The sequence below is a fragment of the Citrobacter sp. CK198 genome (assembly GCF_030333295.1).
In the GTDB taxonomy this organism is placed as follows: Bacteria; Pseudomonadota; Gammaproteobacteria; order Enterobacterales; family Enterobacteriaceae; genus Citrobacter_B; species Citrobacter_B koseri.
Window position 1 is genome coordinate 1 of sequence record NZ_JAOWGE010000036.1, and the last position, 115343, is coordinate 115343.

Below are 115343 nucleotides of genomic sequence, written 5' to 3' on the forward strand. Positions count from 1 at the left end.
TGGATTGGCCCCTATATTTCCAGACACTTTTTATCGCTTTACCCATTACTGGTTCGCCGCCGCAGATATTCCCGTGGCGAACGATATCCCAGTGCACTGTGCGGATGCCATTCGTTGTAATGTTCGAAGGCCTCCGCAAGGTTCTTTGCCGCTGTTAACCCGTCAGGTTTTGGCATGATGCTGATGTAGTCGCGCTTCATCGTTTTCACGAAGCTCTCCGCCATTCCGTTGCTTTCTGGACTACGTACCGCCGTATGTTTTGGCTCCAGTCCTACCATTCTGGCGAACTGACGCGTCTGATGAGAACGGTAGGCTGAACCGTTGTCTGTCAGCCACTCAACGGGGGATGTCGGCAGCCTGTTACCGAAGCGACGCTCTACTGCACCCAGCATGACGTCCTGCACGGTTTCACTGTCATATCCACCGGTACTTGCCGCCCAGTGAAGTGCCTCGCGATCGCAACAGTCCAGTGCGAACGTGACCCGCAGTTTTTCACCGTTATCACAGCTGAACTCGAAGCCGTCGGAGCACCACCGCTGGTTACTTTCTCCAACGGCCACTTTCCCTCTATGCGCCCGCTTCGAGGGCGGTATTGCCGGTTTACGCTCAAGCAGCAGCGCATTCTGACGCATGATGCGGTATACGCGTTTGGCATTGATCACCGCCATGTCGTCAGTTTCTGATTGTCTGCGCAGCAGTGCCCATACACGACGATAACCATAGGTGGGCAGATCGTCGATAACGGTATGGATACGAGCCAGCGCTTCAGTATCATCAGGCTTGCGCTTGCACCGACGATCCTGCCAGCCCTTCGACCGACGGGCCATGGCATGCAGTTGCGCACGTGAGACCCGGAGGCAACGACTGACAAGGCTTATTCGCCATCCTCCGGCAACAAGGGCACGTGCGCTATCCACTTTTTTTGTCGGCCATATTCAACGGCTTCTTTCAGCAGCTCGTTTTCCATGGTTTTTTTGCCCAGCAGGCGCTGTAACTCTTTAATTTGCTTCATTGCAGATGCCAGCTCCGACGCGGGTACAACCTGTTCACCCGCGGCAACCGCAGTGAGACTGCCTTCCTGATATTGCTTACGCCACAGGAACAGCTGACTGGCAGCAACGCCATGCTGACGGGCGACCAGCGACACGGTCATTCCGGGCTCAAAGCTCTGCTGAACAATGGCGATTTTTTCCTGAACGCTGCGCCGTCTGCGCTTCTCTGGACCTAGAACATCAATCATTCGGACTCCAACGACTAGTCTAAAACTAGTATTAAGACTATCACTAATTTAAGTGATACCAACTGTCTGGAGATTCATGGGGCCAGTCTACCGGGGCAGCGAGTCCCGAAGCCGGTTCATAAGTTTTACGGATCCAGATGACGCGCGCGATATCGTTTTTTGAATTGGTGATCCGTGAGGCGGTACCTGCGGGGGCATAGGCATAGCTACCCGGATGCAGAGCGTGAATATTCCCGTCTATTTCGATCTCCGGGTATCCTGAAATCACGTAATAAAACTCTTGTTTCCCGTCATTAATTGCAGTTTCCATGCCGCCATCCTGGCGGATGGCAAGATGAAGTTGAGAAAATCCGGCCCCCATCTGCCGGGAGGTCTGAACGGACACCACGGTATTGATAATGCCGGGGATTTTACTTTCTAAAATGCCTTCCGGAGGCATGACTGCATAGTGTGTCGTCAGGGCCGCACGATGATGTCCAAAAACGCCAGCCGGTTGAATATGATTATTTCCCATCTCTTTTACTTCCTCTTCTGTACGATACTGTAATATTACGGCCGTTTGTTTATCCCGAACGGAAACGAATATGTCGTTATTCATGCCTTATTTAATTCCCTGGCTGGTATCACTCTTTAATGTTGTGATTTGCGGCGTGAATATTTCCTCACCGGCCAGAACCTTTCGCGCTTTATCACGATCCAGATGGCCTTCCCACGCGGCGACTGCGACAGCTCCCACGCAGTTACCCACGAGGTTTAGTGCGATACGGAAGAACCCCATAAGTTTATCGACGGAAAGGATCATCGCGATACCCAATACCGGGATTGACGGTATTGCGGTCAATGTGGCGGCGAGAACCACGATCGCGGAACCTGGAATACCGTGGGCGCCCTTGGAGGTAAACATGGATACCAGCAGGATCAGCGCCAGAGTACCGGCATCCAGAGCGGTGTTGGTGGCCTGCGCGATGAAGATCACTGCACAGCGCGCTGGGGTATCGTTCGCCGCGGGAATTTATACGCAGGAAATTATCGCAACCGTAAGAGAGAAAGCGTGTCTGGATATATAGGGTCAAATCCACCCATGGTTGCCCCTGGAAAAGTTAAAATTTTCTATCACCTCACATTTCTACGTGGGTAATTTATCCACAAGGTCTTTTTGCGACAATTTGCATAACCAAACTGCAACAGTATGGGAATGATATCGGTATATCACCTGAATACTCGTGAACAGCATAAAACTTTACTTTCGGGTAAAGAGTTTACCGTAGTGCGTATCGTGCCGATCTGCGCAGCATAGTGTCGGTCTGAATGTTATGGAGTGCTGCTGATGTCTTATTTTGATACACCTGAACAGGCTGCCGTTATTGGCTGGTCTGGTCACCGCCTGGTCGTCAGGGCATTTGCCGGCACGGGCAAGACGTCCACCCTGGTGCGCTATGCGCTGGCGCACCCGGACAGCAGGATGCTCTACCTTGCCTATAATCGCGCGGTCAGGGATGAAGCCGAACAGAAATTCCCGTTCAATGTTGAGTGTAAAACGTCGCATCAGCTGGCCTGGCCCAACTTCGGCCGTCATTACCAGAAGCGGTTAGCGGGGAACCTGCGGATTACCGACGTTGCCCGACTGCTCAATACCCGTCACTGGCCGCTGGCCAGGACGGCCATCATGACCTTCAATGCCTTTCTGTGCAGTGGTGACCACGAATTTGGGCCGCAACATCTGCAGGATGAAGATGACTGCAGCGGGGTGTCCGCTGAAAGGATCCTGGCAGCTGCGCAATTACTATGGCGCGAATCTGCACGTCAGGATAGCTGTTTCCCGGTCACTCACGATGTCTACCTCAAGCTGTACCAGCTCTCTCAGCCAGATCTCTCAAAACGCTGGCAAACGTTACTGTTCGACGAGGCGCAGGATGCCAACCCGGTGACACAGAGCCTGGTGCTGGCGCAGAACTGTAATGTAATGCTGGTCGGCGATCGTCATCAGCAGATTTACCGCTTTCGTGGTGCTGAGAACGCCCTCGATGCGCCGGCACTCAGCGATGCCGAACGGCTGAATTTGACTCACAGTTTCCGGTTCGGGCCGGCGGTGGCCAGCGTGGCCAACATGCTGCTGGCCCGCCAGGGAGAAACGCTGCCCGTTGTGGGCGATGGCGGGGAAGATGCGGTGGTCACACGTCTGCCAGACGAGCATCGGGGAGAGCACGTCACGGTATTAAGCCGAACCGTTGCCGGCGTGATTGGGGCGGCGCTGGATGCCAGCCTGGCAGGACAGAAGGTGTTTTGGGTCGGCGGTATCGGCGGCTACAAAACCGAGGAACTCGAGGACTTGTACTGGTTCTCTGCAGACATGCCTGAACGGATGCGTTCGCCGGCGTTGTCGCGGGAGTACCGCGATTTTGAGGAGTTTGAGTCGGTGGCAAAGGCCACGAAAGATCCGGAAATGAACCAGGGCCTGCGCCTGCTTGAACAGTATTTCCCGTTGCCACAGAAACTGCAGGTGATGCGTGAGCATGCGGTGAAGTACGAAACCCTGGCTCAGGTTACGGTGTCGACGGCGCACCGCAGTAAGGGACTGGAATGGCCGCTGGTCGCCCTGAACGAAGACTTTGCCGACATCACCGACCCGATGTTACCTGATGATGAACGTACCGATGAAACCAACCTGCTTTATGTAGCTGTCACTCGCGCGCGAAAAGTTCTGGTGATTAACGGGTTGCTGCAGGTACTCCTTGATGAAGACGCCGCGGATGACGGGGAAGGGGATATACCGGCATGTTGAAAGCCATCAAGGAGCTGCTGGTCGGCACCCGTGAAGTACCGGCCAGGGCAAAATCATCAGCATCTTCACCGCCTGCTGGGCCGGCAGGGTATTTTATGCCGCAGTCCGCCACGCAGCTGCTGGACATGTCCGCCCGTAAACAGTGCCTGCAGCAGCTGTGGGAAAATAGCTCATTGCCAAAGGATTTGTACGAGCAGTTTTATCTGCAGCCGCTGCATCATCTGGTGACGCTGATGCAGCGACTGCCGGCAACCAAGCAAGGTGAATATGCCAACGAAGGGGGCCTGATCGATATCACGCTGCAGACGACGACCTTTGCCGTTCGCCTGGCCAAGGGGCATATGTTGCCGCCAGGCGCCGCACCTGAAGATCAGTCAGCGCAAAATATTCTGTGGAACGCGGTAGTGTTTTACGCAGCGCTCTGGCGTTACCTGCCGCAACTCGCGCTGTTCGAAGGTGAGCTGCAGACTGGGCGCCCGTGGTTACCCGGGTTAACCGTTCCTGCCGAACCTTACCGTTTTCGGTTCAAACCGGTGGTTCCTGAGCCTGTTATCACGGCAAGCCAAAGCGGGTTAATAGCGTGTAGGTTGTTGCCGACGGAGGCGGTCAACTGGCTGTCTACCCTGCCGGCTGCCGCGCAGGCAGTGATGCTGATAGCTTCACGTCAGCCCAGTTCCCTGCCGGTGATCGATGTGATAGTCCAGGAGGCTGTCAAGCTGGCGCGCGGTGATGCCATTGGCATGGCGGCGCCAACGGTCGTTACTGCTCCTTCCTCTTCTATACCCGTGTCGGCAGAGACATCGCCAGATCCTGTTGGTGCACCTGCTGCGCAGGTTGTGTTGGAGAGCAGTGTACCTGGTGCAGTAGTCCAAAGTGCTGTGACGGGAGAACCTGCTGCCACTAACGACCAGGAAAATGGTGCTGACACTGCAGCTGCAGTCAGCTCGGAAGAAGCCATGGCTGTTCCATCGGGGGATGTACTGCTGAGCTCCGCGTTGGATGCTCCTGTAAATGATTTACCCCTGGCCGAGATGGTTGTTGCACCCGAACCTGCTGTTGAGGTTGAGGAGGATATGCAGGCGCTGCTTTCGCTGATGAATGTCAGTGTATCTGCGCCGGAGGCTCCCGAGATGCAGTCTCAGGAGGACGCCCCCCAGGAGGAAGATCCTGAGCTTGCACAACGTGAACGACTGGCAACAGATTTACTCACTGAAGCGGATAGTGAGCAGGCAGTACAAGAAAAGACACCAATCCTTACGTCGGTTACCGCTCCCTCTGAAGATGTTGTTGCCAACACCGCAGAAATGATGCGTCAAAAACCTGAACCCAGAACGGATAAGGAAGATGCAGAGGTCAATGGGGTAATTGTACCTGCCTCAGATGAGCATTCCGGAGAACTGTTCTGGCAGTGGCTGAGCACTGGTCTTAGTTCAGGAAAAATACCGACTAATACGGTAGAGGCGAGAGTGCACCTGGTTGCCGGGTTCGTATTTATTACGGTGCCGGGAATTTTCTACCTCTATCTGAAGCAAACCGGATTAGCCGGCGATCAACGTGAAGCATTACAGGATAGCTTCGAGCGCCTGGACAAGCATCGCCGGGTTAAGGGAAAGCGTTTTTATTATGCTGAGTTGTATGCCAGATCCGAACGCAAAGGATCTTTCAAGCGAACGAAAGGGTATCTCATTAAAGCCAGTTTACTCTACCGAGGTGTACCCGTACCTGACGACAGTTCGGTACTGATTATCCCTTGATAGAGATTGACTGTGTCTTCAGGCACGACACTTCATATCAACCGGGAGTATATCATGAACAAGCAAGGAATGATGGACTGGGAGACGCTGCTTGAGGAGTACTTTTTCTCAAAGCCGTTACGACCAGATACGGAGAAAAGCTATCGCGGTGTGGTTGCCGTATTCCAAAAGTTTATTGGCGAGGATAAGTTGCCGGACGAGGTGACACATCGGGACTTTATTCTATGGCGAAGGGATATGTTTGGACGAGGGCTGACTACGAGCACCTGGAATAATAAGGTGCGCCATCTTCAGGCGCTTTATAACCAGGGGATCAAGAAAAAATGGCTCTTGATATCTGAGAATCCGCTTAAGGAAACTCAGGTTCCTCCTGGTAGCAAAAGGAAAAGATTGCTCAACCGCGACCAACTGGTGAGGCTCAACCTGGTGTTGGAACAATTTGAAGAACAGGAAAGGTTAAGTGTGGGTAGGAATCGCCCTTGCGCACTTTACCCTGTATGGTTCTGGAGGACTGTCATTGACATTTTACGTTCTACTGGGATGCGGCAAAATCAGCTATTACATATACGTCTTATGGATGTTGATATGGAGGCAAACTCGATATTGTTGTGTAGGGAAGGGAGTAAAACGCATCGCGAATGGCTTGTCCCTATAGTTGGCTTCGTCCGTGAGCGGATGCGAATATTGATCAACAGGGCAGTCAATCAGGGGGCGGAGCCAGAAGATTATTTGTTTGATGTAGCTCGCTTTAAAAATCCCCTTGGGGAAGTCGGCCCGGAACCTGAAATACAACCGGTGCGTTCCTTTTTCACACGGCTGACGAAGGAGTGTGGTTTTAAAGTAACACCGCACCGTTTTCGGCATACTCTGGCAACTGAGATGATGAAGTCTCCGGACCGCAATCTGGCAATGGTTAAGAGTCTTTTGGGGCACCGGAGTGTGAGTACAACGATGGAATATATTGAACTGGATCTGAAGATAACTGGGCAGGCTTTAGAAAGTGAGCTGGCGTTGTATATGGATATACCCCGAATCCCTACGAATGGGCCAGGGGTATCTTGACAGAACTTTAACAAGCTGTAAAAATAGACAGTGATCGAGAAAAGGACGCCTGTGCAGCCACACAGGCATCCTTTTTAAGAGGAACCTAATCATCAATCTCGAGTGTGCAGTGGACAACACTACGATTTTGACTTGCAAGTTCCTTTGTTCCGCCCGTTAAAGGGTGTGCCTCTAACCAGCGTGCTTTCATGCAGAATAAGTGGTGCCCGGACTCGGAATCGAACCAAGGACACGGGGATTTTCAATCCCCTGCTCTACCGACTGAGCTATCCGGGCAACGGGGCGCATTAAAACCGATTCGCTTCGTTTCGTCAACGAAATTTCTTCAAATCCATGCAGACTGCACAATCTATCACCAGATTGTTGGTATTGCACGCATTTTCAGGCAAAAAACGCGGTCCACGCGGCGGAAAGCGGCATCGCCAGGAGCAGGGCGGGGAGCATATTGACCACCGCAAACATCTTGATTCCGCAAATACGTAGACCGGTCGCCAGCAGCAGTAATCCGCCTACGGCACTGAAATCTGCCATCATCGCCGGGGTGGTGAGCGGTAAAATTAAGGCTGCGCAGGTGGCGAGCAATAGCTGGATAACCAACATGGGGGCGGAAATAACGGCGACGGCGACTCCCAGCGAGCAGGCGAAGATCATGGCCGTGAAGAAATCGAGAAACGATTTTGCGATGAGAATGCTCGGGTCGCCGGTCATGCCTTCATGCATCGCGCCGAAAATGCCGGTTCCGCTGGCGCAAAAAAGAACAATAATGGCGACATAGTTCTGAATAAAGGTGTCGTGGACGGCTTTCTTCCCCGGTTTTTTAATCAGTTGCTGCGCTTTCGTCACCGCCGTGTTGATGCCTTTTTCCAGGTAACAAAACTCGCCGATAAGCGCGCCGATGATTGTCGCCAGAACCATTACCGGAAGATTAGCGCATTTTATGACCAGTAAAATACCGATCCCCAGCGATGCCAGCCCGAAAATAGAGGTCATTGAGACACGAATCCGTTCCGGTAAACGCTGGCTGAGAAGCGCGCCAAGCACGCCTCCAGCTAAAACGGCGCTGGCGTTAATAAAAGGCCCGATTACCACAGTCGCTCCTGCTATTTGTTTTATCTGATTGCATTATTATGCCCCGAATATCACGCATTATGCGCGTTTGTTGATGGCGCGTATGTCCGGGATTTGATCTTGCGCCCCCAGGGGAAAGGTGCCATGATTGCGCGAATTTTCTCCTGTTTGTACGGGGCAGCCTGGGATGACCATATTACCCTTACATCGCCTTCAACTTCGCCTTTCTGCGCGACGATTGCCCCTTTCTTTGATCTCCCTTCATTCTCTCACCATGCGGTGAGGGCAGCGCACGCTCACTGCGGGACAACAGTAAGATCAGAGGCTGTCTGCTTTTACTGATGTCTGGCGGTCGGAGCTGGTGACCAGTTTGACCCAACATTTCGTGGGGCAGGGTAATGTTACCTTGCCCGGGACTTCTATTCTCCCGAAACGGGTTTTTGCGCTTATGAAATCAATGAATATTGCCGCCAGTGGGGAACTGGTCTCTCGCTTGTCTACCCACCGCCATGTGGTGGCGCTGGACGGCACTGACTTTACTGATGTCGCGGCAGTCGTCATTACCGTTGCGGACAGTCGCAGCGGCATCCTGGCATTGCTTAAACGAACCGGTTTTCATTTGCCGGTGTTTATTCTCTCTGACGATCATGTTGATACGCCTGCCGGTGTTGAAGCGGTGATAAGCGGCAACGCGCAGGACTGGCTGGAACTGGAATCGGCCGCCTGCCGTTATGAAGAGAATCTGCTGCCGCCGTTTTATGACACGCTGACCCAGTATGTCGATATGGGTAACAGCACTTTTGCCTGCCCGGGCCATCAGCACGGTGAGTTTTTCAGAAAACACCCGGCCGGTCGGCATTTTTATGACTTCTTCGGCGAAAACCTCTTTCGGGCGGATATGTGCAACGCCGACGTAAAGCTGGGGGATCTGCTCATTCATGAGGGATCGGCCAAGCATGCGCAGAAGTTTGCGGCGAAAGTCTTTCATGCGGATAAAACGTATTTCGTGCTGAATGGCACCTCGGCGGCGAATAAGGTTGTGACCAACGCGCTGCTGACGCGCGGCGATCTGGTGTTGTTCGATCGTAACAACCATAAATCAAACCACCACGGGGCGTTGATTCAGGCGGGCGCCACGCCGGTCTATCTCGAAGCCGCGCGCAACCCGTTTGGTTTTATCGGCGGCATTGATGAGCACTGTTTTGACGAGGCATACCTGCGTGAGCAGATCCGCGAGGTCGCCCCGCAGAAAGCCGATCGGCCGCGCCCGTTTCGTCTGGCCGTCATTCAACTGGGGACGTATGACGGCACGATCTACAACGCCCGTCAGGTCATCGACAAAATCGGCAGTCTGTGTGATTACATCCTGTTTGACTCCGCCTGGGTTGGGTATGAGCAATTTATTCCGATGATGGCGGACGGTTCGCCGCTGCTGCTGGCGCTGAACGAAAACGATCCGGGGATTTTTGTTACGCAGTCGGTACACAAGCAGCAGGCTGGTTTCTCGCAAACCTCGCAGATTCACAAAAAGGACAACCACATTCGCGGTCAGGCGCGTTTTTGCCCGCACAAGCGCCTGAACAACGCCTTTATGCTGCATGCTTCCACCAGTCCGTTCTACCCGTTGTTTGCCGCGCTGGATGTCAATGCCAAAATCCATGAAGGGGAGAGCGGTCGCCGCCTGTGGGCAGAGTGTGTGGCGCTGGGCATCGAGGCGCGCAAGGCGATACTTGCCCGCTGCAAACTGCTTCAGCCATTCATTCCGCCGCTTGTGGACGGTAAGCCGTGGCAGGAGCATCCAACGGCACTGATTGCCAGCGATCGACGCTTCTTCAGCTTTGAACCCGGGGCGAAATGGCATGGCTTTGCAGGCTATGCGGAGGATCAGTATTTTGTCGACCCGTGCAAACTGCTGCTGACCACGCCGGGCATTGATGCTGAAACCGGGCGCTATACCGACTTTGGTATCCCGGCCACCATTCTGGCGCACTATCTGCGTGAGAACGGCATCGTGCCGGAAAAATGCGATCTCAACTCGATTTTGTTCCTGCTGACGCCTGCCGAAAGCGAAGCCAAAATGGCGCAACTGGTGGCGATGCTGGCCCAGTTCGAACAACATATCGAAGACGACACGCCGCTGGCGGATGTGCTGCCGACCATCTTTAACAAATATCCGGTACGTTACCGCGACTACACCCTGCGCCAGTTATGCCAGGAGATGCACGATCTGTACGTCAGTTTTGACGTGAAAGATCTGCAAAAAGCGATGTTTCGCAAAGAGAGCCTGCCTGCGGTGGCGATGAATCCGCAGGATGCCAATAGCGCTTTTATTCGCGGCGATGTTGAGTTAGTTCGTATTCGTGACGCTGAAGGGCGTATCGCGGCAGAAGGCGCGCTGCCATATCCTCCGGGCGTGCTGTGCGTCGTGCCGGGCGAAGTGTGGGGTGGGGCGGTACAGCGCTACTTCCTGGCGCTGGAAGAGGGCGTCAATTTGCTGCCCGGCTTCTCGCCTGAGTTGCAGGGAGTTTACAGCGAAACTGATGCCGATGGGATTAAACGGCTGTATGGCTATGTGCTGAAATAAGTTCGCGTTATCCGGCCTACGGGGCGACTCCCTTGTAGGCCGGATAAGCATTAGCGCCATCCGGCGTAAAGATTAGTGCGCGATAGTCTGCGCGCCTGCCGGAACGCGAACGTGTTTGTATTTAAACAGCGCTACGAACGCAAAGGCCAGAACCAGAGAGTAGCCTGCGAAAATCAGCCACACGGTCTGCCAGTCGGTAATGCCGTTCAGGGTGTAGTGTTCCACCACTTTACCGCTCACGACGCCGCCAAGGATACAACCGAAGCCGTTAGTCATCATCAGGAACATGCCCTGCGCACTGGCGCGGATTTCAGGGCGTACCTCTTTTTCCACAAACACCGAACCGGAGATGTTGAAGAAGTCGAAGGCGCAGCCGTAAACAATCATCGACAGAACCAGCAGCACGGTACCGAACGGCGTTGGGTCGCCATAAGCGAACAGGCCAAAGCGTAGCATCCAGGCCACGATACTGATCAGCATGACGTTCTTAATACCGTAACGGCTTAAGAAGAACGGAATGGTCAAAATGAACAGCGTCTCGGAAATCTGCGAAATCGACATCATGACCGAGGCATGCTGCACGATAAAGCTGCTGGCGAACAGCGGATCTTTATCAAAGCTGTGCAGGAAGGTGTTACCGAACATATTGGTAATTTGCAGCTCGGCGCCCAGCATCATGGAGAAGATAAAGAAAATCGCCATGCGTTTGTTTTTGAACAGCGCGAAAGCATCCAGCCCCAGCATTGAAGTCCAGCTCTGGTTCTTCTGCTGTCTGGCAACCGGAATGTGCGGCAGCGTAAGCGTAAACAGTACCAGAATAACGGAAAGCGCCGCGCCGATGTACAGCTGCATATGGCTCAGTTCAAAGCCAGAGAAGCTTACGCCCCACATCGCCATAATAAAGCCGATGGTGCCCCAGATACGAATAGGCGGGAAGTCGGTGACGATGTCCATCCCTGCGGATTGCAGGCGGTAGTAGGAGATGGTGTTGATCAACCCTAACGTTGGCATATAGGCCAGCGAGTTAAGCAAGATCACAAAGAACATGGCGCCTGGCGTGGTCACTTCGGCAGCCATGAACAATGTTGCAGCGCCAACGACGTGGCAAATGGCGTATACCCATTTCGCACTCAACCATTTGTCGGCCACAATCCCTAACAGCGTGGGCATAAAGACAGCGGCAATCCCCAGCGAGCTATACACAGCACCGATGGATGCACCGTCGAATTTAAGGGTGACAAACATATATGAGCCGAGGGTGGTAAGCCAGCTTCCCCACAGGCAGAACTGCAGAAAGGAGAGGACTTTCAGCTGCAGCTTAAGATTCATGTTAATTTCCTCACACCATATAGCGGATGAATGTTTTAAAAGGCACATTTGCCGTTGCAATATGATGTGATTCTATCAATGAGGAAAGGGTATTTTTTGTTACCTGTGACAAATATTTGCAAACAATTTCTAATTGCAAAGCAAAAGAGTGATGGAGTTAACACTTTTCGGCCTTCCCGCCCCAGTGCGATCGGGGGCGGGAACGGCGAGATTACTTCCGACGATAGGATTTCTGGGTGGCATTGACCTTATACAGATAGCGACGCGATTCCGCAGAAGGATGCCGCGTGGTTAATGTCTGGTACACATCGCCCGGGGACATACTGTTGATAATGTTTGCCGCCTGAACCTTATCGTTAGAGAAAACGCGCAACACGCTGCCTGCACCGCCGTTATAGGCGGTGATCACCGCGTAACGACGCGATGTTGGATTATCAATGCCGCCTAAATAGACATTGTTGAGCATCGCCAGATAAGCGGTGCCGGTATCAATGTTGCTGGCAGGATCGAACAGGAAACTGCGGCCTGGCGTGCCCGATTTCCCCTGTGAACGGAATACGTCCTTCCCGGCGGTGTGCTGTACTACCTGCATCAGCCCCAGCGCGTCGGAACGGCTGACCGCATACGGGTTGAAAGAGGACTCGGTTTGCATAATCGCCAGAATCAGCGACTCATCGACGCCGTATTTGCGTGCGGCCTGGCGAACCATGCCAACATATTTATGCGCACGTTTATCCAGGTGGTTCGGCACCAGATTGATCGTCACGCTGTAGATGATGCGCAGACCGTTACTGCGACTCTTAAGACGCGTTTTCAGCAGATAGTCAGCGAAGTTGGTTGCGCGTCCCTCCCAGCGAATGGGTTGCCCGGTATTATCGACCACCTGACCATACAGGAACGGCTCTCTGGAGATCTGAATATCATCGACGTCGGAGTAGAGGTCGACCGAACCGGGATCGTCGCCCATTAACAGCGTCTTGATGATCGCGCGGCGCAGGTGCGCGGCGGGCTCTGTTCCGGCAATGGTTTCGACGGTGATGGTACCGTCGTCAAAGTTGATGTGGCTGCGGGTCTGATACTGGTCAGTGTACTTCACGTAGTCCTTCGGACCCGCGATCAACACTTCCTTGAACCCCCACAGATTCTCAATGTTATGGGCAAACTGCCCCATCAGAATATCAAAACCGTTGGTATCCTTGACCCAGGCTTCGTTATAGGTATCGCCTTTTTTGGTCGAACTGGAGCAGGAGATGAGCAACGGCGCAACAAGAGCAAGCGCGAAAAATTTTTTCATCATTCCGGGAGTGCGTGTTGTGTTTGTTGTTGTATCGTTTTGCCGGATGGCGGTGCAAGCACCTTATCCGGCCTACGAGATTGCCAGCAAGAGATGCTTATTTTTTCTCTTCCGGCGTATAGCCTTCAATATGCACGTCTTTCCCTTCAAACAGGAAGTTGATCATCTCCTGCTCCAGCAGTTTGCGGTGCTCGACGTTCATCATGTTGAGTTTCTTTTCGTTGATCAGCATGGTTTGCTTATGCTGCCACTGCGCCCACGCTTCTTTAGAGATCTCGTTGTAGATGCGTTTCCCCAGTTCGCCCGGGTACAGCTGAAAATCCTGGCCTTCCGCTTCACGTTGCAGGAAAGTACAAAAAATGGTTCTGCTCATAAAAAATCCTCTTTATCGACCGGGGTGCTCAAACCGGCGCGCCGGTACGTAACTGCTGTAACAAACGCTCCACGGGGGCCGCCAGTCCGACCGACGGCGGTTGCGCTAAGTTATACCAGAGCGCGTTGCCTTCATCCATGCACTTGGTGAATGAAGACACGGGAAGCCACATAGGCACAATATCTAAGTGGAAATGGCTAAACGTGTGGCGAAAAGCATTAAGTTGACTGAGATTATCGGCCTGAATATGCCGTTGCGCCAGCCACTGACGCAAGCCATCTTCATCCTCAAACTGAGGAAAACAGTATAATCCGCCCCATAAGCCGCTCGGCGGACGCTGCGCCAGAAACACGTCGTCATTATGCTGCAACAGCAAAAAATAGCCTGTACGCTCCGGCAGCGTCTGTTTTGGCTTCTTGCCGGGGTACAGCGACCAGCTCTCGTTCGCGGCGGCAACGCAGCCATTCTGGAGCGGACACAGCGAACATTTCGGCCTGGAGCGCGTACACACCATAGCGCCTAAATCCATCATCGCCTGGTTAAAACGCGCCACGCCGTTGGCAGGCGTAACCTGTTCGCTCAGATCCCACAGCCGTTTCTCAACCTCTTTCTTCCCCGGCCAGCCGCTGACAGCATAGCAGCGTGCCAGCACGCGTTTAACATTGCCGTCGAGAATCGGAAAATGTTTATCCAAAGAGAGCGAGAGAACCGCGCCGGCGGTGGAGCGGCCTACGCCGGGCAGGGCGGCGACCTCGTCGAACGTTTCCGGGAACCGGCCGCCGTGCAGCGTCGCCACCTGTTGCGCCGCCTTATGCAGATTGCGCGCGCGGGCGTAGTAGCCGAGGCCCGTCCACAAATGCAGAACCTCATCCAGCGGCGCGTTGGCTAAATCCGTCACCGTTGGAAAGTGCGACATAAAACGTTCGAAATAGGGGATAACTGTCGCAACCTGCGTCTGTTGCAACATCACTTCCGAGAGCCATACTTTGTAGAGCGTCTTGTCAATTTGCCAGGGCAGGGTTTTCCGCCCGTATTTATCGTACCAGCCCAAAACCTGAGCCGAAAATTGAGACGCTTGCATGGTCACCGCTTTAAAATTGCTGGGGGCAAGATTGCAGCACAGAGGCAACGAGGTGTAAACCGGAACTTTCCTGTGATCACTCTCTTCCTTTACTTGCATCCGGCAACTAACTTTGGATAATGCCCGTTTTCGGAACTCAATCACAAGCAGACTTAACTTTTATGAAGAACGACGTCATTTCACCGGAATTTGATGAAAACGGCCGCCCGTTGCGCCGAATTCGTAGCTTTGTTCGTCGCCAGGGGCGACTGACGAAAGGGCAGGAACACGCGCTGGAAAACTACTGGCCGGTGATGGGCGTTGAATTCAGCGAAGAACCGGTGGATTTCGCCACGCTGTTTGGCCGCGACGCGCCGGTTACGCTTGAGATTGGTTTTGGTATGGGCGCCTCGCTGGTGGCGATGGCGAAAGCCCGCCCGGAACAAAATTTCCTCGGTATTGAAGTGCATTCGCCTGGTGTTGGCGCATGTCTGGCGTCTGCGCACGAAGAAGGCGTGGGGAACCTGCGTGTGATGTGTCATGACGCGGTTGAAGTGCTGCATAAAATGATTCCTGACAATTCTTTATCGATGGTTCAGCTCTTTTTCCCTGACCCGTGGCATAAAGCGCGTCATAATAAACGCCGTATCGTTCAGGTTCCGTTTGCCGAACTGGTGAAAAGCAAACTGAAGCTGGGCGGTGTGTTCCATATGGCGACCGACTGGGAAGCCTATGCGGAGCATATGCTGGAAGTGATGTCCTCCATCGACGGGTACAAAAACCTGTCAGAGAGTAACGATTATGTACCGCGCCCGGAATCGCGCCCGGTAACCAAATTTGAACAACGTGGTCATCGTCTTGGCCACGGCGTATGGGACTTAATGTTCGAGAGGGTGAAATAATGGCAAAGAACCGTAGTCGTCGTCTGCGTAAAAAAATGCATATCGACGAATTCCAGGAATTAGGGTTTTCGGTTGCATGGCGTTTCCCGGAAGGCACTTCTGAAGAGCAGGTTGATAAAATTGTCGATGACTTTATCAATGACGTTATTGAGCCAAATAAACTGGCGTTTGACGGCAGCGGTTATCTGTCCTGGGAAGGGCTGATCTGCATGCAGGAAATCGGCAAATGCACCGAAGAACATCAGGCGATTGTGCGTAAGTGGCTGGAAGAACACAAACTTGAAGACGTGCGCACCAGCGAACTTTTCGACGTTTGGTGGGACTAATAAAGCATACGGGGCCAGCATTTGCTGGCCCGATTTGTCTTGAGGGAAAGTTATGATGCGCAAAACGCTGCTGGCGGCAGTTCTTTCGTTGACGGCGATGGCCGCACACGCAGATTATCAATGCAGCGTCACTCCGCGTGACGATGTGATTCTTAGCCCGCAAACGGTTCAGGTAAAAGGCGAAAACGGCAACCTGGTGATCGCGCCGGACGGCAATGTGATGTTTAACGGCAAACAGTACACCCTTAGCGCCGCGCAGCGCGAACAGGCGAAAGATTACCAGGCGGAATTGCGCAGCGCGCTGCCGTGGATCGATGAGGGCGCCAGAAGCCGCGTCGAGAAAGGCCGCGTGGCGCTGGATAAAATCATCGCGCAGGAAGTGGGCGAAAGCAGCAATATGCGTGGTCGATTGACCAAACTCGATGCGCAACTGAAAGAGCAGATGAACCGCATCATTGAGCATCGTACTGACGGCCTGACCTTCCACTACAAGGCGATTGATCAGGTACGCGCCGACGGCCAGCAGCTGGTGAATCAGGCGATGGGCGGCATTTTGCAGGACAGCATTAACGAAATGGGCGCGAAAGCGGTGCTCAAAGGCGGCGGTAATCCGTTGCAGGGCGTGCTGGGTAGCCTCGGCGGTCTGCAAACGTCGATTCAGAACGAATGGAAGAATCAGGAAAAAGACTTCCAGCAGTTCGGCAAAGATGTGTGCAGTCGCGTTGTGACGCTGGAAGACAGCCGCAAAGCGCTGGTGAGCAGCCTGAAATAAAACTCTTGTCTATGGCACAGCGCCTGCTGTGCCGTTTTATGTTGTCATATCCCGCCGTTTTGATATCCATCTCTAAAAACCACAAACGTAAAAAGATATTTATCTGGTTAATTGGAAGACGTCACATTATTCATCTTCGACATTGGGATAATGCGTCAAATTCACGTAACTGGAGAAATAAAATGGAGTTTTTCAGGAAAACGGTACTCGCCGCTCTGGTAATGGGTTGCAGCGGCGCGGCGCTGGCTTTGCCGAATGTCACTATTCTGGCGACCGGGGGAACCATTGCCGGTGGCGGTGACTCCGCGACAAAATCAAATTATACGGCGGGTAAAGTTGGCGTCGAAAGCCTGGTGGACGCGGTGCCTCAGTTAAAGGATATCGCAGTTGTAAAAGGTGAGCAGGTCGTCAATATCGGTTCGCAGGATATGAACGATGAAGTCTGGTTAACGCTGGCGAAGAAAATCAACACCGACTGCGATAACACCGACGGCTTCGTGATCACCCACGGTACCGATACGATGGAAGAGACGGCTTATTTCCTTGACCTGACCGTCAAGTGTAATAAACCGGTAGTGCTGGTCGGGGCGATGCGTCCGTCCACGTCAATGAGCGCCGACGGCCCGTTCAACCTCTATAACGCCGTGGTTACTGCGGCGGATAAAGCGTCCTCGAATCGCGGCGTACTGGTGGTGATGAACGACACTGTGCTGGACGGCCGTGACGTCACCAAGACCAATACCACCGATGTCGCCACCTTCAAGTCTGTGAATTACGGGCCGCTGGGCTACATTCACAACGGTAAAATCGATTATCAGCGTACGCCAGCGCGCAAGCACACCACTTCCACGCCGTTTGACGTTTCTAAGCTGACTGAGCTGCCGAAAGTCGGGATTATTTATAACTACGCGAATGCGTCCGATCTGCCGGCGAAAGCGCTGGTGGATGCGGGGTACGAAGGGATTGTGAGCGCGGGCGTGGGTAACGGCAACCTGTACAAAACGGTTTTCGATACGCTGGCGACTGCTGCGCATAAAGGCACAGTTGTCGTGCGTTCTTCTCGTGTACCGACTGGCGCCACCACGCAGGATGCTGAAGTCGATGACGCGAAATACGGGTTTGTCGCTTCCGGTTCGTTGAACCCGCAAAAAGCGCGCGTGCTGTTGCAACTGGCGCTGACGCAAACCAAAGATCCGCAACAGATCCAGACGATGTTTAATCAGTATTAATCGGTGAAGGTGGCTGCGCTTATCGCCCTAACCCTGTAGGCCTGATAAGCGCAGCGCCATCAGGCAATTTGCCGGATGGCGGCTCAAGGCCTTATCCGGCCTACATCTTCACCCGCCATCACTCCGCCAGAAACAGCTCCAGAAGGGAGTTTAAAAACAGCTTGCCGTGTTGGGTAATCTGCCAGTGCTGCTCGCATTCGGTGAGATACCCCTGGGCGATGGCCTCGTCGAGCTGCTTACGAATTACCGCTTCGGCAAGCCCGGTATACTGCGTAAACTCTGCCCGGGGAGCCGCTTCCAGTAACCGAAAACGGTTCATAAAGAACTCAAACGGCTTGTCGGCCTGTTCGACATCACGCTGGCTTTCCAGATAGCGCCCCTGCATATAACCGCGCGGGTGACGCGTTTTGGTGGTGCGCAGGATGCGCCCGTCCGGGAAGGTCACTTTACCGTGCGCGCCGCAGCCAATTCCGAGATAATCGCCAAAGCGCCAGTAGTTCAGGTTGTGCTGACACTGATAACCCGGCCTGGCATACGCGGAGGTTTCGTACTGCTGATAACCTGCCGCCGTCAGCAACTGGTGGCCTTGCTCGAAGATATCCCACAGCGCGTCATCGTCTGGCAATACCGGCGGGCGTGAGCCGAACAGCGTGTTAGGTTCGATAGTCAACTGATACCACGAAAGATGCGGCGGATTGAGCGCGATGGCCTGGCGCAGGTCGCCCAGCGCCTCTTCCAGCGTTTGATCCGGCAGGCCGTGCATCAGATCCAGGTTGAAGCTGCGCAGCCCCAGACTGCTCGCCAGATTCGCTGCCCGCTTCGCCTCTTCCGGGCCGTGAATGCGCCCGAGGCGTTTTAGCTTCGGCTCACTAAAACTCTGCACGCCGATGGAGATACGGTTTACCCCGGCGCGTTGGTAATCAACGAAACGGTCGGCCTCTACCGTCCCCGGATTCGCCTCCATCGTGATTTCTGCATCCGCCGCCAGCGGCAGGCGCGCCCGCACGCCGTCCAGCAGCGTTTGCATTGCCGAGCCTGAGAGCAGGCTCGGCGTACCGCCGCCAATAAAAATGGTCTTTACTTCGCGTCCCTGCGCATATGCCACGTTGGTATCGAGATCGCTCAGCAGGTGCTGAACATAATCATCGTGCGGCACTTCGCCTTTCAGCGCATGCGAGTTGAAATCGCAGTACGGGCATTTCTGCACGCACCACGGGATGTGAATATAAAGACTCAGCGGCGGCAGCTTAACCATTGCGTAAGGCGTCCAGCAGCAGCTTCAGCGCCTGCCCACGGTGGGAGATCGCGCTTTTTTCTTCACGGGTTAACTCGGCTGCCGTTTTACCTTCCGACGGAACAAAGAAAATAGGGTCATAGCCGAAACCGCCATTGCCCGCCGCTTCGCGGGTAATCATTCCTGGCCAGCTTCCGTGGCACACCAGCGGCGTCGGGTCTTCTGCATGGCGCATGTAGACCAGCACGCAGTGGAAGCGCGCCTGGCGCTTCTCATCCGGCACCTCCCGCAGGGTATGCAGCAGTTTTTCCAGGTTACGCTGGTCGGTGGCGTCTTCGCCGGAATAACGGGCGGAGTAAATACCCGGCGCGCCGCCCAGCGCATCAACGGCCAGGCCGGAGTCGTCGGCAATGGCGGGCAGACCGGTAGCTTTTGCGGCATGACGCGCTTTCAGAATCGCATTTTCGATGAACGTCAGACCGGTCTCTTCGGCTGAGTCAACGCCCAGTTCGGTTTGCGCGATGACATCAAGCCCAAAATCGCTCAACAGTGAGGCAAGCTCACGCACTTTACCGGCATTGCCGGTAGCGAGGACAACTTTTTGCATAGGATACCTAATCAGTTAACGCCGCGATTTCTGGCGGGATCTGTTGCGGATGAATGATTTTAACCTGTTTGTGGCGGCCCAGTTCGCCCTTTTCAATGACGACCTGGCTTTTCGCCACGCGGAATTGTTTGCCAAGAAACTTCACCAGATGGCTGTTGGCCTGGCCATCAACCGGCGGGGCGGTAATGGCGACTTTCACTTCGTCGCCATGTAAACCCACAATACTGTCACGGCTGGCTTTTGGCTGAATATAGAGCCGTAAAATCAGACCGTCAGCGCAGGGTGTAACGGCACTCATAGCGCCATCCACAGCCCCGGCAGCAGCATATTGCCTGTCGCCTGTAAGACTTCAGCGATGCCCATGTTGATAACATACAGCAGCAGAACCAGGATCATCGGCGAGAAGTCGATGCCGCCCATCGAAGGGAGCAGACGACGAATCGGGCGCAGCAAAGGGTCCGCCAGTTGAAGCAGAACGTATTCAATCGGGCTGCGGCCCTGGCTCACCCAGCTCATGATCGCCATCACCAGCAGTACCCAGAAAATCAGCAGGCCGATGGTTTTCAGGACGATAAGTATGGCGGCGATCCAGATAATCGGCTGGAACGTCACGACCATGAAAAGCACTATCGCTTTGATAAAGCTCAGAATAAATGCCAGCAGCATGGAGGCGCTATCAATCGGCCCCATTGGCGGAATAATACGACGCAGCGGCCCGATAATGGGTTGAGTCGCTTTCACCACAAACTGTGAGAAAGGGTTGTAAAAATCACAGCGAGCCCACTGCATCCATACGCGCAACAATAGCACCATGGTATACAGTTCAATTACCGTTGAGAGCAGGAAGGTCAACGTCTTCATGGCGTTCCTCAGTTTTCCTTAATTTTTTGTGTAATCACGCGCACCAAAAATAGCGGTGCCGATGCGCACCATCGTGCTACCTGCCGCAATTGCGGCGTCCATATCATCCGACATACCCAGAGAAAGGGTATCAACGCCAGGATAGCGCGTTTTCAGCCCGGCAAATGCTACAGCCATTTGGCGTGCAACTTCAAACTGCCTTACATAATCTGACTCAGGGGCGGGGATCGCCATCAGTCCGCGCAGCCTGATACCGGGAAGCTCAACAACGCTTGCCGCCAGAGCGTCCAGTTCCGTAAGCGGAATCCCGGACTTGCTGTTCTCATCGCTGATATTAATTTGAATCAGCACGTTCAGCGGCGGCAGACCTGCCGGGCGCTGTTCGCTCAGACGGGCGGCGATACGCAGACGATCGATCGTATGGCACCAGTCAAAATGCTCTGCCACCAGACGACTTTTGTTGGACTGCAAGGGGCCAATAAAGTGCCATTGCAGCCCTTCGACGCCGCTTTCTTTGAAGTGGCGAATTTTCTCTACCCCTTCCTGAACATAGTTTTCGCCAAACGCCCGCTGCCCGACCGCGATGGCTTCTGCGATGGCGCTCGCAGGCTTGGTTTTACTCACTGCAAGCAGCGTAACTTCTTCTGAAGACCGCCCGCAACGCGTCGCGGCGGCTGAGATTTTGTCCCGGACATGTGCCAGGTTATGCGCGATATCGTTCATTTTCCGAGGATGTTCGTATGGATATGGAAGAAATAGTGGCCCTTAGTGTAAAGCATAACGTCTCGGATCTACACCTGTGCAACGCATGGCCTGCACGCTGGCGTAAACGGGGAAAAGTGGAAATAGCCCCGTTTAGCAGCCCGAATGTCGAGGTTTTGCTGTCACAATGGCTTAACGACGCGCAGCGCCGGGCGTGGCAGGCGGATGGTCAGCTCGACTTTGCGGTGTCGCTGCCGGGCGAACTGCGGTTACGCGCCAGCGCTTTTCATCACGAGCAGGGCGCATCGCTGGCGCTGCGGTTGTTGCCCACTACGTGCCCGCAACTGGACGCGCTCCAGACGCCTGCCGCGCTACCCGCGCTCCTTGGCGGCGAGAACGGACTGATTCTGGTGACCGGGGCGACGGGAAGCGGGAAATCCACCACGCTGGCGGCAATGGTGGAATACCTCAACCAGCATCTCGATGGTCATATTCTGACGCTGGAAGATCCTATTGAGTACCGCCATACCAGCCAGCGCTGCCTGATTCAGCAGAGGGAGGTTGGCGTACACTGCCGCTCCTTTGCCGCCGGGTTACGCGCTGCACTGCGTGAAGACCCGGATGTGATTTTATTAGGCGAACTGCGCGACAGTGAGACCATTAGCCTGGCGCTGACGGCGGCGGAAACGGGGCATCTGGTTCTGGCGACGCTACATACGCGCGGCGCGGCACAGGCGGTAGAGCGGCTGGTCGACTCCTTTCCGGCGCAGGAGAAAGATCCGGTACGCAGTCAACTTGCGGGCAGCCTGCGCGCCGTGTTGTCGCAGAAGCTGGAAACCGACAGGCAGGACGGACGCGTGGCGTTATTTGAACTGCTCATCAACACGCCAGCGGTTGGCAATCTTATTCGGGAGGGGAAGATTCACCAGTTGCCCGGCGTTATTCAGACCAGCCAACAGGCGGGGATGCAGACGTTTGCCCAGAGTCTGCAACAGCGGCAGGCGCAGGGCAGGCTTTAGCGAACGGTTGTGCCGGATGGCGGCCGATGGCCTTATCCGGCCTACAAGCGTGCCCGTAGCCCGTAGGCCTGATAAGCGAAGCGCCATCAGGCGTTGATATGGAAGCTAATTTGTCAGCCTTAACGCTGCTCGCCATCAGGCAATTCGTATCAGTAACCCTGCTCGAAATAGCTTTCGAGGATGATGACGGCCGAGGCGGAATCCACTTTGCCTTTGTTGAGTGCGCGATAACCGCCCTGTTCAAACAGGCCAGAGCGCGCTTCTACGGTGCTCAGGCGTTCGTCATGCAGCGTAACCGGTACGCCAAAACGGCCATGAATGCGGTTGGCGAACTTGCGGGCGCGAGCGGTGAGGGGCTGCTCTGTGCCATCCATATTGAGCGGTAGCCCGACAATAATTTCATCCGGCTGCCACTCTTTCAGCAAACGCTCGATAATGTTCCAGTCTGGCGTTCCGTCCTGCGCTTTTATCGCTGGCAGCGCGCGGGCGGTGCCGGTGATGCGCTGTCCTATCGCTACGCCGATACTTTTGGTGCCGAAATCAAATGCGAGTAAGGTTCCGCTCATCAGGCATGCCCCGCCACACCAGGCATGGTCAGAATATCAATTCCGATTAATTTGGCCGCGTCGCGCCAGCGGTCGGCAATCGGCGTTTTGAACAGAATATTGAGATCGGCAGGGGCCGTGAGCCAGGCATTATCCATCAGCTCTTGCTCCAGTTGACCTTTATCCCATGATGAATAACCCAGCGCCACCAGCACCTCAGAGGGTTGCTCCGGTGTGCCTAACGTCTCCAGCACGTCGCGGGATGTGGTGATCACCGTATTGTCAGAAATACGAATACTGGACGAAAAGCGGGAGGGCGGAGTATGTAAAATAAATCCCCGATCTTCCGCCAGCGGCCCGCCGAGCATTACGGCTTTATCCAGACGAATTGCCGGATCGCGCGGTTCAGGCGTAATCTTCAGTTTTTCCAGAATCCCTTCAATCTGTAGATTTTCCAGAGGTTTATTAATGATAATCCCCATTGCGCCATCTTCATTGTGTTCGCAAATGTACACCACGGAGCGGCGGAAAATTGGGTCCTGGAGAGCAGGCATGGCAATAAGAAAGTGATGCTGTAAATTCATTGTCAGAGGTTCTGTATCCGGGTTCAAAAAAGCAACAGCGTCCAGTATGTGGGGAAAGCGCGAAGATGTCACCCTCTGAAAATAGCTTTGCCGGATGGCGGCTTCGTCTTATCCGGCCTGTGGGGTGAAATTCCAGGTCGGATAAGACGCGAAGGCGTCGTCATCCGGCAACTAATTTACTTCTGCAAACGCGCCTCAATGGCATCCATCAGCATTCCGGTAATCGAAACCGGGAACTCCGCTTCAATTTCACGAATACAGGTTGGGCTGGTGACGTTAATTTCGGTAAGACGATCGCCGATGATATCCAGACCCACAAAAATCAGCCCTTTCGCTTTCAGGGTTGGGCCAATGCGGCGGGCGATTTCCCAGTCGCTGTCGGTAAGCGGGCGCGGTTCGCCGCGACCACCGGCCGCCAGGTTGCCACGGGTCTCGCCGCCCTGCGGAATCCGCGCCAGGCAGTACGGAACGGGTTCGCCGTCAACAACCAGCACGCGTTTGTCGCCGTCTTTAATGGCAGGCAGGTAGTTCTGCGCCATGCAATAGCGGGTGCCATGCTCGGTCAGCGTTTCGGCGATCACGCCGAGGTTGGGGTCGCCTTCCTTCACGCGGAAGATAGACGCGCCGCCCATGCCGTCCAGCGGCTTGAGAATGATGTCGCTGTGCTTCTGCCAGAAGGCTTTCAGCTGCGCTTTGTTGCGCGTGACCAGCGTTTCCGGCGTCAGGTCGGAGAACCAGGCGGTGAACAGTTTTTCGTTGCAGTCGCGCAGGCTCTGGGGCTTATTGACGATCAGCGTGCCTTTCTCTTCCGCGCGCTCCAGAATATAAGTGGCGTAGATAAATTCGGTATCGAATGGCGGATCTTTACGCATCAGGATGACGTCCAGATCGGCCAGCGGCAGATCCTGCTCGTCGTTGAACGTATACCAGTTGTCATAGTTCTGCTCTACGCTCAGGGTACGCGTGCGGGCGCGAGCCTCACCGTTGATCAAATACAGATCGGCCATCTCCATGTAATGAAGTTCGTAGCCACGACGTTGTGCTTCCAGCAGCATAGCGAAGCTGGAATCTTTCTTGATGTTGATGCTTGCGATGGGGTCCATCACGATGCCGAGCTTGATCATTGTTCTTCTCCGTTAGCCCAGATCGCCAAAACGCACCTGTAGCGCGGTAATGGCGGTGAGCGCAGTTGTCTCAGTACGCAGAACGCGAGGTCCTAACAGGATATCAGTAAACTGGTAGCGGGCGGTCATGGCGATTTCATCTGCCGACAAACCGCCTTCCGGGCCAATCAACAGGCGTACGCGCTCCACGGGGAGCGGCAGGGTGTTGATACTGGCGCTGGCGCGCGGGTGAAGGTTCAGTTTCAGCCCCTCGTCCTGCTCGGCGCACCAGGCTTCCAGATCCATTGCCGGGCGAATTTCCGGCACCCGGTTACGACCGCACTGTTCGCAGGCGGCAATAGCGATTTTTTGCCACTGCTGGCGCTTCTTGTTCAGACGTTCGCTGTCCAGTTTAACGCCGCAGCGCTCAGAAAAAAGTGGCGTAATGAGGCTTACACCCAGTTCGATCGATTTCTGGATAGTGAATTCCATTTTTTCGCCGCGCGACATCACCTGGCCGAGGTGAATATGCAGCGGGGATTCACGATCGTCGAGGGTGGCGCTGAGCACTTTTACATCGACGCTTTTTTTGCTGGCGTTGGTTATCTCGGCGTCAAACACCTGATTGCTGCCGTCAAACAGCTGGAGCGCCTGGCCTGGCCCCATACGTAGCACGCGTCCGATATGGTTGGCGGCGTCTTCACACAGGGAGAACTGGCTGCCGGATGTGATGGGTTCAGGGTGATAAATGCGGGGAATGCGCATAATAGAAAAATCCGCGTCATCTCCCCACGCCATCTGATCGCGTGGGGCAGGGTTAAAAATATTCCCGCTAGTGTAGGTTAGCTCTTTTGCGCCTGGCAAGCGCGTTGCACGTATGGATTGTGGTTCCCTTGTACCCTGGCGATGCGTTCGTCGCGCTCGCACTCCCAGTCCGTGACCGGATACAGCTTGTTCCAGGCGTTGAAAAGCTGCGTTTGCTGACGGGAGAGCGTCAGATTGTACTGGTCGCGCATATAAAAGTAGGTACGGGCGATCGCACCACGGGCGCGAGCAGGCGGTTCGGCGATTTTTTCCTTGAAATTGACCTTCATGGCGCACTGGCCGTACTGACCTTCGCCGCCATTCCACTGGCTGTACATGAAGTTGCCGCGATCGCCATTCACCTCGCCGACGGCGGGTTGCAGATTGTGCATGTCGCTCTCCATCTTGCGGTAGACAGGATCTTTCGCACAGTTTTTTCGCCCGCCGTCCTGCCAGCACTGACGCTGGTGGCCGAACTGCCAGGCGGGTACGACGTGTTCCCATTCAATGCGGCTGGCGCGGTTTTCATTTTTTCGGACTTTATAGCCGCAGGAGGCGAGATCCACGACGCCTTTTTTACCCTGCCAGTTAATTTTACACCCGCAGTAGAAATCGCCGGGAACATCGGCATTGACTTTTACCCCGGCGGTTTTGGCCTGAGAAAAACTGTTGATGCCTGTAGCCAGCACCTGCCCTGAGAGCATCATCGCCAACAACGCTGCGGCAAAAGAGAAATTACGGTACATCACGAACTCCGTGTCAAAACGAGCCCGCAACGTAGCGAAAGTTGTTCTTGTATGCAATCAGGCAGATCAGAAAAGTTCCTGATTATTCTGGCGATTATTCAGCAATAAGCGGTTCGCCGCAGTGAACGCAGCGGTAGGTGGCTTCACCGCGCACGATGCGATTATGGCGGCGCACGGTGAGCTGATGCTGCTGACATTTACAGCGGTAGGTAAAGGTATTGCGGCGAACGGATTGCAGTTCAAACTGATGCGTGCGTCTGGCAGGGACGCCCAGTACGCTTTCCATCATCCATTTCCACTCTTTGCCGTGCGGCGCAACCCGGCCAAAATGCTTCCAGACCAGCAAATGCGCCAGTTCGTGCGGCACCACTTCATTAACGAACGCGTCGACGTTTTCCATCAATAGCACAGGATTGAGACGGATTTCGTAGGTTTGTAGCCATGCTGTTCCCGCAGCAGTTCCACGTTGTTGATAAACCAGCCTGGGTTCCGGGTAATGACGTTCCAGTTTGAGATTGGCCTGGGCGAGTTTTTCCCGCAGGCTGCGCATGACGGCTTGCTGGACAGCGATAGGGAGACGGGAGGTTTTCATAACGACAGAGGATAATGGGAGGTGATGGAGACTGCAAGAGGGACGCTTCACCCCGCTAAGTTTTGCCGGATGGCGGCCGACAAACCGCGCTGCGTTCAACTGAGTGCAGTAGGCCCGATAAGCTTGCGCCATCGGGCACTTACCGCTAATTATCAGCGTTAGTCGTGAGCGCCGATTTCGCGCAGCTTACGGCCTTTCATCAGGTTACGTTCAATGTGTTCCAGAGAGACGTGTTTGGTTTCAGGAACCAGCCAGATGGTCAGGATGATGAAGAACAGGTTCAGACCGGCATAGACCCAGAAGGTGTTTGCGTTGCCCAGCGTGTTGAGCATGGTCAGGAACGTTGCGCCGACGATCATATTGGCGATCCAGTTGGTGGCGGTAGAGCAGGTGATACCGAAATCGCGGCCTTTCAGCGGCTGAATTTCAGAGCACAGTACCCAAATCAGCGGGCCGGCGCTCATCGCGAACCCGATGATAAACATCAGCAGCATGGCGATAGCGAAGTATTGCGCTGACGGCGAGTGAATGCCGATATGCATCATGGTGCCGAGAGTGCCCATGCCGATAGCCATGACCAGGAAGCCCAGCGTCAGCGTTGGTTTACGCCCCCAGCGGTCTACCAGGCCGATAGCGATAAAGGTGGCCAGCACGTTCGTCAGGCCAACGATAACGGTGCCCCACATCTGCTCGGTGGTATTGGTATAACCTGCCAGTTCAAAGATTTTCGGCGCGTAGTACATGATGACGTTCATCCCGGTGAACTGTTGCATCACCTGCAAAAGCACCCCGAGGAACACCGCGCGACGGAAGTTACTGTTCTCTTTAAACAGCGCCCAGCCGCTCTGTTTTACTTGCAGACTTTCACGGATCTCATCCAGCTCGCGTTTGGCTTCTGCGCTGGTATCGCGCAGGCGCAGCAGTACGCGTTCGGCATCAATAAAGCGACGTTTCGCCGCGAACCAGCGCGGGCTGTCCGGCAGGAAGAACACGCCGATCAGCAGCAGAATGGCCGGAATGATGATCACGCCCAGCATCCAGCGCCATGCGCCGCTGTAGCTGAACGCGGTGTCAGACAGATAGGCGCCAAGAATACCGATGGTGATCATCAACTGGTACATGGAGATCATACTGCCACGAATTTTCTCCGGCGCGATCTCAGACAGGTACAGCGGGGCGGTGTAGGACGCGACGCCAACGGCCAGGCCTAACAGCACGCGGGAAACGATCAGCACCTCAACGTTAGGCGCGGCGGCGGAAAACAGCGAACCGGCCACAAACAGGATCGCGCCGATCATCAGGCTTTTCTTACGACCTAATTTGAAGGAGAGCCAGCCGCTGCCGACGGCACCGACGGCGGCGCCGAACATCATCGAACTGACCACCCACTCCTGAGTGTGCGCGGTAATCTGGAATTCGTCAGTGATGAAGGGTAAAGCACCGGCGATAACGCCGATATCCAGGCCAAAAAGTAATCCTGCCAGGGCTGCAAGAAAGCAGACAAAAAATGTCATGGCCTTGTTTGAACGCCCCTGTTTTTTATTGTCAGGCATGATGCCTCCGGTTGGGTTGCCAGTTTTGTTGATGCTAAGGGTAGGTGAGTGGCCCGCAAAAATATGTGATTCGAATCACGTTAGTGTAATCGTTTACACTAGCATTTGATGGTGGAAGTAATTAATGCTTTGAAAACATAGAGGTAAGTGAGGCGATTTGTATCGCGAATACGCACATTTAAGACTTAACTGAAAAAAATGTAACATCAGAAGAAAAACGATCATGCAAAAGGATTATTTTCAAAGCGTGGCTTATAGAATGGAGGGTAAACGGTTTCATTAATCGCCGGGTGACGGCTACGCCAAAACGACAGAACCTGTAGGCCCGTGCAAGCGAAGCGACTCCGGGCAAAAGATGCGCGCACAAATACAAAAGGCCAGCACGAGGCTGGCCTTAAAAAAAGCAACGTCAGTAAATTACTTCAGACCTGCGGCATCACGCAGCAGCTGCGCCTTGTCGGTTTTTTCCCACGGGAAATGTTCGCGGCCAAAGTGACCGTATGCAGCGGTTTCTTTGTAGATCGGGTGCAGCAGATCCAGCATCTGAATCAGGCCGTACGGACGCAAGTCAAAGAATTCGCGTACCAGCAGGGTCAGCTGTTCAGAAGGCACTTTTTCAGTACCGAAGGTTTCAACCATGATAGAGGTCGGTTCAGCCACGCCGATAGCGTAAGAAACCTGAATCTCACAACGGTCAGCCAGACCTGCGGCAACGATGTTTTTCGCAACATAACGCGCGGCGTAGGCTGCGGAACGGTCAACCTTAGACGGGTCCTTACCGGAGAATGCGCCGCCGCCGTGACGCGCCATACCGCCGTAGGTATCCACGATAATCTTACGACCGGTCAGACCGCAGTCGCCCATCGGGCCGCCGATAACAAAACGACCGGTTGGGTTGATGAAGAATTTCGTCGACGCGTTCAGCCATTCTGACGGCAGGATCGGCTTGATGATCTCTTCCATCACCGCTTCCTGAAGCGATTTCTGGTCAATTTCTTCAGCGTGCTGAGTAGACAGCACTACCGCGTCGATGCCGACAATTTTGCCGTCGTCATACTGGAAAGTGACCTGACTTTTCGCATCCGGGCGCAGCCACGGCAGCGTGCCGTTTTTACGCACTTCAGCCTGACGCTGTACCAGACGGTGCGCGTAGGTGATCGGCGCTGGCATCAGCACGTCAGTTTCATTGGTCGCGTAACCGAACATCAGGCCCTGGTCGCCCGCGCCCTGTTCCAGCGGATCGGCACGGTCAACGCCCTGGTTGATATCCGGGGACTGTTTGCCGATAGCGCTCAGCACGGCGCAAGAGTTGGCGTCAAAGCCCATGTCGGAATGCACATAGCCAATCTCACGGACCGTGTTACGGGTGATCTCTTCGATATCAACCCATGCGCTGGTCGTGATCTCACCGCCAACTAAAACCATACCGGTTTTAACGTAGGTTTCGCATGCGACGCGCGCTTTCGGATCCTGTTCCAGGATCGCATCCAGCACGGCATCAGAGATTTGGTCAGCAATTTTGTCAGGATGCCCTTCTGATACGGACTCGGACGTAAAAAGGTGTTTTGCCATGTTTTATTTCACCTAAGGAGAATTTGGTTAGCTCAAACTGTTGTGTGGAATAGCCAAAGCAGAGGATTCTACCAAGGCTTGCAGGTTGATGACACTAGCAGTCTGAGTGTTAATCAGTATGGATGGATTAACATCTGGATGGCTATTTTAGGTCACTTCTTCACCCGATTTCCAGTTTTTTTTGAATCAACTCCCGTTGCGTTGAAAACACGACTGGAAATTTTTCAGGACACTGCTGGCAATGTGCGCATTTATGCTTTGCATTTTTCCCCTCTTGTCGGTATAAAACGCGGCGCGCGGCTCATACTAAAAAGCACACGACGGATTCCTCGTGTCGCCACTTCCAGCCGGGCTAAAACGTTGCTTTGGCTTAGAGGCTTGTCTTACGGGGCGGCCGTGGAGGTGATACGAGATAATGAACCGTTGTATTCTGCTGAATCTGTCGCACCGTTCTGGTGTGCGCATGTCCCCCGCAATCTGCATCTCTGCTTTGCATACCTGCCGATGTTATACCCATCTCGGCGCTTCTCAGGACTCCAGAGCCGGTCGGTAACGGAAGACTGAACAAGGGCGCTCTTGTTGAAACAAGAGTTTTCTCGTGGTTTCGCCGAACCGTCATACTTAAGTTCGGTTACGTGTTTTACAATGATATGAAAAAGAAACCGGTCGCGCAGGCGGAGCGTCAGCACTATCTGCTGGAAAATACGTCTGTTTATGGGTTGTTATCGCGTCTACGGATTGCGATAGTAGTCAACTGTTTTACACTTGTTAATAAAATTTGAGGTTCGCTATGTCTGACGACATGTCTATGGGTTCGCCTTCGTCAGCAGGCGAACAGGGTGTACTACGCTCCATGCAGGAGGTTGCAATGAGCTCCCAGGAAGCCAGCAAGATGCTGCGTACTTACAATATTGCCTGGTGGGGCAATAACTACTACGACGTCAACGAACTGGGACACATCAGCGTGTGCCCGGACCCTGACGTCCCTCAGGCGCGCGTCGATCTCGCCAAACTGGTGAAAGCTCGCGAAGCGCAAGGCCAGCGTCTGCCTGCGTTGTTCTGCTTCCCGCAGATCCTGCAACACCGTCTGCGCTCCATTAACGCGGCGTTTAAACGCGCGCGTGAATCCTACGGTTATAACGGCGACTACTTCCTCGTTTATCCGATCAAGGTCAACCAGCACCGCCGGGTGATTGAATCGCTGATTCACTCCGGCGAACCGCTGGGGCTGGAAGCCGGTTCGAAGGCGGAGCTGATGGCGGTTCTGGCGCACGCCGGAATGACCCGCAGCGTGATCGTCTGTAACGGCTACAAAGACCGTGAATACATCCGTCTGGCGCTGATTGGCGAAAAGATGGGCCACAAGGTCTACCTGGTCATCGAGAAGATGTCAGAAATCGCTATCGTGCTGGATGAAGCCGAGCGTCTGAACGTGATCCCGCGCCTGGGCGTGCGTGCGCGTCTGGCCTCGCAGGGTTCCGGTAAATGGCAGTCTTCCGGCGGCGAAAAATCCAAATTCGGCCTGGCGGCGACGCAGGTGTTGCAACTGGTTGAAACCCTGCGTGAAGCCGGGCGACTGGACAGCCTGCAACTGCTGCATTTCCACCTCGGTTCGCAGATGGCGAATATCCGCGACATTGCCACCGGCGTGCGCGAATCCGCCCGTTTCTACGTTGAATTGCATAAACTGGGCGTCAACATTCAGTGTTTCGACGTCGGCGGCGGTCTGGGCGTGGATTACGAAGGAACCCGCTCGCAGTCTGATTGCTCCGTGAACTACGGCCTGAACGAATACGCCAACAACATCATCTGGGCGATTGGCGATGCGTGTGAAGAACACGGTCTGCCGCACCCAACGGTGATCACCGAGTCTGGCCGTGCGGTAACTGCGCACCATACCGTGCTGGTATCGAACATTATCGGCGTGGAGCGTAACGAATATACCGTGCCTACCGCGCCTGCCGACGACGCGCCGCGCGCGTTGCAGAGCATGTGGGAAACCTGGCAGGAGATGCACGAGCCGGGCACCCGTCGCTCGCTGCGTGAATGGCTGCACGACAGCCAGATGGACCTGCACGACATTCACATTGGCTACTCTTCCGGGACGTTCAGCTTGCAGGAACGCGCCTGGGCGGAACAGCTTTACCTGAGCATGTGCCACGAAGTACAGAAACAGCTGGACCCGCAGAACCGTGCGCATCGTCCGATCATTGATGAGTTGCAGGAACGTATGGCGGACAAAATGTACGTCAACTTCTCGCTGTTCCAGTCAATGCCGGATGCGTGGGGTATCGATCAACTGTTCCCGGTGCTGCCGCTGGAAGGGCTGGATCAGGTGCCTGAGCGCCGCGCGGTGCTGCTGGACATCACCTGTGATTCCGATGGCGCGATCGATCACTACATCGACGGTGACGGCATCGCCACCACTATGCCGATGCCGGAGTACGATCCAGAAAACCCGCCGATGCTCGGTTTCTTTATGGTCGGCGCCTATCAGGAGATCCTTGGCAACATGCACAACCTGTTCGGCGACACCGAAGCGGTTGACGTGTTTGTCTTCCCGGATGGCAGCGTGGAAGTTGAGCTGTCTGACGAAGGGGACACCGTGGCGGATATGCTGCAATACGTACAGCTCGATCCGAACACGCTGCTGACCCACTTCCGCGATCAGGTGAAGCAGACCGGTCTGGACGATGCGCTGCAACAGCAGTTCCTCGAAGAGTTTGAGACGGGGCTGTACGGGTACACTTACCTGGAAGACGAGTAGCCGCTGATGCCCGGTGGCGCTGCGCTTACCGGGCCTACGAATATAGGCCGGATACGGCGAAGCCGCCATCCGGCAGAATGCTATACTCACTTGAACCCGTATGAATTAACGGCGATAATTCGCCCCAATAAGCGATTTACGAATCAATCCCTTCCTCGTCGGGTTTAACGACGCGGAGGGGATTTTTTTTCATCTGTTTTTAATGTATCGACTTTAAAAGAGGTCAGGACATGAGCACTTTAGGTCATCAGTACGATAACTCCCTGGTTTCCAACGCCTTTGGCTTTCTGCGTCTGCCGCTGAATTTCCAGCCTTATGACAGCGACGCCGACTGGGTTATCACCGGCGTACCGTTTGATATGGCGACTTCCGGTCGTGCGGGCGGCCGCCACGGCCCGGCGGCAATCCGTCAGGTTTCCACTAACCTGGCCTGGGAGCACAACCGCTTCCCGTGGAACTTCGACATGCGCGAGCGTCTGAACGTTGTGGACTGTGGTGACCTGGTCTATGCGTTTGGCGACGCGCGCGAGATGAGTGAAAAATTGCAGGCGCATGCGGAGAAACTGCTGTCAGCCGGTAAACGTATGCTCTCCTTCGGCGGCGACCACTTCGTGACCCTGCCGCTGCTGCGCGCTCATGCAAAGCACTTTGGCAAAATGGCGCTGGTGCATTTTGACGCGCATACCGACACCTACGCGAACGGCTGCGAGTTTGACCACGGCACCATGTTCTACACTGCGCCGAAAGAGGGGTTGATTGACCCGAACCACTCCGTGCAGATTGGTATTCGTACTGAATTTGATAAAGACAACGGTTTCACCGTGCTGGATGCCTGCCAGGTGAACGATCGCGGCGTGGATGACATCATCGCGCAGGTTAATCAGATCGTTGGCGATATGCCGGTCTACCTGACCTTTGATATCGACTGTCTGGACCCGGCGTTCGCACCGGGCACAGGGACGCCGGTGATCGGCGGCCTGACCTCCGATCGCGCCATTAAACTGGTGCGCGGTCTGAAAGATCTGAACATCGTCGGGATGGATGTGGTGGAAGTGGCTCCGGCTTATGACCAGTCCGAAATCACCGCGCTGGCTGCGGCGACCCTGGCGCTGGAAATGCTCTACATTCAGGCGGCGAAAAAAGGCGAATAAGTGCTTCCCCCTCTCCGTCATCAGGAGAGGGGTTTTAACTTAAAAGATGTTAAACGGATATTCCACGTAAGCGCGAATCTCGTTGCCGCTAACGTTATAGTCGCTGGCGTTGCTGGACACGCGTAATACGGAATAGCGCAGCTTCAGTTTCAGGTCTTTTGCCATGCCGTCCTGAACCTGGTATTGCACCTGGTTGAACCACTCGTGCTCTTTGCCGTTGCTGGTTGCCGATGTTTTGATGTTATCGCCGCGAACATAAGCGGTTGTCCAGCTCAGCCCCGGTAAACCGAGACCGGCAAAATCCAGTCCATATGACGCCTGCCAGGAACGTTCGTCTTCACCGTTAAAATCAGACCAGTAAGAGTTCGCCAGCCAGATGGTGTTGCCGCCATCGCCGACGCCGCCCTGATCGCGATAGCTGCCGTAGTGATAACCGGTGCTGCCGCTGCTTTGCTGATACGCCACTTTAAAGGTATGAATATCCCAGATATAACTTGCCGCCAGGCTCCAGATGCTGTTGCTGCGGCCAGTATTCAGGCTATCGGCGTAACCGGAATCCAGACGTGAGTTGTAGCCGTTGAAGTCCAGCACCAGCTGCTGTCCGGTGCTGAAAGGCTGTTTGAAGTTCAGCCCCAGATACTGTTTGTTCAGCACATCTTCGACGTGCGAGGCATACAGGGCGCCGCTGAACTGATCGTTAAACTGGTAGCTCGCGCCGCCGAAAGAGAGGCTTTTCAGGCCGCTGTTGTGGCGGTCGTCGCTTTTGCGCTGCTCGTCGGTGAAATAACCGGCATTAATCTCCAGACCGTCGATCTCTCTGGAGGTCAACATGGTGCCGGTGAAGCTTTCAAACAGCAGACGGGAATCGTCGGCGTAGACGATCGGGAGCTGCGGACGCTGGTTGCCGTAGCTCAGGACGGTGTTGGAGATGCGCATTTTGGCGGTTGCGCCAAATTTTGCCAGATCGGATTTCGCGCGGCCGTCGCTGTCTTGTTTGAAGAAGTCGATACCGCCTGCGCCACTGCGGCCACGGCCGCCGTCCAGACGCACGCCATACTGCGCAATACCGTCAACGCCAAAGCCGATCAGACCTTCGGTATAGCCGGATTCAAAGGTGGCGACAATGCCCTGGCCCCATTCGGCTTTGTCCTGTACGCCGCCCTGATAGTCGCGGTTAATCCAGGCGTTACGTAAAAAGAGATTTAAATGGCTGTCATTAACAAAACCCTGGCTGTCGGATTGTTGGCTGGCAATGGCAGGCAATGCGGCGAATAAACTTAATGCGATTAACGATATTTCTTTTTTCACTGAGGGAACTTCTCTTTATGGATAATATCAAATTGAATTGCTGCGTTACGGATAGTTACCTGAATAATTATTGATTGCAAACATTTTGTGACAAAGGCTTACAGCCGTTGGCGTGCCGGCCATATCGGGGCTGGACTATTTTATATTTTGTCTGTGGCGTTAAAAGAAGTGATAAAACATGCCGGGGAATATAAATACTAAAATAATTCTCTATCAGAGAATAAAACGTCGAATATATCGCTACTGTTTATATTCTGATATTTAACGTTCTGTGCGCTTAAGTTATCAATTTATGCGTTATAAGAATGGGGTAATTACCATTTGAGCGCTATTCTGTCTGCCGGGAGAATATTTAGCCAGGAAGATTGTTTCCGTTCACCTGATGTTCAATATTCCTCTGAAGACTCAGTACCCGTGAACGTGCAAGGGAGGCTCGCCGCCGCCTCCCTTGCAACCCAGGCTCTCCGGCAAGGAAAATCGCCGCTGCGCGGTTCATTCGCCTTATTCCGTCTGCCTTTCGGGTCGGGGCCGAGCCTGCCGTCAACGTCTCATCGATTTTCCCGCCGGGAGCCAGGATTGTTAAGGAGGCGGCGACGAGCCTCCTTAACACGTTCGCAAATGCTATGGTTTCAGACAGGTAACGAACATAAGGCGAACGGAACAGCTAACAAGAGCTACATGTTGCTCTCGTTTTTATTTAATACCGTCTGCCGCCATTCGGTCACGAATATGCTGGGCGCGTTCGGCGGAGGCCGGGTGATCGTCAAACATGGAGCTTTGACGTCCCGCTTCCAGCTTCGCCAGTTTCTCAAAGCTGGTTGCCAGACCGGCCGGACTGATGCCGCGTTTGCGCAACAAGTCATAGGAGTAATCATCCGCCTCGGACTCCTGGCGCTGGGAGAACTGTGAGTTCACCAGTTTCTCGCCAAGATCGCCCAACTGTGACTGCGACAGACTGCCGACAATACCGCCAGCGGAAGCGGCTGCGGCGCGAACCGCGTTAGTCCCCAGCGCAACCTGCATCCCTTTCTTCACATGGCCGAGCGCAACGTGTCCCATTTCGTGGCCGATGACCGCCTCCACTTCGTTATCGGTCATGATGTCCATCAGGCCGCTATAGACGCGGATACAGCCGTTCGCCATTGCAAACGCGTTAACGTCTTTCGCCACATAGACTTTGTAATTCACCGGCTGGCCGTTGATATTGTCGCCGAGCGCAGAGGCGATTTTGCTCAGTCGCTTCGCGTATTCGCTGCTGGCCGGGGCGATCGTCGCCTTGCTGTCCATTTCCGTACATGCCTGGTCGCTGAGCGCTTTTACTTGCTCATCACTGAGGCTGTAAGCCTGAAAAGCGCCTGCACCTGAAGCGAGCAGTCCATTGGAGTCCATATTCTGGCAACCGGTCAGAACCGTCGCCATGCTCATAGCAAGCAGTAAAGCGCGAATTTTCATGTTTTCTCTTCCGCACGAAATCAGGATTGTTCTAAAAGTGCGCCTTGTGTCGATGAACCAGCGCCACGCTAAGTATAAAGAAAAGAACGACAAGGGGGTGAGCAGATTGCGCAACATGCGAACACGATCCGGAGATTTCTGAAGCGGCGAAAGGATGCTCCATGTACATGGCTCGCGGCTTGGGTTACATTGTTGGCACTTTTTTCCGGCGTAGCCCAAAACGCGCTGTCGTCAAGTCGTTAAGGGCATGGCCTTCATCATCCGATCTGGAGTCAAAATGTCCTCACGTAAAGAGCTTGCCAATGCTATTCGTGCGCTGAGCATGGACGCAGTACAGAAAGCCAAATCCGGTCACCCGGGTGCCCCTATGGGTATGGCTGACATTGCCGAAGTCCTGTGGCGTGATTTCCTGAACCACAACCCGCAGAACCCTTCCTGGGCTGACCGTGACCGCTTCGTGCTGTCTAACGGCCACGGCTCCATGCTGATCTACAGCCTGCTGCACCTCACCGGCTATGACCTGCCGATGTCTGAGCTGCAAAACTTCCGTCAGCTGCACTCCAAAACGCCGGGCCACCCGGAAGTGGGTTACACCGCAGGTGTTGAAACCACCACCGGCCCGCTGGGCCAGGGGATTGCGAACGCGGTCGGTATGGCGATTGCGGAAAAAACACTGGCGGCGCAGTTCAACCGTCCAGGCCACGATATCGTGGATCACTTTACCTATGCCTTCATGGGCGATGGCTGCATGATGGAAGGTATCTCCCATGAAGTCTGCTCTCTGGCAGGAACGCTGAAGCTGGGCAAACTGATCGCGTTCTACGATGACAACGGTATCTCTATCGATGGTCACGTTGAAGGCTGGTTCACTGATGACACCGCTAAACGTTTCGAAGCCTACGGCTGGCACGTTGTGCGCGGTATCGACGGTCACGATGCTGAAGCGATTAAACGCGCGGTTGAAGAAGCGCGTGCCGTTACTGACAAACCGTCCCTGCTGATGTGCAAAACCATCATCGGTTTCGGTTCCCCGAACAAAGCGGGTACGCACGACTCTCACGGCGCGCCGCTGGGCGATGCTGAAATCGCACTGACCCGCGAACAGCTGGGCTGGAAATACGCGCCGTTCGAAATCCCGTCTGAAATCTACGCGCAGTGGGATGCGAAAGAAGCCGGTCAGGCAAAAGAAGCGGTCTGGAATGAGAAATTCGCCGCCTATGCAAAAGCCTTCCCGCAGGAGGCCGCTGAATTTACCCGTCGTATGAAAGGCGAAATGCCGTCTGACTTCGACGCGAAAGCGAATGAATTTATCGCTAAGTTGCAGGCTAACCCGGCGAAAATTGCCAGCCGTAAAGCGTCTCAGAATGCGATTGAAGCGTTTGGGCCGCTGCTGCCTGAGTTCCTCGGCGGTTCCGCTGACCTGGCGCCAAGCAACCTGACCCTGTGGTCGGGTTCTAAAGCCATCAACGAAGATGCTGCGGGTAACTACATCCATTACGGCGTGCGCGAGTTCGGTATGACCGCCATCGCTAACGGCATCTCCCTGCACGGTGGTTTCCTGCCATACACCTCTACCTTCCTGATGTTCGTGGAATATGCCCGTAACGCGGTGCGTATGGCTGCGCTGATGAAACAGCGTCAGGTGATGGTCTACACCCACGACTCCATCGGTCTGGGCGAAGATGGCCCGACTCACCAGCCGGTAGAGCAGGTGGCTTCTCTGCGCGTAACGCCGAACATGAGCACCTGGCGTCCGTGTGACCAGGTTGAATCCGCAGTGGCGTGGAAATACGGCGTTGAGCGTCAGGACGGCCCGACCGCGCTGATCCTCTCCCGTCAGAATCTGGCGCAGCAGGAACGTACCGAAGAGCAGCTGGCGAACATCGCGCGCGGTGGTTATGTGCTGAAAGATTGCGCCGGTCAGCCGGAACTGATCTTCATCGCAACCGGTTCTGAAGTTGAGCTGGCCGTTGCCGCATGGGACAAACTGTCTGCCGAAGGCGTGAAAGCGCGCGTGGTCTCCATGCCGTCTACCGACGCGTTCGACAAGCAGGATGCCGCTTACCGTGAAGCCGTACTGCCGAAAGCGGTTTCCGCTCGCGTGGCAGTAGAAGCGGGTATCGCTGACTACTGGTTCAAATACGTGGGCCTGAATGGCGCTATCGTCGGCATGACCACCTTCGGTGAGTCTGCGCCTGCTGAGCTGCTGTTCGAAGAGTTCGGCTTTACCGTTGATAACGTTGTCGCGAAAGCAAAAGAACTGCTGTAATCACGATACAACACCGAACGGGTCGCTCAGGCGGCCCGTTTTTTATAAAGGGATTATAAATAATTTAGTTCAGACAAGTGGCTATATTTGATCTAATTCACATATTTGATATTTAGTGATTTGATGTAATTGTGATGAATGACACATAAATACGGTTGCTTTTTATTTTTATGTTTTTAACTATCTGTTTTTATTGAGTTCTAAAAAAACACTTTCTCCTTCTTCGCATTTTTCCCCTCGATTGATTTCGCTTTGCCGCGCGAGTATTTTGTTTTTAACGATAAGCAGTACCCTATATAAATAAGGATAATTTATGCGGCTGATTGATTATTTCCCTGAATCGTCAATAGCAATAAAAAATGCAGCGACTGACTGGCGCGAAGCAATTGATTTTTCCATGTCCTCTCTGCTTTCTCATGATTATGTTAACTCACGGTATATTCAGGCCATTAAAGAGTCCACATTAACCAATGGACCTTATTATATTCTGGCTCCAGGCGTCGCAATGCCGCATGCGCGTCCTGAATGTGGTGCTTTAAAAACGGGGATGTCGTTAACACTCCTCCGGCAAGAAGTGAAGTTTACAGAAGATGATCCGATCAAACTATTAATCGGCTTATCCGCCGCAGATGCGGACTCTCACATTGGCGCTATTCAGGTGTTAAGTGAATTATTATGTGAAGATGAAATTCTTACTGAGTTGTTAACAGCGACATCTGAAAAACAGCTAGCGGATATTATTGCTCGCGCATAATTAATTTCTCCTCTACAGGATATTATTATGGAACACAAGTCTGCTCGTGCAAAGGTCCAGGCTTTTGGGGGCTTTTTGACTGCAATGGTCATTCCCAATATCGGCGCATTTATTGCCTGGGGGTTTATTACTGCCTTATTTATTCCAACCGGTTGGCTACCGAATGAACATTTCGCCAAAATAGTTGGCCCTATGATCACCTATTTGCTGCCAGTAATGATCGGTTCTACTGGCGGCCATCTGGTGGGCGGGAAACGAGGCGCGGTGATGGGGGGAATTGGTACGATTGGCGTCATTATCGGCGCGGATATTCCTATGTTCCTCGGCTCAATGATCATGGGGCCACTTGGTGGGCTGGTGATTAAACATATCGACCGACTGCTGGACAAGCGTATTCCCGCTGGCTTTGAGATGGTGATTAATAACTTCTCTCTGGGTATTGCCGGGATGCTCCTGTGCCTGCTGGGGTTTGAGGTGATTGGCCCGGCAGTGCTTATCGCGAATAATTTTGTGAAAGAGTGTATTGAATCGCTGGTGCATGCCGGTTATCTGCCGCTGCTGTCGCTTATTAACGAACCCGCGAAAATTCTCTTTCTGAATAACGCGATTGATCAGGGCGTCTATTACCCGTTGGGGATGCAGCAGGCGTCGGAGACGGGGAAATCGATTTTCTTCATGGTGGCCTCTAACCCTGGCCCGGGATTAGGGCTGCTGCTGGGCTTTACCTTCTTTGGCCGTGGTATGAGCAAAAAATCCGCGCCGGGAGCGATGATCATCCACTTCCTGGGGGGGATTCACGAGCTGTACTTCCCGTATGTATTGATGAAACCGTTAACGCTGATTGCGATGATCGCTGGCGGGATGACGGGAACCTGGGTATTTAATCTGTTAGGCGGCGGACTGGTTGCAGGCCCAAGTCCAGGTTCGATTTTCGCGTACCTTGCGCTGACGCCGAAAGGATCTTTCCTGGCCACGATCGCGGGTGTAACGGCGGGAACGCTGGTGACCTTCATCGTGACTTCGATCATCCTGAAAATGGAAAAGAGCGTTGAAACGGAGAATGAAGAAGACAATTTCGCAGAGTCTGCGAAAGCCGTGAAAGCAATGAAACAGGAAGGCGCATTTTCTTATAAGAATATTAAACGTATCGCTTTTGTCTGCGATGCCGGAATGGGTTCCAGCGCGATGGGGGCAACGATATTCCGTAAGCGTCTGGAGAAAGCCGGTCTGGTGATTGCGGTGGCTCATCATGCTATCGAAAATGTTCCTGATGACGCCGATATTATCGTGACGCATGCCAGCCTTGAGGGCCGCGTTAAGCGTGTGAGTAATAAGCCCACGGTGTTAATTAAAAATTACATCGGTGACCCACTGCTGGATGAATTATTTAAAAAACTCATCGCGGATTAGCATCATCAATTTTTCGGAGTAACTATGAAGACCAAAGTCGCTGCTATTTATGGTAAGCAGGATGTTCGCATCCGCGAGTTTGAATTGCCTGAAATTACAGATAATGAACTGTTAGTGAGTGTAATATCAGACAGCGTATGTTTATCGACATGGAAAGCCGCCACGTTAGGTAGCGAGCATAAACGTGTGCCTGATGACTTAGAGAATCACCCGGTTATTACTGGTCATGAGTGCGCAGGTATTATTGTTGAGGTGGGGAAAAACCTGACCGATAAATATAAAAAGGGACAACGTTTTGTGTTGCAACCGGCGATGGGGTTGCCCAGCGGATATTCAGCGGGATATAGCTATGAATATTTTGGCGGCAATGCGACGTATATGATTATTCCTGAGCTGGCGATTAACCTCGGCTGTGTTTTACCGTATCACGGCTCCTATTTCGCGGCGGCGTCACTGGCAGAACCCATGTGCTGTATTATCGGCGCATACAATGCGAACTACCACACGACGCCTTATGTTTATGAGCACCGCATGGGGGTGAAACCCGGCGGTAATATTGCGCTTCTGGCGTGTGCCGGGCCGATGGGGATCGGCGCCATTGATTATGCCATCAACGGTGGTATCCAGCCTTCGCGAGTGGTGGTGGTCGATATTGATGAAGCCCGTCTGTCACAAGCGAAAAAACTGCTGCCGGTCGAGCTGGCAGCGGCGAAGGGGATTGAGCTTGTTTATGTGAATACCTGCGGCATGGAAAACCCGACGGCAAAACTGCGTGCGCTAACGGAAGATGCGGGTTTCGATGACGTTTTCGTTTACGCCGCCGTCCCGGCGGTGGTGGAAATGGCCGATACACTGCTGGCTGAAGACGGTTGTCTGAACTTTTTCGCGGGCCCAACGGATAAAGATTTTAAGGTTCCGTTTAACTTCTACAACGTGCATTACAACAGTACCCATGTTGTGGGAACGTCCGGCGGTTCGACCGATGACATGAAAGAGGCCATTGCGTTAAGCGCCACAGGGCAATTACAGCCTTCGTTTATGGTAACGCACATTGGTGGGCTGGATGCCGTCCCGGAAACGGTGCTTAACCTGCCCAATATTCCGGGAGGGAAAAAACTCATTTATAACGGCGTGACCATGCCGCTGACCGCTATCGCCGATTTTGCCGAAAAAGGAAAAACCGACCCGTTATTCAAAGCGCTGGCGCGTCTGGTTGAAGAGACGCACGGCATCTGGAATGAAAACGCGGAGAGATATTTGCTGGCGCAGTTTGGCGTAGATATTGGGGAGGCGGCGGCATGATGTCTCTGGCGTGGCCGCTTTTTCGGATTACGGAACAGGCAGCGCTTGCTGCCTGGCCGCAAACCGGATGCGGCGATAAAAACAAAATCGATGGACTGGCGGTGACAGCCATGCGTCAGTCATTAAATGAAGTCGCCATGCGGGGCAAAATTGTTATCGGCGAAGGCGAAATCGACCATGCGCCGATGTTGTATATCGGTGAAGAGGTCGGAACCGGGACAGGGCCGAGCGTGGACATCGCCGTCGACCCGATTGAGGGAACGCGCATGGTGGCGATGGGGCAGAATAATGCGTTGTCCGTGATGGCGCTGGCGCCGCAGGGGAGCCTGCTGCATGCGCCTGACATGTATATGCGCAAACTGGTGGTTAACCGTCAGGCGAAAGGGGCGATTAACCTCGCGTTATCGCTGGAAGAGAACCTGAGTAATATTGCCGCTGCGCTGAATAAGCCGCTCACGTCGTTGCGTATGGCGACGCTGGATAAACCGCGCCATCAGGCGGTTATTCAGCAGGCCGCGCAGCTTGGCGTCAAGGTGTTTGCCTTGCCGGATGGCGATGTCGCCGCCAGCGTATTAACCTGCCAGCAACATCATCCGTTCGATGTGATGTACGCTATTGGCGGCGCGCCGGAAGGGGTGATATCAGCCTGCGCCGTGAAGGCGCTTGATGGTGATATGCAGGCTGAGTTGATTGACTTTTGTCAGGCGAAAGGTGAAACGGCGGAACACCGATTGATCGCGAACGATGAGTTACGCCGCTGTAAGCAAATGGGTGTCGCGGTGAACCGGGTTTATACGCTGGATGAACTCGTGGGAAGCCAGGATATTCTGTTTTCAGCAACGGGCGTAACGGGAGGCGATCTGTTACATGGCGTGCAGAAAACGGAAAATGGCGTCAGTACGCAAACATTACTGATCGGCGGCATCGATCGAACGTGTAATATAATAGACTCTCTGCATTGCTGGTGATTTATCGAGAAACGCATGACGACGTTGACAGAAGATGATGTACTTGAGCAACTGGACGCTCAGGATAATTTACTTTCGTTTATGGCAACCGCAAATGACATCCTGTTGCAGGCCATCAAAAATTTTCTGCCGTCATTATTCGTCAATAACGATGAAGAAATCGTCGAATATGCAGTGAAGCCGTTACTGGCTCAAAGCGGCCCGCTTGATGACATTGATGTGGCAATACGTTTGATTTATGCGTTGGGAAAAATGGATAAATGGCTGTATGCCGATGTGATTCACTTCTCTCAGTTTTATCAGTATTTACGTGAACAGCGTGAAATCCCCCGTTTTTCTGATGATATCACCTGGGATTTTATGAGTAACGTCAATAGCATAACGACGAATGCCACACTCTACAATTCGTTGAAATCAATGAAGTTTGCCGATTTCGCCATCTATTCAGAAATACGTTTTGTCACCATGATCAAAACCGGGCTGGCTTTAGCGGTAACGACGATATTAAGGGAATTAACACCGTGAAAATATCGCTCCAGATTAATGGGCTGATGACTGACGCCTGGTATGATGACGATGAAGTAGAAAATGTCCATAAACCGCTGTTACGGCATCTGGCAACATTAAACGCGAAAACACCTGAGCGCCGCACCGTTATTTTTCTGAGCGCCCCGCCAGGAACAGGAAAGTCAACGCTCACCACCTTCTGGGAATATCTGTCGCGTAACGATCCAGAATTACCGACGATCCAGACGCTGCCGATGGATGGCTTCCATCATTATAATTGCTGGCTGGATGAGCATGAACTGCGCGCCGCTAAAGGTGCGCCTGAAACCTTTAACGTTGAAAAACTGGCGAGTAATTTACGTCAGCTCCATGAGCAAAATGCAACCTGGCCTCAATATGATCGCCAACTGCATGACCCTGTCGAAAATGCCATTCAGGTGACGGCGCCTGTCGTTATTATTGAAGGAAACTGGCTGTTGTATAACGCGCCGTCCTGGCGCGAGCTACGGCAGTATTGCGATTATTCACTGTTTATCCGCGCGCCTGCCGATGTGCTGCGCGGCCGTTTAATCGCACGTAAACAGGCAGGAGGGCTGAGCGAAGAGCAGGCGCAGATATTTTTTGACCGTACCGACGGGCCTAACGTTTGTCGGGTGCTGGAAAACAGCTTACCTGCGAGTCTTACGTTAGAGATGACGGCAAAGGGTGAGTATCGTCTTGCATAGACGCTGGCTCACGTACTTCCTGATATAAATCAGGATTTGTGACGCGGCAACGAAAAGATATTGCTACGCTTATTCGCCATTCTGGAATATGGAATAAATTGGGCGCTGAAGGGGGCGAAAGTGTGATGCAGGTCAGATAACTGGCTTCTTTGACTGGACAATCATTCCTTTTATTCCTCGTTTCGCTTATTCTAGCTGAAGCGTTTCAGTCGATTAAATGTTCGACAAATAATCAATCAGTCGCAGTTTGCGACAGGTAAGGTTTTCCTCGACGATTTGCTGGATTACTCTGTCAGCCTCATCTGAATCGGGATAGCCTTGCAGGAGACCTATGACCGTACGCGTAGCGATTAATGGCTTTGGTCGCATCGGGCGTAACGTGGTTCGTGCTTTGTATGAATCAGGACGCCGGGCGGAAATCAGCGTGGTGGCAATCAACGAACTTGCGGATGCTGCGGGCATGGCGCATTTGTTGAAATATGACACCAGCCATGGACGTTTTGCATGGGATGTTCGCCAGGAGCGCGAGCAGCTCATCGTCGGCGACGACACGATTCGCATTTTGCACGAGCGAACGCTGGATGCGCTCCCCTGGCGCGAACTGAGTATTGATGTCGTGCTGGATTGCACGGGCGTGTACGGTAATCGTGAACACGGCGAGGCGCATCTTGCCGCTGGCGCGAAAAAAGTGCTCTTTTCACATCCCGGCAGCCACGATCTTGACGCCACCGTCGTGTTTGGCGTGAACCAGGATCAATTGCGTGCGGAACACCGCATCGTATCGAATGCGTCCTGTACCACGAATTGCATCATCCCCGTCATTAAATTGTTAGATGATGCATACGGCATTGAGTCGGGAACCGTCACGACGATCCACTCCGCTATGCACGATCAGCAGGTGATCGACGCGTACCATTCCGATCTGCGACGCACCCGCGCCGCCAGCCAGTCGATTATTCCGGTTGATACCAAACTGGCGGCGGGCATTACGCGAATTTTCCCGCAGTTCAACGACCGTTTTGAGGCGATTGCGGTACGCGTACCGACCATAAATGTGACGGCGATCGACTTAAGCGTGACGGTGAAAAAGCCGGTAAAAGCCAATGAAGTCAACCAGTTGCTGCAAAAAGCAGCACATGGGGCATTTCATGGTATAGTTGACTATACGGAATTGCCGTTGGTCTCGATAGATTTCAACCACGACCCGCATAGCGCCATCGTTGATGGCACCCAGACACGGGTCAGTGGCGCCCACCTGATCAAGACATTGGTCTGGTGCGATAATGAATGGGGCTTTGCTAACCGAATGCTCGACACGACGTTAGCGATGGCCGCAGTTGGTTTCAAGTAGGACATTCCATGCGCAAAATCCTTCAAAAGGATGAAGCGCATGACGTCTGCAAAACTTTATGAATCAATGAGAGGATTCACCATGTCTGTAATTAAGATGACCGATCTGGATCTTGCTGGTAAACGTGTTTTTATCCGTGCGGATCTGAACGTTCCAGTTAAAGAAGGGAAAGTAACCAGCGACGCGCGTATTCGCGCTTCCCTGCCGACCATCGAACTGGCCCTGAAACAGGGTGCGAAAGTGATGGTTACTTCCCACCTGGGTCGTCCTACCGAAGGCGAGTACAACGAAGAATTCTCTCTGCTGCCGGTTGTTAACTACCTGAAAGACAAACTGTCCAATCCGGTTCGCCTGGTAAAAGATTACCTGGACGGCGTTGAAGTGGCTGCCGGTGAACTGGTGGTTCTGGAAAACGTTCGCTTTAACAAAGGCGAGAAGAAAGATGACGAAGCCCTGTCTAAGAAATACGCTGCGCTGTGCGACGTATTCGTGATGGACGCTTTCGGTACTGCGCACCGCGCTCAGGCTTCTACCCACGGTATCGGTAAATTCGCCGACGTCGCTTGCGCAGGTCCGCTGCTGGCGGCAGAACTGGATGCGCTGGGTAAAGCGCTGAAAGAACCGGCTCGCCCGATGGTGGCTATCGTTGGCGGTTCTAAAGTGTCTACCAAACTGACCGTTCTGGACTCCCTGTCCAAAATCGCTGACCAACTGATCGTTGGCGGCGGCATCGCAAACACCTTCGTTGCCGCTCAGGGCCACAATGTGGGCAAATCCCTGTACGAAGCTGACCTGGTTGACGAAGCGAAACGCCTGCTGACCACCTGTGATATCCCGGTTCCAACTGACGTACGCGTAGCAACCGAGTTCTCCGAAACCGCTACCGCGACCCTGAAATCTGTTAACGACATCAAAGACGACGAGCAGATTCTGGACCTGGGCGATACTTCCGCTGAGAAACTGGCTGACATCCTGAAGAATGCGAAAACCATTCTGTGGAACGGCCCGGTTGGCGTGTTCGAATTCCCGAACTTCCGTAAAGGCACCGAAATTGTTGCCAACGCGATCGCAGACAGCGAAGCGTTCTCCATCGCAGGCGGCGGCGACACTCTGGCGGCAATCGACCTGTTCGGCATTGCTGACAAAATCTCCTACATCTCCACTGGCGGCGGCGCATTCCTCGAATTCGTGGAAGGCAAAGTGCTGCCAGCAGTAGCAATGCTCGAAGAGCGCGCTAAGAAGTAATCGTTACGGGCAGGGATTCCTGCCCGTTGATTTATTGCCGTGCTGACATTCAGGGCGGCCCGTGTTTTTTCTAAGGCCCGACGATACAGGACAACGAAACATGTCTAAAATTTTTGATTTCGTAAAACCAGGCGTAATTACTGGTGATGACGTACAGAAAGTGTTCCAGGTAGCAAAAGAAAACAACTTTGCTCTGCCAGCAGTTAACTGCGTGGGCACCGATTCCATCAACGCCGTTCTGGAAACCGCTGCGAAAGTTAAAGCGCCGGTCATCGTCCAGTTCTCCAACGGTGGCGCTTCCTTTATCGCGGGTAAAGGCGTGAAAACCGACGTTCCTCAGGGCTCGGCAATCCTGGGCGCTATCTCTGGCGCGCATCACGTTCACCAGATGGCTGAACACTACGGTGTTCCGGTAATTCTGCACACCGACCACTGCGCGAAGAAACTGCTGCCGTGGATCGACGGTCTGCTGGATGCGGGTGAAAAACATTTCGCTGCGACCGGTAAGCCGCTGTTCTCTTCTCACATGATCGACCTGTCTGAAGAGTCTCTGGAAGAGAACATCGAAATCTGCTCCAAATACCTGGCGCGCATGGCCAAAATGGGCATGACTCTGGAAATCGAACTGGGTTGCACCGGTGGTGAAGAAGACGGCGTGGACAACAGCCACATGGACGCTTCTGCACTGTACACCCAGCCGGAAGACGTTGATTACGCATACACTGAGCTGAGCAAAATCAGCCCGCGTTTCACCATCGCGGCTTCCTTCGGTAACGTACACGGTGTTTACAAACCGGGTAACGTGGTTCTGACCCCGACCATCCTGCGCGACTCTCAGGAATATGTTTCTAAGAAACACAACCTGCCGCACAACAGCCTGAACTTCGTATTCCACGGTGGTTCCGGCTCTACCGCTCAGGAAATCAAAGACTCCGTAAGCTACGGCGTAATCAAAATGAACATCGATACCGATACCCAATGGGCGACCTGGGAAGGTGTTCTGAAGTATTACAAAGATAACGAAGCGTATCTTCAGGGTCAGCTGGGCAACCCGAAAGGCGAAGATCAGCCGAACAAGAAATACTACGATCCGCGCGTATGGCTGCGTGCCGGCCAGACTTCCATGATCACGCGTCTGGAACAGGCTTTCAAAGAACTGAACGCGATTGACGTTCTGTAATTCAGCCTGCTGATTGTAAAAATGGCTTCCTTCGGGAAGCCATTTTTTTTTGCCGGATGGCGACTACGATTGGCAACCGTGCTTCCCGTAGGCCGGATAAGACGCTTTCGCGTCGCCATCCGGCAAAAAAAGTTTACCGCGTCACACAGGTGCCTTTTTCCCCCGCCAGAATCTGTGGCGCATCTTTTAGCGCGCCGATAAACGCAGTGTTCCCGGTCTGTTTAACAAACTGCATCACCGCTGCGGCTTTGGGGCCCATCGCACCATCGGGGGCGGCAAACGGCGCCAGTTCTTCTACCGTTGCATGGCGCAGCGCGCGCGCCTGTGGCGTTCCCCAGTTCTCATACACAGCGTCCGCATCCGTCAGGATCAACAGATGATCGGCGTGGAGAGACTGCGCCAGCACCGAGGCCGTTAAATCTTTATCAATGACCGCTTCGACTCCCTGGTATCCCTCGTCTTGTGCGATAACCGGAATGCCGCCGCCACCGCAGCAAATTACCGTATGTCCGGCATCTATCAACGTTTGTATTGCGTCACTGTCGAGAATTTTTAATGGCGTTGGAGAGGGAACAACCCGACGAATATAGTTGCCATCGGCTTTCATCTGCCAGCCGTAGCGCGCTTCCAGCTCCGCCTGCTGCGCCGGTTGATATACCGGGCCGATATACTTGCCGGGCGTTGCAAAGGCGTCATCTCGCAGATCGACCGCCACGCGGGTCATCAGCGTTGTGACGGGCGCGCCGCCAGTGTATGACGCCAGTTCCTGAGCGATAGCAAAACCGATCATTCCCTGGCTTTCGGCGACCAGAATATCCAGCGGCCAGGCGGGGGAGTCTGTACAGGCCGCATTCTGTAACGCCAGCAGACCCACTTGCGGGCCGTTGCCGTGAACAATCACCAGTTGATAATCCCGGGCCAGTACGGATGCCATTCTGGCGAATACCTGAATGCTACGCTGCTGATTTTCCGCGCTAAGAATTTCTCCGCGCTGTAATAACGCATTGCCGCCAAGGGCAATGACGATTTTCTTTTTCATGATGACCTCATTGTGCGAAATATCTCGCGGTAAAAATATCGTCTTGTTATTTTCATAATGTGATGTAACCGACAGCTCATTTACCCACAAAAATATCTCGCTAATCCTTAGCGTTTTTATCTATTTTATTTAAATTGTTTTAAAAATGATTATTAGACTTTTTTTAATAATGCAGCGGTCAGTTCCCAGGAATTTATAACAATGGATTTTGTGTGATTTTGTTCAAATGAAATGGATTTTTCCCCCGATAAGGTAGCCTCAGTTAAAACATCAAACCTCACGTATCATGTCAGATAGCATGAGGTGTTCAGCGGTAAATATTACCGGGAGATTGCTTATGTCTGGATCATATGAAGTGACTGAGGTCACGAATAAAAGAGGAATACCGGCCTGGTGGGTCACCGTTTTCCTGTTCTGGTTAGGGTGGATTTTTATGTACGCTGACCGCACGATACTCAATCCGGTAATGGGAGAGCTGGAAAAAGAATTTGGCTTAAGTGGTACGCAATTAGGTATTCTTAATTCAGTTTTCTATTTTTCTTATGCTTTGCTTCAGGTTCCGGCAGGAATTCTGGGCGATAAGATTGGCAAAAAGAAAGTGCTGGTGCCGGGGTTTATTCTTTTTGGCGTATTCACCGCCGTCACCGGTTGGGCGAAAAGCTGGTATACGCTGCTGTTTGCCCGCGTGGTAACGGGAGCGGGAGAAGGGACTTACTATGGCCCGCAGTATGGCTTGTCTTCCGAGCAGATCCCCAAAAAATACCGTTCGCTGGGCAGCGCAATCATCAATAGCGGGATGGCCTTTGGTATTGCGCTGGGCCTGATGACCTCCAGTTGGCTGGTGTACGACCAGGGGTATTCGTGGCGTATGCCATTTTACGCGATGGCGATCCCCTCCGTGCTGGTTGGGATTGCGATCTGGTTGTTTGTGAAAGAGAAGAAACGCACGGCCGAAGCCGATGGCAAACCGGTAAAAAAAGGGAATTTCAGCGACCTTCTGAAAAACCGTAATTTAATTATCACCTATATTATGGTGTTCTGTAGCCTGTTTGGTTTCTTCGTTATTCTGACCTGGCTTCCCTATTATCTGCAAAGTGAACGTGGCATCGCGGGCAGTGAAACCGGATTTATTTCTTCGCTGGTGGCATGGATTTCAATTCCTGGCGCGCTGTTATTCTCCAGCTTGTCTGACAAACTGGGTAAGCGTAAACCATTAATTATGTTCCTGGTGCCCGTTGCCATTCTCAGCATGCTGTCAATTATCTGGATGCCAAATATGACCGGCGTCATTATCGCTCTGTGCGTTTATGGCCTTGTCGGGAAACTGGCGCTGGACCCGGTGCTGGTCGCTCTGGTGGCGGATAGCGTCGATGAAAATAATTACAGCACGGCATTTGGCTTATTTAATTTCATCGGCATGAGTTCATCCATTCTGGCACCCATTATTGCAGGCGCGGCGCGTGATATCACCGGAAGTCTGGCTTCCAGTTTCTATGTTTCAGCCGCGCTGCTGGCTGTCGGTTTATTCGCCATGTTGTTTTTAAAAGAAAAACGCACATAAAGAGGTAGCGGTAATGATTTACGCCTTTATTAAAAAGGGAAGTTTTCAGGACTCCGTCAGCCTGATGATTATTTCCCGAAAACTCAGTGAACGCCCGGAAGTTGATCAGGTCTCGGTGATGATGGGCACGCCAGCGAATAAGTCGATGCTGGATTCAACCGGGTTCTGGCATGACGATTTTGCCGATGCCACGCCAAACGATATTTGCGTGGCGGTGCGAACCGAAGGCGAACATCCCGGCATTCTGGATTTGATTCGTGAGCAACTGGAGAAAGAACTGAATGCGATGACGAATGCCTCGGGCAGCTCGCACCAGTTGACTAAAGCGCGCCGCTGGGAGAGCGCATGTCAAAAATTACCCCAGGCCAATCTGCTGTTAGTTTCCGTTGCCGGGGAATATGCCGCATCGGTTGCCAGAGAGGGGCTGCTGGCGAATAAAAACGTGATGCTGTTTTCCGATAACGTGCCGCTGGAACAGGAAGTCGAGCTGAAAACAATGGCGCGCGAGCGGGGGCTGATTGTGATGGGGCCTGACTGTGGCACGGCGATGATTGCCGGAAGTCCGCTGGCTTTTGCCAACGTACTGCCTGAAGGCGGGATTGGCGTAATTGGCGCATCGGGGACGGGGATTCAGGAAGTGACGTCGCAGATTGCGCTGCATCAGCAGGGAATCAGCCATGCGATAGGTCTGGGCGGGCGCGACCTGAGCGCGGAAGTGGGCGGCATCAGCGCACTGACCGCGCTTGACATGCTGGCCGCGGATGACGCCACGCGGGTGATTGCTTTTGTCTCCAAACCGCCGTCGCCGCAGGTGCGAACCCGCATCATTGCGGCCATGCAAAACGTGGGGAAACCGGTGGTCGCGTTGTTCCTCGGGCGTCAACCGGAACAGCGCCGTGAAGGTAACGTCTGGCTGGCGAACTCCTTGTCAGATGCCGCCCAGCTGGCGGTGCTGCTGATGCGCGTGGCGCAACAGCGACGGATTCAGCCGGAAGTGGCAGGGAAAGGTATTTATGGCCTGTACGCCGGGGGCACGCTGGCAGCCGAAGCCGCCATGCTGCTCTCCGCCGGGCTGGGCGTCCCCGTCAGCGAAAGCCACGACCAGGGCGTGATGCTGGAGGCTGGCGGCCATCGCATTGTCGACCTCGGTGATGACAGTTACACCCTGGGCAGACCTCATCCGATGATTGATCCAACAACCCGCAGTATTGAAATTGAAAAACTGACTGCAATGCCGACAGTGGGCGTGCTGCTGCTGGATGTGGTGCTGGGCTATGGCGCCTGTGCCGACCCGGCGGGAGCGGTCGTCGAGACGATAGAGCAAGTGCGCGCCAAACGCGCCGCGCCGCTGGTGGTGATTGCCACCCTGACCGGTACTGATGCCGACCCGCAGGGGCGCAGCGGGCAGGCGGAAAAACTTCGCGAGGCCGGGATCGCGGTGGTGGAAACGCTGGAAGAAGCCGTCCTGCTCGCCATCAGTCTTACACGCCATCAGGAGCGCGGCATACCGCAAGCACATCGCGCGCTTCTTGATGGCGTGCAGGTCATCAACGCCGGGTTGCGCAGCTTCGCGCTGGATCTGCAAAGCAGCGGTACGCCGGTTGTGCATTATCAGTGGGCGCCCGTTGCCGGTGGCAACGCCCGTCTCGCCAGTCTACTCAAACAGTTACATTAAGTTCAGAGGTACGGATATGTATTCATCTATTGCACAGGCCAACGAAGCCATTATTGAACGAATCAAAGCCGCGCGCCCACATTGGGTTGCGGTACGCCCGGCGAAAGACGCGGTGGCCGAATTAGCGTCTGGACGTAAATTACTGCACGCCGGCCCGCCGATCGCCTGGGATGAGATGACCGGCCCGATGCGCGGCGCCTGTATCGGCGCGTCGCTGTTTGAAGGCTGGGCGGCCAGCGAGGAAGAGGCTGTACGCATGCTGGAACAAGGTGAGGTGGCGTTTATTCCTTGTCATCATGTGGGCGCGGTGGGGCCGATGGGCGGTATCACCTCCGCCAGTATGCCGGTGCTGGTGGTACGTGACGTGGTGCATGGCAACTTGTCCTGCTGCAACCTTAATGAAGGGATCGGCAAAGTGATGCGTTTCGGCGCTTACGGTGATGACGTCCAGAAACGCCTGCGCTGGATGCGTGATGTGCTGGCGCCGGTGTTGCAGGAAGCGCTCTCGCGGATGGAAAACGGCGTCGATCTGACGGCGCTGATGGCGCAGGCGATCACTATGGGGGATGAGTTCCACCAGCGTAATATTGCCGCCTCTTCTTTGCTGCTGCGCACGTTGTCGCCGGTGATCGCCGGACTGGATCGTCCGAAGGCTGAAATCATTGACGTGCTGCAATTCCTCAGTGTCACCGACCAGTTCTTCCTCAACCTGGCGATGGCCTACAGTAAAGCGGTGATGGATGCGGCGGCGGAAATTAAAGCCGGATCGGTCGTTACGGCCATGACGCGTAATGGTCGCGACTTTGGTATTCGCGTAAGCGGCACCGGCGACCGTTGGTTTACCGCGCCGGTGAACACGCCGCAGGGGCTGTTTTTTACCGGTTACAGTCAGGCCGATGCGAACCCGGATATTGGCGATAGCGCCATCACGGAAACGTTGGGGATCGGCGGCGCGGCAATGATTGCCGCGCCTGGCGTAACGCGTTTTGTCGGCGCAGGCGGTATGGGGGCGGCGCTGGAAACGTCGGAAGAGATGGCCGAAATCTATCTGTCCAGCAATCCGCTGTTCCAGATTCCGTCCTGGGATTTCAGGGGAGCCTGCCTGGGGCTGGATATTCGCCGCGTTGTTGAAACGGGGATCACGCCGCTGATTAATACCGGTATTGCCCATCGTGAAGCGGGAATTGGGCAGGTGGGGGCGGGAACCGTACGCGCTCCGCTGCTTTGCTTTGAAAAAGCGCTGGAAGCGCTGGCGGAGTTGCATCACATCACGGCGTAATCGCTTTGCCCGGTGGCGCTACGCTTACCGGGCCTACGGTCTGGCAATGCTGTAAAGGCGTTTACGCCGCCATCCGGCATACTGGAGTGTACCGATGAGCATTATCAATCCCCTGGCCTGTGCCGGACTTTATCGACTTCCCGATGGTGAGTGGTCGTTACACAGCCGCTTCTCGCAGGCGATTAACTTTTGCCATTCCGGTGGCGAGCTGCTGACGCTGTTTCGCTATGGGAAAGGTATGGGGCCGACGGGCGTGTTACTGAGCACCGCGCAGTTTTCCCGCGTGTCCCATGTTGAACGACTTATCAAACAGGGGAACACCCTGTGGGGGCAGGGCATAATGCTTGACCCTCGTCGCATACTTCGTGTGTCGCTGAGTTCTGCTGCTGTCGCTCCTGTCGATCTCTCATTCTGTACGCAACGTAGCGGCTTCTCCGGGGCGTTAAATCAACCGCTGACGGCTATGCCGCACTATCCTGAAATAATTAAGCAGCTTGCATGCTGGCATCATGGCATGATGCCAGACTGGCGCTGGCTTATCGGGTGCGGGCCAGGACTGACGCCCAGCGGCGATGATATGCTGACGGGTATGCTTGCCGTGCTGTATGCCGCCGGGTTTTCTGCACGGCTGAGGCATTTCTTACCTCCGGCGGATCAGCTTGCGCAACTTACAACGTCGGTAAGTTGCAGTTATCTGAACAGCGCCAGAATGGGGGAGTTTTCAATACCGGTGCTGAAGGTGATGCGCCGTTTACAGTCAGGGCGCGACCCGCAGCCCGCGATTCAGCGTTTGCTCGCGGTTGGACACACTTCAGGCGCCGATACATTACTGGGGATAGCAATAGCGCAACGGTGGTTACAGATGGTCGACTCAAGGGGAAGGCATGCTCGATCAGGAAACAATACGCACATTTATTCGGGTTGCGGAGACGGAGAGCTTTTCCCGCGCGGCCAGCTCGCTACATAAAACGCCAGCGGCGATCAGCTATCGCATAAAAACGCTGGAGGAGCAGGTGGGAACGCAGCTCTTTTTACGCACGACTCGATCGGTCAGCCTGACCCTTGCCGGGCAGCACCTGCTTGAGCATTGCCGCCAGTGGCTTAACTGGCTGGATGCAATGCCGGACGAGCTTCAGCAGATCAATGCAGGCGTTGAGCGGCAGGTAAATATTGTTATCAATAACCTGCTGTATCAGCCGCAGACCACGGCGGACTTACTGACGTGGTTACATCAACAGTTTCCGTTTACCCGTTTTCAAATTTCCCGTCAGGTCTACATGGGCGTGTGGGATTCGCTTTTGTATGACGACTTCCAGTTAGCGATTGGCGTAACGGGCTCGGAGTCGCTCTCCAATAACATCTCTCTGCTGCCGCTGGGGGATATCAGCTGGCAGTTTGTGGTGGCGCAGAGTCATCCTTTGGCGAGCCATCCTGCGCCGGTATTGTCTGACGATATGCTGCGCCGTTACCCCGCCATTAATATTGAAGATACTTCGCGAACGCTGACGCGCCGTGTTGCCTGGTTGCTGAGCGGACAAAAAGAGATCAAGGTTCCAGATCTCAGCACCAAGCTGGCCTGCCATTTAAGCGGCCTCGGCGTCGGTTTTTTACCGGAGCGATTGTGCCGTCCGTATGTCGAGTCCGGGGCGCTGGTTGCCCGCTCAGTGGTCAATCCACGCCAGCCTTCGCCGCTTTCTATCGCCTGGAAGAATGCGGGCAGCGGAAAAGTGGTGAGTGAAATCGCCGACGTATTTAAGCAGAAGAGTGCATTAGTGAGCGGATTTATCAGAATGGTCGATCGACCTGCGGAGTATTAACGCTGCGCGTTTCCTTGATGGGATCATGTTGAAAAATGGCATATTCGACTGTTTTTGTTTACCTTTAAAAGGTCGTTTTCGTGAGAATGATCTCATTTGCGTTTTTTTGATATGACCAAGGAATATTGAATGGAAGATTTGAATGTTGTCGACAGCATAAATGGTGCGGGCACCTGGCTGGTGCGCAACCAGGAGCTGCTGCTGAGTTATGCGGTTAACATCGTTGCGGCTATCGCTATCATCATCATCGGGATGATCGTGGCGCGTATTGTTTCCAATACCGTTAATCGCCTGATGCTGGCGCGCCATATTGATGCGACCGTGGCTGACTTCCTGTCTGCGCTGGTGCGTTACGGCATTATTGCCTTCACGCTGATTGCCGCTCTGGGGCGCGTTGGCGTACAAACGGCTTCCGTTATCGCTGTGTTGGGTGCCGCCGGTTTAGCGGTCGGTCTGGCCTTACAAGGTTCTTTGTCTAACCTCGCGGCAGGCGTACTGCTGGTGATGTTCCGTCCTTTCCGCGCGGGAGAATATGTCGATCTCGGCGGCGTCGCGGGTACGGTACTGAACGTACAAATTTTTTCGACCACCATGCGTACCGTGGACGGCAAAATTGTGGTGATCCCGAATGGCAAGATTATTGCCGGAAATATCATTAACTTTTCCCGTGAGCCGGTGCGTCGTAACGAATTTATCATTGGCGTGGCGTATGACTCTGATATCGACCAGGTGAAAAAAATCCTGACCGATATTATCCAGTCCGACGAGCGTATTCTGAAAGACCGTGAAATGACGGTGCGCCTGAATGAGCTGGGCGCCTCCTCCATTAATTTCGTGGTGCGTGCATGGAGTAAAAGCGGCGATCTGCAAAATGTTTATTGGGATGTGCTGGAACGCATTAAACGTGAGTTCGATGCCGCAGGCATCAGCTTCCCGTATCCGCAGATGGACGTGAATTTCAAACGAGTGAAAGAGAACGCGGAATAAGCCGTTTCGCCCGGTGGCGCTGTCGCTTACCGGGCCTACAGGTTGTTTTGTAGGCCGGATAAGGCGTTAGCCGCCATCCGGCATTTCCTTCCCCCTTTATTAATTCCCCTAATCTGCGATTAAAATTATCAATTTCCGCTAATGATTCTCTCGCGCTATAGTCTGCGATTAAGAGAAACAGTTCGGAATAATTATCGTGATATCTTATTATTTTCAAGGTCTTGCGCTTGGTGCAGCCATGATCCTGCCGCTCGGCCCGCAGAATGCGTTTGTGATGAATCAGGGGATTCGTCGGCAGTATCACATCATGATTGCGCTGCTTTGCGCGATCAGCGATTTAGTGCTTATCTGCGCAGGCATCTTTGGCGGCAGCGCATTGCTCATGCAGTCCCCTTGGCTGATGGCGTTAGTGACCTGGGGCGGTGTGGCGTTTTTATTGTGGTACGGTTTTGGCGCGTTAAAAACGGCAATGAGCAGCAACCTGGAACTGGCCAGCGCCGAGGTGATGAAGCAGGGGCGCTGGAAAATCATCGCCACGATGCTGGCGGTGACGTGGCTGAATCCGCACGTTTATCTGGATACTTTCGTGGTGCTGGGTAGCCTGGGCGGGCAACTGGATATGGAGCCGAAGCGTTGGTTCGCTTTGGGAACCGTCAGCGCCTCTTTCTTGTGGTTCTTCGGTCTGGCACTGCTGGCCGCCTGGCTGGCGCCGCGACTGCGTACCGCCAAAGCCCAGCGTATCATCAATACTCTGGTAGGGCTGGTGATGTGGTTTATCGCTTTTCAACTGGCAAAAGAAGGGGTTGCACACGTTCACGCATTGTTCAACTAAGCGTTGTCTGATGGACAACGCGCAGATACCCGCTAAGCTTGCCTGCATGCGCCCTGAGTTTCAGGGCGATTAACGTAACATGGAGGAGCGACAGTGAAGTTCAAAGTGATGGCCCTTGCGGCATTAGTCGGATTTAGCGCAATCCCGGTACAGGCAAATGAGTTGCCGAATGGACCGCACATCGTGACTTCCGGGACGGCAAGCGTGGATGCGACGCCTGACATCGCCACCCTGGCGATTGAAGTCAACGTGTCGGCAAAGGATGCCGCTTCCGCCAAGAAACAGGCCGATGAGCGTGTTGCGCAATACCTTTCTTTCCTTGAACAAAATCAGATTGCCAAGAAAGACATCAGCTCTGCAAACCTGCGCACTCAGCCGGACTATGACTACCAGAATGGTAAAAGTGTGCTGAAAGGCTACCGCGCGGTGCGAACCGTTGAAGTTACGCTGCGCCAGCTGGACAAACTCAACTCTCTGCTGGATGGCGCGCTGAAAGCGGGTCTGAATGAGATCCGGTCGGTGTCATTAGGCGTTGCGCAACCGGATGCCTATAAAGATAAAGCGCGTAAAGCGGCGATTGACGATGCGGTTCACCAGGCTGAGCAACTGGCTGCGGGCTTTAACAGCAAGCTGGGGCCGGTTTATAGCGTGCGTTACCACGTTTCTAATTATCAGCCGAGCCCGGTGGTGCGAATGATGAAAGCGGACGCGGCGCCTGCGGTGTCGGCCCAGGAAACCTATGAGCAGCCGACAATTCAGTTTGCTGATCAGGTCGATGTGGTGTTCCAGTTAGAACCAGCAGCAGAGACAAAAGCGCAGTAAGCGTTGTTGAAACGTCTTATCCGGCCTACAAACCATCGTAGGCCCGGCAAGCGCAGCGCCCCGGGCAAATTGCCGGATGGCGGCGTAAACGCCTTATCCGGCCTACAAAATAACCTGTAGGCCTGATAAGCGTAGCGCCATCAGGCACGGCGCGTTAATCCTGCCTTAAAACCTTATGCCCATACTCCAGCAGCGCGTCAGTCACGTTACGCATCATACGGCTTTCCGGCGCAAAACGGTGCCAGTAGAGCATCCGACGCTGGAACAGGCCGGGCGTTAAATCGATTAGCTCACCGCTCTCCAGCTCTTTCTCGATCTGCAAATGCGGGATCATACAGCAGGTGGTGCCCTGACGCGCGAGCTGTACGAAGGCTTCGGAAGAGTTAACGATATGGCACGGCACGCTGCCCGGCGGTAAATCGAAGTTCTGCTGTAAAAAGGCCTGGTGCATGTCGTCCAGATGGTCAAACGCCACTGCGGGCGCTTTCAGCAGCGCGGAACGGGTGACGCCGTTGGGGAAGTAGCGCTCGGCGAAGGGTTTTGATCCCACGAACAGATAGTCGAGCGCGCCAAGTTTGTCTACCAGGCAGCTTGGCAGCGCCTGGTGCTGAATACTCACCGCGCCAACCACTTCGCCGCGACGCAGACGTTCCTGGGTGCGGGTTTCATCTTCCACCTGCAAATTGAGGCGAATAGGCGAGTCGGCCAGAACCGGCGCCAGCGCCGGAAGCAGCCAGGTCGCCAGACTGTCGGCGTTGACCGCCAGTGACAGCAGCAGCGGCGTGGAGCCGGTTTGCTCATCGCCAAGCCACTCATCTTCCAGTAGCTCTACCTGACGCAGCAGCGCCATCAATTTTTGCCCTTGTTCGGTAGGACGCGGCGGAACGGTTCGTACCAGCAGCGGTTGCCCAAACATATTCTCAAGCTGTTTTATGCGTTGTGAGACAGCGGATTGTGTGATGCACAACTTCTGTGCGGCGCGTTCAAATCCCCGTTCACGAATCACCGCATCCAGCGCTTGTAGTGTTCTGTAGTCTGGACGTTTCATTGCTCTGAGGTACTCCTGAAATTTTTCTTATCCCGCACTATGACATAAATTTCACTCAGGTACAGACGAAATCCGCCGCTTGCGAGCGGGGTCGGAGGGATTTTTTCGCACAATGATCTATAATGCGCCTGAATTTTCACACCACAGGCGAAACGATCATGACGCAGGATGAACTGAAAAAAGCAGTAGGATGGGCGGCACTTCAGTATGTACAGCCCGGCACCATTGTGGGCGTAGGTACCGGTTCAACAGCCGCGCACTTTATTGATGCGCTGGGCACAATGAAAGGTCAGATTGAAGGGGCGGTGTCCAGCTCGGATGCATCTACTGAAAAACTCAAGAGCCTCGGCATTACCGTTTTCGATCTGAATGAAGTGGACAGCCTGGGCGTCTATGTTGATGGCGCGGATGAGATCAACGGCCACATGCAGATGATTAAAGGCGGCGGCGCGGCGCTGACGCGTGAGAAAATCATTGCTTCGGTGGCGAAGAAATTTATCTGCATCGCGGATGCCTCCAAAGAGGTCGATATTCTGGGTAAATTCCCGCTTCCGGTGGAAGTGATCCCGATGGCGCGCAGCGCTGTCGCACGCCAGTTAGTGAAGCTGGGCGGTCGTCCTGAGTACCGTCAGGGCGTAGTCACTGATAACGGCAATGTGATCCTCGACGTATACGGCATGGAAATTCTTGATCCGATCGCGATGGAAAACGCGATTAACGCCATTCCGGGCGTCGTGACCGTCGGCCTGTTCGCCAACCGTGGCGCGGATGTGGCGCTGATTGGTACGGCAGACGGCGTAAAAACTATCGTAAAATGATCTGGCGAGGGTGATTCATCCCGCGTTAAAAAAATTTGGCAGGGCAAATTTGGTGACTTGTGTCACGTTTTGGATGTTGCCCTGCCGATCTCTCCAAAGAAAATCTTATCCCCAGCATTTTCCTCTGCCATTTCACGCTGAATGATATTTCTTCAGAGTGGCGACGCAAACGTTCATATTGCCGCAATAGTTTTTTTTGATATGTTGAAAGGCGGATACAAATCCACATACAACACATCAGTTTCGATAAAAAGACAGGGTCGGGGAAATGGCAAAGGTATCACTGGAGAAAGACAAGATTAAATTTCTGCTGGTTGAAGGTGTGCACCAAAAGGCACTCGAAAACCTTCGCGCGGCAGGTTATACCAACATCGAATTTCACAAAGGCGCTCTGGATACTGAGCAGTTGAAAGAGTCCATCCGTGATGCCCATTTCATTGGCCTGCGATCCCGAACCCATCTGACCGAAGATGTGATTGACGCCGCAGAGAAACTGGTGGCGATTGGATGTTTCTGCATCGGCACCAACCAGGTTGATCTGAACGCAGCGGCAAAACGCGGAATCCCCGTGTTTAACGCGCCGTTCTCCAACACGCGTTCTGTTGCGGAACTGGTGATTGGCGAGCTGCTGCTACTGCTTCGCGGCGTGCCGGAAGCGAACGCGAAAGCGCACCGTGGCGTGTGGAACAAACTGGCGGCCGGTTCGTTTGAAGCGCGCGGCAAAAAGCTGGGGATCATCGGTTACGGCCACATTGGCACGCAGTTGGGCATTCTGGCGGAATCGCTGGGCATGCACGTCTTCTTCTACGATATTGAAAATAAACTGCCGCTGGGCAACGCGACCCAGGTACAGCATCTTTCCGATCTGCTGAACATGAGCGACGTTGTGAGCCTGCATGTGCCGGAAAACGCCTCCACCAAAAATATGATGGGCGCGACGGAAATCGCACTGATGAAACCGGGCGCGCTGCTGATCAACGCGTCTCGCGGTACGGTGGTGGACATCCCGGCGCTGTGCGATGCGCTGGCGAGCAAACACCTGGCGGGCGCAGCTATCGACGTGTTCCCGACGGAACCTGCGACCAACAGCGATCCGTTTACTTCTCCGCTATGTGAATTCGACAATGTGCTTCTGACGCCGCATATCGGCGGCTCTACCCAGGAAGCGCAGGAGAACATCGGCCTTGAAGTGGCGGGCAAACTGACGAAGTATTCTGATAACGGCTCTACGCTGTCTGCGGTGAACTTCCCGGAAGTCTCCCTGCCGCTGCACGGCGGTCGTCGTCTGATGCACATCCATGAAAATCGTCCGGGCGTGCTGACCGCGCTTAACCAGATTTTTGCCGAGCAGGGCGTTAACATCGCCGCGCAGTATCTGCAAACGTCTGCCCAGGTCGGTTACGTGGTGATTGATATCGAAGCGGATGAAGATGTGGCGGAGAAAGCCCTGCTGGCGATGAAAGCGCTACCGGGTACGATTCGCGCTCGTCTGCTGTACTAATTTGTATACTGTGCCGGGTGGGTGCTATGCCTCACCCGGCCTGTGAGATCGGTTCGTAGGCCGGGTAAGCGTAGCGCCATCAGGCAATTCACTGCGGCCACTCCCACACTTTTGACGGCGTCACCACCGCAGGCAGCGGGATATCCCACTCTTCGACAGGCAACTTTTCCACTAACTGACAATCGTGCGCATAACCCACCGGTTGAATCTTATGCTGTCGCCAGTTCTGCAACGTTCTGTCGTAGAACCCGCCGCCCATTCCCAGACGCTGGCCGTCTTCGTCGAAAGCGACTAACGGTGTAACCAGCACATCTAACTGAGAGAGCGGCAGTACGTCGCGCACGTCCAGCTTCGGTTCCTGAATTTTCAGACGATTCATCACCAGCGAGCTTTGCGGATGATAATGCAGAAACAATAAATTGCCGGGGCTGAACGGATGGATAACCGGTAAATACACGCGTTTTCCCGCGCGCCAGAGCTGCTCAATCAAGGGTTGCGTGTCCAGCTCGCCATCAAATGAAAGAAACACCGCGACGGTGTGGGCAAGAACCACGGGAGGATAAGCAAGCATTCTGGTGGCGGCCTGTTGACCGAACGCGGTTTGCTGTTGAGACGTCAGCGTACGGCGACGTTGCCGAATCATCTGGCGGATTTCTTGTCGGGATAAAAGAAGTTCAGGAAGTTGCGTCATGGCTATCGCCAGGTAGAAGGGGAATCTCCGAGATGCCGCCGCAGGCTGTAACCCTTGAACCCTTGGTTCAAGGTGAATGCGTCGTCACGGTTTTAAGGCTTCTCGGACTAGCCGAGCATGCTCACCAACCATGGAGCGCCACATTCTTGTGGTATGAAATATCGGCTCAGGGGACTGGCCCGCTTGCAAACATCTCAGAGAAATTTTGTCTTCACGGTCACTCTACCATAGTAAACCGAAAAGTGTTATTCAAAGTTTTGGCCCGTTTTTTCGGTTATGCGACCCTGATCAAGCAACGCCTGTTCAATGGTCTGTTGAAGCATCCGAATTCGTTGTTCCATGCTCGCCGCGTAGTCGCGGGTCTTCGCTTTTTCCTGAGTTAATTCATAGCTGATGTTCAATGCGGCAATGAAAACCAGCTGCTCAGTATTTGTGACTCTAGTGCGAACTTTTAGATCTTGCAACCGCTGATTCAGATCGTCCGCAGCCTGATTCAACGCATCCCTTTGTTCAGGCGGGCAATTCACGCGGAGTGAACGGCCAAAAATTTGGATATCGACGGGTTGTGCAGACATGCCACCTTCCTGCTGATTGACTGCGCTGCCTTCGCCTCCAGACCCTGGGTCGGCGAAGGGGCGACACTATAGCTACCCCGGTGTGAAGATACAAGCCCTTTTCTGGTTCACCAGGGTCCAAAGTGGTAGCATATCATGAATATCCTCCCTTTGATGACGAATGCTTATGTCTATACAGAACGAAATGCCTGGTTACAACGAAATGAACCAGTTTTTGAACCAACAGGGGACGGGGTTAACCCCGGCCGAAATGCACGGTTTGATCAGTGGGATGATTTGCGGCGGCAACAACGACAGCTCATGGCAGCCGCTGTTGCACGACCTGACGAACGAGGGGCTGGCATTTGGTCACGAACTGGCGCAGGCGCTGCGTAAAATGCACGCGGCAACCAGCGACGCGCTGGAAGACGACGGCTTCCTTTTTCAGCTTTTTCTGCCTGAAGGCGACGACGTGAGCGTGTTCGATCGCGCTGATGCGCTGGCCGGCTGGGTTAACCACTTTTTACTGGGGCTTGGCGTCACGCAGCCTAAGCTGGATAAAGTGACCGGCGAAACCGGTGAAGCCATTGACGATCTGCGCAACATCGCCCAGCTCGGTTATGACGAAGACGAAGATCAGGAAGAGCTGGAGATGTCGCTCGAAGAGATCATCGAATATGTGCGGGTTGCGGCGTTGCTGTGCCACGACACCTTTACGCGTCAGCAGCCGACGGCGCCGGAAGTCCAGAAACCGACTCTGCACTAAGAACGTAAACGCAATGGAGAGTGTTATGAGCGATATATCTCAGCAGGAGTATCAGCGTCGCCGCCAGGCATTACTGGCGCAAATGCAGCCGGGCAGCGCCGCGTTGATTTTTGCAGCTCAGGAAGCCACGCGCAGCGCGGACAGTGAATATCCGTATCGCCAGAGCAGTGATTTCTGGTATTTCACCGGTTTTAACGAACCGGAAGCGGTGCTGGTGCTGATTAAAAGTGATGACACTCATAACCACAGCGTTTTGTTTAACCGCGTTCGCGATCTGACGGCGGAGATCTGGTTTGGCCGCCGCCTGGGGCAGGACGCCGCGCCGGAAAAACTGGGCGTGGATCGCGCGCTGGCGTTCAGCGAAATCAACCAGCAGCTTTATCAGTTACTCAATGGCCTTGACGTGGTTTACCACGCGCAGGGCGAATATGCGTATGCCGACGAGATTGTTTTCGCCGCGCTGGATAAACTGCGTAAAGGTTCCCGACAGAACCTGACTGCACCGGCGACGATGACCGACTGGCGGCCAATGGTGCACGAGATGCGCCTGTTTAAATCGCCGGAAGAGATTGCCGTCATGCGTCGCGCGGGCGAGATCAGCGCGCTGGCGCATACCCGCGCAATGAAAAAATGCCGTCCGGGGATGTTCGAATATCAACTGGAAGGTGAAATTCACCACGAGTTTAACCGTCACGGCGCGCGCTATCCGTCTTATAACACCATTGTCGGCAGCGGTGAGAACGGCTGCATCCTCCACTACACCGAAAATGAAAGCGAAATGCGCGACGGCGATCTGGTGTTGATCGACGCCGGATGCGAATACAAAGGTTATGCTGGCGACATTACGCGTACTTTCCCGGTGAACGGCAAATTTACGCCCGCCCAGCGCGAAATCTACGATATCGTGCTGGCGTCGCTGGAAACCAGCTTACGCCTGTTTCGTCCGGGAACGTCTATCCAGGAGGTCACGGGAGAAGTGGTGCGCATCATGATCGCGGGGCTGGTGAATCTGGGCATTTTGCAGGGCGACGTGGAGCAGTTGATCGCGGAAAACGCCCATCGTCCATTCTTTATGCATGGCCTTAGCCACTGGCTGGGGCTGGACGTACACGATGTCGGCGTTTACGGGCAGGATCGCTCCCGCGTGCTGGAGCCGGGCATGGTGCTCACCGTTGAGCCGGGTCTGTACATCGCGCCGGACGCCGACGTGCCGGAAGCGTATCGCGGCATCGGCATCCGTATTGAAGATGACATCGTCATTACGGAAACGGGCAACGAAAACCTGACCGCCAGCGTGGTGAAAAAGGCGGACGATATTGAAGCCTTAATGGCGGCGGCGCGTCAGCTATGAGCGTGATTATTGTTGGCGGCGGTATGGTGGGCGCGACGCTGGCGCTGGCCCTTTCTCAGCTTAGCCACGGCAAACTGGCCGTGCACCTGATTGAAGCGAGCGCGCCTGAAGCCGCCGCGCATCCCGGGTTCGACGCCCGGGCGATCGCGCTGGCGGCAGGCACCTGTCAGCAACTGGCGCGGATTGGCGTCTGGCAGGCGATTGCTGATTGCGCAACGGCGATCAACACGGTACATGTCAGCGATCGCGGCCATGCCGGTTTTGTCACTCTGGACGCGCAGGATTACAGCATCGCTGCGTTGGGGCAGGTTGTGGAGCTGCATGATGTCGGTCAGCGACTGTTTGCGCTGTTGCGCAAAGCGCCGGGCGTGACGCTGCATTGCCCGGATCGCGTTGCCAGCGTGGCGCGAACGCAAGAAAAGGTGAATGTCACTCTGGAAAACGGTGACGTGATTTCTGGTCATGTCGTGGTGGCGGCCGACGGTACGCACTCCGCTCTGGCGACCGCCTGCGGCGTGGACTGGCAGCAGCAGCCTTATGAACAACTGGCGGTGATCGCCAACGTTGCGACCGCTACCCTGCATGACGGACGTGCGTTTGAACGCTTTACCCAACACGGCCCGCTGGCGATGTTGCCGATGTCCGAAGGTCGCTGTTCGCTGGTGTGGTGCCATCCGCTTGAACAGCGCGACGAGATCATGCGCTGGTCGGATGAACGTTTTTGCCATGAGCTACAGTCGGCGTTTGGCTGGCGGCTGGGACGAATCACCCATGCGGGTAAGCGCAGCGCTTATCCGTTAGCGCTCACCACGGCGGCCAAAGCGATAACCCATCGCACCGTGCTGGTCGGCAATGCGGCGCAGACGCTGCATCCTATCGCCGGGCAAGGGTTTAACCTGGGGCTGCGCGATGTGATGAGCCTTGCCGAAACGCTGGTGCAGGCGCATGAGTCTGGGGCAGACGTCGGCGAGTACGGCGTGCTTTCTGAGTACCAGTCGCGCCGTCAGGCTGACAGAGAGGCGACGGTTGGCATAACGGATAGCCTGGTGCATCTGTTTGCTAACCGCTGGGCGCCGCTGGTTGCCGGGCGCAACGTCGGCTTAATGGCGATGGAGTTATTGCCTCCCCTTCGCGACACGTTGGCAAAACGGACGTTGGGCTGGGTCGCACGATAATTCACCGGTAGGTCGGAATAAAGAAGTAGGCCTGATTAGCGCAGCGCCATCAGGCAATGCCGCGGAAGTAATGTAATGCCGGATGGTGGCTTTGCCTTATCCGGCCTACGGTTTTTGATTGTCCTATTTTCAGGAGTACACAGTGCAAAGTGTTGATGTAGCCATTGTTGGCGGAGGCATGGTAGGCCTGGCTGTCGCCTGCGGTTTGCAGGGCAGCGGTTTACGCGTGGCCGTTCTGGAACAGCGCGTTCCACAGCCGCTGGCGAGCGACGCTCCCCCGGCATTACGCGTGTCGGCTATCAATGCCGCCAGTGAAAAACTGCTTACGCGTCTTGGGGTCTGGTCAGACATTCTTGCTCGCCGCGCAAGCTGCTACCACGGTATGGAAGTCTGGGATAAAGACAGCTTTGGCCGCATCGAGTTTGATGACAAAAGCATGGGATACAGCCACCTGGGGCACATCATTGAAAATTCGGTGATCCACTACGCGCTATGGCAAAAGGCGCAGCAGTCAGCGGATATTACCCTGATGGCGCCGGCTGAATTGCAGCAGGTCGCCTGGGGAGAAAATGAAACCTTCCTGACCCTGAAAGATGGCGCGATGCTGACGGCAAGGCTGGTGATTGGCGCAGACGGCGCGAACTCCTGGCTGCGCAACAAAGCGGATATTCCGCTGACCTTCTGGGATTACCGTCATCATGCGCTGGTGGCGACCATCCGCACCGAAGAGGCGCACGGCGCCGTTGCGCGTCAGGCGTTTCATGGCGAAGGCATCCTGGCGTTCCTGCCATTAAGCGATCCGCATCTGTGTTCCATTGTCTGGTCGCTGTCTCCGCAGGACGCTGAGCATATGCAGCAGGCGAGTGAGGATGCGTTCAACCGGGCGCTGAGCGTCGCGTTTGATAACCGCCTCGGCTTATGCCGCGTTGAGAGCGAACGCCAGGTGTTCCCGCTGACGGGACGCTATGCGCGTCAGTTTGCCGCACACCGGCTGGCGCTGGTGGGCGACGCCGCACATACCATCCATCCGCTGGCGGGGCAGGGGGTGAACCTCGGCTTTATGGACGCCGCAGAGTTGATCGATGAACTCAAACGTCTGCAACGCCAGGGCAAAGACATTGGTCAATACCTCTATTTGCGTCGCTACGAGCGCAGCCGTAAGCACAGCGCCGCGATGATGCTGGCAGGTATGCAGGGTTTTCGCGAACTGTTTGCCGGAGAGAACCCGGCGAAGAAATTGCTGCGCGATATTGGTCTGAAACTGGCCGATACTCTTCCGGGCGTAAAACCGCAACTGATTCGTCAGGCGATGGGATTGAACGATCTGCCTGAGTGGCTCCGCTAAGCATTTCCCTCCTGCTTCTGAGAGTTTGAAACCCGTCACATTTTCCTCTCCCGGCCTTCGCGCCGGGACGCTTTCCTCATTTGAAATAATCTAATTTCACCTCTCTTTTCGCATTAGTTTTTTTAATATTACGATTTTCAACTATCGTCATTTTTGACATTTTTTCCACATTTAATATGGATATGTGCGGGATGGTTGCGTATTTGATTATCGTTTATGGAGGTTTTTTGTTTATTTCATGGTTTTTTATGCTGATGCGGGTTTGGCGTTTTTTGGTCATAAGCTAATGTGATGGTTAATTTTGCCTTATGGTTTAGCGTCTGCTTCGGTGGTAAGTTCAGGTAAAAGAGAACGTTTGCGTCGAAGCCCTGGAGTGGCTGCGACGCCGGGTTTCGTGGCGAAGATTTCACCATGAAATGGTTGTAAGCCCCGCTTATTCAATGAGGACAAGATGGCTCAACAGACTCCTTTATACGAACAACACACGCTTTGTGGCGCGCGCATGGTGGATTTCCATGGCTGGATGATGCCGCTGCACTATGGTTCTCAACTTGATGAGCACCATGCAGTTCGCACTGATGCCGGTATGTTTGATGTGTCGCATATGACCATCGTCGATCTACGCGGCAGCCGCACCCGGGAGTTTTTGCGTTATCTGCTGGCGAATGACGTGGCGAAACTCACAAAGACCGGTAAAGCCCTCTACTCTGGCATGCTCAATGCCTCGGGCGGCGTGATAGATGACCTGATTGTCTATTACTTCACTGAAGATTTCTTCCGCCTCGTTGTAAACTCCGCCACCCGCGAAAAAGACCTCTCCTGGATTACCCAACACGCCGAACCTTACGCCATCGACATCACCGTTCGTGACGACCTGTCGCTGATTGCGGTACAGGGGCCGAATGCGCAGGCGAAAGCGGCCACGCTGTTTACTGAAGAACAGCGCAAGGCGGTGGCAGGCATGAAACCGTTCTTTGGCGTGCAGGCGGGCGATCTGTTTATTGCAACAACCGGTTATACCGGCGAAGCAGGCTATGAAATTGCGATGCCAAACGAAAAGGCGGCGGATTTCTGGCGTGCGCTGGTGGAATCCGGCGTGAAGCCGTGTGGCCTGGGCGCGCGCGATACGCTGCGTCTGGAAGCGGGTATGAACCTGTATGGTCAGGAGATGGATGAAGGCGTCTCTCCACTGGCGGCGAACATGGGCTGGACCATCGCCTGGGAACCGGCCGATCGCGATTTTATTGGTCGCGAGGCGCTGGAAGTCCAGCGTGAAAAAGGCACCGAACAACTGGTGGGTCTGGTTATGACCGAGAAAGGCGTACTGCGTAATGAACTGCCGGTACGCTTTACCGATGCCCAGGGGAATCAGCTGGAAGGCATTATTACCAGCGGCACTTTCTCTCCGACGCTGGGCTACAGCATTGCGCTGGCGCGCGTTCCGGCGGGTATTGGCGAGACGGCGATCGTGCAGATCCGCAACCGCGAAATGCCAGTAAAAGTCACTAAACCTGTTTTTGTGCGTAACGGCAAAGCCGTCGCGTGATTCATCCTTTTTTGGAGATTTATTGATGAGCAACGTACCTGTAGAACTGAAATACAGCAAAGAACACGAATGGCTGCGCAAAGAAGCAGACGGTACTTACACGGTTGGCATCACGGAACACGCTCAGGAATTGCTGGGCGATATGGTTTTTGTCGATCTGCCAGACGTCGGCGCCACCGTTGCGGCGGGCGATGACTGCGCGGTAGCAGAATCGGTAAAAGCCGCTTCTGATATTTATGCGCCGGTGAGCGGTGAGATTGTGGCGGTAAACGACGCGCTCAGCGACTCCCCTGAACTGGTCAACAGCGAGCCGTATGCGGGTGGCTGGATCTTCAAAATCAAAGCCAGCGACGAAAGCGAAATCGACTCGCTGCTGGATGCAACCGCATACGAAGCATTGTTAGAAGACGAATAAATACGCTTCATCCTTCACGCAGCAGGTGTGTTGGCTTCCTCGCTCACCCCAGTCACTTACTTATGTAAGCTCCTGGGGGTTCTCTGCGTCGCCGCCGTCCTGCAACGTGAATGATTTTGCGTATTCGTTTTCGCACGCGTAGGCCCGGTAAGCGTTAGCGCCACCGGGCAATTGAGCCAGAGACAATCACGATTCACTGCACGTTTCAGGAACCATCGCCCATGACACAGACGCTAAGCCAGCTTGAAAACAGCGGCGCTTTCATTGAACGCCACATTGGACCGGACGCCGCACAGCAGCAAGAGATGCTGAATACCGTTGGCGCCGAGTCGTTAAACGCGCTGATCGGCCAGATTGTGCCGAAAGACATTCAGCTTGCCATGCCGCCGCAGGTAGGTGAAGCGGCGACGGAATACGCCGCGCTGGCCGAATTAAAAGCGATTGCCGGTCGCAACAAGCGCTTCACGTCTTACATTGGCATGGGTTATACCGCGGTGCAACTGCCGCCGGTTATCCTGCGCAATATGCTGGAAAATCCGGGCTGGTACACCGCGTATACGCCTTATCAGCCGGAAGTTTCGCAGGGGCGTCTGGAAGCGCTGCTGAATTTCCAGCAGGTGACGCTGGATCTGACCGGGCTGGATATGGCCTCTGCTTCGTTGCTGGATGAAGCAACCGCTGCCGCAGAAGCGATGGCGATGGCAAAACGCATCAGTAAACTGAAAAACGCCAACCGCTTCTTTGTCGCCTCTGACGTTCACCCGCAAACGCTGGACGTCGTGCGCACCCGCGCGGAGACCTTCGGTTTTGATGTGATCGTCGATGACGCGGAAAAAGTGCTGGATCACCAGGATGTGTTCGGCGTGCTGTTGCAGCAGGTTGGCACCACCGGTGAAGTCCACGACTACAGCGCGCTGATTAGCGAACTGAAATCACGTAAAGTTATCGTCAGCGTAGCCGCCGATTTTATGGCGCTGGTGCTGCTGACGGCGCCGGGTAAACAGGGTGCGGACATTGTGTTCGGCTCTGCGCAACGCTTCGGCGTACCGATGGGCTACGGCGGCCCACACGCGGCGTTCTTTGCCGCCAAAGATGAATTCAAACGCTCCATGCCGGGCCGTATTATCGGCGTATCGAAAGATGCGGCGGGCAATACCGCACTGCGCATGGCGATGCAGACTCGCGAACAGCATATCCGTCGCGAGAAAGCGAACTCCAATATTTGTACTTCGCAGGTGCTGCTGGCCAACATCGCCAGCCTGTATGCTGTTTATCACGGTCCGGTTGGGCTGAAGCGCATTGCTAATCGCATTCACCGCCTGACCGACATTCTGGCGGCGGGCCTGCAACAAAAAGGGCTGAAACTGCGCCATGCGCATTACTTCGACACCCTGTGCGTAGAGGTGGCCGATAAAGCCGCCGTCCTGGCGCGCGCGGAGGTCGCAGAGATCAACCTGCGCAGCGACATCCACAATGCTGTCGGCATCACGCTGGATGAAACGACAACCCGCGAAAACGTGCTGCAACTGTTCTCTGTACTGCTGGGCGACGACCACGGTCTGAACATTGATACGCTGGATAAAGACGTGGCGCACGATAGCCGCTCTATCCAGGAGAGTATGCTGCGTGATGACGCGATCCTGACGCACCCGGTGTTCAACCGTTACCACAGCGAAACGGAGATGATGCGCTACATGCACTCGCTGGAGCGTAAAGATCTGGCGCTGAACCAGGCAATGATCCCGCTGGGTTCCTGTACCATGAAGCTGAACGCGGCGGCGGAGATGATCCCCATCACCTGGCCGGAATTTGCGGAACTGCATCCGTTCTGCCCGGCAGAGCAGGCGGAAGGGTATCATCAGATGATCAACCAGCTTTCTGACTGGCTGGTGAAACTGACGGGCTATGATGCCGTGTGTATGCAGCCGAACTCCGGCGCGCAGGGCGAATACGCGGGCCTGTTGGCGATTCGTCATTATCACGAAAGTCGCAACGACGGTCATCGCGATATCTGTCTGATCCCGGCCTCCGCTCACGGCACCAACCCGGCTTCCGCACAGATGGCGGGTATGCAGGTGGTGGTGGTCGCATGCGATAAGAACGGCAACATCGATCTGGCGGATCTGCGCGCTAAAGCCGAGCAGGCGGGTGACAATCTCTCTTGCATCATGGTGACTTACCCATCCACCCACGGCGTGTACGAAGAAACCATTCGTGAGGTGTGCGAGATCGTGCATCAGTTCGGCGGCCAGGTATACCTCGATGGCGCAAACATGAACGCGCAGGTTGGCATTACCTCTCCGGGCTTCATCGGCGCGGATGTTTCACACCTCAACCTGCATAAAACCTTCTGCATTCCGCACGGCGGCGGCGGCCCGGGTATGGGGCCGATCGGCGTGAAATCACATCTGGCGCCGTTTGTTCCGGGTCACAGCGTGGTGCAGATCGAAGGGATGCTGACCCGTCAGGGCGCGGTGTCCGCCGCACCGTTCGGCAGCGCATCCATTCTGCCGATCAGCTGGATGTACATCCGCATGATGGGCGCGGAAGGGCTGAAGCAGGCGAGCCAGGTGGCGATTCTGAACGCCAACTATATCGCCAGCCGCCTGAAAGACGCGTATCCGGTGCTGTATACCGGTCGCGATGGCCGCGTGGCGCACGAGTGTATTCTCGACATCCGCCCGCTGAAAGAAGAAACCGGCATCAGCGAACTGGATATTGCCAAGCGTTTGATCGACTACGGCTTCCACGCGCCGACCATGTCGTTCCCGGTGGCGGGAACGTTGATGGTTGAACCGACGGAATCTGAAAGCAAGATGGAGCTGGATCGCTTTATCAATGCGATGCTGGCGATTCGTGCGGAAATCGATCGCGTGAAAGCCGGTGAGTGGCCGCTGGAGGATAACCCGCTGGTTAACGCGCCGCACACGCAGAATGAGCTGGTCGCGGAGTGGAACCACGGATACAGCCGTGAAGTCGCGGTGTTCCCGGCGGGGGTAGCGAACAAGTACTGGCCGACCGTGAAACGCCTTGATGACGTTTACGGCGACCGTAACCTGTTCTGCTCCTGCGTACCGATGAGCGAATATCAGTAATCTCTCTGCCATGCTGTAGGCCGGGTAAGCGCAAGCGCTACCCGGCTTTTTTTTATTCGGAGACAGAACTTGTAGGCCGGATAAGGTATTAGCCGCCACCCGGCAAAAAATTACAGCTTCTCGCCGTTGCTGGCGATAACCTCTTTATACCAGGTAAAACTTTTCTTCCGCGAGCGCGCCATATCGCCGCTGCCGTCGTCATGCTTATTCACGTAAATAAAACCGTAACGCTTGCTGTATTGTCCGGTCGTGAATGACACGCAGTCGATGCAGCCCCACGGCGTATAGCCCATCAGATCCACGCCATCATACGTCACCGCTTTCATCATCTCTTCTACGTGAGCACGCAGATAGTCGATGCGGTAATCGTCGTTGATGCTGCCGTCTTCTTCCACTTTGTCGTAGGCGCCAAACCCATTTTCCACAATAAACAGCGGTTTCTGATAGCGTTCATACAGCTCGCACAGGGAATAACGCAGGCCGACCGGGTCAATTTGCCAGCCCCAGTCGGAGGCTTTGACGTGCGGATTCGGCACGCTGCCCTCGAAGCCGGAAATGGCATCGCCGCTGCCGCCTTCCGCTTTTACTGCATTAGTCATGTAATAGCTGAAGCCAAGGTAATCGCAGGTGCCTTCGCGCAGAATCTCCGCGTCGCCAGCGTCCATGTTGATGTTAAAGCCGCGACGTTCCCATTCGTTCAGTACATAAGACGGGTAGTAGCCGCGTAGCTGAACGTCGGTAAACACATAGCGCTCGCGCATGGATTCCTGCGCGAACATGACATCTTCTGGCTTACAGGAAAACGGATAGAGCGCGACCATCGCCAGCATACAGCCGACCTTCATCTCCGGGTTGATGCGGCGTGCCGCCTTCACCGCCAGCGCGCTGGCGACGAACTGGTGATGCAGCACCTGATACATGGTTTCTTCCGGGTTTTCATGCTCGGTATACACCACGCCAGAACAGCAGTAGCCAAACAGCGGCGCGCGCCAGTTGCGCTGGTTGTTGATCTCGTTGAAGGTCATCCAGTATTTGACTTTGTGCTTGTAGCGCTCAAATACCACCTCCGCGAAGCGGACGAAGAAATCCACCACTTTACGGTTGGTCCAGCCGCCGTATTGCTGTACCAGATGCAGCGGCATTTCAAAGTGGGAGAGGGTGATGACCGGTTCGATGTTGTATCTGAGCAACTCATCGAACATATCATCGTAGAATTTCAGCCCTTCTTCGTTCGGTTGCGTCTCGTCACCCTGCGGGAAAATGCGGGTCCAGGCGATGGAGGTGCGAAAGCATTTAAACCCCATCTCGGCGAACAGCTTAATGTCTTCTTTATAGTGACCGTAAAAATCGACCGCTTCATGGTTCGGATAATATTTACCCGCTACGACCTGTCGGGTGATTTCACGCGGTACGCCATGCGCTCCGCCGGTCAGCACATCACAGATGCTCGGCCCTTTGCCGCCTTTGTTCCAGCCGCCTTCAACCTGATGAGCGGCAACTGCGCCGCCCCATAAGAAATCTTTTGGTAAGGTGAGTTTTTTCATTGTTGCTCAATCTCAAATTAATACAATCTGGTTTTGAGTCTAACAAAGGAAGGCAAAAAGTCACGATATAACAAAATGGCGCTGGTGTAATTTGTTACGCTCAAAAAACAAATTGTTTTTTTTACGCTAATTTTTTCGCCAGCTTACGGCCTAATGATTCAAGAATATAGATAACGGGGATCTGCGTTGTAATATCATAAACGCCAGCAATACGGGTTTGTGGTACATGCCAGGAGAGATTAAAATCAGCCAGCTTTGCCAGCGCCGAGTGTTCATGGCTGGTAATCGACAGCACTTTGCAGTTGTGCAGGCTGAACTGGCTGGCAAAGCGCAGGATCTCCGCAGTCTCTCCCGATACTGAAAGCACAATCGCCAGCGCGTTTTTTGCCATATCGTTGGTGACCGGAAAATAAGGATCATCAATATGATTACTGAATTTCCCGACGTTAGAGAAAAAACGTGCGCCATATTTTGCCAGCGCGCCGGAAGTTCCTGCGCCGACAAATATAATACGTTCGGAAGATAAAATGATATCGACAGCCTGATTGAGTAATTTATCAAATTCATCGTTATTGACGCTTTTAAAGAAACTGATAATTTCGCTGGCGCCAAAATTAGCCTGTTGCGGCTCATCCTGCTCTAAATATAATTTAAAGCGCACGCGGAATTCAGAGTAGCCGTCACAGTGAAGTTTGCGACAAAAGCGCAGCACGGTGGTGGTGGAAACGCCCACGGCATCAGCCAGTTCGCGAATGGTCATGTACATGACTTTGTCACGGTTTTTGATGACATAGTTGTAGACCAGCATCTCAAGATTGTTGAGACTGGCGATGGCAGCGTGGGAGAACATACTCACAATGGCAAAACTCACTCATCAGACTTCATCTACAGGGAATAATAACATGCAGCCAAATGACATCACTTTTTTTCAGCGTTTCCAGGATGACATTCTGGCCGGACGCAAAACTATCACCATTCGTGACGAGTCCGAATCACACTTCAAAGTCGGGGATATTCTACGGGTTGGACGCTTCGAAGATGAGGGTTACTTCTGCACAATTGAGGTTGTTGGCACCTCAACCGTCACGCTGGACACGCTGACGGAAAAACATGCCCGGCAGGAAAACATGACGCTTGAAGAACTTAAACATGTGATTGCCGGGATTTACCCGGATCAGACGCAATTTTATGTGATTGATTTTAAATGCCTTTGATTTTAATGAACAACTGTTAGTTGAAAAATAAGTTTCAACATCATGATTTAAAAAGATTAATCTTAAGTTGATATTTATTTTAGCTAACAGGTGTTCACTGGAACCATTCTCAGTTACGCTAGGAACGCTATCACGATTGTGAACGTTCTTTGGAGTAAGCTATGGTTCAGAAACCATTAATCGCACAGGGATATTCGCTGGCAGAGGAAATTGCCAATAGCATCAGCCACGGTATTGGGTTGGTGTTTGGTATTGTCGGTCTGGTGCTGTTACTGGTTCAGGCGGTAGACGCGAATGCCAGTGCAACGGCTATTACCAGCTACAGCCTGTACGGCGGCAGCATGATCCTGCTGTTTCTTGCTTCAACCCTCTACCACGCGATTCCGCATCAACGGGCGAAGATCTGGCTGAAAAAATTCGACCACTGCGCTATCTATCTGCTGATTGCCGGAACCTATACGCCGTTTTTGCTGGTGGGGCTGGATTCGCCGCTGGCGCGTGGGCTGATGATTGTCATCTGGAGCCTGGCGCTGCTCGGTATTTTATTCAAGCTGACTATTGCCCACCGGTTTAAGGTTCTCTCGCTGGTAACGTATTTAACGATGGGGTGGCTGTCGCTGATTGTGGTTTATCAACTGGCGATCAAACTGGCGGCGGGAGGCGTGACGCTGCTGGCGGTCGGCGGCGTGGTCTATTCGCTAGGCGTGATTTTCTACGTCTGCAAACGCATTCCCTATAACCATGCAATTTGGCACGGGTTTGTGCTGGGCGGCAGCGTGTGCCACTTTCTGGCGATCTATCTGTATGTAGGGCAGGTCTGACACACTGTTGCCGGATGGCGGCTACGCCTTATCCGGCCTACGAGGGATGGGGCCTGAAACCCAACTGCCGGATGGCGGCTAATACCTTATCCGGCCTGCATGGCGCACTGAACCGTAGGCCTTAAAGCTGCGCGCCATCAGGCGTATTTTTTTACTCTTCCAGCGAATAGGGCAGCGGTACGATGTGCAGGGTATTCGCATCATCGCGTACGCGAAATACGCTGTCAGCTTCCATATCGTTGTTCATGACCACCTGCACCAGAACCTGGCCGTCATCCAGTTGCACTGCTGCAAGAACGGTGCCGGTACGACGCCAGTTCTCACCCATCTGCAACTCCAGATCTTCTCCGGCTTCCGGTACGCGGCTGGCTTTACCCGCCAGAGACCAGAGCGCGCGTTTGTTCGCACCGCGGAATTTTGCCCGGGCGACCATCTCCTGCCCGCTGTAGCAGCCTTTCTTAAAGCTGATGCCGCCCAGCGCCTGTAGGTTGGTTGCCTGCGGTATAAATTGCCCGCTGTTCGCGGAGTCAATGACCGGAATGCCCGCTTCAATATCCAGCGCCAGCCACTGCTGGCTGTTGTTCAGCGCCGCTTCGCCGCGCAGTTTTTCAGTCAGGGATTCAGCCGTGGCGACATCTGTAATCAGCAGAAAACGTTCTGCCGGATGTTCAAACCAAAGCAGGGTGGACGCCCCTTCGCTCACGACCTGCTTTTCGCTGTTGGGTAACACGCTAAAGATATTCGCCAGCGCTGCGCGAGCCTGAAAACCAGCGATACCGAGCAGAACACGCTCATCGTCAGGCGCGATCGCGACTTTAGAGAACACGGCGTATTTTTTCAGCTCGGTTAGTTGGGCCTCGCGCAGACTGCGGCGTTCGATCCAGGCAAAACCGTCGCCGTCGCGGAACAGACGCAGGTTGCTCCACATCTTCCCTTTTGCATCGCAATGGGCGACCAGTAAGTGTTGCTGTTCGGTAAGCTGGTTGACGTCCGCGGTGACCTGACCTTGCATATACTTCTCGCTGTCGGCGCCGGTGATTGAGGCCAGCGCCCAGTCATCGAGAGTGATCAGCGTCAGAGGCAAACGGGCTGACGCGGACGGTTGACGAGGAGGAAAAGGTGTAAAAGCCATAATAATGTCCTGATTTGCTTAACGCAGTAATAGTGACTAATGGTAAAAGAGCTATAGCCCATTGCAAGCGGTTTAAACATCCCATTTGTGCCTTATCGCCCGCTTTGCGAGGCGCGATGCAAAATCGATGAACCCTTTGACTTAATGTGGTTTTATTTGCCGATCATGCTTCCGTTTATGGAGATTCCCGTAAAAGAACATGAAAAACACGTTACAATAGCCGGGTACTTCATTTTCGCGAGACAGGAAGAAGAACATGGATATTAATAACAAAGCACGTATTCATTGGGCATGCCGTCGCGGTATGCGTGAGCTCGACATTTCCATCATGCCGTTTTTCGAACATGAGTACGATAACTTAAGCGATGAAGAAAAATGCATCTTTGTTCGTTTGCTGGAATGCGACGATCCTGATTTATTTAACTGGTTGATGAACCACGGTAAACCGGGTGATGCAGAGCTGGAACAAATGGTGAAACTCATCCAGACACGGAATCGGGAACGTGGTCCTGTGGCAATCTGATTTACGCGTCTCCTGGCGCGCACAATGGCTCTCTTTGCTCATTCATGGGCTTGTCGCCGCATTGGTTTTATTGATGCCCTGGCCATTGAGCTACACGCCGCTCTGGCTGATATTGCTTTCGCTGGTGGTGTTCGACTGTGTGCGCAGTCAGCGGCGGATTAATACCCGGCAGGGCGAAATTAAACTGCTGATGGATGGGCGTTTACGTTGGCAAGGGCAAGACTGGACGATTCAGAGCCCACCCTGGATGCTTAAAACCGGCATGATGCTGCGTTTGCGCGCCGACAGCGGGAAGCGTCAGCACTTGTGGCTGGCGGCAGACAGCATGGATGACGCCGAGTGGCGGGATTTACGGCGGTTAATGTTGCAACAGGCGACGCAGGGGTAACGCCAACGAAGGCCTGATGGCGCGCAGCTTTAAGGCCTACGGTTCGGTGCGCCATGCAGGCCGGACAGGGCGTTCACGCCGCTATCCGGCAAAACGGTCAGCAGGAATAGTGCTCTGCCATCTCACCGAGAATTTGCTCGCACCAGGCCTGGATGCGCTCATCGCTGAGATCGTACTGGTTGGTTTCATCCAGCGCCAGGCCGACAAAAAGTTGCCCATCGGCAATGACCGGTTTCGGGCTGGTGAACTCATAGCCTTCGGTAGGCCAGTAGCCGACAAATTTAACGCCTTTGGTGACAAGTTTGTCATGCAGCATACCCAGCGCATCCAGGAACCACTCGCCGTAGCCCAACTGGTCGCCCATGCCGTAGAGCGCGACAATTTTGCCTTCCAGCTTGAGATCGTCCAGTTGATTCCAGACGGCTTCCCAGTCTTCCTGTATTTCACCAAAATCCCAGGTCGGAATGCCTAAAATGAGCACATCGTACTGCTCCATTAAGGTCGGAGAGTCATCCTTGAGGTTGTGTAATGTGACCAGTTCCGGGCCAATAATGTCGCGAATTTTTTCCGCTGCCATTTCGGTATAGCAGGTGCTGGAACCATAAAAAAGGCCGATATTCATGACGTACTGCTCTCGATTCTTGCGATGACGATGCGGCTAGTGTACCAGAAAGGCGTCGGCTTCAGGCATAATGGCGTTGATTTAACACGCAGAGGGGCCCGAGATGGATAAGGATCTGGCGCGTATCGAGCAGTTTCTCGATGCCCTGTGGCTGGAGCGTAATCTGGCGGAAAATACGCTGAGCGCGTATCGGCGCGACTTGTCGATGGTGGTCGAATGGTTGCATCATCGTGGAAAAACGCTGGCGACGGTGCAGAGCGATGATTTACAAACGCTGCTGGCGGAACGTATGGATGGCGGGTATAAAGCCACCAGTTCCGCACGATTGTTGAGCGCCACGCGGCGCTTCTTTCAGCATCTGTACCGTGAAAAATTTCGTGAGGACGATCCGAGCGCGCAGCTCGCGTCGCCCAAACTTCCGCAGCGTTTGCCAAAAGATCTCAGCGAAGCACAAGTTGAGAGATTATTACAGTCGCCAGTTGTTGACCAACCGCTGGAATTACGCGACAAAGCAATGCTGGAAGTGCTGTATGCGACGGGCCTGCGCGTTTCTGAGCTGGTCGGGCTGACCATGAGCGATATCAGCCTGCGCCAGGGCGTCGTGCGGGTTATCGGTAAAGGCAATAAAGAACGTCTGGTGCCGTTGGGCGAAGAAGCGGTGTACTGGCTGGAGACGTATCTGGAGCACGGGCGCCCGTGGCTGTTGAACGGTGTGTCGATTGACGTTTTATTTCCCAGCCAGCGGGCGCAACAAATGACGCGTCAGACCTTCTGGCACCGCATTAAACACTATGCCGTGCTGGCGGGAATCGACAGCGAAAAGCTGTCGCCGCACGTTTTGCGTCACGCTTTCGCCACCCATTTGCTGAATCATGGCGCTGACTTACGCGTTGTACAGATGCTGCTTGGGCATAGCGATCTCTCGACCACACAAATTTATACTCATGTCGCAACGGAGCGCTTGCGTCAACTTCATCAACAGCATCACCCGCGAGCGTGAGTGCTGACAGGAAAGGATAGGTTATGAAAAAACGTTTTATGATGTTCACCCTGCTGGCGGCGGCATTTTCGGGAATGGTTCATGCGGACGATGCAGCCATTCGCCAGTCGCTGACTAAGCTGGGCGTGCAGAGCACGGAAATTCAGCCCGCGCCGGTTGCAGGCATGAAAACCGTGCTGACCAACAGCGGCGTGCTGTACGTCACCGACGATGGCAAGCATATTATTCAGGGGCCGATGTATGACGTCAGCGGCGCGTCGCCGGTAAATGTCACCAATCAGTTGCTGATGAAACACCTGAATGCGCTGGAAAAAGAGATGATTGTTTACAAAGCGCCGCAGGAAAAACACGTCATCACCATCTTTACCGACATCACCTGCGGCTACTGTCACAAGCTGCATGAAGAGATGAAAGACTATAACGCGCTGGGGATTACCGTGCGTTATCTGGCCTTCCCGCGCCAGGGGCTGGAAAGCCAGGCCGAGCAGGATATGAAGTCCATCTGGTGCGCGAAAGATCGAAACAAAGCCTTTGATGAGGCGATGGCGGGCAAAGGCGTGAAAGCCGCCACCTGCGATATCGATATCGCCAATCATTATGCGCTGGGCGTGCAGTTCGGCGTGAGCGGCACGCCAGCGATTGTGCTGAGCAACGGCTATGTGGTGCCTGGCTATCAGGGGCCGAAAGAGATGAAGGCGTTCCTTGACGCGCACCAGAAACAGACCAGCGGTAAATAATTCGCGTGAAACAACAGATACAACTTCGTCGGCGTGAGGCCGACGAGACAACTGAGCTGCCTGCTGACCTGCCGCCGCTGCTGCGCCGTTTATACGCCAGCCGGGGCGTACGCAGCGCGCAGGAGCTGGAGCGCAGCGTAAAAGGGATGCTGCCGTGGCAGCAGCTTAGCGGCGTCGAAAAGGCGGTTGAGATCCTCTATAACGCGTTTCGCGAGGGGACTCGCATCGTCGTCGTGGGCGATTTTGACGCGGATGGCGCCACCAGTACGGCGCTTAGCGTCCTCGGTATGCGTTCGCTGGGCTGTAACAATATCAGCTACCTGGTGCCAAACCGTTTTGAAGATGGCTACGGATTAAGCCCGGAAGTGGTCGATCAGGCGCATGCTCGCGGCGCGCAGCTGATTGTGACGGTGGATAACGGTATCTCTTCTCATACCGGTGTGGAACATGCCAGAGCGTTGGGGATTCCGGTGGTGGTGACCGATCACCATCTGCCGGGCGATACGCTACCTGACGCAGAAGCCATCATTAACCCGAATCTGCGAGATTGCGATTTCCCGTCGAAGTCGCTGGCAGGCGTTGGCGTGGCGTTCTATCTGATGCTGGCGCTGCGCACTTTCCTGCGTGATAAAGGCTGGTTTGATGAGCGTGGCATTACGCCGCCGAATCTGGCGGAACTGCTCGACCTGGTCGCGTTAGGCACGGTGGCGGACGTGGTGCCGCTGGACGCCAATAACCGCATCCTGACGTGGCAGGGGTTGAGCCGTATCCGCGCCGGAAAATGTCGCCCAGGCATTAAGGCGCTGCTTGAGGTGTCGAACCGCGATCCGCAGAAGCTGGCGGCCAGCGATTTAGGCTTTGCGCTTGGGCCGCGTCTGAATGCCGCAGGGCGGCTGGATGATATGTCCGTCGGCGTGGCGTTGCTGCTGTGCGATAACATCGGCGAAGCGCGGGTGCTGGCGAATGAACTGGATGCACTGAACCAGACGCGTAAAGAGATCGAACAGGGGATGCAGGCGGAAGCGCTGACCCTGTGCGAGAAACTGGAACGCAGCCGTGAAACGCTGCCTGGCGGCCTGGCGATGTATCATCCAGAATGGCATCAGGGCGTGGTCGGCATTCTGGCTTCGCGCATTAAAGAGCGCTTCCATCGCCCGGTGATTGCCTTTGCGCCCGCCGGTGACGGTACGCTGAAAGGTTCCGGTCGTTCCATTCAGGGGCTGCATATGCGCGATGCGCTGGAGCGTCTGGATACGCTGTATCCGGGGATGATGCTCAAATTCGGCGGCCATGCGATGGCGGCAGGATTGTCACTGGAAGAGACGCAGTTTGAACATTTCCAGCAGCGTTTTGGCGAGCTGGTGACTGAGTGGCTCGACCCATCGTTGCTACAGGGTGAAGTGGTTTCTGACGGCCCGCTGAGCGTGGCTGAGATGACGATGGAAGTGGCGCAACTGCTGCGTGACGCAGGGCCGTGGGGGCAGATGTTCCCGGAACCGCTGTTTGACGGACGTTTTCGCCTGTTGCAGCAGCGGCTGGTCGGCGAACGCCACCTGAAAGTGATGGTCGAACCGGTTGGCGGCGGCCCGCTGCTGGACGGCATTGCGTTTAACGTTGATACCGCCTGCTGGCCGGATAACGGCGTACGCGAAGTTCAGCTTGCCTATAAGCTGGATATCAACGAGTTTCGCGGCAACCGTAGCCTACAGCTGATCATTGATCACCTCTGGCCAAATTGACAACAGTATATTAATAAGAGCGCGAATCCGGTAGAATTCCGCTCTTATCACTGCATTTTGACTAGTCCAATAAAAGAAATCAGACCATGTTTGAAATTAACCCGGTAAATAACCGCATTCAGGACCTCACGGAACGCTCTGACGTTCTTAGGGGGTATCTTTGACTACGATGCCAAGAAAGAGCGTCTGGAAGAAGTAAACGCCGAGCTGGAACAGCCGGATGTCTGGAACGAACCCGAACGCGCGCAGGCGCTGGGCAAAGAGCGTTCCTCCCTTGAAGCGATTGTCGACACCCTCGACCAAATGACTCAGGGTCTGGAAGATGTTTCCGGGCTGCTGGAGCTGGCTGTAGAAGCCGACGACGAAGAAACCTTTAACGAAGCCGTAGCTGAACTCGATACGCTGGAAGAAAAGCTGGCGCAGCTGGAATTCCGTCGTATGTTCTCCGGTGAGTATGACAGCGCGGATTGCTACCTCGATATTCAGGCAGGTTCCGGCGGTACTGAAGCGCAGGACTGGGCAAGCATGCTGGAGCGTATGTATCTGCGCTGGGCAGAAGCGCGCGGCTTTAAAACCGAAATTATTGAAGAGTCTGAAGGTGAAGTCGCGGGGATCAAATCCGTCACCATCAAGATTTCCGGCGAATACGCCTATGGCTGGCTGCGTACCGAAACCGGCGTTCATCGCCTGGTGCGTAAGAGCCCGTTCGATTCCGGCGGTCGTCGTCATACCTCGTTCAGCTCCGCGTTCGTCTACCCGGAAGTTGACGATGATATTGATATCGAAATCAACCCGGCAGACCTGCGTATCGACGTTTATCGCGCATCCGGCGCGGGCGGTCAGCACGTTAACCGTACAGAATCTGCGGTACGTATTACGCACATCCCGACCGGGATTGTGACGCAGTGCCAGAACGACCGTTCCCAGCACAAAAACAAAGACCAGGCCATGAAGCAGATGAAAGCGAAGCTTTATGAACTGGAGATGCAGAAGAAAAATGCCGAGAAACAGGCGATGGAAGATAACAAATCCGACATCGGCTGGGGTAGCCAGATTCGTTCTTATGTCCTTGATGACTCCCGCATTAAAGACTTGCGTACCGGGGTTGAGACCCGCAACACGCAGGCGGTGCTGGATGGCAGCCTGGATCAATTTATCGAAGCAAGTTTGAAAGCAGGGTTATGAGGAACCAACATGTCTGAACAACACGCACAGGGCGCTGACGCGGTAACCGATCTTAACAACGAACTGAAAACGCGCCGCGAGAAGCTGGCTAGCCTGCGCGAGCAGGGTATCCCGTTCCCGAATGATTTCCGTCGCGATCACACCTCAGACCAACTGCACGCTGACTTCGACGCGAAAGAGAACGAAGAACTGGAAGCGCTGAACATCGAAGTGTCCGTTGCGGGCCGTATGATGACCCGTCGTATTATGGGTAAAGCGTCTTTCGTTACGTTGCAGGATGTCGGCGGCCGTATTCAGCTGTACGTTGCCCGTGACGATCTGCCGGAAGGCGTTTACAACGAGCAGTTCAAAAAATGGGATCTGGGCGATATCCTCGGCGCGAAAGGGAAGCTGTTCAAGACCAAAACCGGTGAGCTGTCCATCCACTGCACCGAACTGCGTCTGCTGACCAAAGCGTTGCGTCCGCTGCCGGATAAATTCCACGGCTTGCAGGATCAGGAAGCGCGCTATCGCCAGCGTTACCTGGATCTCATCTCTAACGATGAATCCCGTAACACCTTTAAAGTCCGTTCACAGATTATGGCGGGTATTCGTCAGTTCATGGTGGGCCGCGGCTTTATGGAAGTAGAAACCCCGATGATGCAGGTGATTCCTGGCGGTGCGGCAGCACGTCCGTTTATCACCCATCACAACGCGCTGGATCTGGACATGTACCTGCGTATCGCGCCGGAACTGTACCTGAAGCGTCTGGTGGTTGGCGGCTTCGAGCGTGTGTTCGAAATCAACCGCAACTTCCGTAACGAAGGGATCTCCGTTCGTCATAACCCAGAGTTCACCATGATGGAACTCTATATGGCGTATGCGGACTATAAAGACCTGATCGAACTGACCGAATCGCTGTTCCGTACGCTGGCGCAGGATATTCTGGGCAAAACTGAAGTGCCTTACGGCGATGAAGTGTTCGACTTCGGCAAGCCGTTCGAAAAACTGACCATGCGCGAGGCTATCAAGAAATACCGTCCTGAAACGGATATGGCCGATCTGGATAACTTCGACTCCGCCAAAGCGATCGCTGAATCTATCGGCATCAAGGTTGAGAAAAGCTGGGGCCTGGGCCGCATCGTAACTGAGATCTTCGAAGAAGTGGCGGAAGCGCACCTGATTCAGCCGACCTTCATCACCGAATATCCGGCAGAGGTTTCTCCGCTGGCGCGCCGTAACGACGTGAACCCGGAAATCACCGACCGCTTTGAATTCTTCATCGGCGGCCGTGAAATCGGTAACGGCTTTAGCGAGCTGAACGATGCAGAAGATCAGGCGCAGCGTTTCCAGGATCAGGTTAACGCGAAAGAAGCCGGTGACGACGAAGCGATGTTCTACGACGAAGACTACGTTACCGCTCTGGAGCACGGTCTGCCGCCGACAGCGGGTCTGGGAATTGGTATCGACCGCATGGTAATGCTGTTCACCAACAGCCACACCATCCGCGACGTGATTCTGTTCCCGGCGATGCGTCCGGTAAAATAAGACGTGAGATGCCGGATGGCGGCTTCGCCTTATCCGGCCTACGTTTTGCTCCTCTGTAGGCCCGGTAAGCACAGCGCCACCGGGCACAAAGCCAGTAAATTACCCCTGGTTATACTCCCGCAACAACTCACGCGCCTTGTCGTCAGACGCCTGCAACACCATCCACGGACTGAACGCCCACGGCGCCGCGCTCAATGCTTGCAGTACAGTTTCCAGGCTGCTCCACTGGTAGTCCATCACTTCATCCGGGTTTACCTGTAGCGCACTGGTCACCTGCGCGGCGTATACCGGACAGACCTCATTTTCCACGATGCCATTCGGGTCAGTTGCCCGATAGCGAAAATCTGGATAGACGGGCGTCAGGTTGGTAATTTCGACGCCAAGCTCAAAACGGCTGCGTCGGATAATTGCCGCTTCAGTGCTTTCTCCCTGCTGTGGGTGCCCGCATACTGAGTTGGTCCAGACTCCCGGCCACGCTTTTTTACTGAGCGAGCGGCGAGTGACCAGCAATTGCCCCTGCGCGTTAAACAACCAGCATGAGAAGGCGAGATGTAAAAGGGTATCAGAGGTATGAGCCGCATATTTCTCCAGTATGCCGTCAGGATTACCCTGCTCATCCAGCAATATGACATGTTCCCCGGTCATAAAAACTCCTGAATATGAAAATAGCCGCATACTGCTGCAAGCCATATACTCTGGCAACTAGCGTAGTCTATATAGGGTGGAAAGGCATTACCAAAAGTAGCGGTGGCAAGAAGGAGATATCGTGACACCGATGGCAATACATTGGGCATCTGGCTTTTGGCTGCTATGATAAGGCGTTTGAAATGTTGCGAGGAATAGTTTTGAGTGCAGGACGCCTGAACAACAAGAGCCTGAGTATTGTGATGCTGCTTTGTGCAGGCTTGCTTTTAGCGGGCTGCTCCAGCAATCAATCTTCTGATTCGGGTTCCGTCTATACCGTTAAGCGGGGAGATACGCTCTACCGCATTTCGCGCACGACGGGAACCAGCGTGAAAGAACTTGCCCGACTGAACGGTATTTCCCCGCCTTACACCATTGAGGTAGGGCAAAAACTGAAACTGGGCGGCGGGGCGAAGCGTTCTGGTTCATCGCGTGCGACCACGGCGAAATCCTCTACGAAAACGGCGGCAGTCAGACCGTCCTCTTCTGTGCCGCAATCTTCCTGGCCTCCGGTAGGGCAACGTTGCTGGCGCTGGCCTGCCAGCGGCAAAGTCATTTTGCCTTATTCAACGGCGGAAGGCGGCAATAAAGGCATTGATATATCCGCCGCGCGCGGCACGCCGATTTATGCGGCAGGGGCAGGGAAGGTGGTTTATGTCGGCAACCAGTTACGCGGTTACGGGAACCTCATCATGATTAAACATAATGAGGATTACATCACCGCTTATGCCCACAACGACACGCTGTTAGTTAACAACGGGCAGAGCGTGAAAGCCGGGCAGAAAATTGCCACAATGGGGAGCACTGATGCGGATTCTGTTCGCTTGCACTTCCAGATTCGCTACCGCGCAACAGCGATTGATCCACTGCGTTATTTACCGCCGCAGGGGAGCAAACCAAAATGCTGACGGTGAATTAATCGCCAGTCAGTGAGCAAGCACCTTGTCAATAAGAGCGTAAGGTTTATAATGCCTTACGCATCTCGAAGCGGGCGTAGTTCAATGGTAGAACGAGAGCTTCCCAAGCTCTATACGAGGGTTCGATTCCCTTCGCCCGCTCCAGCTTCAAGTTTCCTGAATTCCGCATTCAACGCCCAACAGGATTAACTGCCCGCTATTATGGCGTCCGTGCCAGTAGTGCGGTCATTAACAGTCGTATCAACAATCTTCAATAATCAGATATACCGCCTTAACCGGGCCATGCACGCCGACCACCTTGATCAGTTCGATATCCGCCGTTGAGCTGGGGCCACTGATGATGTTAATACACGATGGCATGCGTTCACCGGCCTGCGCTTTCTGATGCAGTTTTTCCGCCAGTTGCGCCACGCGTGGCAGGATAGTGCTCTTGCGCAGCACGAAAATCGAGGACTCCGGCAGCAGGCTTAATGAACGCCCGCGCTCCGGCGCGGAAAACAGCACCACGCCGCCCGATTCCGTTAAGCCGTATTCGGCATACACTACGCCGACTTTCGCTTGTTCGGCCTGGGTAACATTCTCTGCTCCCCGGGTCGGGTCCCAGACCACGGCGTTGCATTCCTGCTGCAAGCGTTCGGTGATCCCCAGTTCAACCAGTCGGCTATCGCCGCTGAGCACCACCGATTTATGCCCCAGTTCTTCACACAGGCGTAACGCCGCTTCCGGCGCCTGCGCTTCGCTGGTCAGTTCGCAGCGTACCAGCATGACATCACTCGCAAACTGGATAAACGCGTCGCAGCGCTGCTGCTGGCTAAGTTCGGTCAGTCGCTCGTTCGCATAGTTGTTAACCGGCAGCGTATCTGCCTGCGGTTCGAATCGCAGCGGGCGGCCCAGCGCCTGGGCGATGGTGTTTAAAAACGCGCTACGGTTATCCATTCTTTTTCTCCTCTGCCTGATGTTTCTTAAACCAGCTACGGAAACTCTCTCCGTCAGCATCAGGGAGATCTCGCGCCTCCATCCAGTCACCAATAGCGCCGACTTTAAGCGGCGTTTTACCGCCATTAATAAACCAGCTTGCCGCATGGGCGCCCGCCATCATCCCGACTTTCCACAGCCCAGGATGGCTATTGGCATAAGCGAACATTTTGATCGCCCGTCGCTCGGCTTTCGGGGTAATGCCCTCTTCGGCCATCACTCGGCGATGGCGCAGGATCAGTTTTGACAGCGGAATGCGCACCGGGCAGACGCTGTCGCAGGCCGTGCATAATGAACAGGCATACGGCAGATCTTTAAAATCCTTATAACCGCCGAGCAGCGGGGAAATCACCGCGCCGATAGGGCCGGGATAGATTGAGCCATAGCCGTGTCCACCAATGTGGCGGTATGCCGGGCAGGTGTTCATACAGGCTCCGCAGCGAATGCAGCGCAGCACGTCGCGAAATTCAGAACCGAGTACCTGGGAACGCCCGTTATCCACAATAACCAGGTGGAACTCTTCCGGCCCGTCAACGTGGCCTGCCTCGCGTGGGCCGGTCAGCCAGGTGTTGTAACCTGTCAAACGTGCGCCAACGGCGCTGCGCGCCAGCATGGTGATCAGTACATCCACGTCGGCAAAGGTGGGGGCGATACGCTCCATCCCCATCACCGCAATGTGCGTTTTCGGCAGCGTGGTACACATCCGCGCATTGCCTTCGTTGGTCACCAGGCACACCGAACCGGTTTCCGCCACGGCGAAATTACAGCCGGTAATACCGATTTCAGCGCTGAGGAAATCCTCGCGGATCTTCTGGCGGATGAATAAGGTCATCGCTTCTGGCGTTTCCGGGCCGTCATAGCCCAGACGTTCATGCAGTACGCGACGGATCTGATAGCGATCTTTATGGATTGCCGGAACCACAACGTGTGAAGGCGGGTCCTGATCCAACTGGAGAATATACTCACCCAGATCGGTTTCGATCACCTGAATTCCGGCATCCTGCAACACATGATTGACGCCAATCTCTTCGGTCACCATCGACTTGGACTTCACTACCTTGCGCGCGTTTTTACTTTGTGCGACCTGTAAAATGTAGCGGGTGGCTTCTTCTTTGGTTTTGGCGAAATAGACGTGTCCGCCGTTTTCCGTCACTTTCTCGGTGAGTTGATACAGGTAAGCGTCGAGATTACTCAGAACATGGTCGCGGATCTGGCTGGCACGGTCACGCCATTCGTCCCAGTGCCCTAATTCATCGACCATTTTTTGCCGATTCGCGCCGATACGCTCCTGCGCATTGGCCACGGCTTTGCGCATGATCGGATCTTCAATTTGCTGACGAATGCGCAGTTTAAATTCTACATCGCTGGTTTTTATCGACATCTCTTTCCCCTCAGCGGCTCATCAGCACTTCAGCAATATGCATCACTTTGACCGGCTGGCCTTCCCGTTGCAGTCGACCGCCAATGTTCAGCAGGCAGCTGACGTCTGCGCCAATCAAATATTCAGGCCGGGCATCCATCAGGTGTAAGACTTTCTCTTTCACCATCTCGCCGGATATTTCGGCCATTTTGACCGAGAACGTCCCGCCAAATCCGCAGCAGGTATCCTGATCGGCAAACGTCAACAGCTCCAGCCCGCGCACGTTTTTCAGTAGCGTGAGCGGCTCTTCCTTCACTCCCAGCTTGCGGGTCAGGCTACAGGATGGGTGATAGACGGCTCTGCCCTGAAGGCTGGCTCCCACATCCACCACACCCAGTTTATTAACGATAAAGGAGGTGAGATCCTGCATGCGCGCGGCGACCTTTTCCGCACGTAACGCCCATTCAGGCTCATCGACCAGATATGTTGGGTAGCTTTTTACCGCGTAGGTACAGGAGCCAGCAGGAGAGATAATCGGGTCGTCGTTGTCTTCCAGCGCTGCGATCAGGTTTTTCATCCCAGGGATCGCTTCTTTGATGTAGCCGCTGTTGATGGCTGGCTGGCCGCAACACCCTTGCTTCTCAGGGAAATTAACGCGGCAGCCCAGTTTTTCCAGCAGCAATACGGAGTCTCGTGCCATCCGTGATTTCAGCGCGTCACCAATACAGGTAACAAAGAAATTTACATTCACAATCAATGCTCCATTGCTTCACTTCTATTTAGCCCCGATGGCAACCGGCCACCGGGTCATAAATCAATAATAAAAACGACCATTGTTTTTCGGTTTATCCTACTCTATGTTCATTTGTATGACAAAATAGAATAATCCACCAATCAATACCCATATGCAATACCCGGGTTTATTTATTTCGGCATCGCTCACATTTTTATAATGAAAACTACAGCGATGTGAACGTCCGAAAAATAGTTTCAAGTGATTACTAATTTCGTCAATATCATTATTAAACAGGTTGTTAAATAACTATTTATAGGTATCTGTCTTGCTCTTAAGTATATTTGCCTGGCATTGAATTTTAATTAAAAGATTACAATAGTTACAAAACTACAAATCATAATTACTTTATTCACTGAAGCGATTCAGTTTACATATTTCATTTGACCGGCAATGTAGCCTCCCCACCATAAATATAAATCAGGTTTAATGAACCAATCAGGAATAGTAATGAACGAATATTTTATGTTTGCCCTGGCACTTTCTCCTTTGCTGCTTATGGTATTTTTAATTCTGAAATTGAAAATGCCCATCCATTATTCAGTTTTGATTTCGTTGGCATTCACTGCCGCGCTGTCTGCAATATTCTGGGACATGCCAGTACAAAATCTTAAAGCCTCGATGGGTTATGGCGCACTGAAAGGATTATGGCCGATCGTGATTGTGATCCTCGGCGCTATATTCAGTTATAACGTCATGCAGGCGACCAAAGCGCTGGATATTCTCCGCGATATTCTCGCCAGTATTAGCGAAGATAAGCGTATTCAGGTACTGCTGATTTCGTGGTGTTTCGGTGGATTCCTTGAAGCGGCTGCCGGGTACGGTACGGCGGTCGCGATACCTATCGGTATTCTCATCGCGCTGGGATTCAACCCACTGAAGGCAGCAATTGCTTCACTTGTGGCCAACACCGTACCCACGGCGTTCGGGGCGGTTGGTATTCCGGTCTCTATCCTGGCTGAACAGGTTAATCTGCCGGTTTACACCTTAGGCGGAACGATTATTCTGCAATTAGCCCTTTTTAATATCCTGCTGCCGTTTGTCATAATTTGCATTATTGGCGGTGGCCTGAAAGCCATTCGCGGCGTGTTCCTTATTACGCTGCTTTGCGGTATCACAACGCTTGTTCCGCAGTATTTTGTCGCCATACATCTCGGGGCAGAATTACCTGCCTTTGCCGGCAGCCTGGTCAGTCTTTTTGCCGTCGCAATTGCCAGCCGCCTGCGCAAAGGGAAAACAGATCCCGAGTGGCGCATTGAAGTCAGCCACACCCGTGAAACGACGCCGCGCTCGGCGAAAGTGCTGTTCCGGGTCGGTTCTATCTATCTGTTTATTTTTGTCTTTATTCTGCTGTGCTCGCCGTTATTCCCAACGATAAAAGCGGCGGCTTCTCAGTTGGCTTCGGTGCTGCATTTTACGCTGGCCGATGGCAAAACGCTGGCGCTGAAAGTTGAATGGGTCACCACGCCCGGAATGTTGATTATCTTTGCGACCATTATTGGCGGTTTTATTCAGGGGGCATCAGCACGCGGTATGCTGGAAGTGTTTGTCAAAACCGTATTCCAGCTTAAAAATTCCATTGTTGCGATTATGGCGATCGTCGCTCTGGCAACGGTAATGGATCTCAGCGGTATTATCTCCACGCTGGCCCAGTCGATTGTCGATCTGACCGGAAGCTCGTACGTTTTTCTCGCTCCGGTGATTGGTGCGCTGGGAACGTTTGTTACCGGCAGCGACACCAACTCGAATATTCTGTTTGGCAAACTACAAACCATTGCCGCCAGTAAATTAAATATTGATCCAAACTGGCTGGCTGCGGCAAATACCTCCGGCGCAACAGGCGGGAAAATGATTTCACCGCAAAGTATCGCCATTGCGGTTTCGGCAACCAAAATGGAGGGACAGGCGAATCAGATAATGTCCGGCACTATGAAGTACTGCTGTGCCTATATTGTGATCCTTGGATTAAAAGTTGGTCTCTTTTATTACTGGTTTATGACTTAACGTTATTTTGCGCAACGACGACTGCTCATCAACTGGCAAATGCCTCTGTTTTCCTGTAGCCACGCCACTTTGACGGGGCTATGCTTACTAGCGAAAACATAACAATTACAGAGGCAATGTCATGGATCAGGAACTACTGGATGCGGGTTACCGGGCCTATACCGGCGAGAAAATCGATGTCTATTTCAATACGGCCATTTGTCAGCATTCGGGTAATTGCGTGCGCGGTAGCGCGAAGCTCTTTAATCTGAAACGTAAGCCGTGGATCATCCCGGATGAAGTGGATGTGGCAACGGTTGTGCGTGTTATTGATACCTGTCCGAGCGGCGCGCTGAAATATCGCCAGAAATAAGTGAGGAAATGATGGAGATACTCGAAGGCCACAACAAATTTTATGTGAATGATGCTGCGGGTAATCAGGTCGCCGAAATCGTATTTGTACCGACGGGCGAGCATCTGAGCATTATTGAGCATACGGATGTCGATCCCAGCCTGAAGGGGCAGGGCGTCGGTAAACAGCTTGTCGCGAAGGTAGTTGAAAAGATGCGCCAGGAGAACCGCAAGGTTATTCCACTTTGTCCTTTCGCCAAACATGAGTTTGATAAAACGCGCGAGTATGACGATATCCGCGCCTGATGCGTTTTACCGGTCATCGCCGTGGGTTTCTGCCCACGGTATTTTCCGGCGCTCCGCTGTTTATTATCGGTTTCTCATAAACCCAGCGATTACCGTGGTCGTTGATAAGCTCGTACCTGACGGTACGACAATGTCCTGCCTTCCCGGATAATGCTAGCGGTTGTGAAGACAGCGGAGCGATCATCAGCGGCGTTGCGCTGGCGTTGTCGCACACCAGCGCTGCCAGCGTGATGTACCACGGCGTCGGGTTATTAACATAAAGCTGCGCCTCCTGCGGCTGGAATGTGAAGGTCAGCCGTTCGCCATCCTGCTCTCTCAATGGCCCAACGCCCTGTGGACGAATAAACACTTTCATGCGGATGCGCAGCGGCAGCACGAGTTTTTGCCGCGTTTTCGCGTCCTGATCGGTCATCGGCGGGATTTGGTAGATATTCAGCCAGTAAAGCGACTCCCGCTCGCGCGCTAACCCAGGTTTCTCTGCGAGCTGTAACTTTACCGTCCGAATTTCCGTCGGCTGCATTTTGAATACGGGCGGTATCGCGACGATGGGCGTGATGGTCTCAGCAGGCTGACTCAGCGGATCGCCTTCATCCGTCCAGATTTGAACCAGGGCAGGGTGCTGCGCTGAATTTGCCAGCGCCAGCGAATAATGGCTCTCCCCGGCGTTAAAAATAACGCGGGTCACTTCCGTATTGACCACGGCCCGTGCGGGGGGCGCTGTCCATCCTGTCCAGACGATAAGAAGCGTGTATGTGGGCCAGTTACTGAAAACTGACCACCACCTGGAGCTGTGCATAGACCGTTCCTGCTGTCACGTTTTCCCCCGGAATCGCTTCCAGAGAGGCGGTAAAGTCGCCGCTGTAGAGGCTGGTTGAGCCGCTGGCGGTTTGCGTGGTCAGATCCTGATAGCCGTACCAGCCGCCCGTGTTGCCCGTGGCTGTGGCTATTTGGTTGGGCAGAAGATTCAGCGCATTGCCATTTTGCTTGTCGCTGTAGAGGCGAATGCCGACGCCTGATGCAACGCCGTTTACGCCATAATGATTGTCGAGTAGCCATGTATAGGCGCCGGAACCGGTCTTGAGGCCCAACTGAGAGGCCGCATTGGCTGCGGTGGGATTGCTGACCAGGAATCCCATCGCTACATATGCTCTTAAGCTGGTGGACGCCGTCGTGCCGGACAACGCCCCGGTTTCGCATTCGACGCTAATGCTAAAAGGAGCCTGACTGCTGCCGCCGCTGATGAGTTCGCCAACGCTGGTAGGCGGTAACCTGACAATGGCAGGATAGTCGTTGACCCGGCAGGCGGCGCCGCGCACGAACACGGTCTGGCTGGTTAACGTCCAGCCGCCGGGCCACTGCGCTGCGCCCCAGCCGCTATAGTTGGTTCGGCTGTCAGCGCCCTCGAAAAGCCCTGAACTCATGCCGCCACCGTGGAAAGCAATATAGCCTGCCGGTCCCGCGTAGGGATAGGTATAACGGTTGGAACCATCAACGCCTCTGGCGCTGTCATCAACCCGAAACAGTTCAACAAATACGTCGCTAAAGGCGCTGGCTGGGATGTAGATATAGGTGCCGTCATTGAACATTTCACTTTCCGGGATTGCGCGCGCTTTCCAGTAACGGGAGTAATATTCTCCGGTTTTTAGATTGGTCAGCCTGACCGCCACGTTTTTAACGTAGGTGTAGTAAGCGCCGTCGATTCCCGGTACGTCGACCATGCCTCCCCAGTAATCGTCGCCGTTGGTGGCGTAGTATTCATATACCTGGCCGATTTCGGAAACGGTACAGCGAAACATAATCTGATTGGCCGTGACGCCCTGCGTTCGTCCATTGGGGACGAAACTGGCAGCGGCGCTGCCCAGCAACGTGCCTTCGCTCTGAAATCCCGTCCCGTTGCTTAAGGTAATGACGCCGGGCAAGCCCAGTTTCCCTTTTACATCGCCATCCCCCACGCCGCCCCAACTGGCGCCCACATAGCCTGCGTCTTTCGCCGCCTGAGAAAGGGGGCTGGCTGACGTAACCTTGATGCAGGCGGACAAGGCGGGATGCGCAACCATGCCGCTGAATAACAGGCCGTAAAAGAGCTGTCTGATTTTCATACGTTATTCCTGACGACAAGGTAGTGTGAGCTGATACAGCGGCGCATGCGTTTTAGCCGGTAGTTGATACCAGACCTGGCATCGCTGCGTGGATTTTTGCCCCCACTGTACGAACAGCACGCCGGATTGTTCCGCCAGTCGGGCGTAAATTTGCCCGCCCTGGCCGACCATTCCCACGGATTCGCCGTGGCCGTCCGTCACGTCAGCGCCCATCGGCGGCTGGTCGCCATCGGGAAGCGTTGTGTTGATGAGCGCCGCTTTACCGCTGGTGGTCGTGAATTTCACGCGAGAAATCGCGCCGGCGTAGGGCACGATGCGCTTGCTGCCGCTCTGTAGCTCAACTTCGGCATTCATGTTTCCGCTGTCCAGACTTACGGTGTTATAGCGATAGGGGGTCATGGAAGGGAGCAGGGCATAGCCGAAATAATCGACCGTTGCGCCTTGCCCGTTACGTACCGCCGCGCCGCGTGCGCCTGGCGCTTCGATAAGCGCGAACGTATCGCTGGTGTAGGGGCCAGCGGTGATCCCGCCGCGGTGGGCGACCAGCGTGCCGGACATCCCCAGACCATATTGCTGGTAATCGCTGCCGCGGGAGGCAAAGCCGCGAAACGCGCCGACGGCGGTTCGTTGCTCCACGTTGCCGCCCCAGGTTGCGCTGCTGCCGTCGTGCTTATCTCGCTCCAGACCGCTATAAACGGCCCAGGATGTGGCGCTGTTCTCGCCCGTGGCGCCGCTTATCCCCACCGTGGCGGTGCGAACGTCGCGGCTGCGATTCATATCCAGATTTAGCTGCGTGCGGCTGGCGCCAACATCGAAGGGGATGGAGATCCCCAGTGAAAGCGTGTTTTCGGTGTATTTACGCTGGTTTTCGCGGTCAAAATCCTGGTCGTTTACGCTGGTGTCGTAGCGGCTGGCATAACTGCTGCGCTGTCTGGCGGCGCTAAGATTAAAGGTGATGTTGCGCCAGCTGTTGCTGTAGCCAAACTGGAGTTGGGTGATGCGCGACGCGTCGCTGTAGTAATCTGACGTACTGCCGGTGAAGCTAAGCATGCCCCAGTCGCCCATCGGCTGGCTGAGCGTGGCGGAAAAGTTATTACGCTGGTGCAGCGTATCCGAATAATACGCCACGCTGTTTTTCTGCTGACGGCGCACGCCCAGCACATCCTGCAAATCACGATAACCGCTGGTGGAGTAACGATAGGCCGCCAGCACCAGATTTGTGCCGGTGGTAAACGTTTTGCTGTAGCTGGCCTCAATGCGCCAGCCCTGCTCGTTATCGTCGTTTTCGACTCTGGTGTTTGAGTAAACGGTATTGAGGCCGAATGCCCCGACGGATGTTGCCATTACCCCGCCCAGCAGAAACGCCTGATAATCATCGGCCAGCCGTGAACCCAAATTGGCGGTTAGCGTGTTGCTCATCCCGCGCTGCAAAACGCCTTCGACAAATTTATTCTCCACGCTGTAGTAGTGGCGAACGTAGCCCATTGCCAGCTCATAGTTCCAGTTTCCCGGTCGAACGGAATCAGGAACCGCCGAGTAGGGAACGGTAAAACTTGAGATTTGCCCGTTCGCTTCGATGACATCGACGGCCAGATCGCCCTGGCCACGGGTATTGTAGAGATCGTTAATAACAAAAGCGCCGGGCGCGACGGTGGTTTCGTAAATCACTTTACCCTGCTGGCGTACCACCACGCGGGCGGTTGTGGTCGCCACGCCGCGCACTTCCGGCGCGTAACCGCGTTTGCCCTGCGGCCACATCCGTTGATCGGTGTTCAGTTTTATGCCGTTGAATGAGAGACTGCCGAACAGGCTGCTGTTGGTGTAATTGTCCCCAAACGCTATCACGCTCTCAAACTGAGGAAGAGGGCGCTGAAGCGCGGTCGCTACCGCATTGTATTTGTAGTGGCTACCCGTCTGGTTGTCATCGGCATAGCGGAGGTTCCCCTGATGGCGAAATTGCCACAGCCCGATGTTGAAACCGCCATTGATATTGCTCCACAGGTAGTCGTAGCGCAGGTGTGAGTCTGTATTTTCCGTATGATAAAAATTGGTATTGTGGCGCAAAAACAGCGCGGTCTCTCCGGCGTCCCATTCGGAAACGGGAATATACCCCCGGGGAGCGTGGTAAAGCCCGGCCTGAGGAATCGTCATATTCAGGCGCAGCTTCGCCATATCCACTTGCCAACTGATTTTTTGCCCGGTCTCGCTGATGCGCAGACAGTGCGGCGTTGAAGACGCCGCAGAGGAGCGCGTGCGAATCGCGCTGGCGCGAACCACCTCAAACGGCAGACAGGGTTCGACGGCGCTATCCGGCGTGGCGGATGCGATAAGTTCGATCTTTTCCTGCTGGCGAATCAACTGGTTATTAAGATAAACATCCAGCACGTATTCACCAGCAGGCACGCTGTCTTGGGTATGATTAAAGCGCTGGAGATCCAGACCATGACCGTATGCGGACCCCTGGAGCAGCGCGGGATCAAAATAGTAATCAGCCCTGGCCGCAGCGGAAAATGCCGTAACGCATACCATCAGGCCGAAACCCGCCGGGCGATTAAAGAGGAAAATCTTCACTGATTCTGGCTCCCTGATCGTTAATCAACGTGATGCGAACACGCTGATTTGCAGCCGATCGGGCGTCGGTAAAGACATAACGCTCACTGCTGAAAGGGGCAATCATGCCTGCTTTTTGGGCGCGGGTTTCTGAGGCATTGATCAACTGTAGCCCGGCAATGGTGATGTAATAAGGCTGATTATTTTTAATGGTGATGCCGGTTTGACCTGTCCGCGTGACCTGAAGGTTCGCCAGCATTTTTTGTGGATTACCGTTTAATTCAGCCGGACGATAAAATAACTTCACCCGGTTACGTAGCATGATCAGCAGGCTGTTTTGATTGCCCTGATCCGGGCTACGTTGGCCCACATTCGCGGGCGGAACCTGCATAAAATTAAAATAGAACAGAGATTCCCTGTCTTGTGGCAGGGACTGGGCCGCCGTAAAAACAATCCGAATAATTTGCCCTTCGCCGGGTTGAATACGAAATACCGGCGGCGTGGCGATAAAGGGAAGTTGAGCTGATTTCTCCGGCCCGTCTGCCATATTGCCGTTATCGAACCAGGTTGAGACCACATAAGGGAAGGAATCTTTATTCTTTAAATGAACATCGACAGAGTTGGCTGAGCCATTATAAATAATTCGCGTCCCGGTCATGGTAATACTGGCGGCGACGTGTTCACTCCAGAGTGTAAAAAAGATAAACAGAAACCCCGCGAGAGAATACAGGGCGTCGCGAATGGGGTTCATTTATTACTCCCTGGTCGAAAGAGGGCGGGACGAAATTCCCGCCTGGGTTAAATTACTGGTAAGAAACCGCGTATTGCATGGAGGCTTGTACCGTACCGGTGGTTGCTGCGCCCCCTGAGTAATATTGGGCCTTGTAGGTTGCCGTGGCTGATGTCTCATTTGCCGCCAGCGCTAAATCTCCGCCGCCATTAAACGCGTTGCGAAAATCGATCTCTGTATCGCTGGTGTCGAGGATCTGAATTTCAACATCGCTCGCCGAGCCATTGCTGGCCAGGTTTCCGGTCGTGGCGCTGATGTTGTTCCCGACGAAGACGGTTGAAATATTGATCCCAGAGGCTGAGCCGGTGCATCCGCTGACGCCGATGTCGAAGGTTGTTTGTCCTGCAACCTGATTGGTGTTCAAGGTGTTTACCGTGACGGTAGGCAGTAAGACGACAGGTGAGGCCTCAGAACCATTTACCGATACGGAACAGGTTTCATCAGAAACTTCTCCCATAAATGTAATGGTATTATCAGAAGCCAGCGCGCCCGCAGAATAGATCGCGGAGATCACCAGCGCCGGAATTAGGGCACGATTCAGTTTCATAACTAAACTCCATTTTCATTCAGTCGTGTTGATTTACCCTGAGAATTCAGAGTGTTCCCAATGCTCAGGGACATTCATAAAAATGGCACTGTGCTGGAATGTTGCTGTATTAAGTCAGTGTTGGCGAAAATATTGGTATTAATCCTGGTGTTGAGGCGTTGAAATAGAAAAATGTGCTGCTGCACGCGCCTTCTCAGTTTTTATTCAACAATGCGTCCCAGGCGACAAATAGCCCATCTGAAAATATATCTTTTTTCTTATGCCGGAATTTTAACGACAGTAATCTTAAATATGAAAATCGTTTAAAACATCCGAATAAATCTTTTGTAATAGGTGGTGGCTATTAAAAACTGGAAATAGATCGGTTGCGTCGATATTAAGATAATTAGATATTCGCTTTATTGGTATTAATGATTTAGCCGTAAAGTCGTTCCATGTCGGTGTGTTAATTAATTGAATGTGTGATGTAAATAGATACCGGTTTTATAATAATCATCAGCATCACTATACTGTTTCTGTTGCTGACTATTAGGTGCGCACTCTTTACTTTAGGAATTTTATTTTATTTTGTTGGATCTTTTGGAGCTTAAAAGGCTTAGTTTCCAATAAACCCCATTTGATTAAGATCAACAATTGATGCAATCGTATTTAAGTTGCCAGTTGATATAGTGCGTTTTGTTCGCATGAAGTGTGTTTTCTGCGCGGAATTATGCTGATGTTGAGCGTGGGAGAGAACAATTTTTCCGCAATAAATCCGCAATGCCTGCGCGCTTGTCGCAAAAGCGCGGAACTGCAATACGCGTTGGGTAATAGCATCGAATTATACGGCCAGGCGACTTTCTGGAAAGATTCGTTAATGCGCCTCACTCATCAGAGCGGCTTACCGCCTGTCGACGGTCTGCTCATGGCTTGCGAAAAATTGATATGAACGGACGTGCAGCACTCGGGTCGCTGCACGTTTGTGGAAAAAGGCGGGGAACAATTAGTGGATAATGCCCAGATAACCATGCATTCCCATATAAAGCCCCACCAGACCGATCAGTATGCTGGAGAAATAGGGGGCTTTTCTCGCCAGGGTATTAAATCCGCTCCAGCGTTTTGCGGCCTGTTGCACGCTGATGGCTGCGCCCACGCCAACGGCTACCAGCGTTAACGCCAGACCAATGCTGAAGCACAGTACCATCGTGGCTCCCAGCGTGAAGGCTTTAAGCTGGATGCAGATCAGCAATACGGTGATGGCTGCCGGGCAAGGGATCAGGCCGCCCGTCAGGCCAAACAGTAAAATCTGTCCGTTTGTCACTTCCCGGTCGTGAAAGCGGCGCTGAATATCGGTCGCATGTGCCCGTTCATGGGCATCCTGCCAGGCGTGCGATCCGTCCGTTAGCCCCTTCAGGGAAATATGAACATGCTGGTGGTCGTGGTGATGGTCGTGGTCGTGGTCGTGATGGTGGTGAGTGTGGGCAGGAAGCCTGTTAGCCAACCCGTCCCGCTCCCCTTTCCAGGTACGCCAGAACATCCAGAACGCCGTGCTCAGAATAATGATGGCGGAGACCAGCTGTAGCCAGGGTTCCACGGATTCTGCGGTAAACGCTCTGCTGATGTACATGCCGCCCAGGGCGATAAGCCACACAACGGCGGTATGTGAAAGCGTGGCTGCCAGCCCCAGCATCACAGCCTGCTTAATCGTCCCTTTGATGGCGATGATAAACGCCGCCATCATCGTTTTGGAGTGCCCGGGTTCCAGCCCATGTAATACGCCCAACAGAATGGCGCTGGGAATGAAGAACCAGGCGTTTCCTTGCTGAAGTAATGTTGAAAATTCGCCCATGAGAATGATTCTTAGTTGTCTTATTTCCCCGCATTCTACTCCCCCCCAGTACCAAATACTACCCCCCAGTAGCGTCACAATGCTATAATCCATAATGATTTATGTTAATAAGGCGTTGTTATGTCACATACGATCCGGGATAAACAAAAACTTAAAGCTCGCGCCAGTAAAATCCAGGGGCAGGTTGTCGCACTGAAAAAAATGCTGGATGAACCTCACGAGTGTGCCGCGGTATTGCAGCAAATCGCGGCGATACGCGGCGCGGTGAACGGATTAATGCGTGAGGTGATCAAAGGGCATCTGACCGAACACATTGTTCATCAGAGCGATGAAGTGAAGCGCGAAGACGATCTGGAGGTGATCCTGAAGGTGCTGGATTCCTATATAAAATAGCCGGGACCGGTGCCCGACTGTTGTCTTCAATGCTAACGCCGTCTTTGCAGATGAATAAGCGAGCCTTTGCATTCCTTTGTGATCATTGGGAATGCGGCTTTTTCATTGGAGAGTGGATGCGAATGAATAAACAGCGTGTTTATCTTCCCGCCCATTCTTTTCTCGATCCTCTGTTTATAAGCATAGACGCTGCGGATATCCATACTCAGTAACTCGGCGATTTGATGCGGATTTTTCCCTGCAACCATGTTACCCATAATGATGAATTCCGTCTGGGTCAGGGTATTCCCTTTTGTAAAAGACAGATGTCGCCCAATAAATACTTGTCTGATTTTTTCATTTGCAACCGCCAGTCCATCATCGTGATAAATGACGACAGAAACCGCCGGATGATGTTTACGCCAGTAGTTGGCTAACGACTGCATGTTCCGATCGCTCACCAGTACAATACCCATACGTGTGCTGGCGAGATAATCAATCCACTGTTTGTCGAGAAACAGCCGCAAAAAGCTGATAGAGAAATCGACAAAAATATAACCATTTAATCGGGCATTATGATTATTATTTAAAATGCCCTCAATAACACCTCTGTTAAAGTAGATACTTTCTTCCGGCCACATACAAAAACATGCGTTAGCACAATATTGTAAACGAGGTGATTTTTCTGGCATTATTTTACAATGTAAAGAACAACTACTGCACGTAAGGTTTTTTAATTTAACATCCAGCTCCATACAGGAACCTCCCTATCCGTAGATAATTTCATAATTTCATCCGTTTTTAAATATGTCAATACTTTGCCAGACGGCAATTAGCGTGCGTAAAAAATCGATGTATATCACTTATTGCTATTTTTCTTAAAGCCTTGCGATGCATTTATAATAGTGGTTATTTACATGCTACTTATTTTCCTGGAGCGACGTCTCGTCAGAGACAGAAACAATTTAGCATCCAGGACTTTTATAGCAAAATCCAGGAATAGTTATATTGCAAAAATGTTTAAGATATTTTGTTAAATGGCATTTATGGACAAAAGTTGCATCAATGTTAATTGCTGTATCTTAATTGTAAAATTGCTATTGTTTTTCATAATTAATAAATTATGTGTTTGTGTGCTTTTTAAGCTTATCGTAATAATATCAGGAGAGCATGAAAATGCTTTAAAAATAGTCTTAATTAAGAACAAATGATCTTTTTTGACTTAAGGTTTTTGATTTGTAAGTAATTTTACCGCTGGCGTTTGACAGTAATCGCATAATCAAATATTTATAGTGATCTCGATATAAGAATTTTGTAGCATGGCATTCATCATGTGAATGCCAGAAGGAATACTGTGTCGGATTTGTTAAAACACGCCAGATGTTACACAATTAATAACCTGGTTGACTTTCACCCTGGAAATCGGGCGTTATCGAATAGCGCAATGCAGAAGACCGTAACGTTACAAAGTCCTGCAAGCCTTATCCTTTTATATCTTATTCAGCATAACAACACGGTGGTTTCTCAAAACCAGCTGATTACAGCGGGTTGGGGAGAGAAGAATCATGTTACCTCGGCGAATACTTTTTATCAGACGATTCTCATTCTAAGAAATGCGTTAAGTGATATTGGGTTACCGCGCGATCTTATAAAAACCATTGCCCGTCGCGGTATGATGATTTCAGCGAATATTCAGACGGATGAGATAACCGCAAAAGCATCAGCGACCGAAGCGCCGGCGCAGATTGTTGCACCCCAAATGGAGCCGAAGGGAGACACGCCAATAAAAAAGCGCCATCTCTCGTTGCCTGCGGCGCTTTGCGGACTGGCGCTTCTGGTGGTGATGATAAGCATTGCCGCCAGCCTGTTTTATATGTCTCCAGAGTCTCTGCTGTCGTCTTATGAGGTTCTGGATTCCGAGACTTTTTCATCCTGTACCGTCCTGCAAAAAGGGAATGATGTGCTGGAGAAAAATTATATTCGCTTTATGCACAAACATCGCGAGATTTGCGATAACAATAACTATGTGTTTCTCTCAGGAATGAGCAGCGCAAAAAATATCACGGCGATTATATGCCCGGAGGATGCCAGAGAAAATCCGTCCGTAAAGTGTATAACCTACTATTCGATAAATGATGAAAATTAAAATACTGGCAGCGGCTATTATTATCACGTTCTTCATTGTGGGCGGTGGAGGACTCTGGTATGCACACAGCATTAACCCGAAAATTGATTGCAGTGGTTATGCCGTCTGGGATATTGATCATGAACTTTTTGCTGGTGATATTACCTACCAGATGCATAATCATCAGGGGAACGTGACATTAACCGGCGTATTGAATACGCCCGACGCTCATTCTTATAAAATCAGCCGGATTATTTATTTTACGTACCAGAAGTTGCAGCAAAACTATATTATTACGACGCATAATCTGGTCCGATATCCGTCTGACGAATTACAGGGCAGTCATGAACGCAAGGCTATGCCGCTTATTTATTTATCAAAGGACGCGACGTTCTCGTTTTTGATACAACCCTGGCGGGAAGGCTGGACGTTTACGACAGTCGGGTCGCCCTCACTATTATGCCGATAGATTAAAGACTGAGTAAAACGGCTCGCCCCTCTTCAGGTGGATGAGCCGTTTTGTATTGAGATTAGCCAAAAAACATCACGGACACGCAAAGCAGACCCACAATCAGGGTAAGCAGATTTCCCAGAGAGCGGTATGGTTTGAGCGCGGGGATCAGATAGGTCGACAGCGTCGGCATGATAAACAAAATCATGGCAATAAGCGGGCCGCTGATCGCATAAATCATCGAAATGGCGTTGGGATTAATGCAGCAAACGACGAAGGTAATCAGCGAGACCAGCATGATAGACAGGGCGCGATTAAATGCCCGGCTTTTCTTCACGCCAGTCTGAAGTAACGCCGTTCGTACTATCTCTGTCGCCCCTTCAATCACCCCAAAATAGGTGCCCAGAAACGATTTTGACATCGCGACAACGGCGACAATAATCCCTGAAATGGAGAGCCATGCCGGTGCGGCTGGCATCATAGACAGCGCTGACAGGATGGTCACGCCTTCATGTTTCGCGGCTTCAATATAGGATGGCGGAATGGAGAGCAGGCAGCTGAAAACGAAAAACAGCACGCTCAGGCAAATGATCAGATAAGCCACCTTCATGATTTTTTTGCATTTACCCATGGCCTGCTCGCCGTATCTTTCACGTCTGTCGATAGCAAACGTGGAGATAATGGGCGTATGGCTAAAAGCGAAAACCATCACCGGAATGGATATCCATACCTGATGAAGTGTGTGCCGATCGAAAGACATCTGGCTGGTCAATAACGCGGGCTGCCAGCTTCCGGTCAAATAAAGCGACAGAAATAAGAAATAGGCAATAAGCGGAAACACTAAAAAGCCCATCACGCGGATAGTCGCATGTCGTCCCATCAGGAAAATCAGATTCAGAATCAATACGACGCCCAGACTGACCAGAACACGCACCCGCAGGTCTACCGTCATCTGCTTTGCCAGCTGTTCCGTCAGGGAATTGGTTATCGCCACGGCGTAAATCAGGACCACCACGAAAAACGCAATAAAGTATAGCGAGGTGATGAGACTGCCGATCTTCTTGCCGTAGTAATGCGTTACCGCACCGGTGATCCCTTCGCCTGCGGAGGTTTTCGAAGAGAGGATAAACTGGCACAGCGCTTTATGAGGCCAGTAAGTCAGAGGCCAGGCAACCAGTGCGGTAATAAACAGCACGATGGCCCCCGCGGAGCCCAACTGAATGGGGAGGAAAAGGGTGCCTGCGCCGACCGCAGTCCCATATAGTGCAAAACTCCAGAGAGTTTCTTCTTTTGACCAAATTTTCGACATTATTTGAACGTATCAACTATAAAATAAACAAAAAGAAGCGCAATTTACCATAAATGGCATGAGGCTGGGGAAACTAAAGCGGTGTGCGAGGGCAGGCAGGAAGCGCCGGAACGGGGAATGTTCCGGCTAAACAGTGCATTATCAGGCAGTAACGCGCTGCTGGCGGCGTCTTACTACGCGAAGACGCAACGTGTCATAGGCCCAGTTGTAGAACATGGTGTATGGCAGGAAGAAAAGGAAGAAACCGATTTCCAGCGTGAAGGCCTGCAACAGGCTGACGTTCAGCGCCCAGGCGACAATACTTACACCAATAACGATAAAGCCGCTTTCAAATCCCAGCGCGTGCAGTGCGCGAACTTTAGCGGTGCGCGTCACTACGTGTGACGGCCAGAAGCGGTCAAACAGCGCGTTATAGATGATATTCCAGATCATCGCCGTGGTTGCCAGCAGAATGGTTAAGCCTCCCATTTCCAGCACTGAGCGCTGCATCAGCCAGGCGGTAGTCGGGGCCAGAATGGCGGTGGCAATGCCTTCGAAGCAGACCGCATGGAAAATGCGTTCGAGTAGCGAACGGCGTTGGACTAAGTCATGTTGCATAGGATCAAACCTTTTTTTCATCTCCGGGAAAACGGAATGTCAGGCATTTTATCGTTTAATATGATATCTAAAAGATAGAATCCATCGATAAAGTAGATAGTTAATGCGCTACTCTCCCGAAGCATTGATCGCATTTGTTGAGACGGTCTCCTGCGGCTCGTTTTCCGCTGCGGCGCGCCGGTTACGGAAAAGTCAGTCCACCGTCAGTACGGCGATTGCCCACCTGGAAGCCGATCTGGGGTTTTCACTGTTTGATCGATCTTCACGACAGCCGGTGCTGACGGAAGAGGGCAAGCGGGTGCTCAGCTATGTGCAGGCTATTCTGTCAGCAAGCGATCGTCTGGATGAGGTGGCGTTATCCCTGTCTGGCGAAACGGAAACCCGTCTGACATTCGTGCTATCCGACACCCTGCATCCAGACGTTCTGGAAGAATTAATGGTGCAGTTCGACCGCCAGTTTCCCCATACGGAATTTGAATGTCTGATCGGCGAAGATGAAGATGTCATCGATCTCCTGCAAAAGGGACGCGCGCAGGTTGGGCTGATTGAAGCGCGCAATCATTACCCTACCGAGATGGGGGTGACGCGCCTGCCCATGCAGACCTGGATGGGACTCTACGTGGCGGCCTCACATCCTCTGGCCGCGCAGAAAACCCTGCAATGGGATCAGCTGCATACCTGGCGTGAACTGCGGCTGAATACCTATCTGGAAAGTGGCGCCAGCGTGGCGCGCGGCCCGGCCTGGTCTGCGCCTAACTATTTGTTATTACTGAGTATGGCGGTACAGGGATTTGGCTGGTGCGCATTACCTTGCGCGCTGGTGGAAGAGTTCGCGGCTGAAAAACCGCTGGTGCAACTGGGTGTGCCCGGCTGGCCGAAGGCGATCTCGATTGATCTTCTCTGGAACAAGAAGTCGCCGCCGGGCGCGGCGGGAAGCTGGCTCCGCGATCATTTACAGCAGGGACGTATACCGGGCTGATTAAAATAGCTGCAATTTCCTTTGTGATAAAACTCACCATTTTTAAACAAGCAGGATAATTATCTTTAACAATCCTCTACTATTGCGGTGTTATTTTGCGCTGAGGTGGTGATGAAAGAGGTTGTGATAGTTGGGGCTTTACGTACGCCGATCGGATGCTTCCAGGGAACGCTGTCCCGCCATTCTGCCGTTGAACTGGGCAGCATGGTGGTAAAAGCGTTGATGGAGCGTACCGGCGTTGATGTACATGCTATCGATGAAGTTATCCTCGGTCAGGTGCTCACGGCGGGCGCAGGACAAAACCCGGCGCGGCAGTCAGCCATCAAAGGTGGGCTGCCCAACACCGTTTCCGCTATCACCATCAACGATGTCTGCGGTTCCGGCCTGAAAGCGCTGCACCTGGCTACGCAGGCGATTCAGTGCGGCGAGGCGGATATTGTCATTGCCGGTGGGCAGGAGAACATGAGCCGGGCGCCGCACGTTCTTACCGACAGCCGCACAGGAGCGCAGCTCGGTAACAGCCAACTGGTGGACAGCTTGGTTCACGACGGCTTGTGGGATGCGTTTAACGATTACCACATGGGCGTTACCGCTGAAAATCTGGCGCGGGAATACGGCATCAGCCGCGAATTGCAGGACACCTATGCCCTCAGCTCCCAGCAAAAAGCGCGGGCGGCCATTGATGCCGGGCGTTTTAAAGCTGAGATTGTCCCGGTTGTCACCCAGCGTAACGGCCAGCCTGTCGTTGTCGATACTGATGAGCAGCCAAGAACCGATGCCAGCGCGGAAGGATTGGCCCAGTTGAACCCGGCATTTGATCTCCTCGGCTCGGTCACGGCGGGCAATGCCTCGTCAATTAACGATGGCGCGGCTGCCGTCATGATGATGAGCGAAGCCAAAGCGCAGGAACTGGATTTACCCGTACTGGCGCGTATTCGCGCTTTTGCCAGCGTCGGCGTCGATCCCGCACTGATGGGCATCGCGCCCGTTTACGCCACCCGACGTTGTCTTGAACGGGTAGGCTGGCAACTGGCGGATGTGGATCTTATCGAGGCTAACGAGGCTTTTGCTGCGCAGGCGTTATCCGTCGGCAAAATGCTGGAGTGGGACGAACGCCGGGTGAACGTTAACGGCGGAGCGATTGCGCTCGGTCATCCCATTGGCGCATCCGGCTGCCGGATTCTGGTGTCGCTGGTGCATGAGATGGTTAAACGCGATGCGCGAAAGGGCCTGGCGACGCTCTGCATTGGCGGCGGGCAAGGCGTGGCGCTTGCTATCGAACGAGATTAAGACCGCCTTCATTTTCCGCTTCCCCCGTGCTGGCGCTGCCAACCGCGCCAGCCGCAATATGTGCTGATATTTCCCCTCCCCGACGCCGCGGGTTGCAGCAATCCGGCGTTTCTTTTCAGGAGCACACGCTGCTCCCATATCCACCTGATAAACCTATCTTATTGTTTTTAATTTTATTTTAAGTATCTCCGCCTGTGCCTGTTAAAGGGAAATCTCGCGCTGACGTGATCGCAATTACACTTTTGATAATAAGATGCGGAAAAAATGAAACAACGTTTTATTTGTAATTGAAAACCCGTTTCTGGAGGGATATCATTACCGCATAAAGTAAAACGGAACGGTGTTTCGCCTTCCGTTCTGACATTCACGGTCGGTTTATTATTGGAGGTTGATGTGGACGTAAGACAGAGCATCCACAGCGCGCACGCTAAAACGCTGGACACCCAGGGGCTGCGCAACGAGTTTTTGGTCGAGAAAGTGTTTGTTGCTGATGAATACACCATGGTTTACAGCCACATCGACCGCATTATTGTCGGCGGCATCATGCCGGTAGCGAAAACGGTTTCCGTTGGCGGTGAAGTTGGTAAACAACTGGGCGTTACCTACTTCCTGGAGCGTCGTGAACTGGGGGTGATCAACATCGGTGGGCCGGGCACGATCGCTGTTGATGGTCAGTGCTATGAGATCGGCCACCGCGATGCCTTATACGTCGGTAAAGGCGCGAAAGAAGTTGTTTTCGCCAGCGTTGATGGCGCAAATCCGGCGAAGTTCTACTACAACTGCGCGCCGGCGCATACCACTTACCCGACTAAAAAAGTGACGCCAGCCGATGTCGCGCCGGTTACTCTGGGCGACAACCTCACCAGTAACCGCCGCACCATTAACAAATACTTCGTGCCGGACGTACTGGAGACCTGCCAGCTGAGCATGGGCCTGACCGAACTGGCGCCCGGCAACCTGTGGAACACCATGCCTTGTCACACCCATGAACGCCGCATGGAAGTGTACTTCTATTTCAACATGGAAGAGAACGCCTGCGTCTTTCATATGATGGGGCAGCCTCAGGAAACGCGTCATATCGTGATGCATAACGAGCAGGCGGTTATCTCCCCAAGCTGGTCTATTCACTCCGGCGTCGGCACCCAGGCCTATACGTTCATCTGGGGGATGGTGGGTGAAAACCAGGTCTTTGATGATATGGACCACGTTGCAGTAAAAGATCTGCGCTAGTCGCGGACGGCAATCATGTCTGTCCGTGACAGGCACTAAGAAAATAAGGATTAACAATGATTTTGAATGCATTCTCTCTTGAAGGTAAGGTCGCGGTAGTCACAGGTTGTGATACCGGTCTGGGTCAGGGGATGGCGCTGGGGCTGGCGGAAGCGGGCTGCGATATTGTCGGGATCAACATTGTTGAGCCGACGGAAACCATTGAACGCGTCACCGCGCTGGGTCGCCGTTTTTTAAGTCTGACGGCGGATTTGCGTCAGATTGACGGTATTCCAGCCCTGCTTGAACGTGCGGTGGCGGAATTCGGCCACATCGATATTCTGGTGAATAACGCCGGTCTGATCCGCCGTGAAGACGCGATCGACTTCAGTGAAAAAGACTGGGATGACGTTATGAACCTGAACATTAAGAGCGTGTTCTTTATGTCTCAGGCTGCGGCGAAGCACTTCATCGCCCAGGGTAACGGCGGTAAAATTATTAATATCGCCTCTATGCTCTCCTTCCAGGGCGGGATTCGCGTTCCTTCTTACACCGCATCTAAAAGCGGCGTTATGGGCGTAACGCGCCTGATGGCGAACGAATGGGCGAAACATAACATCAACGTGAACGCTATCGCGCCGGGTTACATGGCGACGAACAATACTCAGCAACTGCGTGCTGATGAGCAGCGTAGCGCGGAAATCCTCGACCGTATTCCGGCGGGGCGTTGGGGTCTGCCGAGCGATCTGATGGGGCCGGTGGTGTTCCTGGCGTCCAGCGCATCTGACTATATTAACGGCTATACCGTTGCGGTAGATGGCGGCTGGCTGGCGCGTTAATTCTGATGTCGTAAAAGCCTCGCTCCGGTGAGGCGATAACATCCGGCCTGCGCAGGGGTTCCTGTACAGGCCGGATGCGTATGGCTTACGCGTTGAGGAAATCTTCGCGTACTGGCGTGAAGGTATCCAGCAGTGTCCCCGGTTGTAAACACACGCAGCCATGCATGATATTGGGCCGTTTATATAGCGTGTCGCCGGCGCGCACCACATGCTTTTCTTCACCAATAGTAAACTCAAATTCACCGGACAAAACGTAAGTCAGCTGTTCATGAGGATGATTGTGCAACGGCCCGATTGCGCCTTTTTCGAAATTCACCTCTACCGCCATCATGTTGCCGTCGTGAGCCAGAATACGCCGGGTAACGCCATTTCCCAGATCCTCAAGCGTCGTCTCATTATGAAAAATAAACATGCGGTGATCCTGTTATTTATTGAAACAATGTTTCAACTAAATTAGTTCATACCGGGGAAAAAGAAAATGGCAGACCAAATGAACTGGAAACTTGATCACAAGTTTGCTTCACTGCTGTCATCAAGGTGAGAAGGAGAAGGTAATGAAAACGATTGGACTGCTGGGCGGCATGAGTTGGGAATCGACGATCCCCTATTACCGTTTGATTAATGAAGGAATCAAAACACGGCTGGGCGGTTTGCATTCCGCCAGCCTGTTGCTGCATAGCGTTGATTTCCATGAAATTGAAGAGTGTCAGCGCCAGGGAGAGTGGGATAAAACGGGAGATATTCTGGCGCAGGCCGCACTGGGTTTGCAGCAGGCGGGCGCAGAAGCGATAGTGCTGTGTACTAATACCATGCATAAAGTGGCGGAGACGATTGAGTCGCGCTGTTCACTGCCGTTTTTACATATTGCGGATGCGACAGGGCGGGCGATTGCGCGCAAAAACATGACGCGCGTGGCGCTACTGGGGACGCGCTACACGATGGAGCAGGATTTTTATCGCGGGCGTCTGGAGCAGCGATTTGCGATTGAAACCCTGGTGCCGGAAACTGACGACCGAGCGCAGATCAACCAGATAATCTTTGACGAACTGTGCCTCGGCGAGTTTAGCGAACGCTCCCGCCAGTATTATTTGCAGGTGATCGAACGTCTGGCGGCGCAGGGCGCTCAGGGCGTGATTTTCGGCTGTACTGAGATCGGGTTGCTGGTGCCGGAAGCGCAGAGCGCGCTGCCGGTGTTTGATACTGCGGCGATCCATGCGGCTGACGCCGTGGAATTTATGCTTTCGTAACCGGCTCCAGAATGGCCTCCAGCGGATCGACAAGACGCGGAAGGCTGGTTTGCAGGTGCTCGCTGAACGCATCCACCAGCGCGGATGATGGCCGGTGCAGCGGGCGGATCAGACTGACGGTAAACGGAACGTCGACACTGAACCGCCGCACGGTCACTCCGCTGGCGGCATAATCCAGCGCGGTGAGCGGGTTAACCACCGAAAGCCCGGCGCCCGCGCGCACCATCGCGCAAACCGACGCCGCGCTGTGGGTTTCCACGACCATCCGGCGTTTAACCTGGTGTTCGTTAAACAGCGCATCCAGCAGCTGACGATAGCTGTCGGTGCGCGACAGGCTGATGTAGTTCTCTCCCTGAAAGTCGCCCGGCGTCAGCACGGATTTGGTCGCCAACGGGTGGCCGGGCGGCAGCACGCACACTTCATTTAGCGTCAACAACGCGGTGCGTTCGGTGCCTGCCGGGGTATGCAACGTCTCCGTCAGGCCGAGGTCGTGGCGTTGAGCGGAAAGCCACTCTTCCAGCAGCGGCGACTCCTGCGGCACGATGTTCAGGCTGACATCAGGATAGCGGGCGAGAAACGGTTGCAGCAGCGTGGGTAAAAAGGACTGGGAGAAAACGGGCAGGCAGACAATCGACAGCTCGCCCTGGCGAAATTCACGCAGGCTCTCCGCCGCGTTTACAATGCGATCCAGCCCATACCAGGAACGCTGCACCTCTTCGAATAGCCGTAATCCTTGCACCGTTGGGTGCAGGCGTCCGCGCGTGCGCTCAAACAGTTTAAGCCCCAATACTTTTTCGAACCGCGCCAGCTCCCGGCTAACGGTGGGCTGCGAGGTATGCAGCAGGCGCGCCGCTTCGGTCAGGTTTCCGGCGGTCATCACGGCATGAAAGATTTCAATGTGGCGCAGGTTCACGGCTGCCATCGTTGGCTTTCCCCTCAGTGGATATCATCCATATCATTTTTGCATAGACTCGCCATAAAACGATATTTTTTATTCCCTTCAGTTTGTGGCGTAATCATAAAAAATGTCTTGCCCGGAGCCTGCTATGCCACATTCACTGAATTGCACTGATACTGACCTCAACGCTGAAAATCTGCTCAGACTACCGGCGGAATTCGGCTGCCCGGTATGGGTCTATGACGCGCAGATTATTCGCCGTCAGATCGCGGCCCTGCAACAGTTTGATGTGGTGCGCTTTGCGCAAAAGGCCTGCTCGAATATTCATATTTTGCGCCTGATGCGTGAGCAGGGCGTAAAGGTGGATTCCGTCTCGCTGGGTGAAATTGAGCGCGCGCTGGCGGCGGGATACGATCCGCAAAACCACCCTGATGATATTGTCTTCACGGCTGATGTTATTGACGCCGCCACGCTGGCCCGCGTCAGCGAACTGCGCATTCCGGTGAATGCCGGGTCGGTGGATATGCTGGATCAACTGGGGCAGGTTTCGCCGGGTCATCGCGTCTGGCTGCGTATCAATCCCGGTTTTGGTCACGGGCACAGCCAGAAAACCAATACCGGCGGCGAGAACAGCAAACACGGCATCTGGCATACCGATCTGCCTGCCGCGCTGGCGGTGATGCAGAGCCATCGGCTTCAGCTTGTCGGGGTTCACATGCATATTGGTTCCGGCGTTGATTACGGTCATCTGGAGCAGGTGTGCGGCGCGATGGTGCGCCAGGTTATCGATTTTGGGCAGGATCTGGAGGCGATTTCGGCGGGAGGCGGGCTGTCGATCCCTTATCACGAGGGAGAAGAGGCGGTCGATACGCAGCATTACTTCGGACTGTGGAACGCCGCCCGCGAGCAAATCGCTCGCCATCTGGGGCATCGGGTGAAGCTGGAAATTGAACCGGGACGTTTTCTTGTGGCGCAATCCGGCGTGCTGGTGACGCAGGTACGCAGCGTGAAAGAGATGGGGCGCCGTCATTTTGTGCTGGTGGATGCCGGTTTCAACGACCTGATGCGCCCGGCAATGTACGGCAGCTATCACCATATTACGGCGCTGGCGGCGGACGGTCGCTCGCTTGAACATGCGCCGCTGCTGGACACCGTGGTGGCGGGGCCGTTGTGTGAGTCTGGCGATGTCTTTACGCAGCAGGAAGGCGGTAACGTGGAAACGCGTGCGCTGCCTGCGGTCGCGCCGGGGGATTACCTGGTTCTGCACGATACCGGCGCGTACGGCGCGTCCATGTCATCAAATTACAACAGCCGACCGCTGCTGCCGGAAGTGCTGTTTGATAATGGTAAAGCGCGATTGATTCGCCGCCGCCAGACGATTGAAGAGTTGCTGGCGCTGGAAGTTTTTTAACCGGCAGGCCGGATAAGGTTCCTTTGCCTGATGGCGCTACGCTTATCAGGCCTACAGACGGTGCTATATCACAGGCCGGATAAGGCATCTTTGCCTGATGGCGCTACGCTTATCAGGCCTACGGACGGCGCAATATCGTAGGCCGGATAAGGCGCTTGCGCCGCCATCCGGCAAACCATCAGCAACCCGACTGAAAAAATGGCCCGGTGGTCACTGAATCACGCAGCACTAATGTTCCTGTAAACGGCGGGATCGGCTCCAGCTCTTCGCCGCTCGCCAGCCGAATCGCCTGATCGATTGCGGTGGTGATCATACTGTCGATCGGCAGATAAACGGTGGACAGCGCCGGTTCCAGCCACTTCGCGCTGGGCGCGTCATCGAAGCCAAACAGCGAAATATCCTGCGGTATCCGCAGCCCGGCCTGATGCAGCGCCTTTGATGCGCCAAGCGCCATATCGTCGTTACAGGCAAAGAGCGCGGTAAAGGCGATCCCTTCCTCCAGCAGTTCACGGCACGCTTCGTACCCGCGTGTCATACTGGAGTCGCCGTATTTCACTTTCGCCGGGTCCCAGGCGATCCCGTTTTTCTCCAGTGCCTTGCGGTAGCCCGTCAGGCGGGATTTTCCCGTTGGCGTGTGATTCGGTACGGTAATGCAGGCGATATCCCGATGGCCTTGTGAGATTAGGTAATCCACCGCCTGAAACGCGGCATCTTCCTGTTCAAAGAATATGGCGCGATCGCGGGCCAGACTGACATCGCGGTTGATCACGACCAGCGGCGTCTCTATGGTATTAATCAACGAGATGATCGTTTTTTCGCTCATATAGCGGGTATAGAGAATGATCGCGTCGCACTGCCTGTCGGCCAGCATCTGCACCGCCTCTTGCTCGCGTTCCGGCGTGTCATGGCCATCGGTCACGATAAGCTGCTTACCGTGCGACTCCGTCTGGCGTGACGCCTGTTGCAGCAAACGCCCGAAGTAAAATCCGTCAAAGGTCGAGACAACAAGCCCAATGCTGTTACTGGTGCGGTTCGCCAGCGATCGCGCCAAAAAATTGGGTCGGTAATCTAACGCCTGCATCGCTTTGAAGACTTTCTGGCGCGTGCTCTCTTTCACCTGTCCCGTTCCGTTCAGCACGCGAGAAACCGTCGCTTTTGATACGCCCGCGCGACGTGAAACATCCAGCATTGTTGTCATGACGCTATCCTGATTAATCGTTTGACGAAGAATTCCCGGTTTCCGACGGCGTCGAAACGGAATGCCGACGTACCAGAGTAGGGCTAAAGACATGGGTGATTTCGGGTACAGGCCGTTTTTCCGCCAGCGCGAGCGCCAGTTCGGCGGCCTGGGTCGCCATGGTCACGATCGGGTAGCGTACCGTGGTCAGACGTGGACGCACGTAGCGCGAGACCAGCACATCATCGAAACCAATCAGTGAAATTTCGCCCGGCACGTCAATACCGTTGTCGTTTAATACGCCCATTGCGCCTGCGGCCATCGAATCGTTGTAACAAGCGATCGCCGTGAAGTTTCTTCCGCGACCTAACAGTTCGGTCATTGCCTGTTCACCGCCGCTCTCATCCGGTTCACCGAACGTGACCAGCCTGTCGTTAGCCGGAATATGGCTCTCTTCCAGCGCGTCGTAATAACCCTTGAGCCGGTCTTCCGCATCAGAAATCGAATGGTTGGAACAGATATAGCCGATGCGGGTATGGCCCTGCTGAATTAAGTGACGCGTTGCCAGCCAGGCGCCGTAACGGTCATCTAACGCCACGCAGCGCTGCTCAAACCCAGGCAGGATGCGGTTAATCAGCACCATGCCAGGCATCTGTTTCATTAATGACGCCAGATCCGCGTCCGGGATCATCTTGGCGTGTACGACTAACGCCGCGCAACGATGGCGGATCAGTTGTTCAATCGCCTGACGCTCTTTTTGTTCATTATGGTAGCCGTTGCCAATCAGTAAGAAATTACCGGTGTGGTAGGCCACCTGCTCGACCGCTTTAACCATCGCGCCAAAGAAAGGGTCGGAGACATCCCCCACGACTAAACCAATTGTCTCCGTGGATTGCTGCGCCAGCGCTCGCGCATTGGCGTTGGGGTGATAGCTGAGCGATTCCATCGCGCTGGTGACCGCGAGGCGGGATGCTTCGCTGGCTTTCGGGGAATCATTAATAACGCGAGAAACGGTGGCGACTGAAACACCAGCCAGTCGGGCTACATCCTTTATGGTCGCCATGACAGTACCTATAGTGGGTAAACGCTTACATTTCGTCAGTGTTACGGAAAATGGCTATCTGTTCAAGCAGATTGCCTGACGGGAACGCGCAAATGTGAGCGCACGCCGGGGAAGTAAGACAGAAAAGGGAGAATGCAAACCTTTGGTTACACTTTGCGAAGCGCTGTTGCGATTGTTCGCTGGTGAGGGCGTCGGGCGGATTGCTAGAGTTGAGATCCCAGAGGTATTGATAGGTGAAATCAGCTTTCGGGTTGATCACAAGAATTACACCAACCTGCGCATCATGTGCAGGTTTTTTTTTGCGCTTACAGCAATCTGTAACAGTAACCGATAATTTACACAACTCGTTGCATTTGTG

110 protein-coding genes, 2 tRNA genes and 1 other RNA gene are annotated in these 115343 nt (G+C 53.8%); 63 read left to right on the plus strand and 50 right to left on the minus strand.

Annotation, left to right across the window (positions count from 1 at the left end; all coding sequences use genetic code 11):
• Positions 1-38: 38 nt before the first annotated feature.
• From OGY62_RS21000 to OGY62_RS21010, 3 genes are all read right to left on the minus strand, one after another.
• A protein-coding gene (locus OGY62_RS21000) for an IS3 family transposase (RefSeq protein ID WP_096913407.1) occupies positions 39-1240 on the minus strand; the annotation gives its coding sequence in 2 pieces (ribosomal slippage) (positions 39-925 and positions 925-1240; 1203 coding nt in all).
• A gap of 43 nt (positions 1241-1283) precedes the next feature.
• On the minus strand, positions 1284-1838 hold the full coding sequence (locus tag OGY62_RS21005; RefSeq protein ID WP_286460497.1) for a cupin domain-containing protein: 555 nt from the start codon (positions 1836-1838) through the stop codon (positions 1284-1286).
• Positions 1839-1841: 3 nt separating this feature from the next.
• On the minus strand, positions 1842-2216 hold the full coding sequence (locus OGY62_RS21010) for a cation:dicarboxylate symporter family transporter (RefSeq protein ID WP_286460498.1): 375 nt from the start codon (positions 2214-2216) through the stop codon (positions 1842-1844).
• Between the two features lie 351 nt (positions 2217-2567).
• On the opposite strand from OGY62_RS21010, the gene OGY62_RS21015 reads away from it, so the two are divergent.
• From OGY62_RS21015 to OGY62_RS21025, 3 genes are read left to right on the plus strand one after another with little or no spacing between them, the layout of a single operon-like run.
• Complete coding sequence (locus OGY62_RS21015) at positions 2568-4022, plus strand: UvrD-helicase domain-containing protein (RefSeq protein WP_286460499.1); 1455 nt, start codon at positions 2568-2570, stop codon at positions 4020-4022.
• Positions 4016-5776: a TraI domain-containing protein gene (locus OGY62_RS21020; protein WP_286460500.1), complete on the plus strand. Its 1761-nt coding sequence runs from the start codon at positions 4016-4018 to the stop codon at positions 5774-5776. Before OGY62_RS21015 ends, OGY62_RS21020 begins: the two co-directional genes overlap by 7 nt.
• 54 nt (positions 5777-5830) lie before the next feature.
• Positions 5831-6838, plus strand: a complete 1008-nt coding sequence (locus OGY62_RS21025) for a tyrosine-type recombinase/integrase (RefSeq protein ID WP_286460501.1) — start codon at positions 5831-5833, stop codon at positions 6836-6838.
• A 200-nt stretch (positions 6839-7038) separates the two neighbouring features.
• On the opposite strand, the gene OGY62_RS21030 is transcribed toward OGY62_RS21025, so the two are convergent.
• A tRNA-Phe gene (locus OGY62_RS21030) sits at positions 7039-7114 on the minus strand.
• A gap of 105 nt (positions 7115-7219) precedes the next feature.
• Complete coding sequence (locus tag OGY62_RS21035) at positions 7220-7927, minus strand: DUF554 domain-containing protein (RefSeq protein ID WP_012135082.1); 708 nt, start codon at positions 7925-7927, stop codon at positions 7220-7222.
• A 427-nt stretch (positions 7928-8354) separates the two neighbouring features.
• On the opposite strand from OGY62_RS21035, the gene OGY62_RS21040 reads away from it, so the two are divergent.
• Entirely contained in the window at positions 8355-10490 is a 2136-nt protein-coding gene (locus OGY62_RS21040) for an ornithine decarboxylase (protein ID WP_286460502.1), read from the plus strand.
• A 72-nt stretch (positions 10491-10562) separates the two neighbouring features.
• Here the strand turns inward: OGY62_RS21040 and OGY62_RS21045 are convergent, their stop codons facing one another.
• The 4 genes from OGY62_RS21045 to mutY all read right to left on the minus strand — a co-directional run bounded on the left by OGY62_RS21045 (position 10563) and on the right by mutY (position 14567).
• The gene (locus OGY62_RS21045) at positions 10563-11819 is read right to left on the minus strand and encodes a nucleoside permease (RefSeq protein WP_049010794.1); all 1257 of its coding nucleotides are present in this window, start codon (positions 11817-11819) and stop codon (positions 10563-10565) included.
• A 211-nt stretch (positions 11820-12030) separates the two neighbouring features.
• A complete protein-coding gene (gene mltC / locus OGY62_RS21050; protein ID WP_024130939.1) occupies positions 12031-13113 on the minus strand; it encodes a membrane-bound lytic murein transglycosylase MltC in 1083 nt (360 codons plus the stop codon).
• Positions 13114-13210: 97 nt separating this feature from the next.
• Positions 13211-13486: an oxidative damage protection protein gene (locus OGY62_RS21055; RefSeq protein WP_012135077.1), complete on the minus strand. Its 276-nt coding sequence runs from the start codon at positions 13484-13486 to the stop codon at positions 13211-13213.
• 28 nt (positions 13487-13514) lie between these two features.
• Positions 13515-14567, minus strand: coding sequence for an A/G-specific adenine glycosylase (gene mutY, locus OGY62_RS21060; protein ID WP_286460503.1), 1053 nt, complete (start codon positions 14565-14567; stop codon positions 13515-13517).
• A 161-nt stretch (positions 14568-14728) separates the two neighbouring features.
• Here mutY and trmB point away from each other — a divergent pair, with 161 nt between their 5' ends.
• The 4 genes from trmB to ansB all read left to right on the plus strand — a co-directional run bounded on the left by trmB (position 14729) and on the right by ansB (position 17775).
• The gene (gene trmB / locus OGY62_RS21065) at positions 14729-15448 is read left to right on the plus strand and encodes a tRNA (guanosine(46)-N7)-methyltransferase TrmB (protein ID WP_024130937.1); all 720 of its coding nucleotides are present in this window, start codon (positions 14729-14731) and stop codon (positions 15446-15448) included.
• A complete protein-coding gene (locus OGY62_RS21070) occupies positions 15448-15774 on the plus strand; it encodes a YggL family protein (RefSeq protein WP_012135074.1) in 327 nt (108 codons plus the stop codon). The genes trmB and OGY62_RS21070 overlap by 1 nt, the downstream gene beginning before the upstream one ends.
• Before the next feature lie 52 nt (positions 15775-15826).
• Complete coding sequence (locus tag OGY62_RS21075) at positions 15827-16546, plus strand: YggN family protein (protein WP_012135073.1); 720 nt, start codon at positions 15827-15829, stop codon at positions 16544-16546.
• 182 nt (positions 16547-16728) lie between these two features.
• Positions 16729-17775, plus strand: a complete 1047-nt coding sequence (gene ansB / locus OGY62_RS21080) for an L-asparaginase 2 (RefSeq protein ID WP_286460504.1) — start codon at positions 16729-16731, stop codon at positions 17773-17775.
• A 118-nt stretch (positions 17776-17893) separates the two neighbouring features.
• Here ansB and hemW read toward each other — a convergent pair whose 3' ends face one another.
• Genes hemW through OGY62_RS21105 form a run of 5 tightly spaced genes read right to left on the minus strand, consistent with a single transcriptional unit; the run spans position 17894 to position 21200 of the window.
• A complete protein-coding gene (gene hemW / locus OGY62_RS21085; protein ID WP_286460505.1) occupies positions 17894-19030 on the minus strand; it encodes a radical SAM family heme chaperone HemW in 1137 nt (378 codons plus the stop codon).
• Positions 19023-19616 (minus strand): XTP/dITP diphosphatase, encoded by a 594-nt coding sequence (locus OGY62_RS21090; protein WP_012135070.1) that lies wholly within the window; start codon positions 19614-19616, stop codon positions 19023-19025. The genes hemW and OGY62_RS21090 overlap by 8 nt, the downstream gene beginning before the upstream one ends.
• A gap of 7 nt (positions 19617-19623) precedes the next feature.
• Positions 19624-19914, minus strand: a complete 291-nt coding sequence (yggU, locus tag OGY62_RS21095) for a DUF167 family protein YggU (protein ID WP_012135069.1) — start codon at positions 19912-19914, stop codon at positions 19624-19626.
• Positions 19911-20477 (minus strand): YggT family protein, encoded by a 567-nt coding sequence (locus OGY62_RS21100; RefSeq protein WP_012135068.1) that lies wholly within the window; start codon positions 20475-20477, stop codon positions 19911-19913. The genes yggU and OGY62_RS21100 overlap by 4 nt, the downstream gene beginning before the upstream one ends.
• 18 nt (positions 20478-20495) lie before the next feature.
• Positions 20496-21200 (minus strand): YggS family pyridoxal phosphate-dependent enzyme, encoded by a 705-nt coding sequence (locus OGY62_RS21105; RefSeq protein WP_049010785.1) that lies wholly within the window; start codon positions 21198-21200, stop codon positions 20496-20498.
• Positions 21201-21217: 17 nt separating this feature from the next.
• Here OGY62_RS21105 and OGY62_RS21110 point away from each other — a divergent pair, with 17 nt between their 5' ends.
• The gene (locus tag OGY62_RS21110; protein ID WP_286460506.1) at positions 21218-22198 is read left to right on the plus strand and encodes a type IV pilus twitching motility protein PilT; all 981 of its coding nucleotides are present in this window, start codon (positions 21218-21220) and stop codon (positions 22196-22198) included.
• Positions 22199-22347: 149 nt separating this feature from the next.
• On the opposite strand, the gene ruvX is transcribed toward OGY62_RS21110, so the two are convergent.
• The 8 genes from ruvX to metK form a co-directional block, all read right to left on the minus strand.
• On the minus strand, positions 22348-22764 hold the full coding sequence (ruvX, locus tag OGY62_RS21115; RefSeq protein ID WP_071257864.1) for a Holliday junction resolvase RuvX: 417 nt from the start codon (positions 22762-22764) through the stop codon (positions 22348-22350).
• Positions 22764-23327, minus strand: coding sequence for a YqgE/AlgH family protein (locus OGY62_RS21120; protein WP_012135063.1), 564 nt, complete (start codon positions 23325-23327; stop codon positions 22764-22766). Before OGY62_RS21120 ends, ruvX begins: the two co-directional genes overlap by 1 nt.
• 176 nt (positions 23328-23503) lie before the next feature.
• Entirely contained in the window at positions 23504-24451 is a 948-nt protein-coding gene (gene gshB / locus OGY62_RS21125) for a glutathione synthase (RefSeq protein WP_047461353.1), read from the minus strand.
• Between the two features lie 12 nt (positions 24452-24463).
• A complete protein-coding gene (rsmE, locus tag OGY62_RS21130) occupies positions 24464-25195 on the minus strand; it encodes a 16S rRNA (uracil(1498)-N(3))-methyltransferase (RefSeq protein ID WP_047463935.1) in 732 nt (243 codons plus the stop codon).
• A 77-nt stretch (positions 25196-25272) separates the two neighbouring features.
• Positions 25273-25980 (minus strand): deoxyribonuclease I, encoded by a 708-nt coding sequence (endA, locus tag OGY62_RS21135; protein ID WP_012135060.1) that lies wholly within the window; start codon positions 25978-25980, stop codon positions 25273-25275.
• 94 nt (positions 25981-26074) lie between these two features.
• Positions 26075-26572: a SprT family zinc-dependent metalloprotease gene (locus OGY62_RS21140; RefSeq protein ID WP_024130936.1), complete on the minus strand. Its 498-nt coding sequence runs from the start codon at positions 26570-26572 to the stop codon at positions 26075-26077.
• Positions 26573-26730: 158 nt separating this feature from the next.
• The gene (galP, locus tag OGY62_RS21145) at positions 26731-28125 is read right to left on the minus strand and encodes a galactose/proton symporter (protein ID WP_012135058.1); all 1395 of its coding nucleotides are present in this window, start codon (positions 28123-28125) and stop codon (positions 26731-26733) included.
• A 417-nt stretch (positions 28126-28542) separates the two neighbouring features.
• The gene (metK, locus tag OGY62_RS21150) at positions 28543-29697 is read right to left on the minus strand and encodes a methionine adenosyltransferase (protein WP_012135057.1); all 1155 of its coding nucleotides are present in this window, start codon (positions 29695-29697) and stop codon (positions 28543-28545) included.
• A 415-nt stretch (positions 29698-30112) separates the two neighbouring features.
• Here metK and yqgG point away from each other — a divergent pair, with 415 nt between their 5' ends.
• The 4 genes from yqgG to speB all read left to right on the plus strand — a co-directional run bounded on the left by yqgG (position 30113) and on the right by speB (position 33615).
• Positions 30113-30250, plus strand: a complete 138-nt coding sequence (yqgG, locus tag OGY62_RS21155) for a small protein YqgG (protein ID WP_269475138.1) — start codon at positions 30113-30115, stop codon at positions 30248-30250.
• 97 nt (positions 30251-30347) lie between these two features.
• Positions 30348-30479, plus strand: coding sequence for an acid stress response protein YqgB (gene yqgB / locus OGY62_RS21160; protein WP_047463939.1), 132 nt, complete (start codon positions 30348-30350; stop codon positions 30477-30479).
• An 8-nt stretch (positions 30480-30487) separates the two neighbouring features.
• The gene (speA, locus tag OGY62_RS21165; RefSeq protein ID WP_024130934.1) at positions 30488-32464 is read left to right on the plus strand and encodes a biosynthetic arginine decarboxylase; all 1977 of its coding nucleotides are present in this window, start codon (positions 30488-30490) and stop codon (positions 32462-32464) included.
• Between the two features lie 230 nt (positions 32465-32694).
• Complete coding sequence (speB, locus tag OGY62_RS21170; protein ID WP_012135054.1) at positions 32695-33615, plus strand: agmatinase; 921 nt, start codon at positions 32695-32697, stop codon at positions 33613-33615.
• Positions 33616-33654: 39 nt separating this feature from the next.
• Here the strand turns inward: speB and OGY62_RS21175 are convergent, their stop codons facing one another.
• Both OGY62_RS21175 and loiP read right to left on the minus strand, forming a co-directional pair.
• Complete coding sequence (locus OGY62_RS21175) at positions 33655-34923, minus strand: OprD family outer membrane porin (protein ID WP_012135053.1); 1269 nt, start codon at positions 34921-34923, stop codon at positions 33655-33657.
• A gap of 693 nt (positions 34924-35616) precedes the next feature.
• Entirely contained in the window at positions 35617-36375 is a 759-nt protein-coding gene (loiP, locus tag OGY62_RS21180) for a metalloprotease LoiP (protein WP_049010274.1), read from the minus strand.
• 277 nt (positions 36376-36652) lie between these two features.
• Here loiP and tkt point away from each other — a divergent pair, with 277 nt between their 5' ends.
• The 10 genes from tkt to fbaA all read left to right on the plus strand — a co-directional run bounded on the left by tkt (position 36653) and on the right by fbaA (position 48086).
• The gene (gene tkt / locus OGY62_RS21185) at positions 36653-38644 is read left to right on the plus strand and encodes a transketolase (RefSeq protein ID WP_049010273.1); all 1992 of its coding nucleotides are present in this window, start codon (positions 36653-36655) and stop codon (positions 38642-38644) included.
• A gap of 313 nt (positions 38645-38957) precedes the next feature.
• The gene (gene cmtB, locus OGY62_RS21190) at positions 38958-39398 is read left to right on the plus strand and encodes a PTS mannitol transporter subunit IIA (RefSeq protein ID WP_200029706.1); all 441 of its coding nucleotides are present in this window, start codon (positions 38958-38960) and stop codon (positions 39396-39398) included.
• A gap of 27 nt (positions 39399-39425) precedes the next feature.
• Entirely contained in the window at positions 39426-40808 is a 1383-nt protein-coding gene (locus tag OGY62_RS21195; protein ID WP_286460508.1) for a PTS mannitol transporter subunit IIBC, read from the plus strand.
• Positions 40809-40832: 24 nt separating this feature from the next.
• Positions 40833-42110, plus strand: coding sequence for a zinc-binding dehydrogenase (locus tag OGY62_RS21200; protein WP_012135046.1), 1278 nt, complete (start codon positions 40833-40835; stop codon positions 42108-42110).
• A complete protein-coding gene (gene glpX / locus OGY62_RS21205) occupies positions 42107-43078 on the plus strand; it encodes a class II fructose-bisphosphatase (RefSeq protein WP_058668073.1) in 972 nt (323 codons plus the stop codon). Before OGY62_RS21200 ends, glpX begins: the two co-directional genes overlap by 4 nt.
• Positions 43079-43093: 15 nt before the next feature.
• The gene (locus tag OGY62_RS21210; protein WP_047461374.1) at positions 43094-43603 is read left to right on the plus strand and encodes an MltR family transcriptional regulator; all 510 of its coding nucleotides are present in this window, start codon (positions 43094-43096) and stop codon (positions 43601-43603) included.
• Entirely contained in the window at positions 43600-44310 is a 711-nt protein-coding gene (locus tag OGY62_RS21215; RefSeq protein ID WP_286460509.1) for a nucleoside/nucleotide kinase family protein, read from the plus strand. Before OGY62_RS21210 ends, OGY62_RS21215 begins: the two co-directional genes overlap by 4 nt.
• Before the next feature lie 331 nt (positions 44311-44641).
• Positions 44642-45661, plus strand: coding sequence for an erythrose-4-phosphate dehydrogenase (epd, locus tag OGY62_RS21220; RefSeq protein ID WP_058668068.1), 1020 nt, complete (start codon positions 44642-44644; stop codon positions 45659-45661).
• Between the two features lie 81 nt (positions 45662-45742).
• Positions 45743-46906, plus strand: coding sequence for a phosphoglycerate kinase (gene pgk, locus OGY62_RS21225; protein WP_024130932.1), 1164 nt, complete (start codon positions 45743-45745; stop codon positions 46904-46906).
• 100 nt (positions 46907-47006) lie between these two features.
• Positions 47007-48086 carry a class II fructose-bisphosphate aldolase gene (gene fbaA, locus OGY62_RS21230; RefSeq protein WP_198448529.1) on the plus strand — a complete coding sequence of 360 codons (1080 nt, stop codon included), beginning with the start codon at positions 47007-47009 and terminating at the stop codon, positions 48084-48086.
• 133 nt (positions 48087-48219) lie between these two features.
• On the opposite strand, the gene OGY62_RS21235 is transcribed toward fbaA, so the two are convergent.
• Complete coding sequence (locus tag OGY62_RS21235) at positions 48220-49125, minus strand: carbamate kinase (RefSeq protein WP_286460510.1); 906 nt, start codon at positions 49123-49125, stop codon at positions 48220-48222.
• A 337-nt stretch (positions 49126-49462) separates the two neighbouring features.
• Between OGY62_RS21235 and OGY62_RS21240 the strand changes: the two genes are divergently transcribed.
• The 8 genes from OGY62_RS21240 (at position 49463) to OGY62_RS21275 (ending at position 58098) form a co-directional block, all read left to right on the plus strand.
• Positions 49463-50686 carry an MFS transporter gene (locus OGY62_RS21240; RefSeq protein WP_012135031.1) on the plus strand — a complete coding sequence of 408 codons (1224 nt, stop codon included), beginning with the start codon at positions 49463-49465 and terminating at the stop codon, positions 50684-50686.
• 13 nt (positions 50687-50699) lie between these two features.
• Entirely contained in the window at positions 50700-52361 is a 1662-nt protein-coding gene (locus OGY62_RS21245) for an acyl-CoA synthetase FdrA (RefSeq protein WP_286460511.1), read from the plus strand.
• Between the two features lie 16 nt (positions 52362-52377).
• Entirely contained in the window at positions 52378-53640 is a 1263-nt protein-coding gene (locus OGY62_RS21250; RefSeq protein ID WP_200073940.1) for a YlbE family protein, read from the plus strand.
• A gap of 94 nt (positions 53641-53734) precedes the next feature.
• Positions 53735-54607, plus strand: coding sequence for an oxamate carbamoyltransferase subunit AllH family protein (locus OGY62_RS21255; RefSeq protein ID WP_286460512.1), 873 nt, complete (start codon positions 53735-53737; stop codon positions 54605-54607).
• Positions 54525-55457, plus strand: a complete 933-nt coding sequence (gene allS, locus OGY62_RS21260; RefSeq protein ID WP_047461391.1) for an HTH-type transcriptional activator AllS — start codon at positions 54525-54527, stop codon at positions 55455-55457. Before OGY62_RS21255 ends, allS begins: the two co-directional genes overlap by 83 nt.
• A gap of 129 nt (positions 55458-55586) precedes the next feature.
• Complete coding sequence (locus OGY62_RS21265; RefSeq protein WP_012135025.1) at positions 55587-56444, plus strand: small-conductance mechanosensitive channel MscS; 858 nt, start codon at positions 55587-55589, stop codon at positions 56442-56444.
• Between the two features lie 196 nt (positions 56445-56640).
• Positions 56641-57276, plus strand: a complete 636-nt coding sequence (gene argO / locus OGY62_RS21270; protein ID WP_058668062.1) for an arginine exporter ArgO — start codon at positions 56641-56643, stop codon at positions 57274-57276.
• A 93-nt stretch (positions 57277-57369) separates the two neighbouring features.
• Entirely contained in the window at positions 57370-58098 is a 729-nt protein-coding gene (locus OGY62_RS21275) for an oxidative stress defense protein (protein ID WP_012135022.1), read from the plus strand.
• Between the two features lie 154 nt (positions 58099-58252).
• Here the strand turns inward: OGY62_RS21275 and argP are convergent, their stop codons facing one another.
• The gene (gene argP, locus OGY62_RS21280) at positions 58253-59146 is read right to left on the minus strand and encodes a DNA-binding transcriptional regulator ArgP (protein ID WP_286460513.1); all 894 of its coding nucleotides are present in this window, start codon (positions 59144-59146) and stop codon (positions 58253-58255) included.
• Positions 59147-59304: 158 nt separating this feature from the next.
• On the opposite strand from argP, the gene rpiA reads away from it, so the two are divergent.
• A complete protein-coding gene (gene rpiA / locus OGY62_RS21285) occupies positions 59305-59964 on the plus strand; it encodes a ribose-5-phosphate isomerase RpiA (protein WP_024130929.1) in 660 nt (219 codons plus the stop codon).
• A gap of 268 nt (positions 59965-60232) precedes the next feature.
• Positions 60233-61465: a phosphoglycerate dehydrogenase gene (gene serA, locus OGY62_RS21290; RefSeq protein WP_115608880.1), complete on the plus strand. Its 1233-nt coding sequence runs from the start codon at positions 60233-60235 to the stop codon at positions 61463-61465.
• An 88-nt stretch (positions 61466-61553) separates the two neighbouring features.
• Here the strand turns inward: serA and OGY62_RS21295 are convergent, their stop codons facing one another.
• From OGY62_RS21295 to zapA, 3 genes are all read right to left on the minus strand, one after another.
• On the minus strand, positions 61554-62156 hold the full coding sequence (locus OGY62_RS21295) for a 5-formyltetrahydrofolate cyclo-ligase (protein ID WP_286460514.1): 603 nt from the start codon (positions 62154-62156) through the stop codon (positions 61554-61556).
• Between the two features lie 20 nt (positions 62157-62176).
• A non-coding RNA gene (ssrS, locus tag OGY62_RS21300) (6S RNA) lies at positions 62177-62360 on the minus strand.
• A 41-nt stretch (positions 62361-62401) separates the two neighbouring features.
• On the minus strand, positions 62402-62731 hold the full coding sequence (gene zapA, locus OGY62_RS21305) for a cell division protein ZapA (protein ID WP_006686880.1): 330 nt from the start codon (positions 62729-62731) through the stop codon (positions 62402-62404).
• Positions 62732-62897: 166 nt separating this feature from the next.
• Between zapA and ygfB the strand changes: the two genes are divergently transcribed.
• From ygfB to gcvP, 7 genes are all read left to right on the plus strand, one after another.
• Entirely contained in the window at positions 62898-63476 is a 579-nt protein-coding gene (gene ygfB / locus OGY62_RS21310) for a UPF0149 family protein YgfB (RefSeq protein ID WP_123907426.1), read from the plus strand.
• A gap of 25 nt (positions 63477-63501) precedes the next feature.
• Positions 63502-64827 carry a Xaa-Pro aminopeptidase gene (gene pepP, locus OGY62_RS21315; RefSeq protein WP_049008277.1) on the plus strand — a complete coding sequence of 442 codons (1326 nt, stop codon included), beginning with the start codon at positions 63502-63504 and terminating at the stop codon, positions 64825-64827.
• Positions 64824-66002: a 2-octaprenyl-6-methoxyphenyl hydroxylase gene (ubiH, locus tag OGY62_RS21320; protein ID WP_012135014.1), complete on the plus strand. Its 1179-nt coding sequence runs from the start codon at positions 64824-64826 to the stop codon at positions 66000-66002. Before pepP ends, ubiH begins: the two co-directional genes overlap by 4 nt.
• A gap of 142 nt (positions 66003-66144) precedes the next feature.
• Positions 66145-67347, plus strand: a complete 1203-nt coding sequence (ubiI, locus tag OGY62_RS21325) for an FAD-dependent 2-octaprenylphenol hydroxylase (protein WP_286460515.1) — start codon at positions 66145-66147, stop codon at positions 67345-67347.
• A 451-nt stretch (positions 67348-67798) separates the two neighbouring features.
• Entirely contained in the window at positions 67799-68893 is a 1095-nt protein-coding gene (gene gcvT, locus OGY62_RS21330) for a glycine cleavage system aminomethyltransferase GcvT (protein ID WP_047461417.1), read from the plus strand.
• Positions 68894-68918: 25 nt separating this feature from the next.
• Positions 68919-69308 (plus strand): glycine cleavage system protein GcvH, encoded by a 390-nt coding sequence (gene gcvH, locus OGY62_RS21335; protein WP_012135010.1) that lies wholly within the window; start codon positions 68919-68921, stop codon positions 69306-69308.
• 221 nt (positions 69309-69529) lie between these two features.
• Complete coding sequence (gene gcvP / locus OGY62_RS21340; RefSeq protein ID WP_286460516.1) at positions 69530-72403, plus strand: aminomethyl-transferring glycine dehydrogenase; 2874 nt, start codon at positions 69530-69532, stop codon at positions 72401-72403.
• Between the two features lie 110 nt (positions 72404-72513).
• Here the strand turns inward: gcvP and bglA are convergent, their stop codons facing one another.
• The gene (gene bglA, locus OGY62_RS21345; RefSeq protein ID WP_115625884.1) at positions 72514-73947 is read right to left on the minus strand and encodes a 6-phospho-beta-glucosidase BglA; all 1434 of its coding nucleotides are present in this window, start codon (positions 73945-73947) and stop codon (positions 72514-72516) included.
• 121 nt (positions 73948-74068) lie between these two features.
• A complete protein-coding gene (locus OGY62_RS21350; protein WP_049008977.1) occupies positions 74069-74797 on the minus strand; it encodes a MurR/RpiR family transcriptional regulator in 729 nt (242 codons plus the stop codon).
• Between the two features lie 52 nt (positions 74798-74849).
• Between OGY62_RS21350 and yqfB the strand changes: the two genes are divergently transcribed.
• Together yqfB and trhA are read left to right on the plus strand one after the other, a co-directional pair.
• A complete protein-coding gene (yqfB, locus tag OGY62_RS21355; protein WP_049008973.1) occupies positions 74850-75161 on the plus strand; it encodes a N(4)-acetylcytidine aminohydrolase in 312 nt (103 codons plus the stop codon).
• Positions 75162-75322: 161 nt separating this feature from the next.
• Positions 75323-75982 carry a PAQR family membrane homeostasis protein TrhA gene (gene trhA / locus OGY62_RS21360; RefSeq protein WP_012135004.1) on the plus strand — a complete coding sequence of 220 codons (660 nt, stop codon included), beginning with the start codon at positions 75323-75325 and terminating at the stop codon, positions 75980-75982.
• 151 nt (positions 75983-76133) lie between these two features.
• On the opposite strand, the gene ygfZ is transcribed toward trhA, so the two are convergent.
• Positions 76134-77114, minus strand: coding sequence for a tRNA-modifying protein YgfZ (ygfZ, locus tag OGY62_RS21365; RefSeq protein WP_286460518.1), 981 nt, complete (start codon positions 77112-77114; stop codon positions 76134-76136).
• 256 nt (positions 77115-77370) lie between these two features.
• On the opposite strand from ygfZ, the gene sdhE reads away from it, so the two are divergent.
• Together sdhE and OGY62_RS21375 are read left to right on the plus strand one after the other, a co-directional pair.
• The gene (sdhE, locus tag OGY62_RS21370; RefSeq protein WP_024130922.1) at positions 77371-77637 is read left to right on the plus strand and encodes an FAD assembly factor SdhE; all 267 of its coding nucleotides are present in this window, start codon (positions 77371-77373) and stop codon (positions 77635-77637) included.
• Positions 77618-78025: a protein YgfX gene (locus OGY62_RS21375; protein WP_286460519.1), complete on the plus strand. Its 408-nt coding sequence runs from the start codon at positions 77618-77620 to the stop codon at positions 78023-78025. The genes sdhE and OGY62_RS21375 overlap by 20 nt, the downstream gene beginning before the upstream one ends.
• Before the next feature lie 97 nt (positions 78026-78122).
• Here the strand turns inward: OGY62_RS21375 and fldB are convergent, their stop codons facing one another.
• A complete protein-coding gene (gene fldB / locus OGY62_RS21380; RefSeq protein WP_012134999.1) occupies positions 78123-78647 on the minus strand; it encodes a flavodoxin FldB in 525 nt (174 codons plus the stop codon).
• 103 nt (positions 78648-78750) lie between these two features.
• Between fldB and xerD the strand changes: the two genes are divergently transcribed.
• The 5 genes from xerD to lysS all read left to right on the plus strand — a co-directional run bounded on the left by xerD (position 78751) and on the right by lysS (position 84835).
• Positions 78751-79647: a site-specific tyrosine recombinase XerD gene (gene xerD / locus OGY62_RS21385; protein WP_012134998.1), complete on the plus strand. Its 897-nt coding sequence runs from the start codon at positions 78751-78753 to the stop codon at positions 79645-79647.
• 23 nt (positions 79648-79670) lie between these two features.
• On the plus strand, positions 79671-80384 hold the full coding sequence (gene dsbC, locus OGY62_RS21390; protein ID WP_012134997.1) for a bifunctional protein-disulfide isomerase/oxidoreductase DsbC: 714 nt from the start codon (positions 79671-79673) through the stop codon (positions 80382-80384).
• A 5-nt stretch (positions 80385-80389) separates the two neighbouring features.
• Positions 80390-82123 (plus strand): single-stranded-DNA-specific exonuclease RecJ, encoded by a 1734-nt coding sequence (recJ, locus tag OGY62_RS21395; protein ID WP_286460520.1) that lies wholly within the window; start codon positions 80390-80392, stop codon positions 82121-82123.
• Positions 82124-82209: 86 nt separating this feature from the next.
• Positions 82210-83308 (plus strand): peptide chain release factor 2 gene (gene prfB, locus OGY62_RS21400; RefSeq protein WP_096753903.1). Its coding sequence is split into 2 segments (ribosomal slippage): positions 82210-82284 and positions 82286-83308, totalling 1098 coding nucleotides; the frame shifts between segments, so codons are not numbered across the junction.
• A 9-nt stretch (positions 83309-83317) separates the two neighbouring features.
• Positions 83318-84835 carry a lysine--tRNA ligase gene (gene lysS, locus OGY62_RS21405; RefSeq protein WP_012134993.1) on the plus strand — a complete coding sequence of 506 codons (1518 nt, stop codon included), beginning with the start codon at positions 83318-83320 and terminating at the stop codon, positions 84833-84835.
• 99 nt (positions 84836-84934) lie between these two features.
• On the opposite strand, the gene idi is transcribed toward lysS, so the two are convergent.
• Complete coding sequence (idi, locus tag OGY62_RS21410; RefSeq protein WP_286460521.1) at positions 84935-85480, minus strand: isopentenyl-diphosphate Delta-isomerase; 546 nt, start codon at positions 85478-85480, stop codon at positions 84935-84937.
• Positions 85481-85680: 200 nt separating this feature from the next.
• Here idi and actS point away from each other — a divergent pair, with 200 nt between their 5' ends.
• Both actS and OGY62_RS21420 read left to right on the plus strand, forming a co-directional pair.
• Positions 85681-86427, plus strand: a complete 747-nt coding sequence (gene actS / locus OGY62_RS21415) for an amidase activator ActS (RefSeq protein WP_058668057.1) — start codon at positions 85681-85683, stop codon at positions 86425-86427.
• Positions 86428-86506: 79 nt separating this feature from the next.
• A tRNA-Gly gene (locus OGY62_RS21420) sits at positions 86507-86580 on the plus strand.
• 96 nt (positions 86581-86676) lie between these two features.
• On the opposite strand, the gene OGY62_RS21425 is transcribed toward OGY62_RS21420, so the two are convergent.
• From OGY62_RS21425 to OGY62_RS21435, 3 genes are read right to left on the minus strand one after another with little or no spacing between them, the layout of a single operon-like run.
• Positions 86677-87372: a LutC/YkgG family protein gene (locus OGY62_RS21425; RefSeq protein ID WP_049011223.1), complete on the minus strand. Its 696-nt coding sequence runs from the start codon at positions 87370-87372 to the stop codon at positions 86677-86679.
• Positions 87365-88792, minus strand: coding sequence for a LutB/LldF family L-lactate oxidation iron-sulfur protein (locus OGY62_RS21430; RefSeq protein WP_012134989.1), 1428 nt, complete (start codon positions 88790-88792; stop codon positions 87365-87367). The genes OGY62_RS21425 and OGY62_RS21430 overlap by 8 nt, the downstream gene beginning before the upstream one ends.
• 10 nt (positions 88793-88802) lie before the next feature.
• Positions 88803-89522 (minus strand): (Fe-S)-binding protein, encoded by a 720-nt coding sequence (locus OGY62_RS21435; RefSeq protein WP_024130919.1) that lies wholly within the window; start codon positions 89520-89522, stop codon positions 88803-88805.
• A 492-nt stretch (positions 89523-90014) separates the two neighbouring features.
• Between OGY62_RS21435 and OGY62_RS21440 the strand changes: the two genes are divergently transcribed.
• The 3 genes from OGY62_RS21440 (at position 90015) to OGY62_RS21450 (ending at position 92204) form a co-directional block, all read left to right on the plus strand.
• Complete coding sequence (locus tag OGY62_RS21440) at positions 90015-91568, plus strand: L-lactate permease (protein WP_058668056.1); 1554 nt, start codon at positions 90015-90017, stop codon at positions 91566-91568.
• A gap of 121 nt (positions 91569-91689) precedes the next feature.
• Positions 91690-91920: a 4Fe-4S mono-cluster protein YjdI gene (gene yjdI / locus OGY62_RS21445; protein WP_047461459.1), complete on the plus strand. Its 231-nt coding sequence runs from the start codon at positions 91690-91692 to the stop codon at positions 91918-91920.
• 11 nt (positions 91921-91931) lie between these two features.
• Positions 91932-92204 (plus strand): GNAT family N-acetyltransferase, encoded by a 273-nt coding sequence (locus OGY62_RS21450; RefSeq protein ID WP_047463941.1) that lies wholly within the window; start codon positions 91932-91934, stop codon positions 92202-92204.
• 13 nt (positions 92205-92217) lie between these two features.
• Here OGY62_RS21450 and OGY62_RS21455 read toward each other — a convergent pair whose 3' ends face one another.
• The 6 genes from OGY62_RS21455 to OGY62_RS21480 all read right to left on the minus strand — a co-directional run bounded on the left by OGY62_RS21455 (position 92218) and on the right by OGY62_RS21480 (position 100018).
• Positions 92218-93000, minus strand: coding sequence for a fimbria/pilus periplasmic chaperone (locus OGY62_RS21455; protein ID WP_286460523.1), 783 nt, complete (start codon positions 92998-93000; stop codon positions 92218-92220).
• Complete coding sequence (gene stbD, locus OGY62_RS21460) at positions 92966-94303, minus strand: fimbrial usher protein StbD (RefSeq protein ID WP_286460524.1); 1338 nt, start codon at positions 94301-94303, stop codon at positions 92966-92968. Before stbD ends, OGY62_RS21455 begins: the two co-directional genes overlap by 35 nt.
• A gap of 3 nt (positions 94304-94306) precedes the next feature.
• Positions 94307-96874 carry a fimbrial outer membrane usher protein gene (locus tag OGY62_RS21465; RefSeq protein ID WP_286460525.1) on the minus strand — a complete coding sequence of 856 codons (2568 nt, stop codon included), beginning with the start codon at positions 96872-96874 and terminating at the stop codon, positions 94307-94309.
• Complete coding sequence (locus tag OGY62_RS21470; RefSeq protein WP_199971858.1) at positions 96855-97604, minus strand: fimbria/pilus periplasmic chaperone; 750 nt, start codon at positions 97602-97604, stop codon at positions 96855-96857. Before OGY62_RS21470 ends, OGY62_RS21465 begins: the two co-directional genes overlap by 20 nt.
• A gap of 52 nt (positions 97605-97656) precedes the next feature.
• The gene (locus tag OGY62_RS21475; RefSeq protein WP_012134978.1) at positions 97657-98190 is read right to left on the minus strand and encodes a fimbrial protein; all 534 of its coding nucleotides are present in this window, start codon (positions 98188-98190) and stop codon (positions 97657-97659) included.
• 982 nt (positions 98191-99172) lie between these two features.
• Positions 99173-100018 (minus strand): nickel/cobalt efflux protein RcnA, encoded by an 846-nt coding sequence (locus OGY62_RS21480; RefSeq protein WP_286460526.1) that lies wholly within the window; start codon positions 100016-100018, stop codon positions 99173-99175.
• A gap of 120 nt (positions 100019-100138) precedes the next feature.
• On the opposite strand from OGY62_RS21480, the gene rcnR reads away from it, so the two are divergent.
• A complete protein-coding gene (gene rcnR, locus OGY62_RS21485; protein WP_012134972.1) occupies positions 100139-100411 on the plus strand; it encodes a Ni(II)/Co(II)-binding transcriptional repressor RcnR in 273 nt (90 codons plus the stop codon).
• Positions 100412-100443: 32 nt separating this feature from the next.
• Here rcnR and OGY62_RS21490 read toward each other — a convergent pair whose 3' ends face one another.
• Positions 100444-101145, minus strand: coding sequence for a helix-turn-helix transcriptional regulator (locus OGY62_RS21490; protein ID WP_024130913.1), 702 nt, complete (start codon positions 101143-101145; stop codon positions 100444-100446).
• A 689-nt stretch (positions 101146-101834) separates the two neighbouring features.
• Between OGY62_RS21490 and OGY62_RS21495 the strand changes: the two genes are divergently transcribed.
• A complete protein-coding gene (locus OGY62_RS21495) occupies positions 101835-102536 on the plus strand; it encodes a winged helix-turn-helix domain-containing protein (RefSeq protein WP_047461478.1) in 702 nt (233 codons plus the stop codon).
• Positions 102523-102984: a YqeJ family protein gene (locus OGY62_RS21500; RefSeq protein WP_047461480.1), complete on the plus strand. Its 462-nt coding sequence runs from the start codon at positions 102523-102525 to the stop codon at positions 102982-102984. Before OGY62_RS21495 ends, OGY62_RS21500 begins: the two co-directional genes overlap by 14 nt.
• Before the next feature lie 61 nt (positions 102985-103045).
• Here the strand turns inward: OGY62_RS21500 and OGY62_RS21505 are convergent, their stop codons facing one another.
• Together OGY62_RS21505 and OGY62_RS21510 are read right to left on the minus strand one after the other, a co-directional pair.
• The gene (locus tag OGY62_RS21505; RefSeq protein WP_047461483.1) at positions 103046-104275 is read right to left on the minus strand and encodes an amino acid permease; all 1230 of its coding nucleotides are present in this window, start codon (positions 104273-104275) and stop codon (positions 103046-103048) included.
• Between the two features lie 141 nt (positions 104276-104416).
• Entirely contained in the window at positions 104417-104872 is a 456-nt protein-coding gene (locus OGY62_RS21510; RefSeq protein ID WP_024130912.1) for a multidrug/biocide efflux PACE transporter, read from the minus strand.
• A 103-nt stretch (positions 104873-104975) separates the two neighbouring features.
• Between OGY62_RS21510 and OGY62_RS21515 the strand changes: the two genes are divergently transcribed.
• From OGY62_RS21515 to kduD, 4 genes are all read left to right on the plus strand, one after another.
• On the plus strand, positions 104976-105851 hold the full coding sequence (locus tag OGY62_RS21515; RefSeq protein ID WP_286460527.1) for a LysR family transcriptional regulator: 876 nt from the start codon (positions 104976-104978) through the stop codon (positions 105849-105851).
• 111 nt (positions 105852-105962) lie between these two features.
• Positions 105963-107141 (plus strand): acetyl-CoA C-acetyltransferase, encoded by a 1179-nt coding sequence (locus tag OGY62_RS21520; protein WP_286460528.1) that lies wholly within the window; start codon positions 105963-105965, stop codon positions 107139-107141.
• Between the two features lie 393 nt (positions 107142-107534).
• On the plus strand, positions 107535-108371 hold the full coding sequence (gene kduI, locus OGY62_RS21525; RefSeq protein ID WP_024130911.1) for a 5-dehydro-4-deoxy-D-glucuronate isomerase: 837 nt from the start codon (positions 107535-107537) through the stop codon (positions 108369-108371).
• 56 nt (positions 108372-108427) lie between these two features.
• Complete coding sequence (gene kduD / locus OGY62_RS21530) at positions 108428-109189, plus strand: 2-dehydro-3-deoxy-D-gluconate 5-dehydrogenase KduD (RefSeq protein ID WP_005123393.1); 762 nt, start codon at positions 108428-108430, stop codon at positions 109187-109189.
• An 85-nt stretch (positions 109190-109274) separates the two neighbouring features.
• Here kduD and OGY62_RS21535 read toward each other — a convergent pair whose 3' ends face one another.
• On the minus strand, positions 109275-109601 hold the full coding sequence (locus OGY62_RS21535) for a cupin domain-containing protein (RefSeq protein ID WP_012134962.1): 327 nt from the start codon (positions 109599-109601) through the stop codon (positions 109275-109277).
• Positions 109602-109743: 142 nt separating this feature from the next.
• On the opposite strand from OGY62_RS21535, the gene OGY62_RS21540 reads away from it, so the two are divergent.
• The gene (locus OGY62_RS21540; RefSeq protein ID WP_047461496.1) at positions 109744-110436 is read left to right on the plus strand and encodes an aspartate/glutamate racemase; all 693 of its coding nucleotides are present in this window, start codon (positions 109744-109746) and stop codon (positions 110434-110436) included.
• On the opposite strand, the gene OGY62_RS21545 is transcribed toward OGY62_RS21540, so the two are convergent.
• Entirely contained in the window at positions 110423-111358 is a 936-nt protein-coding gene (locus tag OGY62_RS21545) for a LysR family transcriptional regulator (protein WP_012134960.1), read from the minus strand. The two genes, OGY62_RS21540 and OGY62_RS21545, sit on opposite strands and share 14 nt — an antisense overlap.
• Before the next feature lie 124 nt (positions 111359-111482).
• Between OGY62_RS21545 and lysA the strand changes: the two genes are divergently transcribed.
• Complete coding sequence (gene lysA, locus OGY62_RS21550; protein ID WP_115608908.1) at positions 111483-112745, plus strand: diaminopimelate decarboxylase; 1263 nt, start codon at positions 111483-111485, stop codon at positions 112743-112745.
• Between the two features lie 178 nt (positions 112746-112923).
• Here lysA and OGY62_RS21555 read toward each other — a convergent pair whose 3' ends face one another.
• Both OGY62_RS21555 and galR read right to left on the minus strand, forming a co-directional pair.
• A complete protein-coding gene (locus tag OGY62_RS21555) occupies positions 112924-113943 on the minus strand; it encodes a LacI family DNA-binding transcriptional regulator (protein WP_286460529.1) in 1020 nt (339 codons plus the stop codon).
• 13 nt (positions 113944-113956) lie between these two features.
• On the minus strand, positions 113957-114985 hold the full coding sequence (gene galR / locus OGY62_RS21560; protein WP_047461505.1) for an HTH-type transcriptional regulator GalR: 1029 nt from the start codon (positions 114983-114985) through the stop codon (positions 113957-113959).
• Between the last annotated feature and the right edge of the window lie 358 nt (positions 114986-115343).

Excerpts from the sequence above, each read along its gene's own strand:
- OGY62_RS21005 (WP_286460497.1), bottom strand. The coding sequence starts at position 1,838 with ATGAATAACGACATATTCGTTTCCGTTCGGGATAAACAAACGGCCGTA.
- OGY62_RS21015 (WP_286460499.1), top strand. The coding sequence starts at position 2,568 with ATGTCTTATTTTGATACACCTGAACAGGCTGCCGTTATTGGCTGGTCT.
- OGY62_RS21020 (WP_286460500.1), top strand. The coding sequence starts at position 4,016 with ATGTTGAAAGCCATCAAGGAGCTGCTGGTCGGCACCCGTGAAGTACCG.
- OGY62_RS21025 (WP_286460501.1), top strand. The coding sequence starts at position 5,831 with ATGAACAAGCAAGGAATGATGGACTGGGAGACGCTGCTTGAGGAGTAC.
- OGY62_RS21040 (WP_286460502.1), top strand. The coding sequence starts at position 8,355 with ATGAAATCAATGAATATTGCCGCCAGTGGGGAACTGGTCTCTCGCTTG.
- OGY62_RS21045 (WP_049010794.1), bottom strand. The coding sequence starts at position 11,819 with ATGAATCTTAAGCTGCAGCTGAAAGTCCTCTCCTTTCTGCAGTTCTGC.
- mltC (WP_024130939.1), bottom strand. The coding sequence starts at position 13,113 with ATGAAAAAATTTTTCGCGCTTGCTCTTGTTGCGCCGTTGCTCATCTCC.
- OGY62_RS21055 (WP_012135077.1), bottom strand. The coding sequence starts at position 13,486 with ATGAGCAGAACCATTTTTTGTACTTTCCTGCAACGTGAAGCGGAAGGC.
- mutY (WP_286460503.1), bottom strand. The coding sequence starts at position 14,567 with ATGCAAGCGTCTCAATTTTCGGCTCAGGTTTTGGGCTGGTACGATAAA.
- trmB (WP_024130937.1), top strand. The coding sequence starts at position 14,729 with ATGAAGAACGACGTCATTTCACCGGAATTTGATGAAAACGGCCGCCCG.
- OGY62_RS21070 (WP_012135074.1), top strand. The coding sequence starts at position 15,448 with ATGGCAAAGAACCGTAGTCGTCGTCTGCGTAAAAAAATGCATATCGAC.
- OGY62_RS21075 (WP_012135073.1), top strand. The coding sequence starts at position 15,827 with ATGATGCGCAAAACGCTGCTGGCGGCAGTTCTTTCGTTGACGGCGATG.
- ansB (WP_286460504.1), top strand. The coding sequence starts at position 16,729 with ATGGAGTTTTTCAGGAAAACGGTACTCGCCGCTCTGGTAATGGGTTGC.
- hemW (WP_286460505.1), bottom strand. The coding sequence starts at position 19,030 with ATGGTTAAGCTGCCGCCGCTGAGTCTTTATATTCACATCCCGTGGTGC.
- OGY62_RS21090 (WP_012135070.1), bottom strand. The coding sequence starts at position 19,616 with ATGCAAAAAGTTGTCCTCGCTACCGGCAATGCCGGTAAAGTGCGTGAG.
- yggU (WP_012135069.1), bottom strand. The coding sequence starts at position 19,914 with ATGAGTGCCGTTACACCCTGCGCTGACGGTCTGATTTTACGGCTCTAT.
- OGY62_RS21100 (WP_012135068.1), bottom strand. The coding sequence starts at position 20,477 with ATGAAGACGTTGACCTTCCTGCTCTCAACGGTAATTGAACTGTATACC.
- OGY62_RS21105 (WP_049010785.1), bottom strand. The coding sequence starts at position 21,200 with ATGAACGATATCGCGCATAACCTGGCACATGTCCGGGACAAAATCTCA.
- OGY62_RS21110 (WP_286460506.1), top strand. The coding sequence starts at position 21,218 with ATGGATATGGAAGAAATAGTGGCCCTTAGTGTAAAGCATAACGTCTCG.
- ruvX (WP_071257864.1), bottom strand. The coding sequence starts at position 22,764 with ATGAGCGGAACCTTACTCGCATTTGATTTCGGCACCAAAAGTATCGGC.
- OGY62_RS21120 (WP_012135063.1), bottom strand. The coding sequence starts at position 23,327 with ATGAATTTACAGCATCACTTTCTTATTGCCATGCCTGCTCTCCAGGAC.
- gshB (WP_047461353.1), bottom strand. The coding sequence starts at position 24,451 with ATGATCAAGCTCGGCATCGTGATGGACCCCATCGCAAGCATCAACATC.
- rsmE (WP_047463935.1), bottom strand. The coding sequence starts at position 25,195 with ATGCGCATTCCCCGCATTTATCACCCTGAACCCATCACATCCGGCAGC.
- endA (WP_012135060.1), bottom strand. The coding sequence starts at position 25,980 with ATGTACCGTAATTTCTCTTTTGCCGCAGCGTTGTTGGCGATGATGCTC.
- OGY62_RS21140 (WP_024130936.1), bottom strand. The coding sequence starts at position 26,572 with ATGAAAACCTCCCGTCTCCCTATCGCTGTCCAGCAAGCCGTCATGCGC.
- galP (WP_012135058.1), bottom strand. The coding sequence starts at position 28,125 with ATGCCTGACAATAAAAAACAGGGGCGTTCAAACAAGGCCATGACATTT.
- metK (WP_012135057.1), bottom strand. The coding sequence starts at position 29,697 with ATGGCAAAACACCTTTTTACGTCCGAGTCCGTATCAGAAGGGCATCCT.
- yqgG (WP_269475138.1), top strand. The coding sequence starts at position 30,113 with ATGAACCGTTGTATTCTGCTGAATCTGTCGCACCGTTCTGGTGTGCGC.
- yqgB (WP_047463939.1), top strand. The coding sequence starts at position 30,348 with ATGAAAAAGAAACCGGTCGCGCAGGCGGAGCGTCAGCACTATCTGCTG.
- speA (WP_024130934.1), top strand. The coding sequence starts at position 30,488 with ATGTCTGACGACATGTCTATGGGTTCGCCTTCGTCAGCAGGCGAACAG.
- speB (WP_012135054.1), top strand. The coding sequence starts at position 32,695 with ATGAGCACTTTAGGTCATCAGTACGATAACTCCCTGGTTTCCAACGCC.
- loiP (WP_049010274.1), bottom strand. The coding sequence starts at position 36,375 with ATGAAAATTCGCGCTTTACTGCTTGCTATGAGCATGGCGACGGTTCTG.
- tkt (WP_049010273.1), top strand. The coding sequence starts at position 36,653 with ATGTCCTCACGTAAAGAGCTTGCCAATGCTATTCGTGCGCTGAGCATG.
- cmtB (WP_200029706.1), top strand. The coding sequence starts at position 38,958 with ATGCGGCTGATTGATTATTTCCCTGAATCGTCAATAGCAATAAAAAAT.
- OGY62_RS21195 (WP_286460508.1), top strand. The coding sequence starts at position 39,426 with ATGGAACACAAGTCTGCTCGTGCAAAGGTCCAGGCTTTTGGGGGCTTT.
- OGY62_RS21200 (WP_012135046.1), top strand. The coding sequence starts at position 40,833 with ATGAAGACCAAAGTCGCTGCTATTTATGGTAAGCAGGATGTTCGCATC.
- glpX (WP_058668073.1), top strand. The coding sequence starts at position 42,107 with ATGATGTCTCTGGCGTGGCCGCTTTTTCGGATTACGGAACAGGCAGCG.
- OGY62_RS21210 (WP_047461374.1), top strand. The coding sequence starts at position 43,094 with ATGACGACGTTGACAGAAGATGATGTACTTGAGCAACTGGACGCTCAG.
- epd (WP_058668068.1), top strand. The coding sequence starts at position 44,642 with ATGACCGTACGCGTAGCGATTAATGGCTTTGGTCGCATCGGGCGTAAC.
- pgk (WP_024130932.1), top strand. The coding sequence starts at position 45,743 with ATGTCTGTAATTAAGATGACCGATCTGGATCTTGCTGGTAAACGTGTT.
- fbaA (WP_198448529.1), top strand. The coding sequence starts at position 47,007 with ATGTCTAAAATTTTTGATTTCGTAAAACCAGGCGTAATTACTGGTGAT.
- OGY62_RS21235 (WP_286460510.1), bottom strand. The coding sequence starts at position 49,125 with ATGAAAAAGAAAATCGTCATTGCCCTTGGCGGCAATGCGTTATTACAG.
- OGY62_RS21240 (WP_012135031.1), top strand. The coding sequence starts at position 49,463 with ATGTCTGGATCATATGAAGTGACTGAGGTCACGAATAAAAGAGGAATA.
- OGY62_RS21245 (WP_286460511.1), top strand. The coding sequence starts at position 50,700 with ATGATTTACGCCTTTATTAAAAAGGGAAGTTTTCAGGACTCCGTCAGC.
- OGY62_RS21250 (WP_200073940.1), top strand. The coding sequence starts at position 52,378 with ATGTATTCATCTATTGCACAGGCCAACGAAGCCATTATTGAACGAATC.
- OGY62_RS21255 (WP_286460512.1), top strand. The coding sequence starts at position 53,735 with ATGAGCATTATCAATCCCCTGGCCTGTGCCGGACTTTATCGACTTCCC.
- allS (WP_047461391.1), top strand. The coding sequence starts at position 54,525 with ATGCTCGATCAGGAAACAATACGCACATTTATTCGGGTTGCGGAGACG.
- OGY62_RS21265 (WP_012135025.1), top strand. The coding sequence starts at position 55,587 with ATGGAAGATTTGAATGTTGTCGACAGCATAAATGGTGCGGGCACCTGG.
- argP (WP_286460513.1), bottom strand. The coding sequence starts at position 59,146 with ATGAAACGTCCAGACTACAGAACACTACAAGCGCTGGATGCGGTGATT.
- rpiA (WP_024130929.1), top strand. The coding sequence starts at position 59,305 with ATGACGCAGGATGAACTGAAAAAAGCAGTAGGATGGGCGGCACTTCAG.
- serA (WP_115608880.1), top strand. The coding sequence starts at position 60,233 with ATGGCAAAGGTATCACTGGAGAAAGACAAGATTAAATTTCTGCTGGTT.
- OGY62_RS21295 (WP_286460514.1), bottom strand. The coding sequence starts at position 62,156 with ATGACGCAACTTCCTGAACTTCTTTTATCCCGACAAGAAATCCGCCAG.
- zapA (WP_006686880.1), bottom strand. The coding sequence starts at position 62,731 with ATGTCTGCACAACCCGTCGATATCCAAATTTTTGGCCGTTCACTCCGC.
- ygfB (WP_123907426.1), top strand. The coding sequence starts at position 62,898 with ATGTCTATACAGAACGAAATGCCTGGTTACAACGAAATGAACCAGTTT.
- pepP (WP_049008277.1), top strand. The coding sequence starts at position 63,502 with ATGAGCGATATATCTCAGCAGGAGTATCAGCGTCGCCGCCAGGCATTA.
- ubiH (WP_012135014.1), top strand. The coding sequence starts at position 64,824 with ATGAGCGTGATTATTGTTGGCGGCGGTATGGTGGGCGCGACGCTGGCG.
- gcvT (WP_047461417.1), top strand. The coding sequence starts at position 67,799 with ATGGCTCAACAGACTCCTTTATACGAACAACACACGCTTTGTGGCGCG.
- gcvH (WP_012135010.1), top strand. The coding sequence starts at position 68,919 with ATGAGCAACGTACCTGTAGAACTGAAATACAGCAAAGAACACGAATGG.
- gcvP (WP_286460516.1), top strand. The coding sequence starts at position 69,530 with ATGACACAGACGCTAAGCCAGCTTGAAAACAGCGGCGCTTTCATTGAA.
- bglA (WP_115625884.1), bottom strand. The coding sequence starts at position 73,947 with ATGAAAAAACTCACCTTACCAAAAGATTTCTTATGGGGCGGCGCAGTT.
- OGY62_RS21350 (WP_049008977.1), bottom strand. The coding sequence starts at position 74,797 with ATGTTCTCCCACGCTGCCATCGCCAGTCTCAACAATCTTGAGATGCTG.
- yqfB (WP_049008973.1), top strand. The coding sequence starts at position 74,850 with ATGCAGCCAAATGACATCACTTTTTTTCAGCGTTTCCAGGATGACATT.
- trhA (WP_012135004.1), top strand. The coding sequence starts at position 75,323 with ATGGTTCAGAAACCATTAATCGCACAGGGATATTCGCTGGCAGAGGAA.
- ygfZ (WP_286460518.1), bottom strand. The coding sequence starts at position 77,114 with ATGGCTTTTACACCTTTTCCTCCTCGTCAACCGTCCGCGTCAGCCCGT.
- sdhE (WP_024130922.1), top strand. The coding sequence starts at position 77,371 with ATGGATATTAATAACAAAGCACGTATTCATTGGGCATGCCGTCGCGGT.
- fldB (WP_012134999.1), bottom strand. The coding sequence starts at position 78,647 with ATGAATATCGGCCTTTTTTATGGTTCCAGCACCTGCTATACCGAAATG.
- xerD (WP_012134998.1), top strand. The coding sequence starts at position 78,751 with ATGGATAAGGATCTGGCGCGTATCGAGCAGTTTCTCGATGCCCTGTGG.
- dsbC (WP_012134997.1), top strand. The coding sequence starts at position 79,671 with ATGAAAAAACGTTTTATGATGTTCACCCTGCTGGCGGCGGCATTTTCG.
- lysS (WP_012134993.1), top strand. The coding sequence starts at position 83,318 with ATGTCTGAACAACACGCACAGGGCGCTGACGCGGTAACCGATCTTAAC.
- idi (WP_286460521.1), bottom strand. The coding sequence starts at position 85,480 with ATGACCGGGGAACATGTCATATTGCTGGATGAGCAGGGTAATCCTGAC.
- OGY62_RS21425 (WP_049011223.1), bottom strand. The coding sequence starts at position 87,372 with ATGGATAACCGTAGCGCGTTTTTAAACACCATCGCCCAGGCGCTGGGC.
- OGY62_RS21430 (WP_012134989.1), bottom strand. The coding sequence starts at position 88,792 with ATGTCGATAAAAACCAGCGATGTAGAATTTAAACTGCGCATTCGTCAG.
- OGY62_RS21440 (WP_058668056.1), top strand. The coding sequence starts at position 90,015 with ATGAACGAATATTTTATGTTTGCCCTGGCACTTTCTCCTTTGCTGCTT.
- yjdI (WP_047461459.1), top strand. The coding sequence starts at position 91,690 with ATGGATCAGGAACTACTGGATGCGGGTTACCGGGCCTATACCGGCGAG.
- OGY62_RS21450 (WP_047463941.1), top strand. The coding sequence starts at position 91,932 with ATGGAGATACTCGAAGGCCACAACAAATTTTATGTGAATGATGCTGCG.
- OGY62_RS21455 (WP_286460523.1), bottom strand. The coding sequence starts at position 93,000 with ATGCACAGCTCCAGGTGGTGGTCAGTTTTCAGTAACTGGCCCACATAC.
- stbD (WP_286460524.1), bottom strand. The coding sequence starts at position 94,303 with ATGAAAATCAGACAGCTCTTTTACGGCCTGTTATTCAGCGGCATGGTT.
- OGY62_RS21470 (WP_199971858.1), bottom strand. The coding sequence starts at position 97,604 with ATGAACCCCATTCGCGACGCCCTGTATTCTCTCGCGGGGTTTCTGTTT.
- OGY62_RS21475 (WP_012134978.1), bottom strand. The coding sequence starts at position 98,190 with ATGAAACTGAATCGTGCCCTAATTCCGGCGCTGGTGATCTCCGCGATC.
- OGY62_RS21480 (WP_286460526.1), bottom strand. The coding sequence starts at position 100,018 with ATGGGCGAATTTTCAACATTACTTCAGCAAGGAAACGCCTGGTTCTTC.
- rcnR (WP_012134972.1), top strand. The coding sequence starts at position 100,139 with ATGTCACATACGATCCGGGATAAACAAAAACTTAAAGCTCGCGCCAGT.
- OGY62_RS21490 (WP_024130913.1), bottom strand. The coding sequence starts at position 101,145 with ATGGAGCTGGATGTTAAATTAAAAAACCTTACGTGCAGTAGTTGTTCT.
- OGY62_RS21495 (WP_047461478.1), top strand. The coding sequence starts at position 101,835 with ATGCAGAAGACCGTAACGTTACAAAGTCCTGCAAGCCTTATCCTTTTA.
- OGY62_RS21500 (WP_047461480.1), top strand. The coding sequence starts at position 102,523 with ATGATGAAAATTAAAATACTGGCAGCGGCTATTATTATCACGTTCTTC.
- OGY62_RS21505 (WP_047461483.1), bottom strand. The coding sequence starts at position 104,275 with ATGTCGAAAATTTGGTCAAAAGAAGAAACTCTCTGGAGTTTTGCACTA.
- OGY62_RS21510 (WP_024130912.1), bottom strand. The coding sequence starts at position 104,872 with ATGCAACATGACTTAGTCCAACGCCGTTCGCTACTCGAACGCATTTTC.
- OGY62_RS21515 (WP_286460527.1), top strand. The coding sequence starts at position 104,976 with ATGCGCTACTCTCCCGAAGCATTGATCGCATTTGTTGAGACGGTCTCC.
- OGY62_RS21520 (WP_286460528.1), top strand. The coding sequence starts at position 105,963 with ATGAAAGAGGTTGTGATAGTTGGGGCTTTACGTACGCCGATCGGATGC.
- kduD (WP_005123393.1), top strand. The coding sequence starts at position 108,428 with ATGATTTTGAATGCATTCTCTCTTGAAGGTAAGGTCGCGGTAGTCACA.
- OGY62_RS21535 (WP_012134962.1), bottom strand. The coding sequence starts at position 109,601 with ATGTTTATTTTTCATAATGAGACGACGCTTGAGGATCTGGGAAATGGC.
- OGY62_RS21540 (WP_047461496.1), top strand. The coding sequence starts at position 109,744 with ATGAAAACGATTGGACTGCTGGGCGGCATGAGTTGGGAATCGACGATC.
- OGY62_RS21545 (WP_012134960.1), bottom strand. The coding sequence starts at position 111,358 with ATGGCAGCCGTGAACCTGCGCCACATTGAAATCTTTCATGCCGTGATG.
- lysA (WP_115608908.1), top strand. The coding sequence starts at position 111,483 with ATGCCACATTCACTGAATTGCACTGATACTGACCTCAACGCTGAAAAT.
- OGY62_RS21555 (WP_286460529.1), bottom strand. The coding sequence starts at position 113,943 with ATGACAACAATGCTGGATGTTTCACGTCGCGCGGGCGTATCAAAAGCG.
- galR (WP_047461505.1), bottom strand. The coding sequence starts at position 114,985 with ATGGCGACCATAAAGGATGTAGCCCGACTGGCTGGTGTTTCAGTCGCC.